This window comes from Ensifer sp. ENS08 (assembly GCF_014852195.1).
Lineage (GTDB): Bacteria > Pseudomonadota > Alphaproteobacteria > Rhizobiales > Rhizobiaceae > Ensifer > Ensifer adhaerens.
On record NZ_JACVBF010000014.1, the window covers coordinates 1 to 115,343 of the forward strand.

104 protein-coding genes and 1 pseudogene (1 of these 105 running past the window's edge) are annotated in these 115,343 nt (G+C 63.4%); 55 read left to right on the forward strand and 50 right to left on the reverse strand.

Going from position 1 to position 115,343, the window contains the following annotated elements:
• From cysW to IB272_RS24615, 3 genes and pseudogenes are all read right to left on the reverse strand, one after another.
• A pseudogene (gene cysW / locus IB272_RS24605) lies at nt 1–355 on the reverse strand (sulfate/thiosulfate ABC transporter permease CysW); the annotation flags it as partial.
• Entirely contained in the window at nt 345–1,211 is an 867-nt protein-coding gene (cysT, locus tag IB272_RS24610; protein ID WP_192445264.1) for a sulfate ABC transporter permease subunit CysT, read from the reverse strand. The pseudogene cysW and the gene cysT, both read right to left, overlap by 11 nt.
• Nucleotides 1,212–1,327: 116 nt before the next feature.
• Entirely contained in the window at nt 1,328–2,353 is a 1,026-nt protein-coding gene (locus IB272_RS24615; RefSeq protein WP_034799702.1) for a sulfate ABC transporter substrate-binding protein, read from the reverse strand.
• Between the two features lie 171 nt (nt 2,354–2,524).
• Between IB272_RS24615 and IB272_RS24620 the strand changes: the two genes are divergently transcribed.
• The gene (locus tag IB272_RS24620; RefSeq protein ID WP_060521813.1) at nt 2,525–3,040 is read left to right on the forward strand and encodes a dihydrofolate reductase family protein; all 516 of its coding nucleotides are present in this window, start codon (nt 2,525–2,527) and stop codon (nt 3,038–3,040) included.
• Nucleotides 3,041–3,097: 57 nt separating this feature from the next.
• Here IB272_RS24620 and IB272_RS24625 read toward each other — a convergent pair whose 3' ends face one another.
• Nucleotides 3,098–4,156, reverse strand: coding sequence for a D-TA family PLP-dependent enzyme (locus tag IB272_RS24625; RefSeq protein ID WP_034799096.1), 1,059 nt, complete (start codon nt 4,154–4,156; stop codon nt 3,098–3,100).
• A 162-nt stretch (nt 4,157–4,318) separates the two neighbouring features.
• Here IB272_RS24625 and IB272_RS24630 point away from each other — a divergent pair, with 162 nt between their 5' ends.
• The 4 genes from IB272_RS24630 to IB272_RS24645 all read left to right on the forward strand — a co-directional run bounded on the left by IB272_RS24630 (nt 4,319) and on the right by IB272_RS24645 (nt 7,339).
• Nucleotides 4,319–5,158 carry a transporter substrate-binding domain-containing protein gene (locus IB272_RS24630; protein ID WP_060521812.1) on the forward strand — a complete coding sequence of 280 codons (840 nt, stop codon included), beginning with the start codon at nt 4,319–4,321 and terminating at the stop codon, nt 5,156–5,158.
• Nucleotides 5,159–5,224: 66 nt separating this feature from the next.
• Entirely contained in the window at nt 5,225–5,887 is a 663-nt protein-coding gene (locus IB272_RS24635) for an amino acid ABC transporter permease (RefSeq protein WP_060521811.1), read from the forward strand.
• A 5-nt stretch (nt 5,888–5,892) separates the two neighbouring features.
• Nucleotides 5,893–6,555, forward strand: coding sequence for an amino acid ABC transporter permease (locus IB272_RS24640; protein WP_034799100.1), 663 nt, complete (start codon nt 5,893–5,895; stop codon nt 6,553–6,555).
• 13 nt (nt 6,556–6,568) lie between these two features.
• Nucleotides 6,569–7,339 (forward strand): amino acid ABC transporter ATP-binding protein, encoded by a 771-nt coding sequence (locus IB272_RS24645; RefSeq protein WP_060586059.1) that lies wholly within the window; start codon nt 6,569–6,571, stop codon nt 7,337–7,339.
• A gap of 66 nt (nt 7,340–7,405) precedes the next feature.
• Here the strand turns inward: IB272_RS24645 and ugpC are convergent, their stop codons facing one another.
• The 6 genes from ugpC to IB272_RS24675 all read right to left on the reverse strand — a co-directional run bounded on the left by ugpC (nt 7,406) and on the right by IB272_RS24675 (nt 13,586).
• Nucleotides 7,406–8,491: a sn-glycerol-3-phosphate ABC transporter ATP-binding protein UgpC gene (gene ugpC / locus IB272_RS24650; RefSeq protein WP_192445266.1), complete on the reverse strand. Its 1,086-nt coding sequence runs from the start codon at nt 8,489–8,491 to the stop codon at nt 7,406–7,408.
• Nucleotides 8,488–9,423 (reverse strand): carbohydrate kinase family protein, encoded by a 936-nt coding sequence (locus IB272_RS24655; RefSeq protein ID WP_192445268.1) that lies wholly within the window; start codon nt 9,421–9,423, stop codon nt 8,488–8,490. Before IB272_RS24655 ends, ugpC begins: the two co-directional genes overlap by 4 nt.
• Nucleotides 9,424–9,425: 2 nt before the next feature.
• Nucleotides 9,426–10,451, reverse strand: coding sequence for an SIS domain-containing protein (locus tag IB272_RS24660; protein WP_060586064.1), 1,026 nt, complete (start codon nt 10,449–10,451; stop codon nt 9,426–9,428).
• Nucleotides 10,448–11,293, reverse strand: a complete 846-nt coding sequence (locus IB272_RS24665) for a carbohydrate ABC transporter permease (RefSeq protein ID WP_043613640.1) — start codon at nt 11,291–11,293, stop codon at nt 10,448–10,450. The genes IB272_RS24660 and IB272_RS24665 overlap by 4 nt, the downstream gene beginning before the upstream one ends.
• The gene (locus IB272_RS24670) at nt 11,293–12,174 is read right to left on the reverse strand and encodes a sugar ABC transporter permease (RefSeq protein WP_192445270.1); all 882 of its coding nucleotides are present in this window, start codon (nt 12,172–12,174) and stop codon (nt 11,293–11,295) included. The genes IB272_RS24665 and IB272_RS24670 overlap by 1 nt, the downstream gene beginning before the upstream one ends.
• A gap of 173 nt (nt 12,175–12,347) precedes the next feature.
• A complete protein-coding gene (locus IB272_RS24675) occupies nt 12,348–13,586 on the reverse strand; it encodes an extracellular solute-binding protein (RefSeq protein ID WP_112974772.1) in 1,239 nt (412 codons plus the stop codon).
• A 231-nt stretch (nt 13,587–13,817) separates the two neighbouring features.
• On the opposite strand from IB272_RS24675, the gene IB272_RS24680 reads away from it, so the two are divergent.
• Nucleotides 13,818–15,047, forward strand: a complete 1,230-nt coding sequence (locus tag IB272_RS24680; protein ID WP_112974714.1) for an ROK family transcriptional regulator — start codon at nt 13,818–13,820, stop codon at nt 15,045–15,047.
• Between the two features lie 17 nt (nt 15,048–15,064).
• Here the strand turns inward: IB272_RS24680 and IB272_RS24685 are convergent, their stop codons facing one another.
• The 9 genes from IB272_RS24685 to IB272_RS24725 all read right to left on the reverse strand — a co-directional run bounded on the left by IB272_RS24685 (nt 15,065) and on the right by IB272_RS24725 (nt 24,611).
• The gene (locus IB272_RS24685; RefSeq protein ID WP_348646630.1) at nt 15,065–15,850 is read right to left on the reverse strand and encodes a LysR substrate-binding domain-containing protein; all 786 of its coding nucleotides are present in this window, start codon (nt 15,848–15,850) and stop codon (nt 15,065–15,067) included.
• Nucleotides 15,851–15,886: 36 nt separating this feature from the next.
• Complete coding sequence (locus tag IB272_RS24690; protein ID WP_246810424.1) at nt 15,887–17,140, reverse strand: Zn-dependent hydrolase; 1,254 nt, start codon at nt 17,138–17,140, stop codon at nt 15,887–15,889.
• A complete protein-coding gene (locus tag IB272_RS24695; RefSeq protein ID WP_060586073.1) occupies nt 17,137–17,667 on the reverse strand; it encodes an L-2-amino-thiazoline-4-carboxylic acid hydrolase in 531 nt (176 codons plus the stop codon). Before IB272_RS24695 ends, IB272_RS24690 begins: the two co-directional genes overlap by 4 nt.
• A 489-nt stretch (nt 17,668–18,156) precedes the next feature.
• Nucleotides 18,157–19,545 carry a BatD family protein gene (locus tag IB272_RS24700; RefSeq protein ID WP_348646810.1) on the reverse strand — a complete coding sequence of 463 codons (1,389 nt, stop codon included), beginning with the start codon at nt 19,543–19,545 and terminating at the stop codon, nt 18,157–18,159.
• Nucleotides 19,542–21,113 carry a VWA domain-containing protein gene (locus IB272_RS24705; RefSeq protein WP_192445272.1) on the reverse strand — a complete coding sequence of 524 codons (1,572 nt, stop codon included), beginning with the start codon at nt 21,111–21,113 and terminating at the stop codon, nt 19,542–19,544. Before IB272_RS24705 ends, IB272_RS24700 begins: the two co-directional genes overlap by 4 nt.
• Nucleotides 21,110–22,114: a VWA domain-containing protein gene (locus tag IB272_RS24710; RefSeq protein ID WP_192445274.1), complete on the reverse strand. Its 1,005-nt coding sequence runs from the start codon at nt 22,112–22,114 to the stop codon at nt 21,110–21,112. Before IB272_RS24710 ends, IB272_RS24705 begins: the two co-directional genes overlap by 4 nt.
• The gene (locus tag IB272_RS24715) at nt 22,101–22,628 is read right to left on the reverse strand and encodes a DUF4381 domain-containing protein (protein WP_112772060.1); all 528 of its coding nucleotides are present in this window, start codon (nt 22,626–22,628) and stop codon (nt 22,101–22,103) included. The genes IB272_RS24710 and IB272_RS24715 overlap by 14 nt, the downstream gene beginning before the upstream one ends.
• The gene (locus IB272_RS24720; protein WP_082566555.1) at nt 22,628–23,623 is read right to left on the reverse strand and encodes a DUF58 domain-containing protein; all 996 of its coding nucleotides are present in this window, start codon (nt 23,621–23,623) and stop codon (nt 22,628–22,630) included. Before IB272_RS24720 ends, IB272_RS24715 begins: the two co-directional genes overlap by 1 nt.
• 16 nt (nt 23,624–23,639) lie before the next feature.
• A complete protein-coding gene (locus IB272_RS24725; protein ID WP_060521798.1) occupies nt 23,640–24,611 on the reverse strand; it encodes a MoxR family ATPase in 972 nt (323 codons plus the stop codon).
• Between the two features lie 277 nt (nt 24,612–24,888).
• On the opposite strand from IB272_RS24725, the gene IB272_RS24730 reads away from it, so the two are divergent.
• The 4 genes from IB272_RS24730 (at nt 24,889) to IB272_RS24745 (ending at nt 29,671) form a co-directional block, all read left to right on the forward strand.
• On the forward strand, nt 24,889–25,854 hold the full coding sequence (locus tag IB272_RS24730; protein ID WP_082573032.1) for a formylglycine-generating enzyme family protein: 966 nt from the start codon (nt 24,889–24,891) through the stop codon (nt 25,852–25,854).
• 41 nt (nt 25,855–25,895) lie between these two features.
• On the forward strand, nt 25,896–26,963 hold the full coding sequence (locus IB272_RS24735) for an HAD family hydrolase (RefSeq protein ID WP_348646811.1): 1,068 nt from the start codon (nt 25,896–25,898) through the stop codon (nt 26,961–26,963).
• Nucleotides 26,964–27,410: 447 nt separating this feature from the next.
• Nucleotides 27,411–27,671 (forward strand): hypothetical protein, encoded by a 261-nt coding sequence (locus IB272_RS24740; protein WP_060586085.1) that lies wholly within the window; start codon nt 27,411–27,413, stop codon nt 27,669–27,671.
• Nucleotides 27,672–27,904: 233 nt separating this feature from the next.
• A complete protein-coding gene (locus IB272_RS24745) occupies nt 27,905–29,671 on the forward strand; it encodes a hypothetical protein (protein WP_034799155.1) in 1,767 nt (588 codons plus the stop codon).
• 19 nt (nt 29,672–29,690) lie between these two features.
• Here the strand turns inward: IB272_RS24745 and IB272_RS24750 are convergent, their stop codons facing one another.
• From IB272_RS24750 to IB272_RS24790, 9 genes are all read right to left on the reverse strand, one after another.
• Complete coding sequence (locus IB272_RS24750) at nt 29,691–30,716, reverse strand: NADP-dependent oxidoreductase (RefSeq protein WP_192445276.1); 1,026 nt, start codon at nt 30,714–30,716, stop codon at nt 29,691–29,693.
• A 170-nt stretch (nt 30,717–30,886) separates the two neighbouring features.
• Nucleotides 30,887–32,248, reverse strand: coding sequence for a PLP-dependent transferase (locus tag IB272_RS24755; RefSeq protein ID WP_192445278.1), 1,362 nt, complete (start codon nt 32,246–32,248; stop codon nt 30,887–30,889).
• A gap of 45 nt (nt 32,249–32,293) precedes the next feature.
• Nucleotides 32,294–33,331 carry an isopenicillin N synthase family oxygenase gene (locus IB272_RS24760; RefSeq protein WP_192445280.1) on the reverse strand — a complete coding sequence of 346 codons (1,038 nt, stop codon included), beginning with the start codon at nt 33,329–33,331 and terminating at the stop codon, nt 32,294–32,296.
• Between the two features lie 436 nt (nt 33,332–33,767).
• Nucleotides 33,768–34,004: a hypothetical protein gene (locus IB272_RS24765; protein WP_034799160.1), complete on the reverse strand. Its 237-nt coding sequence runs from the start codon at nt 34,002–34,004 to the stop codon at nt 33,768–33,770.
• Nucleotides 34,005–34,123: 119 nt separating this feature from the next.
• Nucleotides 34,124–34,849 (reverse strand): TfuA-like protein, encoded by a 726-nt coding sequence (locus tag IB272_RS24770; RefSeq protein WP_192445282.1) that lies wholly within the window; start codon nt 34,847–34,849, stop codon nt 34,124–34,126.
• Nucleotides 34,846–36,093 (reverse strand): YcaO-like family protein, encoded by a 1,248-nt coding sequence (locus IB272_RS24775; RefSeq protein ID WP_192445284.1) that lies wholly within the window; start codon nt 36,091–36,093, stop codon nt 34,846–34,848. The genes IB272_RS24770 and IB272_RS24775 overlap by 4 nt, the downstream gene beginning before the upstream one ends.
• Before the next feature lie 7 nt (nt 36,094–36,100).
• Entirely contained in the window at nt 36,101–36,322 is a 222-nt protein-coding gene (locus IB272_RS24780) for a hypothetical protein (protein ID WP_034799164.1), read from the reverse strand.
• Nucleotides 36,323–36,354: 32 nt separating this feature from the next.
• Entirely contained in the window at nt 36,355–38,226 is a 1,872-nt protein-coding gene (locus tag IB272_RS24785) for an SARP family transcriptional regulator (RefSeq protein ID WP_192445286.1), read from the reverse strand.
• Nucleotides 38,227–38,253: 27 nt separating this feature from the next.
• On the reverse strand, nt 38,254–38,703 hold the full coding sequence (locus tag IB272_RS24790; RefSeq protein ID WP_060521790.1) for a helix-turn-helix transcriptional regulator: 450 nt from the start codon (nt 38,701–38,703) through the stop codon (nt 38,254–38,256).
• A 427-nt stretch (nt 38,704–39,130) separates the two neighbouring features.
• Here IB272_RS24790 and IB272_RS24795 point away from each other — a divergent pair, with 427 nt between their 5' ends.
• From IB272_RS24795 to IB272_RS24820, 6 genes are all read left to right on the forward strand, one after another.
• Entirely contained in the window at nt 39,131–41,722 is a 2,592-nt protein-coding gene (locus IB272_RS24795; protein WP_192445288.1) for an SH3 domain-containing protein, read from the forward strand.
• A 162-nt stretch (nt 41,723–41,884) separates the two neighbouring features.
• Complete coding sequence (locus tag IB272_RS24800; protein ID WP_348646812.1) at nt 41,885–43,966, forward strand: mechanosensitive ion channel family protein; 2,082 nt, start codon at nt 41,885–41,887, stop codon at nt 43,964–43,966.
• A gap of 36 nt (nt 43,967–44,002) precedes the next feature.
• Nucleotides 44,003–45,457 carry a lytic transglycosylase F gene (locus IB272_RS24805; RefSeq protein WP_192445292.1) on the forward strand — a complete coding sequence of 485 codons (1,455 nt, stop codon included), beginning with the start codon at nt 44,003–44,005 and terminating at the stop codon, nt 45,455–45,457.
• A gap of 133 nt (nt 45,458–45,590) precedes the next feature.
• Nucleotides 45,591–45,842: a hypothetical protein gene (locus tag IB272_RS24810; RefSeq protein ID WP_051659506.1), complete on the forward strand. Its 252-nt coding sequence runs from the start codon at nt 45,591–45,593 to the stop codon at nt 45,840–45,842.
• A gap of 147 nt (nt 45,843–45,989) precedes the next feature.
• Nucleotides 45,990–47,087, forward strand: a complete 1,098-nt coding sequence (locus tag IB272_RS24815) for a glycosyltransferase family 4 protein (protein WP_112772073.1) — start codon at nt 45,990–45,992, stop codon at nt 47,085–47,087.
• On the forward strand, nt 47,084–47,848 hold the full coding sequence (locus tag IB272_RS24820) for a polysaccharide deacetylase family protein (protein WP_060586100.1): 765 nt from the start codon (nt 47,084–47,086) through the stop codon (nt 47,846–47,848). Before IB272_RS24815 ends, IB272_RS24820 begins: the two co-directional genes overlap by 4 nt.
• Nucleotides 47,849–47,973: 125 nt before the next feature.
• Here the strand turns inward: IB272_RS24820 and IB272_RS24825 are convergent, their stop codons facing one another.
• On the reverse strand, nt 47,974–48,156 hold the full coding sequence (locus IB272_RS24825) for a hypothetical protein (protein WP_034799175.1): 183 nt from the start codon (nt 48,154–48,156) through the stop codon (nt 47,974–47,976).
• A gap of 96 nt (nt 48,157–48,252) precedes the next feature.
• A complete protein-coding gene (locus IB272_RS24830) occupies nt 48,253–49,086 on the reverse strand; it encodes an MBL fold metallo-hydrolase (RefSeq protein ID WP_192445294.1) in 834 nt (277 codons plus the stop codon).
• A gap of 278 nt (nt 49,087–49,364) precedes the next feature.
• Here IB272_RS24830 and IB272_RS24835 point away from each other — a divergent pair, with 278 nt between their 5' ends.
• A complete protein-coding gene (locus IB272_RS24835; RefSeq protein WP_089043712.1) occupies nt 49,365–50,558 on the forward strand; it encodes a DUF3095 domain-containing protein in 1,194 nt (397 codons plus the stop codon).
• A gap of 35 nt (nt 50,559–50,593) precedes the next feature.
• Here the strand turns inward: IB272_RS24835 and IB272_RS24840 are convergent, their stop codons facing one another.
• Nucleotides 50,594–51,931 (reverse strand): nucleotide sugar dehydrogenase, encoded by a 1,338-nt coding sequence (locus tag IB272_RS24840; RefSeq protein ID WP_192445296.1) that lies wholly within the window; start codon nt 51,929–51,931, stop codon nt 50,594–50,596.
• Between the two features lie 382 nt (nt 51,932–52,313).
• Here IB272_RS24840 and IB272_RS24845 point away from each other — a divergent pair, with 382 nt between their 5' ends.
• From IB272_RS24845 to IB272_RS24890, 10 genes are all read left to right on the forward strand, one after another.
• The gene (locus tag IB272_RS24845; protein WP_034799181.1) at nt 52,314–53,663 is read left to right on the forward strand and encodes an adenylate/guanylate cyclase domain-containing protein; all 1,350 of its coding nucleotides are present in this window, start codon (nt 52,314–52,316) and stop codon (nt 53,661–53,663) included.
• An 8-nt stretch (nt 53,664–53,671) separates the two neighbouring features.
• The gene (locus IB272_RS24850; protein ID WP_192445298.1) at nt 53,672–54,622 is read left to right on the forward strand and encodes a polysaccharide lyase; all 951 of its coding nucleotides are present in this window, start codon (nt 53,672–53,674) and stop codon (nt 54,620–54,622) included.
• Nucleotides 54,623–54,745: 123 nt separating this feature from the next.
• Nucleotides 54,746–56,638: an ABC transporter ATP-binding protein gene (locus IB272_RS24855; RefSeq protein ID WP_060530247.1), complete on the forward strand. Its 1,893-nt coding sequence runs from the start codon at nt 54,746–54,748 to the stop codon at nt 56,636–56,638.
• The gene (locus IB272_RS24860) at nt 56,635–58,536 is read left to right on the forward strand and encodes an ABC transporter substrate-binding protein (protein ID WP_034799188.1); all 1,902 of its coding nucleotides are present in this window, start codon (nt 56,635–56,637) and stop codon (nt 58,534–58,536) included. The genes IB272_RS24855 and IB272_RS24860 overlap by 4 nt, the downstream gene beginning before the upstream one ends.
• Before the next feature lies 1 nt (nt 58,537).
• Nucleotides 58,538–59,536, forward strand: a complete 999-nt coding sequence (locus IB272_RS24865; protein ID WP_034799190.1) for an ABC transporter permease — start codon at nt 58,538–58,540, stop codon at nt 59,534–59,536.
• Nucleotides 59,533–60,708, forward strand: a complete 1,176-nt coding sequence (locus IB272_RS24870) for an ABC transporter permease (RefSeq protein ID WP_090426408.1) — start codon at nt 59,533–59,535, stop codon at nt 60,706–60,708. Before IB272_RS24865 ends, IB272_RS24870 begins: the two co-directional genes overlap by 4 nt.
• A 70-nt stretch (nt 60,709–60,778) precedes the next feature.
• Entirely contained in the window at nt 60,779–61,996 is a 1,218-nt protein-coding gene (locus tag IB272_RS24875) for a glycosyltransferase family protein (protein ID WP_060521778.1), read from the forward strand.
• Between the two features lie 4 nt (nt 61,997–62,000).
• The gene (locus tag IB272_RS24880; RefSeq protein ID WP_192441152.1) at nt 62,001–63,245 is read left to right on the forward strand and encodes a glycosyltransferase family 4 protein; all 1,245 of its coding nucleotides are present in this window, start codon (nt 62,001–62,003) and stop codon (nt 63,243–63,245) included.
• Nucleotides 63,245–64,381 carry a glycosyltransferase gene (locus IB272_RS24885; RefSeq protein ID WP_181529563.1) on the forward strand — a complete coding sequence of 379 codons (1,137 nt, stop codon included), beginning with the start codon at nt 63,245–63,247 and terminating at the stop codon, nt 64,379–64,381. The genes IB272_RS24880 and IB272_RS24885 overlap by 1 nt, the downstream gene beginning before the upstream one ends.
• 497 nt (nt 64,382–64,878) lie before the next feature.
• Nucleotides 64,879–66,045: a hypothetical protein gene (locus IB272_RS24890; RefSeq protein ID WP_192445300.1), complete on the forward strand. Its 1,167-nt coding sequence runs from the start codon at nt 64,879–64,881 to the stop codon at nt 66,043–66,045.
• 98 nt (nt 66,046–66,143) lie between these two features.
• On the opposite strand, the gene IB272_RS24895 is transcribed toward IB272_RS24890, so the two are convergent.
• The gene (locus tag IB272_RS24895) at nt 66,144–66,818 is read right to left on the reverse strand and encodes a class I SAM-dependent methyltransferase (protein ID WP_090426417.1); all 675 of its coding nucleotides are present in this window, start codon (nt 66,816–66,818) and stop codon (nt 66,144–66,146) included.
• Nucleotides 66,819–67,120: 302 nt separating this feature from the next.
• On the opposite strand from IB272_RS24895, the gene IB272_RS24900 reads away from it, so the two are divergent.
• The 8 genes from IB272_RS24900 to nadE all read left to right on the forward strand — a co-directional run bounded on the left by IB272_RS24900 (nt 67,121) and on the right by nadE (nt 76,630).
• A complete protein-coding gene (locus tag IB272_RS24900; protein ID WP_034799202.1) occupies nt 67,121–69,811 on the forward strand; it encodes an ABC transporter transmembrane domain-containing protein in 2,691 nt (896 codons plus the stop codon).
• 91 nt (nt 69,812–69,902) lie between these two features.
• A complete protein-coding gene (locus tag IB272_RS24905) occupies nt 69,903–70,367 on the forward strand; it encodes a Crp/Fnr family transcriptional regulator (RefSeq protein WP_034799203.1) in 465 nt (154 codons plus the stop codon).
• A gap of 137 nt (nt 70,368–70,504) precedes the next feature.
• On the forward strand, nt 70,505–71,266 hold the full coding sequence (locus tag IB272_RS24910) for an FkbM family methyltransferase (RefSeq protein ID WP_034799205.1): 762 nt from the start codon (nt 70,505–70,507) through the stop codon (nt 71,264–71,266).
• 208 nt (nt 71,267–71,474) lie between these two features.
• Nucleotides 71,475–71,678 (forward strand): hypothetical protein, encoded by a 204-nt coding sequence (locus IB272_RS24915; RefSeq protein ID WP_034799207.1) that lies wholly within the window; start codon nt 71,475–71,477, stop codon nt 71,676–71,678.
• A 146-nt stretch (nt 71,679–71,824) separates the two neighbouring features.
• On the forward strand, nt 71,825–73,762 hold the full coding sequence (asnB, locus tag IB272_RS24920) for an asparagine synthase (glutamine-hydrolyzing) (RefSeq protein WP_192445302.1): 1,938 nt from the start codon (nt 71,825–71,827) through the stop codon (nt 73,760–73,762).
• A 23-nt stretch (nt 73,763–73,785) separates the two neighbouring features.
• On the forward strand, nt 73,786–74,052 hold the full coding sequence (locus tag IB272_RS24925; RefSeq protein WP_034799210.1) for an acyl carrier protein: 267 nt from the start codon (nt 73,786–73,788) through the stop codon (nt 74,050–74,052).
• Nucleotides 74,053–74,072: 20 nt separating this feature from the next.
• Nucleotides 74,073–75,623 (forward strand): AMP-binding protein, encoded by a 1,551-nt coding sequence (locus tag IB272_RS24930; protein ID WP_192445304.1) that lies wholly within the window; start codon nt 74,073–74,075, stop codon nt 75,621–75,623.
• The gene (gene nadE / locus IB272_RS24935) at nt 75,620–76,630 is read left to right on the forward strand and encodes an NAD(+) synthase (protein ID WP_192445306.1); all 1,011 of its coding nucleotides are present in this window, start codon (nt 75,620–75,622) and stop codon (nt 76,628–76,630) included. The genes IB272_RS24930 and nadE overlap by 4 nt, the downstream gene beginning before the upstream one ends.
• Before the next feature lie 25 nt (nt 76,631–76,655).
• Here nadE and IB272_RS24940 read toward each other — a convergent pair whose 3' ends face one another.
• On the reverse strand, nt 76,656–77,768 hold the full coding sequence (locus IB272_RS24940; RefSeq protein ID WP_060521763.1) for a hypothetical protein: 1,113 nt from the start codon (nt 77,766–77,768) through the stop codon (nt 76,656–76,658).
• Nucleotides 77,765–78,430 carry a HemK/PrmC family methyltransferase gene (locus IB272_RS24945; protein WP_082584671.1) on the reverse strand — a complete coding sequence of 222 codons (666 nt, stop codon included), beginning with the start codon at nt 78,428–78,430 and terminating at the stop codon, nt 77,765–77,767. Before IB272_RS24945 ends, IB272_RS24940 begins: the two co-directional genes overlap by 4 nt.
• 283 nt (nt 78,431–78,713) lie before the next feature.
• Here IB272_RS24945 and IB272_RS24950 point away from each other — a divergent pair, with 283 nt between their 5' ends.
• From IB272_RS24950 to IB272_RS25000, 11 genes are all read left to right on the forward strand, one after another.
• Nucleotides 78,714–80,033, forward strand: coding sequence for a lipopolysaccharide biosynthesis protein (locus tag IB272_RS24950; protein WP_192445308.1), 1,320 nt, complete (start codon nt 78,714–78,716; stop codon nt 80,031–80,033).
• On the forward strand, nt 80,023–81,171 hold the full coding sequence (locus IB272_RS24955; RefSeq protein ID WP_060644302.1) for a hypothetical protein: 1,149 nt from the start codon (nt 80,023–80,025) through the stop codon (nt 81,169–81,171). The genes IB272_RS24950 and IB272_RS24955 overlap by 11 nt, the downstream gene beginning before the upstream one ends.
• 127 nt (nt 81,172–81,298) lie before the next feature.
• Nucleotides 81,299–82,939, forward strand: a complete 1,641-nt coding sequence (locus tag IB272_RS24960) for a GumC family protein (protein WP_192445310.1) — start codon at nt 81,299–81,301, stop codon at nt 82,937–82,939.
• 13 nt (nt 82,940–82,952) lie between these two features.
• The gene (locus IB272_RS24965) at nt 82,953–84,284 is read left to right on the forward strand and encodes an O-antigen ligase (protein ID WP_112772088.1); all 1,332 of its coding nucleotides are present in this window, start codon (nt 82,953–82,955) and stop codon (nt 84,282–84,284) included.
• On the forward strand, nt 84,277–85,047 hold the full coding sequence (locus IB272_RS24970) for a polysaccharide deacetylase family protein (protein WP_090426433.1): 771 nt from the start codon (nt 84,277–84,279) through the stop codon (nt 85,045–85,047). The genes IB272_RS24965 and IB272_RS24970 overlap by 8 nt, the downstream gene beginning before the upstream one ends.
• 8 nt (nt 85,048–85,055) lie before the next feature.
• Complete coding sequence (locus IB272_RS24975) at nt 85,056–86,300, forward strand: glycosyltransferase family 4 protein (RefSeq protein WP_159416079.1); 1,245 nt, start codon at nt 85,056–85,058, stop codon at nt 86,298–86,300.
• 344 nt (nt 86,301–86,644) lie between these two features.
• Nucleotides 86,645–87,745, forward strand: a complete 1,101-nt coding sequence (locus IB272_RS24980) for a glycosyltransferase family 4 protein (protein WP_246810431.1) — start codon at nt 86,645–86,647, stop codon at nt 87,743–87,745.
• Between the two features lie 173 nt (nt 87,746–87,918).
• The gene (locus tag IB272_RS24985) at nt 87,919–88,281 is read left to right on the forward strand and encodes a VanZ family protein (RefSeq protein ID WP_034799228.1); all 363 of its coding nucleotides are present in this window, start codon (nt 87,919–87,921) and stop codon (nt 88,279–88,281) included.
• 77 nt (nt 88,282–88,358) lie between these two features.
• Complete coding sequence (locus tag IB272_RS24990) at nt 88,359–89,357, forward strand: glycosyltransferase (RefSeq protein ID WP_112772091.1); 999 nt, start codon at nt 88,359–88,361, stop codon at nt 89,355–89,357.
• The gene (locus tag IB272_RS24995; protein ID WP_192445403.1) at nt 89,357–91,519 is read left to right on the forward strand and encodes a glycoside hydrolase; all 2,163 of its coding nucleotides are present in this window, start codon (nt 89,357–89,359) and stop codon (nt 91,517–91,519) included. Before IB272_RS24990 ends, IB272_RS24995 begins: the two co-directional genes overlap by 1 nt.
• A gap of 83 nt (nt 91,520–91,602) precedes the next feature.
• A complete protein-coding gene (locus tag IB272_RS25000) occupies nt 91,603–92,022 on the forward strand; it encodes a CBS domain-containing protein (RefSeq protein WP_034799235.1) in 420 nt (139 codons plus the stop codon).
• 63 nt (nt 92,023–92,085) lie between these two features.
• On the opposite strand, the gene IB272_RS25005 is transcribed toward IB272_RS25000, so the two are convergent.
• The 6 genes from IB272_RS25005 to IB272_RS25030 all read right to left on the reverse strand — a co-directional run bounded on the left by IB272_RS25005 (nt 92,086) and on the right by IB272_RS25030 (nt 98,109).
• On the reverse strand, nt 92,086–92,793 hold the full coding sequence (locus tag IB272_RS25005) for an OmpW family protein (RefSeq protein ID WP_192445314.1): 708 nt from the start codon (nt 92,791–92,793) through the stop codon (nt 92,086–92,088).
• A 192-nt stretch (nt 92,794–92,985) separates the two neighbouring features.
• Nucleotides 92,986–93,732 (reverse strand): ABC transporter ATP-binding protein, encoded by a 747-nt coding sequence (locus tag IB272_RS25010; protein ID WP_192445404.1) that lies wholly within the window; start codon nt 93,730–93,732, stop codon nt 92,986–92,988.
• Nucleotides 93,726–94,535, reverse strand: a complete 810-nt coding sequence (locus IB272_RS25015) for an ABC transporter ATP-binding protein (RefSeq protein WP_192445316.1) — start codon at nt 94,533–94,535, stop codon at nt 93,726–93,728. The genes IB272_RS25010 and IB272_RS25015 overlap by 7 nt, the downstream gene beginning before the upstream one ends.
• Nucleotides 94,532–95,383, reverse strand: a complete 852-nt coding sequence (locus IB272_RS25020) for an ABC transporter permease (protein ID WP_060521747.1) — start codon at nt 95,381–95,383, stop codon at nt 94,532–94,534. The genes IB272_RS25015 and IB272_RS25020 overlap by 4 nt, the downstream gene beginning before the upstream one ends.
• Nucleotides 95,380–96,345, reverse strand: a complete 966-nt coding sequence (locus IB272_RS25025; RefSeq protein WP_192445405.1) for an ABC transporter permease — start codon at nt 96,343–96,345, stop codon at nt 95,380–95,382. The genes IB272_RS25020 and IB272_RS25025 overlap by 4 nt, the downstream gene beginning before the upstream one ends.
• Before the next feature lie 219 nt (nt 96,346–96,564).
• A complete protein-coding gene (locus IB272_RS25030; RefSeq protein ID WP_090295978.1) occupies nt 96,565–98,109 on the reverse strand; it encodes an ABC transporter substrate-binding protein in 1,545 nt (514 codons plus the stop codon).
• Nucleotides 98,110–98,543: 434 nt separating this feature from the next.
• Here IB272_RS25030 and IB272_RS25035 point away from each other — a divergent pair, with 434 nt between their 5' ends.
• From IB272_RS25035 to IB272_RS25065, 7 genes are all read left to right on the forward strand, one after another.
• The gene (locus tag IB272_RS25035) at nt 98,544–99,623 is read left to right on the forward strand and encodes a LacI family DNA-binding transcriptional regulator (RefSeq protein ID WP_192445318.1); all 1,080 of its coding nucleotides are present in this window, start codon (nt 98,544–98,546) and stop codon (nt 99,621–99,623) included.
• Entirely contained in the window at nt 99,620–100,642 is a 1,023-nt protein-coding gene (locus IB272_RS25040) for an ABC transporter substrate-binding protein (RefSeq protein ID WP_192445320.1), read from the forward strand. The genes IB272_RS25035 and IB272_RS25040 overlap by 4 nt, the downstream gene beginning before the upstream one ends.
• 104 nt (nt 100,643–100,746) lie before the next feature.
• Nucleotides 100,747–101,574: an ABC transporter permease gene (locus IB272_RS25045; protein WP_034799251.1), complete on the forward strand. Its 828-nt coding sequence runs from the start codon at nt 100,747–100,749 to the stop codon at nt 101,572–101,574.
• Nucleotides 101,571–102,350, forward strand: coding sequence for an ABC transporter permease (locus IB272_RS25050; RefSeq protein ID WP_058323510.1), 780 nt, complete (start codon nt 101,571–101,573; stop codon nt 102,348–102,350). Before IB272_RS25045 ends, IB272_RS25050 begins: the two co-directional genes overlap by 4 nt.
• Complete coding sequence (locus IB272_RS25055; protein WP_060521736.1) at nt 102,343–103,371, forward strand: ABC transporter ATP-binding protein; 1,029 nt, start codon at nt 102,343–102,345, stop codon at nt 103,369–103,371. Before IB272_RS25050 ends, IB272_RS25055 begins: the two co-directional genes overlap by 8 nt.
• A 6-nt stretch (nt 103,372–103,377) precedes the next feature.
• Nucleotides 103,378–104,298 carry a nucleoside hydrolase gene (locus tag IB272_RS25060; protein WP_034799255.1) on the forward strand — a complete coding sequence of 307 codons (921 nt, stop codon included), beginning with the start codon at nt 103,378–103,380 and terminating at the stop codon, nt 104,296–104,298.
• Nucleotides 104,295–106,082, forward strand: a complete 1,788-nt coding sequence (locus tag IB272_RS25065) for an adenine deaminase C-terminal domain-containing protein (RefSeq protein ID WP_192445322.1) — start codon at nt 104,295–104,297, stop codon at nt 106,080–106,082. Before IB272_RS25060 ends, IB272_RS25065 begins: the two co-directional genes overlap by 4 nt.
• A 136-nt stretch (nt 106,083–106,218) precedes the next feature.
• On the opposite strand, the gene IB272_RS25070 is transcribed toward IB272_RS25065, so the two are convergent.
• Entirely contained in the window at nt 106,219–107,394 is a 1,176-nt protein-coding gene (locus IB272_RS25070; RefSeq protein ID WP_192445324.1) for a M20 aminoacylase family protein, read from the reverse strand.
• 156 nt (nt 107,395–107,550) lie between these two features.
• Between IB272_RS25070 and IB272_RS25075 the strand changes: the two genes are divergently transcribed.
• The gene (locus IB272_RS25075; protein WP_280138786.1) at nt 107,551–108,267 is read left to right on the forward strand and encodes a phosphoribosyltransferase; all 717 of its coding nucleotides are present in this window, start codon (nt 107,551–107,553) and stop codon (nt 108,265–108,267) included.
• Between the two features lie 70 nt (nt 108,268–108,337).
• On the forward strand, nt 108,338–108,739 hold the full coding sequence (locus IB272_RS25080) for a VOC family protein (RefSeq protein ID WP_192445326.1): 402 nt from the start codon (nt 108,338–108,340) through the stop codon (nt 108,737–108,739).
• A 96-nt stretch (nt 108,740–108,835) separates the two neighbouring features.
• Here the strand turns inward: IB272_RS25080 and IB272_RS25085 are convergent, their stop codons facing one another.
• From IB272_RS25085 to IB272_RS25125, 9 genes are all read right to left on the reverse strand, one after another.
• Nucleotides 108,836–109,300: a DUF411 domain-containing protein gene (locus IB272_RS25085; protein ID WP_034799270.1), complete on the reverse strand. Its 465-nt coding sequence runs from the start codon at nt 109,298–109,300 to the stop codon at nt 108,836–108,838.
• Between the two features lie 82 nt (nt 109,301–109,382).
• On the reverse strand, nt 109,383–109,673 hold the full coding sequence (locus tag IB272_RS25090; protein WP_060521726.1) for a copper-binding protein: 291 nt from the start codon (nt 109,671–109,673) through the stop codon (nt 109,383–109,385).
• A gap of 27 nt (nt 109,674–109,700) precedes the next feature.
• On the reverse strand, nt 109,701–110,186 hold the full coding sequence (locus tag IB272_RS25095) for a plastocyanin/azurin family copper-binding protein (RefSeq protein WP_192445328.1): 486 nt from the start codon (nt 110,184–110,186) through the stop codon (nt 109,701–109,703).
• Between the two features lie 50 nt (nt 110,187–110,236).
• The gene (locus IB272_RS25100; protein ID WP_060530270.1) at nt 110,237–111,574 is read right to left on the reverse strand and encodes a copper oxidase; all 1,338 of its coding nucleotides are present in this window, start codon (nt 111,572–111,574) and stop codon (nt 110,237–110,239) included.
• A gap of 68 nt (nt 111,575–111,642) precedes the next feature.
• On the reverse strand, nt 111,643–113,097 hold the full coding sequence (locus IB272_RS25105) for a TolC family protein (RefSeq protein ID WP_060530271.1): 1,455 nt from the start codon (nt 113,095–113,097) through the stop codon (nt 111,643–111,645).
• Nucleotides 113,094–113,324, reverse strand: coding sequence for a hypothetical protein (locus tag IB272_RS25110; protein WP_192445330.1), 231 nt, complete (start codon nt 113,322–113,324; stop codon nt 113,094–113,096). Before IB272_RS25110 ends, IB272_RS25105 begins: the two co-directional genes overlap by 4 nt.
• Nucleotides 113,325–113,522: 198 nt before the next feature.
• On the reverse strand, nt 113,523–113,912 hold the full coding sequence (locus IB272_RS25115; protein WP_112974736.1) for a hypothetical protein: 390 nt from the start codon (nt 113,910–113,912) through the stop codon (nt 113,523–113,525).
• Nucleotides 113,913–114,005: 93 nt separating this feature from the next.
• A complete protein-coding gene (cueR, locus tag IB272_RS25120; RefSeq protein ID WP_034799282.1) occupies nt 114,006–114,476 on the reverse strand; it encodes a Cu(I)-responsive transcriptional regulator in 471 nt (156 codons plus the stop codon).
• 99 nt (nt 114,477–114,575) lie between these two features.
• Nucleotides 114,576–115,343: the 3' end of a heavy metal translocating P-type ATPase gene (locus IB272_RS25125; RefSeq protein WP_192445406.1), read on the reverse strand. 1,707 nt of this gene lie beyond the right edge of the window; only the last 768 of its 2,475 coding nucleotides appear in the window; its start codon lies off the right edge, out of view; its stop codon occupies nt 114,576–114,578.

A 115,343-nucleotide genomic window follows, 5' to 3' on the forward strand; every position in this document is an offset into this window, starting at 1 on the left:
TGCCCTTGAACTCGAACTTGGCGATCGCCCAGGCGGCGGCCACGCCGAAGACGAGGTTGAGCGGCACGGCGATGGCGGCGACGATCAGCGTCAGGCGGATGGCCGAAAAGGTTTCGGCATCGCCAAGGGCCAGCACGAATTCCGTCACGCCCTTGCGCAGCGCCTCGGTAAAGACGGCGGCGAGCGGCAAAAGCAAAAACAGTGCGACGAAGGCGAGCGCCGTGATCGTCAGCGTCAGTCGGGCAAAGCGGCTTTCGGAGGTGGCGGCGGCCAGTTCCGGCAGGGCGGCGCGAGGGCCGGAAGCCGGACTGAGACCGGGACTGGGTGCTGAGGCGGCGGTCAGGTCATGCGACATAGACATATCTCCGCCGGCTCCAGGCCTGGATCGAGTTGATGAGGAGCAGCATGGCAAACGAGATCGCCAGCATGACCGCGGCAATCGCTGTCGCAGCCGCATAGTTGAACTCTTCGAGCCGGATGACGATCAGCAGCGGCGCGATCTCCGAGACATAAGGCAGGTTGCCGGCGATGAAGATCACCGAGCCGTATTCGCCGACACCGCGGGCAAAGGCGAGCGCAAAGCCGGTGAGGCCGGCCGGCAGCAACCCTGGCAGCAATACCCGGCTGATCGTCTGGAAGCGGCTGGCGCCGAGGGTGGCTGCAGCTTCCTCCACCTCCTTGTCGATCTCCTCCATGATCGGCTGCACGGTCCTGACCACGAAGGGCAGGCCGACGAAGATCAGGGCAATGACGATGCCGGCCGGGGTGAAGGCGATCTTGAGGCCAAGTGGTTCCAGGAACTGGCCGATCCAGCCGTTCGGGGCATAGAGCGTCGTCAGCGCAATGCCGGCCACCGCGGTCGGCAGCGCAAAGGGCAGGTCGACCATGGCGTCGATCACCCGCTTGCCAGGGAACCGGTAGCGCACCAATACCCAGGCGAGGATGACGCCGAAGACGAGATTGATAACGGCGGCGATAAAGGCCGTGCCGAAGGAGATCTTCAAGGCATTGAGCGTGCGCGGATCAAGCGCCAGCGCCACGAACTGCGCCCAGCCGAGCCCGCTGGCGCGAAACACCAGTCCCGACAACGGGATCAACACCATCAGAACCAGCCAGCTCAGCGTGATCCCGAGCGACAATCCAAATCCAGGCAAAACACTCGGCTGGCGAAATTGCCAGGGTGCAGTCTTCGTCGCATCCGTCAATGGCACTACCTTTGCAGTCTTTACGCGGCACGATGAAACGCGCTTCGCTCGAGGGCTCGGCCCGGCGCGACGCGAAGCAGCGCGCGCAGGCAGGCTCGCCGGCTGCGCGCGCTGTTCAGGTTTTATTGGCCCGGCTTGTAGAGCGTGTCGAAGACACCGCCGTCGCCGAAGAATTTTGGCTGGGCTTCTTTCCAGCCGCCGAAGTCTTCGATGGTGACGAGCTTCAGTTCGCCGAACCGCTTGATATCGGCCGGGTCTGCCGCTGCCGGCTTGAACGGCCGGTAGTAGTGCTTGGCCGCGATCTTCTGGCCGGCATCGCTGTAGAGGTAGCCGAGATAGGCTTCCGCCACCTTGCGTGTACCCTTGGTGTCGACGTTGCCGTCGACGAGCGCTACGGGCGGCTCCGCCTTGATCGAGATCGACGGCGTGACGATCTCGAACTTGTCGGGGCCGAGTTCCTCGAGCGACAGGTAGGCTTCGTTTTCCCAGGCGAGCAGCACGTCGCCGAGGCCGCGCTGCACGAAGGTCGTCGTAGCGCCACGCGCGCCGGTATCGAGCACCGGCACGTGCTTGAAGAGCTCGGTCACATATTCCTGCGCCTTGGCGTCGTCACCGCCATTGGCGGAGCGGCCATAGGCCCAGGCAGCGAGGAAGTTCCAGCGCGCGCCGCCCGAGGTCTTCGGGTTTGGCGTGATCACCTGGATATCGGGCTTGACCAGATCGCCCCAGTCCTTGATGCCCTTGGGGTTGCCTTTGCGCACCAGGAACACGATCGTCGACGTGTAGGGCGCGCTGTTGTTTTCGAACTTCGTCTTCCAGTCTGCCGGGATCTTGCCGGTTTCCTTGGCGATCGCGTCGATGTCCGCTTCGAGCGCCAGCGTCACGACGTCGGCCTGCAGGCCGTCGATGACCGAGCGGGCCTGCTTGCCCGAACCGCCGTGCGACGTCTGGATCGTCACGGTCTCACCGGTGTCCGCCTTCCACTTCTCGGCAAAGGCAGCATTGAAGTCCTTGTAGAGTTCTCGTGTCGGATCATAAGACACGTTCAGGATCGTCGTGTCGGCAAACGCAACACTTGCAGCTCCCAGCTGCAGGCCTCCGAGCACGATTGCCAGTCCCACCATTCCGGTAATTCGTCCAAAGACCATTTCGACCTCCATTGGTTACCAGATAAAACTATCAATTTTGTCGACTGCTACAACGTAAACCGATGACGCCAGAAGCAGCTATGGGGAAATGTCCTATCGTTTTGTCGGGCTTTTCGGGAACGGTTTGCCTGCAACCGCCTCCGCGACCGCGCCAAACCAACGACAGAATACATGGAGAGCGCGAAGCGGCTGTCCAGAAAAAATGCGCGGCGGCGGAAATATTTGGCGCGCATCTGCGAGGAGGCGACGACGGCCGTGCTCGGCCGGCTGAACGCCGAAGGCTTCCTCGGTTACTGGTCGGCGGCTGCCGGGGACGAAGCGGCCGACTCTCGCGACCGCGGCTATGCGGACAGGCTGGTCGGGGCGGAAAAGGTGGTGTTTTCGAGGATGCTGACCGAAGCTCCCTGGGAGCGCACGCGGATCGCGAATGGATCGGTGATGGACGTCGTTTCAGACCTCAAGGCGTCCGGCGAAGGTGACATTCTCGTCAACAGCAGCGCCAGCCTCATCAAGTCGCTCCTTTCGGCCGACATGATCGACAGGCCCTATCTGCTGATCTGCCTGGAGATTGCAGGAGGTGGCGCGCGGCTCTTCGAGGACGGCCTGCCGGGCACGACGTGGCGCGTTGCGCACCAGGAGACGGGTGAGCGGGGCAAGATCGCGCTCGTTTATGACCGGGTCCGCTGAGCGCGGAGCGTCAAGAGTGGCGGCGCGGCAAACGCGCCGCTCAACTATGGCGACCGGCTAAAGCACGTGGCCGCGCGCCACTACCGGCCAGATATCCTTCAGCCTGTCGCCTTCGACGATATGGACGGCGTCGAACATGTTGGTCACGACGCAGGCGTGGTTCGGCACGATCCTCAGCTGCTCGCCGACCTTGAGCCCGATTGGCCCGTCGGTGACGAGGCGGCCGTGTTCCTCAGAGAGCTGGTCGATGCGGATGTCGTCGCGGCCGAGCACGTGGCCGTAGCCGGTGAGGCCGAGTAGATCCGAGGTCAGCACCTTGCTGCCGGCATCGATGATGGCGCGGTTCTCGGAGGGGACCGAGACGACGGTCGCAAGCACCGTCAGCGCGCACTCGTCCCAGCCGGCGACGCCGCGCGAAACCAGCGAGCGGTCGTTGTAGATATAGGTTCCGGGGCGGTATTCGCTGGCAACAGGCGCGCCGTCGGCATGCATCATGCTCGGCGTGCCGCCTGAGGTGATGGCGGGGACAGTGATGCCGTCGGCCTCGATCAACTGCTTCGCCTCGCTCATGAAGGCCTGGACCTTCGCCTGGCCGTTGACGGGCGGATAGGTCATCAGGCCGCCGAACACGAGCCCCTTTGCCTCTTCGATCCGACGGGCGAGCTTGGCGGCCTCTGCCGGGGAGCCGACACCGCAGCGATCGGCGCCGGTGTTGCATTCGACAAGCACGTGCAGCGGCTTGTCCTTGTCGGCGAAATAGCCGGCGAGCCCGTCGATGACCGTTTCGCTGTCGGCGACGACCGAGAGCGAAACGCGGTCATTGAGCCGCTCCAGCCGCGCCATCTTGGCGTCGCCGAGAATGTTGTAGGTGATCAGCACGTCCTTGATCCGGTCGCTGCCCGCAACCATCGCCTCCGCCTCGGTGACCTTCTGGCAGGTGATGCCGATGGCGCCGGCTTGAAGTTGAAGCTCGGCCATCTGCGGCAGCTTGTGCGTCTTGATGTGGGGGCGCACGCGAATGCCGTGCTCATCCGCATAGGCCTGAAAGCGCTCGATGTTGCGCTTGGCAATTTCAAGATCGACGAGAACGGCCGGGGTTTCGATCGGCAGGGGCATCGCGACTCAACTCCTCTTGGGCGGCGCAGGATCGGGGCGAAACTACCTCAACTGCCCTTGACAAGATATGACCGCGGGCCTTTGATACGTCAATCCATTATTCAAGATTATGATGCATAGTAATAGAATAATGGTGGGGAGGCTAAAAAAGGGAGGAATGAAATGAGCAAGACCGTTTTTGCAGCGGCTGCCGTCGCAGTCATGGCTATGGCCGGCTCGGCCTTGGCCCAGGAGCCGGCGAGCAAGCTGGACGAAGTTATCGCCCGCGGCCATCTGGTCATGGGCACCGGCAGCACCAATGCGCCGTGGCATTTCAAAAGCGCCGACGACAAGCTGCAGGGCTTCGATGTCGACATGGGGCGCATCATCGCCAAGGCCCTCTTCGGCGATCCGGAGAAGATCGAGTTCGTCAACCAGTCGTCCGACGCCCGCATTCCGAACATCACCACCAACAAGGTGGACATCACCTGCCAGTTCATGACGGTGACCGGTGAGCGCGCGCAGCAGATCGCCTTCACCATTCCCTACTATCGCGAGGGCGTGGGCCTGATGCTGAAGGCCGACGGCAAATATGCCGATTACGCTGCGCTCAAGGCCGGCGGCTCGTCCGTCACCGTATCCGTCCTGCAGAACGTCTATGCCGAGGCCATGGTGCATGCCGCCTTGCCGGAAGCGACGGTCGACCAGTACGAGTCCGTCGACCTTATCTATCAGGCGCTGGAATCCGGTCGTGCCGACACGGTCGCCACCGACCAGTCGTCGCTCGCCTGGTACATGACGCAGAACCCCAACCGCTACAAGGATGCCGGCTACGGCTGGAACCCGCAGACGTATGCCTGCGGCGTCAAGCGCGGCGACCAGGACTGGTTGAACTTCGTCAACACCGCACTGCACGAGGCGATGACCGGCGTCGAGTTCGATTTCTATGCGAAGTCGTTCAAGACCTGGTTCGGCAAGGACCTTGCTCCGCCGCAGATCGGATTCCCGGTCGAGTACAAGTAAGCCTCTCCGGGGCGATCCCGCCGCCTGCGGGGTCGTCCTGCGTCCTTCGGCATGGGTGGCTGAAACATGGGCTACACTCTGAATTTTGCCGCCGTCTGGCGCTCTTTCGATCTTCTGCTCGAAGGGCTGGCGCTCAGTCTCGGTCTCGCCTTCGCGGCAATCCTTGCGGGTTGCCTGATCGGTCTCGTCACCGCTTTCGGGCTGGTGTCGAAAAACCTGTTCCTGCGCAAGCCGGCCGGCCTCTATGTGACCGTCATCCGCAACACGCCGATCCTGGTGCTGGTGCTGTTCAGCTACTTCGCCTTGCCGCAGCTCGGCGTCAGGCTCGGCAAGATCGAGAGCTTCGTGCTGACGCTGGCGATCTATTCCGGCGCCTATCTCGCCGAAGTCTTCCGCGGTGGGCTGCTTTCAGTTCCGCCGGGGCAGCGCGAGGCGGGGCTGGCGATCGGGCTCACGGAAATGCAGATACGCACCTCGATCATCCTTCCCTTGATGCTGCGCAACGTCCTGCCATCCTTGAGCAGCACGATGATCTCGCTGTTCAAGGACACTTCGCTTGCAGCCGCGATCGCAGTACCCGAACTGACCTTCGAGGCGCGCAAGATCAATGTCGAGACCTTTCGGGTGATCGAAACCTGGATCGTTGCGAGCTGCCTCTATGTCGCCACCTGCTCGGTATTGGCCGCCTTGATGCGCGCGGTCGAGCGCCGTCTCTCCGTGCCGAGGTGATCGCCATGGATTTTCCAGCATTTCTCGACCAGCTCTGGCTCGCCCGCATTCCCTTGCTGAAGGGGCTTGGTGTCTCGATCTCGATCTCCTTCCTGTCGATCGTCGTCGGAACGGTGCTCGGCGTCTTCGTCGGCCTGGCGCTCACCTATGGCTATCGCCCGGTGCAATGGGTCGTGCGCGGCTATACGGATTTCATCCGTGGCACGCCGGTGCTGGTGCTCGTTCTGGCGAGCTACTATGTGCTTAGCACCGTCGGTATCGATCTCGGGCCCTTCCAGGCCGGCATCCTGGCGCTCTCGGTCTTCTGCAGTTCGCATGTCGGCGAACTCGTCCGCGGCGCCCTGCAGGCGATCCCGAAGGGGCAGACGGAGGCGGCGAAAGCCATCGGCCTGACATTCTCGCAGACCTTCGTCTACGTGCTCGGGCCGCAGGCGTTGCGGCAGGCGCTGCCGGCCTGGGTCAATACGGCGGCCGAGATGGTCAAGGCCTCGACGCTTCTGTCGATCATCGGCGTCGCCGAGCTTTTGCTTCGCACCCAGGAGCAGATCTCCCGCAGCTTCATGAGCCTGGAGTTCTATTTCTTCGCCGGCTTCCTCTATTTCGTCATCAACTACAGCATCGAGCGCTTCGGCCGTTACGTCGAACGCAAGACCGCTGTCCCATCCTGAGGCTTCGGCTCCGATGACCCAGACACTGCTTGAAATCCGTGACCTCCACAAACGCTACGGCGCCGTCGAAGTGCTGAAGGGCGTCGACTGCACCATGGCGCAAGGGGAGGTCATCTCCATCATCGGCTCCAGCGGCTCGGGCAAGACGACGATGCTGCGCTGTATCAACATGCTGGAGGAGTTTCAGGGCGGCTCGATCCGCATCGACGGCCAGGAGATCGGCTACGAGACCGTGGGCGGCCAACGCCGCCGCAAGAAGGAAAAGGAAATCGCCCGCCAGCGGGCGATGACCGGCATGGCCTTCCAGCAGTTCAACCTCTTCCCGCATATGACCGCGGCCAGAAACATCATGCTCGGCCTGATGAAGGTCCGCGGTATGGGACGCGATGAGGCGCGGGCGGTTGCCGAGAAATGGCTGGACCGTGTCGGGCTGCTCTCACGCATGGATCATTATCCCGGCCAGCTCTCCGGCGGCCAGCAGCAGCGCGTGGCGATCGCCCGGGCGATCGCAATGAACCCGAAGCTGATGCTGTTCGATGAAGTGACCTCGGCGCTCGATCCCGAACTCGTCAACGAGGTGCTGCAGGTGATCAAGGGGCTTGCCGAAGACGGCATGAGCATGCTGCTCGTCACCCACGAAATGCGCTTTGCCTATGAGGTCTCGACGCGCGTGATCTTCATGAACCAGGGCCGCATCGGCGAAGAGGGCAACCCGAAGGAAATGTTCGTGAAGCCGCAGACCGAGCGCCTGGCGGAGTTCCTGAAAAGCTCGTCCTTCAATTGATTTAGGGCCTATGATCGGGCCGGCCGCCGCGAGAGCGACGGCCGGCTGTTGTTTGTCGCGAAAGGCTCAGCCTTTCGCCAGCGACCGGCCGCTTTGCGGATCGAAGAGATGCAGCGCATCGGCCTCGATGCTGAATGCGCGCTCGTCGCCGGCCAGAAGCGAACTGCGCGGCGGCAGGCAGGCGGTAATGCGCTGTTCGCCGATCCGCGCCGTGGTGACGAGCTCGGGGCCCGTGAGCTCAACCACTTCGACGCGCGCCTTGAATTGCGGCGCGGCCTCGTTGCCGGCGGCCAGCCGCAGTGCTTCAGGACGAATGCCGACCTTGACGCGCTGACCATCGGAGACCAGGCCGCGAAAATGGGGCGGCAGGGCGATTGCCTGATCACCGCCGGCGATCGTCACCGTGCCTTGCGCAACGGTCGCGTCCAAAATGTTCATCGGCGGCGAGCCGACGAAGCCGGCGACATAGAGCGTGGCGGGCCGGTCGTAGATCTCTTCCGGTGTGCCCAGTTGCTCGATCCGGCCGTCGCGCATCACGGCGATGCGGGTTGCGAGCGTCATAGCCTCGATCTGGTCGTGTGTGACGTAGACGACGGTCGTCTTCAACATCTGGTGCAGGCGCTTGAGCTCGGTGCGCATTTCCATGCGCAGCTTGGCGTCGAGGTTGGACAGCGGCTCGTCGAAGAGGAAGACCTGCGGATTGCGCACCAGTGCGCGGCCGATCGCGACGCGCTGCCGCTGGCCGCCGGAGAGCTGGCTTGGCTTGCGCTCGAGCAGGTTTTCGATCTGCAGCAGTTTTGCCGTCTCCGCCAACGCCTTTTCGCGCTCGGCCGAGGGGACCTTGCGCATTTCAAGGCCGAAGCCGATGTTCCGCGCGACGCTCATGTTCGGATAGAGCGCATAGGACTGGAACACCATGGCGATGTCGCGGTCCTTCGGATGCGCGCCGAGAATTGAGCGCTCGCCGATGCGGATGTCGCCGCCGCTTGGCTCCGCCAGTCCGGCGATGATGTTGAGAAGCGTGGACTTGCCGCAGCCGGATGAGCCGAGAAGGACCAGGAACTCGCCGCTTTCGAGCGCGATGTCGATGCCCTTCAGCGTCTCGACTTCGCCATAGCGCTTGTGAATGTTCTCAATCGCAAGTGCGCTCATGCGCCGGTCTCCTGAAGGTAGGACGAAAGCGGTTGGCCGTAGCTGCGCGGCAGGGTGGAGATCGCCTCGGAAGCGATGGCGACGCCGGTGCGCAGACAGGCTTCGAGCGGCATCTCGGCGGCAAGTGCCGCGAGGAAGCCTGCATTGAAGACGTCGCCGGCGCCGATCGTATCGACCACGGTGACGACGGGTGCTGGCGACGATGAAAGGCGGCCTTCCGCGTCAATGGCGATCGCGCCGTGTGGTCCGCGCTTGACGACGACGATCGCGCCTTCGGGCATATGTTTTCGGAGTTCGCGTGCCGCTTCGGCCGGGTCGGCGACACCCGTCAGCGTCGTCGTTTCGACCTCGTTGAACAGAGCCAGCCGGCAGCGCTTGAGCCAGCCGATGGCCGCCGCACAGTTCGCCTCCGTCCAGCCGTCAAGCGGCCAGCCGGTGTCGAGGGCCACCGCAATGTCGTGCGCATCGGCCCAGTCGAAGAACCGGTCGTAGTCTGCCGTCAGCGCGTCGGTCAGGAATGAACCGGTCAGGAGCGCGTAACCGCCGCGCAACTGCTCGCCGTCGAGCATGGCGCGGACTTCCTCGAAGCTTAAGAGTGGCAGGTGCCCGCGCGTGGTGAAGAACGTGCGCTCGCCGTCCGGATGGGTGATGCCGACCGAGAGGGTGGTTCCGACAGTCTCGACCGGCCACGCCTTCGACCGCTCGGGAAAGGCCTGCCTCAGCCAGGTGCCGAACTGGTCGTTGCCGACATTGGCGGCGATCGCATAGTCGACGCCGAGCGAATCCCAGGCAAGCGCGCTGTTGCCGGCGCAACCGCCGACGCGCAACTCGTCATGGTCGACGATGATTTCGGTTCCGGCCTTGGGCCAGGGGGCCGCCGGCCCAAGAATGAGGTCGACATTGGCGTTGCCGACGACGGCAAGAGGACGCATCGTTATTCGCTCCGGGTAATCTTGGTCGAGCGCACGGGAGTGCCGGCATTTTCGACGCGGGCCGCCGCAAAGGCGATCATGAAGGACTGGGCAACCGGCAACATGGCGAAGATCGCCGCCAGGCCGGAAGCCGGCGCAAAGGGAATGGTGTTGACGCCATCGATTGCCGCCTCACCGGAAGCGTCGAAGACGATGACCGGCGAACCGGCTTCGGCGGCGGAGATCGCCATGGCGCGAACGAGCTCGGCGGTTGCATCCGTTCCACGAAAGAGAACGACACCAACCGAAGGGCCGAGCATTTCCATAGGCCCATGCCGGAGCTGGCCGCCTTCGAGCGAGAAACAGGGCAGGCGCGAGAGTTCGGTCAAGCCGAGACCGATCGCCTCGGCCAGTCCCTGCAGGCGACGGCCCGAGGTGACGACGGAGCGAACGTTGCTCAGGGCCGCAAGCGCTGCGGACGTATCCGGCGATTGCGGGTTTTCCAACGCGGAAAGCGCTTCGCCGGGGTCATCGCCGAGGGCTGCGAGGACGGAGAGGTGCAGGGCGAAGCTGATCGTCAGGCTGCGGGTCGCGGCAAAGGCCTTTTCGGTCCCGCCGACGCCGACCAGCGAAGGCGCGCTCTTTGCCAGGAAGGAGCTCCCCTCCAGCGTCAGCCCGAACGTATGGGGCGTTCCGCCATTGGTCTCGGCGAACCAGCGCAGCACCTCGGCGCTTTCACCGGACTGCGAAGTGATGAGGATCGTCTTCTCCTCGATCGACAGCGGCTGGCCGAGCTGCTCTGAAAGCGGCAGGGCGACGGCGTCGATGCCATGAGCGCGGTAGAGCGGTTCGACGGCGCGGCCGACCGCATGCGAGCCGCCCATGCCGAGCAGCAGGAGTTTGCCGGTCGCTTTCAGCGAGCGGGCAATCTCTGCGGCGCGCGGTGCTGCGCCGCGGACGGAGGCGACCGCATCGGCGGCCTGGCGCGCCATTTCACGATCGATTGCGGCGAGCCCTGCGGGGCGTTCCGAAGTGGTCATGGCCGTCATCCCTTCACACCGCCGCTGGTAAGCCCGGAGATCAGGGCACGTTGCATGACGAGGCCGATCAAGACCGGGGGCAGGGCGGCCAGCACCCCGGCTGTGGCGATCAGCCCGTAATCGGAGACACGGCCGCCGGCGAGATCGGAAATGGCAACCGTAAGCGTCTTCGCGCGCAGGTCCGACGTGAAGAGCAGCGCGTAGAAGAATTCGTCCCAGGCAAGCAGGAAGGCAAAGAGTGCCGATGTCGCCATGACGGGTGCTGCGAGCGGCAGGGTGATGAGCCGCAGGATCTGGTCGAGGCGGGCGCCGTCGATCATCGCCGCACTCTCGATTTCCTTCGGAATGGAGTCAAAGCCGGATTTCAAGAGCCAGGTGGTGAAGGGCGCGAGGATGGTGAGGTAGACGAGCGCCAGGCCGAACACCGAGTTCAGAAGCCCGAGATAGGCAAGCCCCATGTAGAGCGGCACGGCGAGCGCCACCGGCGGCAGCATGTAGGTGGCGATCACCGCATAGAGCGACCAGGAGACATTTGACGTGCGCGATACCGCCCAGGCTGCCGGAATGGCGACCGCGATTGCTGCCAGCGTCGCCATGCCGGCGACCTTCAGGCTGTTGAACAGCGAAGCGGTGAAGGCCGCACCCGCGCTGTTCTCGATCGTCGACAGTAGCAGCCGGTAGCGCGAGAGGTCGATTTCCTCCGGCCACCAGTTGAGCGGTTTCGCCGAGAGGTCGGCGGCCGACGAAATGCTCATGACGAAGAGCCAGAGGATCGGGGCGAGAATGATCGCCGCCAAGAGCAGTGCCGCCGCATAGACGAAAACGGTAAAGATTGGGCTTTGGCGTTCCATCACGAGGCTCCCGCGGCTTTGCGCACCATGGCCGCGTAGGCAACGGCGAGCACGGTGACGAGCAGGGTGACGATCAGCGCCAGCGAGGCGCCGGATCCCGCCCGCTGGAAGGAGAAGGCTTCCTGGTAGACGAGGATCGACAGGGTGCGGGTGCTGTTGGCCGGACCACCGCGCGTCATCACCCAGATGAGGTCGAAGACCTTGAAGGCCTCGATGGTACGCAGCACCAGCGCTACCAGCAGCGGGCCTGCGAGATAGGGCATGATGACGTAGCGAAAACGGTTGAAGGGGCCCGCGCCGTCGACGAGCGAGGCAGCGGTGATATCTCGCGGCACGGCCTGAAGGGCTGCAAGCGCGATCAGCGCGACCAGCGGGAAATTCTTCCAGCAATCGGCGACGATCAATGCCGTCAGCGCCGAGCCGGGCTCGCCGAGCCAGGAGCGGTATCCGTCGATCAGGCCGATCTGCGTCAGGGCGGCGTTCAACGCGCCGTATTCCGGGTTGTAGATCAGCCGCCAAAGTGTGGCGTTGACCACGGTCGGTAGCGCCCAGGGCAGGATCATCAGGGCTCTGAGCGCCGTGCGGCCGCGGAACTGCTGGTTGAGCAGCAGCGCTGCGAGCACGCCGAGCACCATTTCGGCGGTAACCGAGACGACCGCGAACCAGGTCGTCGTGATGAATGCACGCAGGAAGTTCGAGCCGCCAAGCATCTTCGCATAGTTGTCGAAGCCGACGAACGCGCCTTCCGTGCCGACGAGCTTGGCGTCGGTGAAGGAAAGCCTGACCGTGTCGATCAACGGCCAGCCGATGACGGCGATCATCACCGCCAGCAGCGGCAGCATGAGCAGCCATGCGCGCGTTGTTATCCAGGTGCCGGACATAGGATGGAAACCTTCTCGGGCCTAGGGAGCCCCGTCATGCTATCGCATATTGCCCCGGACCGTAATCGACCCAAGCGAATGATGCGCCAAATCAAAGTGTTAAAGCGTGGCAGCGCTGCCGCCGATTCCCGCGGTCCCCGGGCGGTCTCCCGCCCGGGGCTTGGGAGGGCGGCTCAAAGGCCGCTGTTTACGGCCGCCGTCTTCAGGGCGTCTTCGGCCGAGGCCTGGCCGAGAAGCGCTTCCTGGATCGCCTGTTGAAGGGCGGTCGAAAGCTCCTGGTACTTGGGGGTCGTCGGACGCGGATACATGGCAGCGAGGCCAAGCTTGGCGGCGCCGATCAGCTCTTCCTGGCCCTTGGTGACGCTGGCGTCCTCATAGGAGGAGGCCCAGATCGGCAGGCTGAGCTTGGCGTAGGCGTTCTGCGTCTGCTGCGAGGTCATGTAGACGATGTACTTCCAGGCCTCGTCCGGGCTCTTGCTGGTCGAGGTGACGCCGAGGCCCATCGAGCCGTTGACGGCCGAGACTTCGCTCTTGCCGGCCACGCCCGGGGCCGGCACGACGCCGACCTTGCCCGCGACCTTGCTTTCCTTCGGATCGTTGGCGAGGTTGTACATATAGGTCCAGTTGAGCGCGAAGGCGGCTTCGCCGTTCTGGAACACCTTACGCACGTCCTCCTCCAGGAATTCCTTGGAGTTCGGATTGGTGAGGCCCGAGGTGTAGCTTGTCACCATGTAGTTGAGCGCATCGAGACCGCCGCCGGTGGTAAAGGCCGGCTTGCCGCCGTCGATGAACTTGCCGCCATAGGCGCTGACGAGCGTGGTGTAGTCGCAGATCGCGGCTTCGGCCTGCGACCAGCTCCATGCGATCGGGGTTGTGAGCAGGCCCTTGTCCTTGATGACCTTGGCCTGTTCGGCAAGCTCGTCCCAAGTCTTCGGCGGTGCCTTGATGCCGGCCTTCTCCAGGATTTCCTTGTTGTAGAACAGGTACTTGGTGTCGAGGATCCAGGGCATGCCGTAGCGCTTGCCGTCGTATTCGACCGTGGTCCAGGCGCCGGGCAGCACGCCGGACTTCATCTCGTCGGTGATGCGGTCGCTGACATCGACGAGCACCTTGTTGGCGGCATATTCGGCCGGCCAGATCACGTCGAAGAGCACGACGTCGTAACCGCTGCCGGAGCCCTGTGCCAGCACGGTCTTGTCGTGCAGGCCTTCATAGGGAACGAATTCGAGATTGACCTTCACATCCGGGTTGGCCTTGGTGAAGGCCTCGGTCATCGCGCGCACATCCGCCTCGCTATAGGCGGCCTGTGCCATGAACAGTGCGTTGAGTGTCGTTTCCGCATGCGCGTGGCCAGCGAAGGAGACGCCGGCAAGGGTCGCGCAAAGCAGCGTCGTTCTTATGGATTTCAACATTTCCATCTCCCAATGACAAAAGCGTTTCAGATTTCCCGGCATGCCTTATGTGGCACGCCGCATGCGAGAAGTCCGCCCTTCACGAAGCGGCTTTCGACATATCAATTGGAGCGCTCGCGGTGGTCCTGCCGCCGCTGTCGTTCCCCCGAAGCTCTTTTCGGCCTCTAATAAGTCAATTGTCTTGACTTATTTTTTGTTCAATATTCTAAGAGTGTCAAGAGGGGTTTTTGGATGAACGATATGCGCCTGATCCGGGCGAAGAGCGGCACCAATCAGGAGGGGACGAGCGCGCATAACCGCCGCGTCATGATAGACGCGTTGCGGCTGAACGGGCAATTGTCCCGCGCTGACCTCGCCCGCGCAACGGCACTGACGAAGCAGACCGTTTCCAACATCATCGAGGATCTGGAGCGCGACGGGCTGGTCGAGTCGCTGGAAGCCGTACGCAACGGCCGTGGGCAGCCTTCGACGCCCTACCGGCTGGTGCCGGAGGGTGCGTTCGCGATTGGGCTGCAGATCGACCGGCACGTGACGCGTACGATCGCGGTCGATCTCGTCGGCCGGGTGCTCGCCCGCGGCGAGGCCAACCTACCGGCCGGCGGACCGGCGACCGGGGTCAGGACCATCCTTGAGCTGATCGAAAAGACCCGCCGCGACCTGACGGCGCTTGCGCCGCATTCGGAAGATCGCCTCGTTGGGCTTGGCGCGGCCATGCCCGGTCCCTTCGGCGTGGAGGCCGATGCCGACGACCCCTGGATGATGGCGGCCTGGCAGAACTTTCCGCTGCTCGAAACCCTTGCTGCCGGCACCGGGCTCGATGTCGGTCTGCAGAACGACGCCGCCGCAGCCGCCACCGCCGAGCGTATGGTCGGCGCGGCGCATGGCGTCGATCATGCGATCTGCATTTACTTCGGCTATGGCCTCGGCGCGGGCCTGATCCTCAACGGCGAACTTTATCGCGGTGCGAACGGCAATGCCGGCGAGATCGGCATGATCCTCAGCCTGCCGCGCGGCGCCAGCTCGGACGAGCGCATGCCGCTCGAACACCGCGCCTCGATCGCTTCGCTGTGCAAGCTTCTGGACCTCGACCCCGCCGATCCGGACCTCTATGCACGCATCGATGCTGTGGCAGAGAGCCCGGACCAAAGGCTGCTGCGGTGGATCGATGCCGCCGCCTTTGAAATGTGCGCGGCCGTCCAGACGCTGGAAACGATCTTCGACCCGCAAACGGTGATCCTCTGCGGTGGCCTGCCGCCGGGCCTTGCGCGCCTGCTGGCGGACGCGATGATGCCGCTGCTTCCGTCGATAGCCGAACGGCGAGACCGTACACTTCCTCGGCTGCAGGTCGGCTTCACCGATCCTTGGGCGGTGGCGATCGGCGCTGCCGCCGAGCCGATCAGCCGGACCTTCGATCCGCGCTTTTCCGCGATCCTCAAGACCCGGGCTGGCGCCGCCATCTGACCGCCGGCTTTCGACGATCAGGTCCGGGGTTCGTCCAGACGGGCGAGTTCCGCAAACTCGGTGCCGAGAAAATCGAGCAGGGCGCGGACGGAGGGAAGCAGGCCGCGCCGCGACGGGAAGGCAGCATGAATGATGCCGGCCTTCGGCGCCCAATCGGGCAGAACGTCCACAAGCGTGCCGTCTTTCAGGTCCTGCCGCACGACCATGGTCGGCAGCTGGCAGATGCCGACGCCGTTGAGCGCGGCGAGCCGCAGGGCCACCATGTCTTCGGTTACGAGGCGTGGCCGATGTCGGACGATCGCGGTCGCGCCGTTGGGACCGTCGAGCCGCCAGTCGTGGCTTTGGCGGTCGGGGTTCCAGGCAAGGCTCGGCAGGCCGCCGAGATCCGCCGGTGCCGGCGGGTTGCTCAAACCGGCAAGCAGCCTGGGGCTGGCGACCAGCCTTTGTTTGCTCTCGGCGAACCGCTTTACGACGAGATCGCTTTCCTCGAGCGGCGGGAAGCGCACGCGGATGGCGACATCGATGCCTTCACGCAGAACGTCGACGCGGCGATTGGTGCTTTCGAGCACGACCTGCACCTTCGGCCGCGACGGTGGCGGCATTACGCCGTCGCCTCCGAACTGCAGCGCACCTGGCATCGCGACGACGCCCAGCAGTGGGCCGAGATCTACACCAAGGTCTTCCCGGAATATCAGCTGCTGATCGAAAGCTACCTCAAGGCCCAGCAGGTCGAGAAGGATCAGGAACAGCTGGACTCGCAGCGCGGCTAAGGCCCGCGTCGGGCAAGCGAATGAAGCACCCACGGCAGATATTCTGCCGTGGGTGTTTTGTCTTGGCAGTCAGCGGCGGTCGATTTCCAGAATGGTCTGGAACAGGACCTCGGCGCCGCGGGCACACTCCTCGGGCGCGGTGTATTCCGCCTCGTTGTGCGAGAGCCCGTCCTTGGATGGCACGAAGATCATGGCGGTCGGGGTGATCGTCGCCATATGGGCGGCATCATGCCCGGCACCGGAGACCATGTCGGTCGCCGAATAGCCGAGCGCTTCCGTGCTGGCGCGCACGGCGTTCACGATCGCCGGATCGAAAACGACCGGTGCCTTCGACCAGATGTGATTCAAGGCGACGCCTGGCCCAGCCTTGCGGACAGCGTCTTCAAGGGCCGCTTGCATCTGATTGAGCCCGGTCTCGGACGGATGGCGCATGTCGATCTGGAGTCGAACGGAACCGGGCACGACATTGCGCGAATTCGGACCCACCTCGACGAAGCCGACGGTGCCGACACCCGGCGGGTTTTGACGGGCGATGTCGCGGACGGCAAGGACGACCTCGGCCGCCGCAACAAGTGCATCGTCGCGCTGCGCCATCGGCGTGCTGCCCGCATGCGCCTCCGTGCCCGTGATAGTGACATCGAACCAGCGCAGCCCTTGGATGCCCGTGACGACACCGACCTCGGTCGCCGACGCTTCGAGCAGCGGCCCCTGCTCGATATGGAGCTCGACATAGGCGGCAAAGGAAGCCGGATCGATCTTGGCCTCGCCGCGATAGCCGATCGCATCGAGCGCCGCACCGACCGTGACACCTTCGCGGTCGGTGCGCGCCTGGGCGTCATCGAGCGCCAGCGCGCCGGCAAAGACGCCGGAGCCCAGCATTGCCGGCGAGAAGCGGGAGCCTTCCTCGTTCGTCCAGTTGACGACCACGAGCGGATGGCGAAGCCGGGTGGCGCCTTCCTTGAGGGTGCGCAGGATTTCGACACCGGCGAGCACGCCGAGGATGCCGTCGAAGCGGCCGCCCTGCGGCTGGGTATCGAGATGGCTGCCGACGGCGATGGCCGGCAGCGACATGTCCTCGCCGGCATAGGTCGCAAAGATGTTGCCAATTGCGTCGACCTCGACCGTGCAGCCGAGCGTGCGGCATTCGGAAACGAACCAGTCGCGGACCTGCCGGTCCTCCTCGGTCAAAGTCAGGCGCGTGACGCCGCCCTTGTCCGCAGCGCCGAAACGCGCGGTCGAGATGATGTCGGCCCACAGCCGGTCACCGTTCGTCGCCGGCGTGTTGATGCGGGTCGTTTCGCTGCGCATGGCTTCGGTGCTCATTTCTGCTGCTCCGGCGCGTCCTTGTTGAGCCGGTAGCGGAAATCGCAATGGGAGGCGCCCTGCATTACCGTCTGGGTGCGCTCCAGCGTAATGCGCGGGTCGTAGCCGGTGCAGAAGACGCCGTCGCGGTTGCAGGACAGCAGGTGTCCGATGTGGCCAAGCCCCATCTCGCGATAGGTCTCGGCGTAGCGACAGCGCTTGACGTTGTAGTGGAATTCCTCGTCCGTCGCCTTCGTCACCTCGATGACGAGCGCGTCGTCCTGGGTCCAGAGATCCTGAAGTTCCTGGAAGGTGCGCAGGTTGGTTCCGCCGGGTGTCTTTGCGGCAAAGGTCCGGCCCGCCTCGATCGCGGCCTTGGTGATTGCCTTATCGAGGATCGCCTGGGCGCGCTCCTCGCCGATCTCCTCGCGCATCGCCTCATAGATCGGCGCGATGATGCCGGCCTCGATGCGGCGGCGCGCGAGAATTCCGATCTCGCCATCCATCGCGACGCGCGAATCGGTGTTTTGGTTGTCCGTCTTGTCCATGCAATGCCTCCCTGTCTGCCTCGGGGCAGATCAACAGAGAACAGGATACTACGCCGGGCATGCTGCTGTGTTGCAAATCCGTGCCGGAAAGATTCCTTCAGGCGCAAATACTTTGCGCCATTCCGTCGTTGTGCAGGAAGCAATCGCGAGCCTGCCGACGGATCATGAGCGGCAGGGGTGCCAGCCGGGAACCATTAGCGCTACGCGTTTCCCCAGGCAGCGCCCCTTGAACAGGTTCCCGGGCGATAGGCACGTTCAGGGAAAGCGCGATCGCTGCGGCGACAAGGCCGAGCCCTCCAGCCGCCTGAACGCCAAGGGCGGGAATGAGAACGAAAGAAACAGCCAGGCACCCGGCGATCGCGCCGAGCGTATTGGCAGCATAGAGCCTGCCGCCCTTCGCGGCGACGCTACGTTAGCGATTCAACTTCTACCGGCGGGTGTCCGCGGGTAAGTACGTAACAGTTACGAAGGTCGGCGACGGCGGGTAAATCAGGTCCGGCCCACGGCTCCGAAGCGCCTTGGCGGCGCGGCCTCCAGGCCGGGATTGAGGTCGGGCAAGTCCGATGTCGGGCCGCCGCCATCGGCGGAGGTTTCCGAAAGCCAGCGCTGTCTTGCCACCTTCAATCCGCCGCGCAACCGGAGGAGATCAGGCCCGTCCTGATGGGAGCCGCCGCTGCCGTAGCGGCTGCGGCGATAATCGGCAAAAGCGTTTGCCGTCGCCGGGTCGGCGAACCTGTCGAGCCAGCGCGAGAGCGGCGTGTTGCCGGTCCGGCGTGACCAATGGTCGAGCGCCGTCTCCAGCCGCATGGGGTCGTGATCCCGACACGCGTCGAGCACGTGGCAAAATGCCGTCGCCTCGGATTGCGCCCTCTGCTCGAGCGCGGTTTCCAGCCGGGTTTCGAGGCGACCGAACAGATTGGCGGCCAGCTGGATAAGCGCCGCGAGAGCGGCGATCGATGTCGCGATGCCGAGCCACCACAACCAGTCGAAAGGTTCCTCAGCGGGCGGCGGCGCAGGCGGGGCGAGTGCGGGCGCAGCCGCTGGGGCAGCGTTGACGCTGACGGTCACGCCGCTCGCCTCGGCCGTCTGCATCGATCCGCTCGCCGGGTCGAACCAGGGCAGGCTGATCGCTGGAAGCGCGTAGGTGCCGGGCTTTGCAAAGACGTAGGTTGCCACGTCCTTGCGCAGTCCCGCCGTGATATCCCCGCGTGACGTGCGCTCCTCCGAAAGCACCGGATCGTGCCGGTACAATTGCACGTCCGCCGGGGCGTCGAAGGTCGGTTCGGGTATCATCATCGGTGCGAGGCCGGCCGCGCGAATGGTGATGGTCCGCACCAGGGCATCGCCTGCCTTTAGCCCCGCGGGATCCCGGTCGAAAGACTGGGTGAGGGTGATTTCTCCGGCGGTGACGCCGGCCTCTCCGCCTGCGCCTTGCGGAACGGCTTCGACCGTGAACTTGAGCGAAGGCAACGTCACCTGACCCTTGCTCATCTGGCCGGGTACGGCGGCATAGCCGAACGGAATGACGGCGGGCGGCAGTACGTAGTCGCCTGCCGCCTGCGGGGTGATCGCGTAGGTTTTGCGGATGCCTGAGAAGGCCTCGCCGTTGACGGTCTCGTTGAGGTTCATGCCGCGTTCGTCGGGCATGGTGACGACAGTGCCGGGAAGATCGAACAGAGGAAACTGCGGCGGCGAAAGGAAGTAGTTCGGCACGAAGACGTCGACGTCGACCTCGATCTGCTGGCCGGCATAAATCGGCGCCTTGGTCGTGAGCGTCGCGCGGGCAAAGGGATTGGCGGCGAAGGCCGTGCCTGCAAGCCAAAGCGACAGGCCGAGGAGCCAGATGATCTGCCGCGGCAGGGCGGCGAGGGCTGTCACGGGGCCGCCTCCTTTGCTTCGATCGCAAATTTTCGTGCCAGCAGTTCGGCCGGCGACACCTGGATGTTGCGCATCCACATGTCGGCCGTCTGCGGTCCCCCTTGCGTGGTGGCTTCCGTTCCCTTCTTGCCCTTGTCGTCGAACTGGACCTGGTCCGGGTCAATGCCCGCCTGTTCCTGCTGTGCGTCCTGTTCCTGCTTGTCCTTGTCGGCCTTGCGCTTTTTGGCGATCTCGAGGTTCTTTTGGGCGTCGGTCCAGTCGGGGCGGCGCTTTAGCGCCTGCTCGTAGGCGGCGATCGCCTCCTCGGCCTTGTCGAGGTGCAGGAGGGCATTGCCCTGATTGTAGTAGCTTTCCGCCGTATCGCTCTCGGCAAAGGTGTCGATCGCATCCTGGAAACGGCCGGCGCGGTAGAGCGCTGCGCCGCGCCAGGCGGGATCCGCGAACGTTTCAGAGGCCCCCTGGAAATCGCCCTGTTCGAAGGCGCGACGGCCCTGCTGGTCCGGAGTGAGCCAGAGGTCGATAAAGCGATTGTCCGCCGCCTCCACCCGTTCGCTGCCCATGAGCGAAGTGGCCGCGAGCAGATAGACCGCCCAGCGTATGGTCCAGCCGCGTCGGAACCAGAAGAGGCCGAAGACGGCGATCGGAATCGTCAGCCACCAGCCGAGATCGTACCAGCGCGTCAGCCCTTCGGCCGTCTTCGCTGCAAAATTCGTCTGGATGCGCCTGATGATCCAGCTGACGTCGGCGTCGTCGGATGTGACCGACGCCACCTCGGCCTTGGATGCGGACTGCAGCGCCTTGAGGCCGTCGACATCGAGCTTCGCCCTGACATGCGCGCCGGTGGCGTCGGTCAGGAACCCGCCGTCCGCCGTCTTGACCGGACCGCCTTCTGCCGTGCCGATGCCGAGCACCATCAGCGAGTTGCGCCCCTGATACCCACCGAAGGCCGGGAAGGCGGAACGCTCGACGCCGTCGGTCATGAACAGGATGGTGCCAGGCACCGTTTCGTTGGCGAGCGCTTTTTCGACCTCCTGCAGGGCCTTGGCTGTGTCCTTACCCTCGACGGGCATGATCTGCGGCGACAGCGCGGCGAGGTAGGATTTGACCAGCGCGGCATCGTCGCTGAGCGGCAGCACCATGTGGGCGGAGCCGGCATAGGCGAACAAGGCGGTGCGCGAGCCTTTCCTCCTGTCGAGAATGTCCTGGACCTTCAATTTGGCGCGTTCGAGCCGCGTCGGCGAAACATCGGTCGCGTTCATCGTCGGGTTGAGGTCGATGGCGATTGCCAGAGGTGCGGTGTCCTCGACGAAGGGCGGCCGTTCACGCTGCCAGGTCGGGCCAGCGGCTGCGATCGCCGCAACGGCGATCAGTGCGGCGGTGACGTGCACCGGCTGGAAGCGCCGTTTCCCGCCCTTGTCGATCAGCAGGTGATCGAGCAGATGCGGTGCGATCATGTCCTGCCACTGCGAGCGGACATCGCCGCGCCGGGTAACGAGGTAGATCAGCAGCGGGACGGCGGCGAGCGCCAGCAGCCACAGCGGCCGCAGAAAGTGAAAATCGGCGATCATGGCGCTGCCTCCCGGCGCTGACGCCGGTCACCGAGCGAGGATAGGAGCCACATGACGGCGTGATAGGCGAGCACCAGCAGGAGTGCCGCACCCAGCGGATAGTAGAACAGCTCGATGCGCGGCCGCCAGGAGAGCGTCTTCTGGTTTGCCGGCGTCAACTGGTCGAGCAATTGGTAGATGTTCTGCAGACCGGCCTGATCCTGGCCGAAGAAGTAGCGCCCCTTCGTCGCTTCGGCGATCTGCTGGAGTGCCGCGGTGTCGAGCTTTTGCTCTCCTTGAGCATTGGGATCGCCGATGCCGACCGTGTGGATCACCACCTTTCGCTCGGCGGCGATGCCGGCGGCCTTGTCGGGCGGCATCTTGCTGGCGGTGTCGTTGCCGTCGGTCAAGAGGATCATCACCTTGTCCGGCGCGGTGCTGGCGTCGAACATTTTGATCGCCAGCCCGATCGCATCGCCGACGGCGGTGCGGGGACCGGCCATGCCCGGCAGGCTGTCGGCCAGCATCAGCTTGACGGTCTTGTGGTCGAGCGTGAACGGTACCAGCGGATAGGGCGCATCGCCAAAGGCGATCAGGCCCAACCGGTCATTGGGCCGCCGGTCGATGAAGTCGGCGACCACCGCGTGCACCGCTTCGGCGCGGGTCTGCAGGTTGCCGGCGGGATCGCGAAAGTCGCGCGTGTCCATCGACTGTGACAGATCGATCGCCAACATCAGGTCGCGCTGCGGTTCGACCTTCTCGATCGGCGGCTCGACACATTGCGGCCGCGCCAGCGCCAGCACGATCAGCGTCCAGCAGATGGGTGCGATCACCTTCTGGCCGAGATTGGTTCTCGGAACGACGGAGCCTTCGGTCGGACCGAGATTGGCCGCCGCGGTGATGTCCTTGAAGAACGGCACCCTGACGGCGGCGGACTGCTCGCGGTATGGCGGAAGCAGCCACCAGACAAGGAAGGGCAACGGCAGAAGGATCAGTGCCCAGGCGTGGTCAAGCACGTACATGATGCGCCTCGATCCAGTGCCGCGCTGCCGCGATGTAGGCCTTTGCCTCAGCCTCCGGAACCGCGGCGAGCGCCTGGCTGCCACGATACTCGGCTTCCTCGAAAAAACGCGCAGAGGCGATCGGAAAGACAGGGCCGCCGGAATGAGCGTCGAGATATTTGGTCCAGCCGGTGCCGTGCAGGCCGGCAATGGCTTCGCGTGGCCAGATCGAGAGCGCGGTCCGCTTCAAAAGGACAGGCAGGGCCGCGAGCGCCTCGCCACGCGATCCGGTGGCGGCCAATCCGGCTTCTATCTTCCTGAGGTCGGCGAGCGCCTCGCGGCGGTAGCTGTTGGCCTCCCAGCGCCGGTACCAGCGCCAGCAGGCAAAGGCCGCCATGAGAAGGATAATGCAGCCGAGCACCGCCCACGCCTTGGTCTGGGGCATCATCGAGACAGGCTGCGGCAAGGCGATATCCGCGAGCTGCCGAAGGGCGGCGTCGAGCATCGGATCTTTCGCAGGTGCCGCCGTCGCCATCATCGCCTCCGCTGCCGGCTGGCGAGTTGGCCGAGCATGGTGCGCAGCTGCGGGGCCACCTCTTCCGCCGCAGAGATCGGCAGCATGGGCAGGCCGAGCTCCTCCTGCCAGGCGCGCAGCGCTCGCCCGCGCTTGCGGGCAAAGCTGTCGATCGCCTCGCGCACATTGCCATGGCCGAACTGCACTTCGGCCTGAAGCAGCCCGCCGCTAAAGACGATATCGCCCTTGCGCGGCAGTTCGAGCAGGAAGGGATCGTAGATCAGAACGCAGATCACATCGTTGTGGGCCGAAAGCTTCAAAAGCATGTCGCGGGTTTCGAGGCTGTAGCCGTCGAAGTCGCTGACGACGATGATCAGGTGATCGTGCCGGGCGATGTTGGCGACGGTCGTCAGCACGACGTCGAGCTGCTCGGCTCCATGCGGCGCCTGCGAACCGGCCTGCAGTGCGGTATTGTGGCGAACGATGCTGTCGGCGAGCCGGATCACCGCTTCGCGGCTGCGGTATGGGCGCGTTTCGGTCACCTCCTCGTCGCCGAAGACGAAGCCGCCGACACGGTCGCCAAGGGCCAGCACGCGCCAGGCGGAGAGCGCTGCCACTTCCGCCGCGGCGACCGACTTCATCGCGCGGCGGCTGCCGAAGAACATGTTGATGCGCTGGTCGACGAGGATGAGGGCCGGCCGGTCCTTCTCTTCGTCATAAACGCGGACGACCGGCTTGCCGGTGCGCGCCGTCACGCGCCAGTCGATGGCGCGGATGTCGTCGCCGGGCAGGTAGTTGCGTAGTTCCTCGAAGGAAAGTCCGCGGCCGCGCATGCGTGATTCGTGACGGCCGGCAAGCAGGCGGCGCACCGGCGCCTTGCGCAGGAACGTCAGGTCGCGGGCCATGGCTTCGAGGCCGACAAGTGCGTCCACCGAGGTGTAGACGCCGGTGGTGTCGGCGGTGCGGGGCTTTATGATGCCGCGTGAGCGGGCGAGGGCCGGCAGGGATATGGCCATCGGCGAACCTCCATCCTCAGGCGACCGCGACGAGCTCGACGATGCGGTCGATCACCTGGTTGGCGGTGGTGCCGCCGGCATGCGCTTCGTAAGAGAGCACCAGGCGATGGCGAAAGACATCGTGCACGGTCGCCTGCACATCGTCGGGCGTGACGAAATCGCGGCCGTTCAACCAGGCGTGCGCCCGCGAAACCTTATCGAGGCCGATGACGCCGCGCGGGCTCACGCCGACCTGAAGCCACTTGGCCAGATCCTTGTCGACCTTGTCGGGATAACGTGTCGCCATCACCAGCGCTACGATGTAGTTCTCGATCGCTTCGGAAACGGTGATCGCCGATATTTCCTTGCGTGCGGCAAAGACCGCGTCCTGGGCAAGCTTCTCCGTCGCATGATTGTTGGACTTGGCGTTGGTTTCCTCCGAGCGCACGAGCCGCATGATGTCTGCCTCTGAGGCTGCGTCCGGATAATCCACCTGGATGTGCATGAGGAAGCGATCCAGTTGCGCTTCGGGCAGCGGATAGGTGCCTTCCTGCTCGATCGGGTTCTGGGTCGCCATGACCAGGAACAGATCAGGCAGCACATGGCTCTTGCCGCCGATCGTGACCTGGCGTTCCTCCATCGCCTCGAGCAGCGCCGATTGCACCTTGGCCGGCGCCCGGTTCACCTCGTCGGCGAGGATGAGATTGGCGAAGATCGGCCCTTCCTGGAACTGGAACGCGCCCTTGCCGCCCTCGGAAAAATAGATCTCGGACCCCGTGATGTCGGCGGGCAAGAGGTCGGGCGTGAACTGGATGCGCGAAAGCTCCGCATCGAGGTTTTTGGCCATGCTCTTGATCGCTCGGGTTTTCGCAAGTCCGGGCAGGCCCTCGACCAGCAGATGGCCGTTGCTGAGCAGCCCCAGCAGCAAGCGCTCGATCATGCCCTCCTGGCCGATGATCGCTTCGCCGATGCGCTTGCCGAGTTGTTGGATATCGTCGCGTGCACCCATGAAGTCCTGCTCCCTTGCCCCGCCGGCAACATCAGTCGTCATGAACTTTCGCGAGAGCTTATTGTTAAATCAGGCCAATTGGAAAGAACGTAACAGTAACGAAGGCCTGAGCGGCGATGGCGGATACCTCTTGTGGCACGCGGCCTGCGCCCCGAGGGCTTTGGGCGATTGCGTAACGGTTACGTACTTTGGGCAGCGGGCATTTGGCGCTAACGTGTGCAGACCGTCCGCGCGCGTGCTAGCCGACGGTGCCAAGGGAGATCAGAGCCACATGCAAATGTCCCCGAAAATGCCCCTTGTCGACGAAACGCCGGCGGCGATCAGCGCCCGCGAGCAAATCTGGATCGAGGGCGGGACCTTTCTCATGGGTTCGGACAAGCACTATCCGGAGGAAGCGCCGGCCCATCCGGTGAAAGTTGACGGCTTCTGGATCGACGTCACGCCCGTTACCAACCGGCAGTTCGCCGCCTTCGTCGAGGCGACCGGCTACGTGACCGAGGCGGAGAAGACGCCCGATCCGAAGGACTATCCGGGCGCGCTTCCGGAAATGATGCGGGCGGGTTCAGTGATCTTCGACCCGCCGAAGCGGGTGACCAGCAACAGTCCTTCGCAATGGTGGAACTTCAAGTTCGGCGCCGACTGGCGGCGGCCCTATGGGCGGCAGAGCAACATCCGCGGCAAACTCGACCATCCGGTAGTGCAGGTCTCCTACCTCGACGCCAAGGCCTATGCCGCCTGGGCGGGAAAGGACCTGCCGACGGAGGCCGAATGGGAGTTCGCCGCGAAAGGCGGGCTCGAAGGCGCGGAATTTGCCTGGGGGGACGAACTGGTGCCCGAGGGACGTTTCATGGCAAACACCTGGCACGGCATGTTTCCGACGGAAAACCTGAAGCCCGACGGCTTCGAGCGGACCTCGCCGGTCGCGAGCTTTCCCGCCAATGGCTACGGCCTCTACGACATGATCGGCAATACCTGGGAATGGACCAGCGACTACTGGTCCACCCGCCACCCTGCGCCGGCGCAAAAGAGCTGCTGCATACCCGCCAATCCGCGGGGCGGGGACCGGGAAGCGAGTTTCGATCCGCGGCAGCCGACGATCCATATCGCCCGTCGCGTCGTGAAGGGCGGATCCCATCTCTGCGCGCCTAACTATTGCCGTCGGTATCGTCCGGCGGCGCGTCACGCGCACGAGGAAAACGCGGCGACGACCCATATCGGGTTCCGTTGCATTCGGCGGCCCTGATCCGGCCGGAGGACTTGAAAACCGTTCCGCCAGGAGGATGGATGATGACGGCAACAGCGATGCGTTTGGGGTTCGTGATGGACGAAAGGACTTGCAAACCGCGGCGTCGCGCAAGGCTCGCTGGCCTGCTGCTCGCGTTCGTTGCGGGCTTCGCCTCACCTGTTGCCGTTGTGGCGGCCGATGCGCCGGCCGACATTCTGCCCTCGTGGAACGATGGCGAGGCGAAAACCGAAATCGTCGATTTCGTCACACGGGTCACCAGCGAGGGCAGCGCCGATTTCGTGGCGCCGGCAGAGCGGATCGCCGTCTTCGACAATGACGGCACGCTGTGGACCGAGCAGCCGAACTATTTCCAGGGCATGTTCGCCATCGACCGCGTCAAGGCGATGGCGCCCGAGCACCCCGAATGGAAGGACAAGGAGCCTTTCGCATCGCTGCTGAAGGGGGACATGGCAGGCGTTGCCGCCGCCGGCGAAAAAGGCATCGTCGAGTTGGTCATGGCGACCCATGCCGGCATGACGACGGACGCGTTCACGAAAACGGTCACGGATTGGTTCGCGACCGCCCGGCATCCGCGCTTCGATCGCCCCTATAACGAGATCACCTTTCTGCCGATGCGCGAGTTGCTCGATTATCTCAGGGCAAGCGGCTTCAAGACCTATATCGTCTCGGGCGGCGGCATCGAATTCATGCGGCCGATGACCGAACAGATGTATGGGATCCCACCCGAGCAGGTGGTCGGCAGCAGCATCACGACGAAGTACGAACTCGACGGCGACGCGCCGGTGCTGATGCGGGAGCCCAAGATCGACTTCATCGACGACGGTGCCGGCAAGCCGGTCGGGATCAACACCTTTATCGGCCGCCGCCCGATCTTCGCTGCCGGTAATTCCGATGGCGACTATGAGATGCTGCGTTGGGTAACGGCGGGGTCCGGCCCGCGTTTCGGCATGATCGTTCACCATACGGACGGGGAGCGCGAATGGGCCTATGATCGGCAATCGCCTGTCGGCAAGCTGGACAAGGCGATGACCGAGGCCGAGCAGCGGAACTGGCTTCTGGTCGATATGAAGAACGACTGGCGCAAGATCTACGCCTTCGACAAATAGGTGGCTGCACGGCTGGCGCCGTGCGCCTCAGCGATCGATGTCGGGGCGAGGGCCGAGTGCTAAGCGCGACTTTAGCGCGGGGCCGTGGTCGACTATCGTCGCGCGGACGATGGTGCTCTTGCTCGTCTTTCCCGCCGCGGAACATCTCTCAACACCGATCGCGATATCGCGTGTGCCGCCTGTGCGGCTGCTGACGGCCCGAATCATGGGATTCGAGGCGAAGATTGCCAAGGTGCCGGCAATCCGGACCAATGTTACTGTTACGTACTTCCGAAAATCGGCGTTCGTGCCACTTTTCGCTCAGGGGAGAGGTAAGCGAGGGTCGGATTGGCCACAAGCACCGACCGGCGAGCCGGCCCCCCGCCCGCAACGGTGTCTGGTCGTCGCTGACACCTTGGGGAATGCAAAGGCATGAGCATCGATTGTCGTTCAAACGGATGGTAAACCATGCCCAGCGCAGCCTCTCAACGGGGACTACTGAAGCTTATGCTCAGGCTGCCGGCTCTGCGCGGCCAGTTGCAATTGCTCTGTGCCAAGAACCAGTCCCTGGAAAGCCTCTGCGAAGCCTATGAGGAAGCGAGCTCTATGCTTGACCGGCAAAGGCGTCTCGCCCCTCTGGATCATTCGATGATCTCGGAGTATGAATTGATCTGTCGCGAGATCGAAGAAGAGGTCATTTCCGTCTGTATCGCCGATACGGGGACGTGAGCGTAGTCCGTTGTGATTAACAAATAGCTCGCTTGAGCTTGTCAGAGCGACGAAAACCCCACAAGAATTCTATGGGAATGATCGGGCGTTCCTGTTCCAACTTAAAATGATTCAATTCTTCGATGAAAATATTTTGTGACGGTGCGATATTCTTCTTTCCGCCACAGAAGCTCTCGTCTAGAGTTCGCCTCGCGTTGCACTCTCTTTGGGGTTGTGGCAGTTGGGAGCGCATCATGGAAGCCAGCAGAAATGCGGGTCAAACGAACTGCATTGCCGTTGCAGAATGCGAGGCGCGAGCCGCCCTTGAGCGCATTCTTGCCGACAGCCAGTTTCACGCGACCGAGCGTCATCGCAAGCTGTTGCGGTACGTGGTTGACGAGTTTTTCGCTGGCCGTTCGGGCCAGGTGAAAGCCTACACGATCGCCATTGACGTCTTCGGACGGCCCGCCTCCTTCGATCCTGCGACCGATCCGATCGTGCGTGTGGAAGCGTCGCGCCTGCGCGCGGCCCTGGCGCAATATTACGAGGCGCTCGGCGAAAGAGCGGAGCTTCGCATCGAGCTGCCGAAAGGCAATTACGTTCCGCAATTCGTGATCAGCGGTGAGCCTTTGAGAGGGGTGCTCGAGAGCACGACGCCGGTTGCTGAGGCGGCAGCCGAGCAGCCCATCGAGCTCGCGATTGCGCCTGCCGTTCTTGCCCGCAAATGGCGCCCGCTTGCGGGCTTCGCGGCACTTGGAACCGGCGTGGCGGTCATGGCCGGGGCCTTCTACGTGTCCATTGCCGACCACCTTCCCTGGCAGCCGGTTTTCTCGGCCAAGCCGACGATCGTCGTTGACGTGCCGACGCGGCAGGGTGCCGACGACGACGTGCAGAAGAAGGCGGGTGACTATCTGGTCCACGCACTCTCGCAGTTTTCCGCCGTCCGCACCCTTGCGCCGGTCTCGCCCGCGGGTGTCGACGTGGCGTCGATAACCGGGTGGGTTTCGTCCGCGCCGCCGGTCAAGCTGCAGGGCAGCAAGGAATACAGGCTTTCCATCGCCTACAGCACCGACGAGCGCCGGCATGAGGTCTCCTGGCAGGTGATCGATGTGCAAAGCAACGAGGCGTTGAGGTCCGGCAGCTCGAAGGTGGCGCTCGACAGCGGCGACGCGCAGGAAATACAGGAAAAGCTGCTTTCTCGTCTGGCCCTTTCGCTTGCCGGCGAAGAGGGCGTCATTGTCAGTCTGGAGGCTGCGCGGCAACTGGTGACGCCGTCGATCGGCTTCGGCTGCGTGCTTCAGGCGGATGTGGCACTGGCGCGGATCGACCCTGAGGGACTGGTTTCGGCCCACGGCTGCCTTGAAAAATCCGTCGCCTACCAGGCCGCCGACGCCGATGTTTTGGCGAGCTTGGCGATGGTGTTGGTGGCAACCGGTGAAGCGAGCGCCGCGCCGACGGTGGCTGAGCGTGCGCTGAAGCTCGCCGACAAGGCCGTTGCGCTGGCACCGCAATCGAGCCAGAGCTACGTCGCCCAGATGCAAGCGCGCTTTGCAGCCGGTGACAGGGAAGCGGCGTTCATTTCCGGTCGGCGCGCGGCGGCACTCAATCCGCTCGACGACGCCATTCCGGCGCGGCTGGGTCTGCTGCTTTTCGTCAGCGGCGCCTATTCGCAAGGGGTGAATCTGGCCCGTGTGGCGGATGCCGGCAGCGAGTATCTTCACCACGATGCCGCGCTGACCCTGGCGCTCGAAGACTACCGCAGCGGCCGCTACCGCGAAGCGCTGAGGCGCGCACGCGAGCTTGCCAATCCGGCGGACATGGCGGTCAATCTCCTACGCGTGGCAGCGGCAGGCCAACTCGGCCTGACGCGGGAAGCGACCAGCGCTTTGGACGGATTGCGCCTGAACGAAACGCGCGCGTCGCAGTCGTACGATACGGAATTGGTCGCTCGAGGCTACGCGCCGGACCTGATCGCGTTGCTTGATGACGGTCTCGCCAAGGCCGGCTTCGCCCAGCAGTAAGGCCGGGCCCGAGCCCCTTTTAGTTTTCGGCGGCGACCCGGATCACCAGCTTGCCGAAATTGCGGCCGTCCAGCAGACCGATGAAGGCTTCCGGCGCATTCTCGAGCCCGTCGACGATGTCTTCGCGGTAGCGGACTTCGCCGCTTTTGATCCAGCCGGCCATCTCCTGATAGAAGAGCGGCCTCTGATCGGTAAACTCGCGCTGGATGAAACCCCGGATGAGCAGGCTCCGGCTGAGCACTTCGCGCATGACGCCGGGCAACCGGTCGCTCCCGGCTTGCGCGCCTGCGGGCTGGTTGTAGTGCGCAATCAGGCCGCAGACGGGCACGCGAGCGAAGTCGTTCAACAGCGGGAACACCGCATCCCAGACATGACCGCCGACATTCTCGAAATACACGTCGATGCCTTTGGGGCAGGCGGCGGCGAGCTGTTCGGCGAAATCAGGCGCGCGATGATCGATCACCGCGTCGAAGCCGAGCGTGTCGCGAACGAAGGCGCATTTGTCCGCACCGCCGGCGATCCCGACTGCGCGCGCACCCTTGATGCGGGCAATCTGCCCGACCGCCGAGCCGACGGCGCCGCTTGCAGCCGCCACGACGACCGTTTCGCCCGGCAGCGGTTTGCCGATCGTCAGCAGCCCCGCATAGGCGGTGAAACCGGGCATGCCGAGAATGCCGAGTGCCGTCGAAAGAGGTGCGGCCGCCGGATCGAGCTTGCGCAAGTCAGTACCACGCGACAGCGCATAGCTTTGCCAGCCGGAGTGGGAAAGAACGAAATCGCCGTCGCTGAAATCCGGGTGACGCGAGCGGAGGACGCGGGCGACCGTGCCGCCCTCCATGACAGCGCCGATCTCCACCGGCTTGGCATAGGAGCGGCCGGCATTCATGCGGCCGCGCATATAGGGGTCGAGCGAAAGGTAGAGGATCTTCAGGAGAACCTCGCCTTCCGCCGGCTCCGGGATAGCCGTTTCGACGACGCGGAAATCGCTCGGCACCGGTTTTTCGGATGGCCGCGCGGCAAGCAGGACCTGGGTATTCTTGCTCATAGTCTTTTCCTCCTGTGCGTGTCCCGATGCCCCGCGGCGGCTGACGCGCGACGAGAAGCTCTTTTCGCATGAAACGAAACAAAGGCCTACAGACGAGTTTTGAGCCACAAACGGCTCCGCGGGCTCGCCCCTGCGGACGAGCCCGCGGAAAATGCGAAAGCGTCTTACGCTCAGGCGGCGTCGATCGCTTGTCTGAGATCGGCGATGATGTCGTCCGAATGTTCGATGCCGATCGAAAGCCTGACATAGCCGGGCGTCACCCCGGTCTTTAGCTGGTCGATCTCCGACAGCTGCGAGTGCGTCGTCGTGGCTGGATGAATGGCCAGTGAGCGCGCGTCGCCGATATTGGCGACATGGTAGAGCAGTTTCAGCCCGTCGATGAAACGCCGTCCCGCCTCGCGACCGTCCTTCAGCTCGAAGCCCACGAGCGCGCCATAGTGGCCGTTCAGCAGATATTTCCCGCCGCGCGCTTTTGCCTCGCCATCCTGGAACTTCGGGAAGATCACCCGCGCCACCTTCGGGTGGGTGCGGAGGAACTCGGCCACCTTGATGGCATTCTCGTTGTGCTGCCGGATCCGGAGCGGCAGCGTTTCCAGACCCTGGATGAACTGGAATGCGTTTAGCGGGCTGATCGCGGCGCCGAGGTCGCGCAACAGCACCGCGCGGGCGCGCAGGATATAGGGATGAAACGCGATCGCGGCCGCTTTTTCGAGCCAGGTCTTGCCCTGGTAGCTCGGGTCAGGCTCGTGCAGGTTCGGATGGCGCGCCTCATGCTCGTGCCAGGGAAACTGGCCGCTGTCGATGATCGCGCCGCCGATCGAGGTACCGTGCCCGCCGATGTATTTTGTCGTCGAATAGACGACTACCGCAGCGCCGTGGTCGAAGGGCCGGATCGTCAGCGGGGCCGCCGTGTTGTCGACGATCAGCGGAATGCCGAAGCGCTTGCCGATCTCGGCGACCTCGGCGATCGGAAAGACTTCGAGCTTCGGATTCGGCAGGGACTCGGCATAGTAGGCACGTGTCCGGTCGTCCGTCGCCCGGGCAAACGCCTCGGGATCAGCCGCATCGACGAAACGAACCTCGATGCCGAAACTTTTCAGCGTGGCGGCAAACAGCGCCCAGGTGCCGCCATAAAGGCCGGCGGCGCTGACGACGTTGTCGCCGGAGCGCGCAAGGTTCAGGAGCGCGAAGGCCGATGCCGCCTGGCCGGAGCCAAGTGCCAGCGCGGCTGCTCCCCCTTCGATCTCCGCCAGCCGCTGCTCAAACGCGTCTTGCGTCGGGTTGGAAACGCGGGTGTAGAGATGCCCCGGCGCCTCCAGCGCAAAGAGCTTGTCGGCGCCGTCGGTGCCGGGCAGTTGATAGGAGGTCGTCTGGTAGATCGGCACGGCGACGGCGCCGCTTGCCGGATCGAAGCGATAGCTGCCGCCGTGGAGCGCCAGCGTTTCGGGATGCAATCGCCCGCCGGCTTTGCGCAGGCCGTTCGGCGTCTTGATCTCGACTGCCGGTTCTTCCGGCTTCTGATGGATCGTCATGCCATTTCTCGTTGGCTCTCAGGTTGATCGGCGCTGTCCGGTTGATCAGGCGGGCATAGCCGCCTTTGGCTGCTCCAGCAGGTCTGCGTGGTGCGCGGCGGCGACATCGGGGTGCGAGCGCAGCCGGGATTTCAGCACGTTGCGGCCGACCTCGTGGAAGAGCGGGTTCTGCGGATCCTGGGTGACGCCGCGGACCTCGGCTGCAAGCTGTGGCGGGAGATCGAGCACCGGGATGGTCGAAGCGAGATTGGCGCCGAGGAAGAAGGCGACCGAGAGCCGATCGCCGCCAGCTGGCGGCGTTACCACCCGGTGGATGTTGGCGAGCAGATAGCCGTTCGATGCCAGTTCCAGGAGTTCGCCGACATTGATGACGAAGGTGCCGCGCTTCGGCGGTGCGTCGATCCAGCCGCCCTTGCCGTCGTCGACCTGCAGTCCGCCGACCACGTCCTGCAACAGGATGGTGACGAAGCCGCCGTCCTTGTGGGCGCCGACGCCCTGATCGCTTTCGGTCTTGTCGCGGCCGGGATAGCGGATGATCTTGAGCAACTGGTTGGGGCCATCGCGATAGATCGGCCCGAAGACATCGGGCTTCTGCCCGAGCGCTTCGGAGAAAATCTCGATCAGCCGGATACCGAGCCCGGTGACGGCTTCGATATAGCCAAGGATCGCAGGCTTCAGTTCCGGCAAGGCGTCCGGAAACTGGTTCGGGCCGACAAGCCGCTTCCACGGCGCATCGCCGGACGCGATATTGAGGCTCTGGCGCTCGGGACCAAAGTCGACCTGTTCGCGCCAGTCCTGCGTGCCGCGCGTGTATTCGAGGCCGGCGCGATTGTAGCCGCGGAAGTGCGGCGACTTGCGCATCTCGATCGCCCGCTTGTCGTCCTCCGGCAGCGCGAAGAAGCTGCGCGAAAGCGAGAGAATGCCGTCGATTTCGTCCTGCGGGATCCCGTGGCCCTCGAGATAAAAGAAGCCCACCGAGCGGGCAACGCTGCGCAACTCGTCGAGCGCTGCGGCCCGCTCGGGGTGGCCCGCCGCAAAGCGCGAAAGGTCAAGGACGGGCAGGGTTGGATTTGTCTTGCTCAAGCCGGTCTCCCTTTGTCGTTCAGGCGGTGGGCCAGTCGATAAGGCCCTGCGCCGGTTCGCACATGATGGGAGAAGCCTAACCGGAGGTGGCTCGCTCACTCAATATTGTCTATGGAAATTATGGACTAAATTTCAACGAAAGCGCGAAGCGGGCTTTCGAACGGAACTGGTTTGCGGGGAATATCCGTCCCGGCCGTCTGTTTTACGGATTCCCTGAGCTGTCTCATGCGGTGCGAGAGCAACGATCGTTCGGCGACGAAATCCGCTTGCGGCGAAACGCGGGGAGCGGCAGACGCTAGGCCTAACAACGACCAAAACCCCGCTTCGCCTTCGGCCAAACGGGGTTATCTTCGTGTCATCGCTCAATCGCAAAGCCACCGGTCCGCGCAGGCGGACCAATCGCGGGATGACCGCAATCCCAAAAGCGGCGTGGAACTCAGCAGCGGCCGAGGCTCGGGCGCGTCAGCAACTCGTTGGTCAGATGCGCTCTCTGGCTGCCGCAGTCCTCGGCCTCCTTGAGCAGCGATGCGAGCGCGAGTTCGAGACAGTATTGCACGCCTTCGACGTTGAGGGTCTTGGCGGAGTCGCGCGCATAGGTGACAAGACGAGCCAGTGCCAAGAGCTCCTTTTCCTTGTCTTCCGGTTCTACTGGCACAGCAAATGAAGATAGCATGATTTTCCCCAGCTTCCTTTGGATCCGCAGATCCAGCCCACCGTGGCCAATCATAGCGTGACTTCGCGGCATTGCGCGTGACATGAGCGTGACACACGTTGTATGTGAAAACCACATCCTTAAGATGAAGCGTCAGGTTGACCGAACAACCTCTTCCACATGCTGGTAGAATTGAATTTCCAGCCTTGCGTTGCAACCGTCCGTTGGGTTGGCGTGTGTCGCAGTGCGTCCAGTAAATGTCGCGCGTCGATGCCCTTCTGGTCGACATATTCGCGCGCGAGCAGCGCGGTGAGACGGGCGGGGTCCGTCCCCGCCGGCAGTGCAACGCGCGCGACGATGCCCGCCCAGTTGCGCTCCTTGTAGAACATGGCGGACGCCGTCGCGCCCATCGATGCGATGAGCGCTGGGGCAAGGGCTTGGGTCTGCGAGAGGCGCTTGAGTGTCGCATCGACGTTGACCAGCGGGAGTGTCAGCGGCAGATAGCCGAGTTCGGCCGGGCCGTGGATCAGCGCAACATCGGCGTCGTCCACGCGGGCTCCTTCGGCGTATTGCCGGTAGATCTCGCCAATGCCGACCATGCCGAAGGGCGCGCATTCCGCCGCGCGCAGCGCGCCCATGCTGGCCGCGCCGAAGACCTGCACGCCCAGCGACAGCGCATAAAGGATTTCCTTGTGCCAGACGGGCGCAACATTCTCGAAGTTGCCGTCGATAAGCCCGATCGCGGTTGCACCGCCCTCAACTGCGCGCAGGACGTCGCCCTGAACGGCAGGCGGGAGGATTAGGACGCTCTTGTCCGCCGCGTTTCGTGCGTCCGGCAGCGTCGGGCCAACAAAGACAACGTTCATCCGGCCTCCAGAGCACGGGCGAGCGCGCGTTCTCCGAAGCGACGCTTGCGCAGGCCGTCGGGATTTTCGAGGGCCGGAACGATGACCTTGACCACCGAGAAAGGTGCAACGCCTTCCATCAGCGGAACGACGACAACCGTCCGGATGCCAGCCGCTTCAAGCCGCAGCAGTACGTAATCGAGCAGCGCCTGAGGCCCGGCCGGGGCATCGGGGGCCGCCACGCTTGTCCGGAGCGGCACGGCGGCAAACAGGCCTCGCGTTTCCTCGGGAAGGTCGCGGGTGAAGGTTTCCGGGAACACATCGTCGCGGGCGCCGCTGATATAGGTAAGCCGCGACTGGGCGGCCTCGGTCACGGCACGGATGGCGGCGCGCCGCGCCACGGGGTGGGCACCGTGGCCGATCGTGACGTCGTGATAACGCGGCTGCCTGGCCGAGAGAATGCCCGCTTCGGCGAGGGTTGCGGCATAGCAGGGGATGCCGATGTCGCTGGTCATGTCGAACAGGCGCAGCTCCAGGTCTGAAGAGGCGATCCGTTTCGTAAGGGCATCGAGGACAGGATCCTCGAAACTTCCCGGATCGATGCAGCCGCGGTGCTTGCCGTTCAGCGGCAGCATTCGCCACAGCGTTTCGGCGTCGCGCTCGATGCGCTCGAGCAAGCCGTGCAGGGTCGCCTCGGTCTCGGTGTTGCCCGAGGCCAGGCCATCAGAGGACTGCCAGTAACGATAACCGACGATCGTCCGGTCGAGGATTGTCGCTTCGCGCGGGACCCAGGTGGTTGCGCCGTCAAAGAGGTCGAAGCCACGGAGCCAGTCGATCGTTTCGTCGTTCTGAAGGTCCGCTTGCCCCGCCGAGATGAGCCCCGGCAGATGCAGCGTTCGATCGCCCGTTTCGGAAAGAGCCCGGCTGGTGGCCGTTCTTGTCGCGGCCGACGGCGCGCAGGCCACAGCCCGCTCGATCGCCTCCATGGCCGCCGAAACCTTGGCGTCAACGTCGGTGATGCCTTTTCCCTGGTTGATGACGATCGATCGGGCGTTGGGCGACACGGCGCTCCAGACGGGAATGCCGAGCCGGTCGAGGCCGGTCAGCCGCGCAAGCCGGGTGACGCCGAGCGCCGGCAGGGATGCCTCGATCCGCCGGAACGTTTCTTCTGGCGGGCAGGCGCGATCGCTGTAGGAAAGCGGCTCGGCCGCCGGACGGCTGGAATGCTCGTCCGACGGCCGGCCAGTTTCAGCGGCTTGTGCCACGCGTGGATTAGCCGTCCATGAACCCGCCGGAAACGGAGCCGGACGAGGCCGCAACCACGGCGAGATTGACGCCCTTGTGCACCATTGCCCCGCTGTTGTTACGCAGGTCGTTGGCCGCAGCCAGCGGCCCCTGCGTCGGCGTTGCGATCTGCGAGACCGTGCCCGCATCCAGATCCGCAACCCAAAGCCGGTTGTCACCCGCCAAACCGATCACCACTACTTTTGCCATTTTCCCCTCCTGGCCGTTGCTGATGTGAGAAATCAGAAGCCCGCCTTGCGCAGGCCCTCGCAATAATGAACGCGCTGCCATTCTTCCCTAAAGGGAACGATGGTCATCCACTTGTCGAGATCAAAGTCCGGATGCACGTCGAAAGTCTTACGGACGAACTGGCGCGCTTTTTTCCGGTTGCCGAGCATGCCCCAACTTGCCGCCGACAGCCGGTCGGCAGGGGTCGGATCGCGCATGCGCTCGATATAGGCGATCGCCTGCTCATACTGGCCAAGCGAGTAGCTGGCGCCGGCCGCGGTCCAGAAATATTCGTCCGGCGCAATCGGGTTGAGATCGATTGCTGCCTGGATCTTGCGCAGGCCACCCTCGGGGCGCGAAGCTTGCACCAGCGTGTCGGCGTAGCTCGCAATCACGTTGGCGTGCTGAGGGCTCAGCGCCTCCGCCTTGTCATGGTATTCCATGCTCTCGTCGAACTGTCTCAAGTAGAGCTTGACGACGCCAAGCTCGCGATAGCCCGTTGCCAGCGTGTCGTCGGCCACCACCGCATCGCGCGCATGCCGTTCCGCAAGCGCCAGCAGCTCTGCGTCGCCGCGGGCTGTCAGCAGCCACTCGAAAAAATAGCTGCGGGCGAGCCCGCTCATCGCCGGCGCAAAGCCGGAGTTCTCATAGAGCGACTGGCGGAAACTCTTGCGCGCGCGCCGCAGCTCCGGAAGGTTGAGCTGCTTGAGATAGCGCTGTCCGAGCAGGAAGCTGCGGTAGGAGCCGACATTGGTCTCGTAGGTCTGGCGATGGGTCTCGTTACGCTCCACCTGGTTGGCGATCGCCAGTGCGATCTGGCGGGCAATTTCCCGCCGTGAGGCCATCAGCCCGTCGCCATCGAGATTGAAACGGTCGGCCCAGATCACTTCGTCATTGGCAAAGAAGATCAGTTGCGTGAAGAGCGTCAGCCGGCTGCCTTCGTCGGTCAGGCGCGTGTCGAGAATGTAGCTGATGGCGTGCTTCTGGTAGGTGCTGGCCTTGTCTGCCTGCAGGCTGATCTGTGCGGCCGTGTAGGGCGCGATCACCGAAACCGAGCGAAGCGCGCAAAGCCCGATCGTCACGTCCTCGATCAGGGCGCTTGCAAATTGTGTTGCCGGACTGTCGACCGCGCCGTTGTTCGGCGGCAGAAGGACGACGCGCGGCGGGCGCGAGTCGGCAGCCGACTCCGACGTCGGCGCGATTATCGTCGAGACCGATCGCAATTCCGGCCTGTTGATCGCGATCGCGCCGCCGCCATTCGAGACAGCCCGTGCCTCCAGATGGTTGCCCTCAAGCTGAAACGCCTGGGTCAGGATCTTGCGCACGTCCTCGTCGAGCGGGTTGCGCTCGAGCAGCCGGGTCGCTGCCGCCTTGACCAGCTTGCGATGATTGTTCGTCGCCTCCGCTGCCGCAAGAAGCAGGCTTTCGCGCAGCAGCGCCATATGCTCGCCACGCTGCCGCTCGATCCAGCCATGCAGCGCCTGGCCCTGGGACTTCAAGTCCTTGAGGAAGTCATCCTGGAAGGTTTCGACGGCCCACTGGAGACGGGAAAGTGGATCGCCCGCCTCACGCCCGATGGTATCGAGGTCGCTCTTGAGCCGGCTGGCGTCGAAGCGCACGGCCGACGGCGAGAAACTCAGGAAGTGACAGCCGAGTTCTTCCTGGCGCGCGCTGATGCGGGAGACCGTCTTGCGCAGATTGACGAAGGCCTGGCTCGGGACGATCTCGTCCCAAAGGAGCTTGGCGACATCGTTTCTTGACTGCTCGCTGTGGCCGCCGACGATCAGATGACACAGGATCAGCAGACCCTTTTCGGGAAACGCTACCTCACGCCCGCCGTTATCGACGAGCCGCAAGCGCCCGAGGGTCTGCAGTCTGAATGTCATCCGGTCATTCCTGTCGGGCGCGGGTGCTTAGCCGTGCAGGTCCTGAGCGTGGCTCGTGCTTGAGCGGGCGGTCTCGGTCTCCGGCGTCTGGGCAACGGCGGCGACCAGCGAGATGATCTTCTTGCGCAGCACCGGGTCCGTGATCTTCAGGAAAGCGCGGTTGAGCGCGATGCCTTCCTTCGACGAAACGAAGGACGAGATTTCGCTCGGCTCGCGCGTTGTGTCGCCGTTGCGTGCGCCGGCAGGGTCTTCACCCTCCTGGAAGAAGAAGCTCGGGTGCACGCCGAGGATATCGGCGATCGCCTGCAGACGGCTCGCGCCGATGCGGTTGGTGCCTTTTTCGTACTTCTGTACCTGCTGGAATGTGATCCCGAGACCGTCGGCCAGCTTCTCCTGGCTCAGTCCGGCCATCAACCGACGCATCCTGACGCGGGAACCGACAAAGACATCGATCTGGCTGGGGGCTTTCGTGTTCACTTGTATTTCCTCCGCACGTAGGAGTGGTCAAATCATACATATGAGTTTGCTTGAATAAATGACTCTATGCAATCACTACGGGCTAAAACACAGAGATTTGCGACGCTTTAATGATTTTACCCGGGGAGACGGGATAGCGACCGTCGCGATCGGGACAGAAGCGGGCAACCTGAAGGACCGGGGAGGGGTGGTGAAACGGCATGCGCCCCTGCGGCGCTCCGAATCGTTCCGGTATGCGGCGTTTGCTGCGGCACGCTCCGCTCCGTTGCGTCTAACTTCTCGGCGACCCGTTACGGTCGCCGTTACTGTTACGTACTTGCGCTTTGGTGATGGGCAAAGATGTCTATGGCTCAACCAGTTCCGGTGCCAGCTTCGGCTTCAGTCGTTGCGGGCGCTGGTCGGCCGCCCGGGATCTCGGAGAACCGTAATGCGCAGACTGACACTCGCCTTCATCCTCGTCGCGATTGCCGCGGTTCCGGCGCAGGCCGGGCCGGCAACGACGAGCGCCTCACTCAATTTCCGGGAAGGACCGGGAACCGGCTTCAACAGTCTGGGGACGATCGCCGAGGGAACCGAGGTCGATGTCAAGGAATGCGACGATGCGGGCACCTGGTGCGCGGTAAGCTTCAATGGCCAGAACGGCTTCGTGAGCGGCAAGTACCTGAACGATGCCGATCCTAAGGGGCTCGGTTGGCCGCGCGCCTACAAGACCGATAGTGGCGCGACCATCACGCTCTATCAGCCGCAGATCAACGCCTGGAAGGATTTCACCGAACTCGATGCGCTGATCGCCGCTGAATACAAGCAGTCCGACGACGCCAAGCCGATCTTCGGCGTGGTTGGCGTTACCGGCAAGACCGATGCTGACAGCGCCTCCGGCCAGGTCGTCGTTTCTGATATCAAGATGACCGAGATCAACTTCTCCGTCCTCGACCGGAAGGAACTGGCGGATCTGACGCTCGAGGTCGGCAAGCTGATGCCGGTCGAGACGATCACCGTTTCGGAGGACAAGCTGACGGCGAGCCTCGCCGACTACCAGCGGCTCGGCAATGTCGACGGGCTGAAGGCAGACGCGCCGCCGATCTTTATCAGCAAGAAGCCGGCGATCCTGGTGCAGACCGACGGCAAGGCCGTGTTTGCCCCGGTCAAGGGCGTCGAGGGCCTCTCCTTCACGGTCAACACCAATTGGGATCTGTTCAAGGTCGAGGCTGACGCCACCTATTACCTGCGCAACGACAAGTCATGGCTGCAATCGAAGGATCTCGCCTCGGGATGGCAGTCCGCCTCGTCGCTTCCCGACATTCTCAGCAAACTGCCGGACGATGACAACTGGAAGGATGCCAAGGCGGCGATCCCGCCGCAGGCGGACAAGGTGATCGTGCCCGACGTCATCTATTCGGACAAACCGTCGGAACTGCTCGCCTTCGACGGTGAGCCGAAACTCGAACAGGTGCCGGGCACCGGTCTCAAGGTTGCGACCAACACCGAGAGCGACGCCTTTTACCGTGACGCTGACTCAAGCTGGTACATCCTCGTATCCGGTCGCTGGTTCGCGAGCACCGCGCTCGACGGCCCCTGGACCTTCGCGACGCCCAAGCTGCCGCAGGACTTCCAGAACATTCCGCAGGATGCCGCCTATTACATGGTGCGCGCGTCCGTTCCCGGTACCTCCGAAAACGCAGAGGCGCGGCTGAAGGCGAGCATTCCCGAAAAGGCGCGTGTCTCGCTCGATGGCTCCGTCACGGTGGACGTCGCCTATAGCGGCGACCCGAAGTTCAAAACGATCGACGGGACGTCCCTGACCTACGCGGTCAACACCAACGAGACCGTCATCAAGGTCGGCGACAAGTATTTCGTGCTCAAGGACGGGGTCTGGTTCGTCGGCGATGCACCGACCGGGCCGTTCGCTGTGGCAAAGGCGGTGCCGGACGAGATCTATACCATCCCGCCGTCGTCGCCGATCTACAATGCCACCTATGTGCGCATCTACGATACCGAGCCCGACGCGGTCTGGTTCGGCTATACGATGGGTTACCTGGGTGCCTATCTCGCCTGGGACACCTTCGTCTACGGCACCGGCTGGTACTATGACGACTATTGGGATTACGGCTGGGCCGGTGGCGGTTACTGGCCCTATTATCCACGCCCGGTAACCTATGGGGTCGGCGCCTTCTATAATCCGGCCATCGGTACGTTCGGCCGCTATGGATATGCCTACGGGCCCTATCGCGGCATTGCTGCCGGTGCGGCCTACAATCCGCGCACGGGCACCTATGTTCGCGGCGCGGCCGGCTACGGACCGAACGGAGACCGCGGCTTCGTCGCCGCCTACAATCCGCGCACCGGCAACGCGGCGATGGCTCGCGGCGGACATAACGTCTACGGAAGCTGGGGCACCGCGGCCGTCAAGCACGGGTCCGATTTTGCCCGCATCAGCGGCGGCTCGACCGCCAATGGCGCCGGCGTCAATTGGCGCACGTCGGACGGGAACCATGGCTTTGTCGCCGGCGGCAAGGGCGGCGACGTCTATGCCGGCCGTGACGGAAACGTGTATCGTCGTGACGACGGACAATGGCAAAAGCGTACGCCCGACGGTTGGCAGCCAGTCCAGAAGCCTTTGATCCAGGATAGGACCAAGGCGGGCGAGCAATTCTCCGCCAATCATCCGGATGCAGCGGAGAACATCAACCAGAGGATCGAGACGCGGCAGCAGGCCGGCCAAGGTGTGGCGCAGGCTGCCCGCGAGCGTGCCCCCGACCATCTGGCGATCGACAATATCGGCCGGCAGCTCGGCAACCAGCGCAGCTTCGAGCGGCAGTCGTTCGGTCAGCGGCCGCTGAATTTCCCGACCGGTGGCGGTGGCGGCTTTGACCGCCCGGGCGGCTTCGGGGGCGGCGGCTTTGACGGCGGCGGTTTCCAGGGTGGTGGTGGATTTGGCGGTGGGGGTGGCTTCCATGGTGGAGGCGGTTTCCACGGAGGCGGTGGGTTCCACGGTGGCGGTGGCTTCCGTCGCCGCTGACCGCGTCGCATTTGGCGTTGACGCAACAGCCCGGTGGTATGTTAGCCTTTGTAAAGATTGGGAGTCGTGCCGGTCGGGGGACGGGCATGTTCGTCGGGGGTGATGAGAATGGGCTGTGTCGGGTCGTCGGGTCGCTTGCTTATGGGGCCGGTCTTCGGTCTCGTGGCTTTTCTTTCCGCTGTTTTCGGGCTGGTTTCGCCAGGGCTGGCGCAGCAAGCCGCGCCGGCGGCTCCGCCCGCAAAGGTCCAGCAGCTGATCCAGCTTCTCGATGATCCGGAAGTGAAACAGTGGCTGTCGACGAAACAGGCCCCGCCCGCCACTGCGGCCGAAGCTCCGGCCGGAACGCCCGCAACCGGTGTCGTGGCGCGTTGGACCGCCGAAATCAGGCGTCATCTGACCGGCATCGGCAACGCCGTGCCGCGTGTCCTTCCGGAGATGCAGGCGGCGCGCCAGCGCCTTTCCGGCGACATGGAGAGCCATGGCGCCGCTCCCATCCTCAAAGGGTTTTTCCTGATCCTGGCGATCGGCTACGGCGCCGAATATCTCCTGCGCTGGCTGCTCGGACGCAGCCTGAAGGGGGCGGTGCTGACGGGGCCGGCCCGCACCATGCTCACACGGCTTCTGCCGCTTATCGTTTTTGCGGCTGCCAGCATGTCGGTGCTGGCGATCGCCGACTGGCCGACGCGGCTGGAAACGACGATCGCGCCGCTGCTCGGCGCCTGGATCGGAGCACGCCTTTTGATGATCATCGCCTCGGCGGTCCTGACGGGGGGACCGGTCAACGAGGGGAATGCGGACGGGCGAGGCGGTTACCTCTCGCTCACGCCCGATGAGGCCAGCTTCTGGCACCGGCATGCCCTATGGCTGATCGGTGGGGGGGCGCTCGTCTGGGGTGTCGGCGACGCGATGAGCGCGTTGTCGGTTTCCGCGGACGTGCGCAATCTCATCACCGCGCTTCTTGGGCTCGTGGTCCTCGCGCTCGGGATCCTCACAGTCGTGCGGCGTCCGGTGGGGGCCGTTGTCGGTTCGCGCCGTATCGTCGGCAACGTGTTCCTGGTTGCGTTCCTGATCGTGCTTTGGCTGCTTTGGGTCGCCGGCATGGACGTGCTGTTCTGGATCGGCCTTTACGTGATCGGCTTGCCGCCGCTGCTGCGTTTCACGAGCGCCTTTACCAAGACGATGCTGGATAGCTCGGCAGAGGACGATGCGCGCGTGGTGCGCAACATCTTCATCGAGCGCGGGGCACGGCTGCTGGTCATCGCGCTTGCCGCCGGCTGGCTGGCGCTCGTCTTCAAGGTCAGCGCCACGTCTATGATGCAGGACGACGCCTTCAATCGGGTGTTCCGCGGCGTCCTGGCGGGTATCGTCATCCTGCTGGCTGCAGATCTGGTCTGGCAGCTCGTCAAGGGTTTCATCAACCTGCGCGTCAAGCAGGCCAATCACGCGACCGAGGATCCGGCCGAGCGCGCCCGCAACACCCGCCTGATGACGTTGCTGCCGATCCTGCGTAACTTTCTGGCAGCCTTCATCGCGATCGTAGCCGTGCTGATGGTGCTCTCCGGCCTTGGGGTGGAAATCGGCCCGCTGATTGCCGGCGCCGGTGTCTTCGGCGTGGCGATCGGCTTCGGCTCGCAGACGCTGGTCAAGGACGTCATCAGCGGCATCTTCTATATGATGGACGATGCCTTCCGGATCGGCGAATACATCCAGAGCGGTAGCTACAAGGGCACGGTCGAATCCTTCAGCATTCGCTCGGTCAAGCTCCGGCATCATCGCGGTCCCGTGTTCACGGTGCCTTTCGGCTCGCTCGGCGCGGTGCAGAACATGAGCCGCGACTGGGTGATCGACAAGTTCCTGATCAACGTTTCCTTCGATGCCGACGTCGCCAAGGTGAAGAAACTGGTGAAGGGCATCGGCGCCAAGCTGCTCGAAGATCCGGATATCGGGCCGCTGATCCTGGAAACGGTCAAGATGAAGGGTGTCGAGAACTTTGGCGACTACGGCATGACCTTGAGTTTCGCCATGAAGACGAAGCCGGGGGCACAGACCCAGGTCCGGCGCCGGGCGCAGGTGATGATCAAGGAATCCTTCAAGGAAAACGGCATCAACTTCGCCTCGCCGACCGTGCAGGTGGCGGGCGACGAGCAGCAGCAATCCGTCGCCGCGGCCGCCGCGACCCGCGACGCCATCGCCAAGAAGAATGCGGCCGCCGCGCTTGGCGAAGGCGGTCCGCCGCAGGAATAGCATTTCGGCAACAGGGTTCTCGGGCTGGGGGCTGACATGAAACGCGTTCTCTTGGGGCTGCTGCTTCTCGTGTTCTTCACGGGAAGCGGCGCCTTGGCACAGTCGAATGAGCAATTCCTTCGCTCGATGTTCGTCCCCCACAAGGACGACTTCGACGGAATGGAAAAGCGGCGCGTGATCCGCATCATCGTGCCTTTCAGCAAGACCATCTATTTCCTCGATCGCGGCCAGCAATTGGGCACGGCCGTCGACTTCGGAACGGCGCTCGAACACGAACTCAACAAGGGGAAGAAGAAGCAGATCGACAAGATCCGCGTCGGGTTCCTGCCGATGCCGCGGGCGCGTCTGCTCTCGGCGCTCGAAGAAGGGCTTGGCGATATCGTCATGGCCAATCTGACGATAACCGAGACGCGGCTTGCAAAGGTCGATTTCACCGCGCCGCTGTTCGACGAAGCCAAGGAGGTGCTGGTCACCGGCCCTTCGGCGCCGGCGATCACAAGCGTCGACGATTTGAGCGGGCAGGAACTGCATGTGCGCCGATCGAGCAGTTATTACGAGCACCTGGCGGCGCTCAGCGCCGGCTTCGAAGAGGCCGGTCGCGCGCCGATCACGCTGAAGGACATGGATGAGAACCTCGAGGACGAAGACGTCCTGGAGATGATCAATGCCGGCCTGCTGCCCTGGACGGTCGTCGACAAATACAAGGCGGACATCTGGGTGAAGGTGTTCACCGACCTCAAGGTGCGCGACGACATCGTCGTTTCCGACCACGGGGAGATCGCCTGGGCGATCCGCAAGGACAGCCCCAAGCTTAAAGGTGTGCTCGACGACTTCGTCAAGACCCACAAGGTCGGGACGACCTTCGGCAACATCCTGAGGAGCACCTATTACAAGGGCGACAAGATGCTGAAGCGCGCCTATGCGCCAGCCGATGTCGAACGTTTCAAGCAACTCGTGGGAATCTTCCGCACGCACGGGAAGACCTATTCCTTCGGCCACCTGATGCTGATGGCGCAGGGCTACCAGGAATCGCAGCTCGATCAGTCCCGCCGCAGCCACAGGGGCGCGGTCGGCATCATGCAGTTGCTGCCATCGACCGCTGCGGACAAGGCCGTCAACATTCGCGGCATCGATAAGGACGAGAACCTCAACGTCGAAGCGGGCTCGAAATATCTGCGCTACCTTGTCGATACCTACATCGACGACCCGGCCGTCACGCCGAAAAACCAGATGCTGTTTGCCTTCGCGGCCTACAATGCCGGACCGGGAAACCTGCGCAAGTTCAGGGCCAAGGCCAAGGATATGGGGCTCGACCCGAACCTCTGGTTCGGCAATGTCGAGAATGCGGCGGCGGCGATCGTCGGGCGCGAGACGGTGCAATACGTCAGCAATATCTACAAATACTATGTCGCCTATAGCCTGCTCTCGGAGCATGATACGGAAACCACGGTCGAGAAGGCCGGCAGCACAGGGGTGGCTGCAACGCCTTAGCGAACGCGGCGGCGCGATCTGGCCGCGCTGGAAGAAGAGAAACGAAACAAGGAGTGGCAGGCACGGAGCGGTCCACGGACGGCGATGGGGCTGCCAGGTGATCATGGTGAAAAACATCCGCAGCCTTGGCGGGCTGTTTGGTCTGCTTGCTCTGTCCGCGGTGACGCTTGCGGGCTGCACGACGCCGGACCTGGAGCCGATCCCCGGCAGCATCACCTATGGCGGGCAGCCGCGCACGAAGCTGACGAAGGCGCCCGTCGGCAGCATCGTCCCGCACCGCTTCACGAGCGGCAACAGCTTCGTTCAGGAAACCTATGTCATCGAGCCGGACCGTTCGCTGAAACTGATCCGCCGGGACTACTACGATTTGCCGATCGACCGATGAACCGCTGGCGGTCGGGCCTGGTATCCCCTTGGCTGCAGACGGCGGCGCGGACGCATGCTTTCCTCTCCCGCGATCCCACCGGAAAGCGGCAAGCTCCCGGCGCGGTCGGTTGACAGGCCGCCGCGGAGAAACGATAGCTCGCTGCGGATGAAGATCGCCTTTTACGCACCGCTGAAATCCCCAGACCATCCCGTTCCTTCGGGTGATCGCCTGATGGCGCGCATGCTGGTTGCAGCACTCCGTGCGGGAGGGCACGAGGTCGCGGTCGTCTCGGACCTGCGCAGCTTCATGGCGGCCGCGTCGGACGTAGATTTTCGTGAACTGGAGCAAGCGGCGGCAGGCGAGATCATCCGCCTCCGGCAGGGGTGGATGCGCGACGGCGCCCCCGATCTATGGTTCTGCTACCATCCCTACTACAAGGCGCCGGACCTGCTCGGTCCTTCGCTTGCCGCCGAATTCACCATCCCCTACGTGACGGCAGAGGCCTCCTACTCGGCGCGGCGAAACGAGGGCGTGCGCGCGATCGCCCAACGCCACGTGCTCCAGGCCATCGAGCAGGCGGCAGTCAACATCTGCCTGACGCGCCGGGACCGGGATGGCCTGCTGGAGGCCGCGCCCGACTGCCGCCACGCGATGCTTGCCCCCTTCATCGATGCCGCCCCTTTCGTGCCGGGCGGCGGAAGCACGGATGACCTCTGCCGCATGGTCGTAGTCGCCATGATGCGCAGCGGCGACAAGCTGGACAGCTACCGCATGCTGGCGCAATCGCTGACACACATCGCCGATAGCCGCTGGACCCTGACGATCGTCGGCGACGGTCCGTGCCGCGACGAGGTGCAACAGGCCTTCTCGGCCTTGCCGTCCGACCGGCTGGACTGGCTCGGCGAAAGGAGCGCTGCCGATCTGCCGGCTATTCTTGCCGGCAGCGACCTCTACGTTTGGCCGGGCTGCGGCGAGGCCTATGGGCTTGCCTATCTCGAAGCTCAGGCGGCGGGCCTGCCAGTCGTTGCGCAGAATACCGCCGGCGTGCCGGAAGTGGTCAGGGACGGCGAGACAGGGATCCTTACGCCCGACGGCGATGCCACCGCCTTTGCGGCGGCGATGCGCGCGCTGATAGAGGATCCGGTCCTTCGGCGGAGATTGGGTACGGCTGCCGGACGGTTCGTCCACGACGAACGTTCCTTCCCTGCCGCGGCGCGGCGGCTGCGCACGATATTTGACGAGCATCTGGAGGCGACGGCATGAGACGACCCCATTGGCAGCAGCTTGCCGTCGCGCTCGACCGCGTGGCCGCGTCCGGTCGACAGGTTGATTTCTGGCTGCGGGACGACGACGCCGCCGAGCCGACGGCAGCACTCGACCGCCTGTTGTCGCTGGTTGACAAGCACCTGGTTCCGGTGGTCATCGCCGTGCCGCCCGCGCTGACGGGCGAGGCGCTTGCGCGCCGCCTCGATGGACATGCCGGCGTCAGCGTCGCGGTGCACGGCTGGGCGCACCGCAACCATGCTCCGCCCGAGGAAAAGAAACAGGAACTCGGCGCGCACCGGCCACGCTCAACGGTTCTCGATGAACTCACGGAGGGTTACGCGCGTCTCCAGGCGCTGTTTCCGCGCAGCTTCGTGCCGATGCTGGTGCCGCCGTGGAACCGGATCGACGGCGCGCTTCTGGATGACCTGCCCGGGGTCGGTTTTGCGGCGCTGTCGGTCTTCGGTCCGGAAAAACCCTCGCTCTTCAAGCTCGTCAACACCCATGCCGATGTGATGGATTGGCAGGGAACACGCGGCTGCCGCGAGCACGCGGCGATTGTAGCAGACATCATCGCCAGGCTAAGGCAGATCTGCGGTGACGATGAAAAGAGGCGGGATCAGGCCGGGCGAACCATCGGAGTGCTCACCCATCATCTGGTTCACGACGCCGGCGTTTGGTCCTTCATGGAGGAGCTCTTCACGCTTACGGCCGCGCATCCGGCCTGTCGCTGGCGGACCGGAGCCGATCTCATAGCTTAATGATCCTTTCGCTGGCGGAAGCGTAGTTTGGCCAGCTGCCGCGACAAACAGTAGGGACGCTTGCCGCCATGTCAGGGAGGCGCGGCCGTCGGATGCGACGGCCCATGTTTTGCTGGAACACCACCTCAGCCGCTACCGGGTACGACAGTGTCGTCATCGTTGTCCGGCAGCAACCCTGAGCCGGGGGTCTTGGTCTTGTCGGTCAGTCGATCCTTTGCATGAGGACCTGCGGTTGGAAGATGCTGCCCACCCGACGGATCCTTGCCGGTTTCCTCGATCGCCTGCTGGGCCTTCTTGTCCTTGCTCATGCGGCGCTCCTTCTTTGGAAAGAAGGAATCCACGAGGCGTGAAATAGTTCCGGCCCGAATTTCGGGTAAAGGACATCCCGACGCGATTTCAGATGCTCAATCGAGCTCGACGATCTGTCCGTCGCGGGCGGCAAAGGCGCCGGGGAATGTCGCCTGGACATCGCGTTCCATGGCGGCCAACGCCTCATCGGTGCGCGACGGATCGTGGTGGAACATGGCGAGCTGCTTGACGCCGGCGGCCATCGCCAGTCGTGCGCCATGCATGCCGGTCGAGTGTCCGTAACCCTGAAAATGCTCCATCTCGCTTTCGAGATAGGTGCAGTCGTAGACGAACAGGTCGGCCCCGGCGATCAGTTCGAGCACGCCGGGATCGAGAACGCCCGGCTCGTGCTCGGTATCATAGACGAGCGCGACGGCGCGGCCATTCCATTCGATCCGGTAGCCGACGCAGCCACCGGGATGATTGAGGCTCATCGTGCGGATGGTGACGCCGGCACGCGGGGTCAGCACGTCACCGGGTTTGAAGTCCATGCCGTCGAGGCTCGCTTGACAGATGTCGGGATCGACCGGGAACCACGGCGGGCGCATGAAATCGCGGATCATCTCCCGCGTGGTCATGGTGCCGTGCAGATGGCCTGACCAGAAGCGCACCGAATTGCGACATTTGTAGATGGGTTTGAAATAGGGAAGACCGATAATGTGGTCGTAGTGGCTGTGAGTGAAGAATAGATCGAACTCTTCGACACCTTCGGCGATCAACGCATATCCCGCCTCGCGCAGGCCAGAACCGGCATCGAACAGCAATACGTCCTTACCGCATCGAATCTCGATGCAGGATGTATTTCCCCCATAGGCGACGTACTGTTGGCCGGAGACCGGCAAACTTCCTCTTACGCCCCAGAACCGCACTCGAAAGTTGTCGTCACGCATTCAGTTTCGGCTTCACTACGCACACTTGGATCATTTTGATCCTTGTATGACTGTTAAACAAGCACAGATGGCCACACCCCTGCAATGCCGTGGGTCATTATTTGGAAACTAACCTTCGCGTCGCCAAGTTCCGCTCCGGCCCGATCCGCTTCTCGCACAACCACTAGGCCGCCGAAACGGACAGAGGTGTCCCCCTGGTAACAGCCAACGAAACTTTTTGTTGCGCTCCTGCGTGAATTATCTGACGAACGTTAAGGGAGAGCGAGATCGAGGCGCTGATGGCTGAGGCAATGGAAGGGCGATTTTACGATAGCGTGCCGCTGTTCGCCGCCTTCGAAGGCGTCGCGGACGAAGCGAATTACCGGCCGTTGCCGGACGGCTGGCTGCTTGCCGTGGCCGATATCGTCAACTCGACCGGTGCGATTGCCGACGGCCGCTACAAGACAGTCAACATGGCTGGCGCGAGTGTCATATCCGCCCTGATGAACGTGCTCGAAGAAAAGACAATGCCCTTCGTATTCGGGGGGGATGGCGCCTTGGCGGCGCTGCCGGCATCGATGGCCGACAGGGCCCGCGACGCGCTGGCTGCAGTGAAAACCTGGGTGGCGGAGGAACTTGACCTTGAGTTGCGGACTGCGCTCGTTCCGGTCAGCGACATCCGCCAGCACGGGCTCGACATGCGTGTCGCCCGCTTCAAGGCCAGCGACGAGGTTTCCTACGCGATGTTTGCGGGCGGCGGGGCAAGCTGGGCCGAGGCGGCAATGAAGGCCGGGCGCTATCACGTCGCGGCAGCGCCTGCCGGCAGCCGGCCGGACCTGACCGGCCTTTCATGTCGCTGGAACTCGATCGAGTCCTGCCACGGCACGATCGCCTCGATCATCGCGGTGCCGGGGGCGAAGGGCAACGGACCGGAGTTCCAGGCGCTGATCGCCGACATCGTCGCGCTTGCCGACGAGGAAGATCGCGGCGGGCACCCCGTTCCCGAGCTTGGGCCGACCGCGCGGCTCTCGTTCCAGGGGATCGACATCGAGACGCGTGCGGCCGCTCCGCGAGGGCGACGTTTCCTGAAACGTTGCATTATCACCGTGCAGACGCTGGCACTTTTCGTCTGCCTTCGCATGGGCTGGAACTTCGGTCCTTTCGATACGAACCGGTATCGCCGCGACCTTGCCGACAACACCGACTTCCGTAAATTCGACGACGGCCTGAAAATGACGATCGATATCAGTGCCCCGTGCCTCGAACGGATCGAGGCGCGGCTGCAGCGGGCAGAGGCAGAGGGCGTCGGACACTATGGCCTGCACCGGCAGGATTCGGCGCTGATGACCTGCATCGTGCCGACGCCGATGACCCGCGACCACATACACTTCGTCGACGGCGCCTCTGGAGGCTATGCGGTGGCGGCGAGCAATCTCAAGGCCGCGCTGGCGCGCAACAAGGCTACTCAACCCTTTGCGGGTGGCGCCGGCTAGCTGTTGTGGCCACAGGGATGCGCACGACCGTTGCGCTATGCCTTGATAATGTGGCTGCCCGTCAGGCCGTTTCGATGGAAGACGTTGCGGGTATCGACGACGAGCGGCGCCCACTTGGCGAGGGCTGCGTAGTCCACCTGGTCGTGGTCGGTGGCGATCAGCACGGCGTCGAACGCCGCCACCGTGGGCTCGTCGAGCGTCACTGAACTCCGGCCCTTCAGAGCGGCATATTCGCGCGTCGGCGGGATCTCGGTAACGTAGGGGTCGTGATAGGCGGTGTGGCCGCCGCGCTCCTCGATCAGTTCGATCAGGCGCAACGATGGGCTCTCGCGAATATCGGGAACGTTCTTCTTGTAGGCGAGGCCGATGACGAGAACGGTGGAGCGGCTGAGCGCCTTGCCGGCGTGCCGGTCCAGCGCCTCGGCCAGTCGGCTGACGACGTGGCGCGGCATGGCCGAGTTGATCTCGCCGGCAAGCTCGATGAAACGCGTCGGCAGTTCGTATTCGCGCGACTTCCAGGTGAGGTAAAAAGGGTCGATCGGAATACAGTGGCCGCCGAGGCCGGGGCCGGGATAGAACGGCATATAGCCGAACGGCTTGGTTTTGGCGGCCTCGATCACTTCCCAGACGTCGATGCCCATCGCCTCGTAGACAATCTTCAATTCGTTGACGAGCGCGATGTTGACCGAGCGGAAGATGTTTTCGGTGAGTTTCACGGCTTCCGCCGTGGCGTTGGACGAGACCGGAACGACCGTCTTAACCACGGAAGCGTAGAACGCCTCCATCAGCTTTGCCGCCTCGGGGCCGTCGCCGGCGACGACCTTCGGAATGCTCACGGTCTCATAGACCGGGTTGCCCGGGTCTTCGCGCTCGGGTGAAAAGCCGACGAAAAATTCGGCGGCGGACTTGAACCCGGTTTCCTCGAGGATGCTGCGCACGATGCCATCGGTCGTACCGGGGTAGGTGGTCGATTCCAGGACGATGAGCTGCGCGGGACGCAGGGTTGCGGCGATCGCGCGCGACGTCTTTTCGACAAAGGAAAGGTCCGGGTCGCGATATTTGGTCAGGGGCGTCGGCACGCAGATGATGATGACGTCGCAGCCGGACAGTTCGAGGAAATCCGTCGTGGAACGGAAACGGCCAGCACCGCTCTCCCGGGCAAGGACAGCGTCCGAGACCGCCCCGATGTAGGACTTGCCCGCATCGAGCGCGACGATCTTGCCGGGATCGATGTCGAAACCGATGACGGAATAGCCCGCGCGCGCTGCCGCAATCGCCAATGGCAGGCCGACATAGCCGAGCCCGATGACGCCGACCTTGGCGCTCCGGTCGGAGATGGACGACAGCAGGCTTTCGAAATGAGGTGAGGTCAAGTTTCGGTTCCGGATCTCGTGGACAGACAGGCGCGGCGCGCGAACATGTCGTGGTTTGTTGGAGAGAAACAAGCCCCAAGTCAAGCGAGGCCCGGTACCAGTGCTGCTGGCACGCCGTTGAGCCGGCTATCAAATCTTCGTGCTGCAACAGGTCGGAAAAATCTTCGTTCGCCTCTGGAAATTGGCTGCGCGCGTGAATATCTGCAACATATAAGTGCCGCATTCCGGGTGCCTGCACGTCATCGACGCCGGAATCGGTTGGAGCATTTTCTTAACGGGCACGGCTCATCATCATCCACCGCGAACATGAACCGGCAAATTGCCGGGGCGTTCGCCGTCTCCGGATGCTGACGCGGGACGGTCTGTCATGCGAGGACGCGAAATGGGCCCGACGAACGACAACGTATCCGAAATCCTCATCGACAAGGTCGCCGACTGGCTGATGCGCACATCGCTGAGCGACGCGCCGCTGGAGACGATCGTCAAAGGCTTCTGCGAGCGGCTGGCGGCCGCCGGCCTGCCGCTGATGCGCGTCCATCTTTCCTTCTCGATGCTGCACCCGCTTTACGATGCTCTGGGTTTCACCTGGGTGCGCGGCAAGGGCGTGGAGGTCAGCGGCCTTCGGCACGAGGAACTGGCGCTTAATCCCGAGCGGTTCCTGCAGAGCCCTTACTATTACCTGCTCAACAACAATCTCGAGCATGTCCGCCGGCGCATCTACCAGGATACACCGTCCGAGTTCCCGATCTTCGACGACCTCAAGGAAATGGGGGCGACGGACTATCTGGCCTTCATGCAGTCGCTCGGCGCCGATTCCGGCCATGGCATGGTCGGGTCCTGGACGACGGATCGGCACGGCGGCTTCACGGACGATGTCATTGGCGCGCTTTTGAAGCTGCAATACCATCTGGCAGTCGCGGCGAAGATGGCGGTGCTCGGCAAGCTCGCCGACAACATGCTGACCACCTATCTCGGCTCCAGCGCTGGCCGGCGTGTGATGAGCGGCCAGGTTCGCCGCGGCGACGGCGAGACCGTGCGCGCCGTCCTCGTCATGGGCGACATGCGCCGCTCGACGATGCTGGCGGAAAAGGAAGGGCGTCAGTCCTATATCGAGACCCTGAACACCTATTTCGATGCAATCGCAGCCCCCTTCAATCGCAACGGTGGCCATATTCTGAGCTTCGTCGGTGACGGCTTCATCGCCGTCTATCCCTGTGGGCGCCACAAGGAGCCCTCGGAATTTGCCGCCCGCGAGGCCTTTGCCGCCGTGCGCGCGGCAACCGCACGCATGGACATGCTGAACGGCGAGCGGCGCAAGCAGGCACGCGATCCGATCGGCTACGGCATCGGTCTGCATGTGGGCAACGTGATGTTCGGCAATGTGGGCCTGCGCGACCGGCTGACGTTCTCGGCCTTCGGCTCGGCCGTCAACGAAGTCCAGAGGTTGCAGAACCTGACCAAGAAATACGCCCACAGCGTCGTCGCGAGCGAAGCCTTCGTCAATTATTGCGGCGGCGACTGGACGGCCCTCGGCCAGGAAAAGCTCCGCGGCGTGCGGCAGAAATTTACGATCCTCTACCCCAACGACGCTGCCTTGCTCGCAAGGGCCGATGAACGCTTCGACGACGTGTTGCAGGATGGACTTTCCGAGGCGGAGCATGTCATGCTGCTTCATCGCAATACGCGTCCGCTCCAGCCGCCGCGCGGCCTTATCGACAAGATGCTTCAATAGGGGGAAGAATGTTTCGCACCGTCCTTTTCGTCGCTTCCATCGTCATGGCCGGGAGCGCGATGGCGCAGCCATGGGAAACCAAGCTTTCCGACGACTTCGAGGGGCGGGATTTTGCGCCTGAGGGCGGGCTCTACTATCGCGAGAACTTCGAGCAGACCGCCGGCACGGTGGAGTTTCAGAACGAGGTCAAGCATAACGGTAATGGCGCGCTCAAGCTGAGCGTCGTTCCGACCTGTCCCGATTCGCTCGACGGTTGCAGCGAGCGGGCCGAGATCTGGGAAAAGACGGCGCTGCGCGTGCCATACGACCAGGGCGTCTGGTATGGTTTCGCGGTCAAGTTTGCCGACCCGATCCCGAATGAGGACCATCGTTATCTGATCGCCCAGTGGAAGCGCGAGATCGATCCGGGTGCCGAGGGCGATTTCAGCCCGTTCCTTGCCTTGAGGCTGGAGGCCGGCAAACTTTTCGCCACTGTGGAAACGAACTATATCGCGCCGCTCTGGGCCGGTCCTGAGGGGAAGCCGGCGAGCTGCAAACCGGGCGAGATCCCCGTATGGGGGCGGCCGGGCGTCAACCAGATGCGCATGCTCGTCGCCGCAGACAGCAACTGGGAGCTGATCGACGGCAGTCTCTTCAATGCATGCACCGATGCGATCAAGGTGACGAACCACGGCAATCCGTTGCCCGACCCGAAGTCCGGCTGGATCGATTTCGCGATCTACACGCTGCCGGGAGCCAATGGCACGGGTCGCATCGAACTCTTCGCCAACGACAAGCCGATCATCACGGTGACGGGCCATATCGGTCACGACGACAAGGGGCTCGGCAAGAACCAGTACTTCAAGTTCGGCCCCTACCGGGCGGCCGATACCACCGACTGGACACTGTTTTACGACGACTTCAGACGCTCGGCCAATTGCGCCGACGTGTTGAAGGGCGGTCCCTGCCCTTCGTTCTAACCATCTGAAGATGCAGGTGGGTATAGCCTCGTCTGCAACCGGGTGTGCTGGACAGCCCTTGGAAGCTGCGCTAGTCTTTTTTTAGAGGCGGCGGATAAAAAGCAATGAGGGAAGCGTGCTGCTATGACATCTGGGGCGGACCTGCTTCGAGTTGAAGGTCTGCGGATCACATTCTCGGTGCTCGGCGGCGAAGTTCAAGCCGTCAACAACGCGAATTTCAGAATTTTGCCCGGCAAGGTGACGGCGCTCGTCGGCGAGTCCGGATCGGGGAAATCCGCAATCAGCCAGGCGGTGATGGGCATCTTGCCCAACGTCGCCAAGGTTGGTGGCAAAATTTTGTTCAACGACCCGACGACGGCGGCAAAGCCGATCGACCTGCTCTCGCTGGAGCGGGAAGGGGAGGAGATCCGCAGCCTGCGCGGCACGCGCATCAGCAAGATCTTCCAGGAGCCGATGACATCGCTGTCGCCGCTCCACACGATCGGAAATCAGATTTCCGAAGTGCTGAAGATCCACACCGACGCGGAAAAGGCGGAACGTCGGGCGCGAACGGAAGAGCTGCTCGGCTATGTGGGCTTTGCCAATCCGAAGCGCGCCTACGACATGTATCCGTTCGAGCTTTCCGGCGGCATGCGGCAACGCGCGATGATTGCCATGGCATTGATCTGCCGGCCGGCGCTGTTGATCGCCGACGAGCCGACGACAGCGCTCGACGTGACCGTTCAGGCGCAGATCCTGAAACTCCTGCGCGAGCTTCAGGTCAAGCTCAACATGGCCATGCTGCTGATCACCCATGACCTTGGCGTCGTCGCCAATATGGCCGACGAGGTTGTGGTGATCTATCACGGCCAGATCGTCGAGGCCGGTCCGGTCGAGGCGATCTTCCGCAACCCGCAGCATCCCTATCTCAAGGGCCTGATGGCCGCGGTTCCGCATTTCGACATGAAGCCCGGCGAGCGGCTGAAGGCGCTGCGCGAAGTGCCGGTCAAGGCTGGAACGCTGCTCGGGACATCGGCCGCCGACCGGCGCACCGGTCCCGACGTGCTTTTGTCCGTCCGCAATGTCTCGAAGACCTATGGAACGCGCAAATCGTCCTGGTTCGGTGGTGGCGAAGATACGCTGCATCGCGCCGTCGACGATGTCAGTTTCGATATCCGCCGTGGCGAGTGCCTCGGCCTCGTCGGGGAAAGCGGCTGCGGCAAGACCACCGTCAGCAAGATCTTGATGCGGGCCGTCACGCCCGACCAGGGCTCGGTGATCTTCGACAATGGCGAGGGGCCGGTCGATGTGCTGAAAGTGCAGGGCGACGACCTGAAGGCCATGCGATCCAAGATCCAGATGGTCTTCCAGGATCCGGTCTCCTCGCTCTCGCCGCGCATGACGGTCAAGAACATCCTCAGCGAGCCGCTCGAGATCCACGGGCGCGGAACGGGCAAATCGCGCGAAGAAACGGTGCGTTCGCTGCTGCAGGCCGTCGGTCTCGACCAGCGCTTCATCAATCGGTACCCGCACAGCTTCTCCGGTGGCCAACGCCAGCGCATCGGGATCGCGCGGGCGCTGGCGCTGGTGCCGGAGCTGCTGATCTGCGACGAGCCGGTGTCCGCGCTCGACGTCTCCGTCCAGGCGCAGATCCTCAACCTGCTGAAGGACCTACAGAAGGAACTGGGACTGACCTGCCTTTTCATCTCGCACAATCTGGCTGTTGTCGACTATATGGCCGACCGCATCGCCGTGATGTGCGCCGGGCGTATCGTCGAGCTGGCACCGCGCGAGGTGCTGATGCGCAATCCTGTTCATCCTTATACCAAGTCGCTGCTGGCGGCGGTTCCTTATCCGGATCTCGACCGGCCGCTGGATTTCGAACTGCTGAAGGACAGCGAAGGTTCGGACATGCGGCGCTGGGGACCGCAGTTCCGGGACGATGATGCCGGCGACGCGCTGATCCCCGCGGATCTCGGTGGTGACCACATTGTGCTGGCACGCCGATCCGTGGATGCAAGGGAGTTGCGGCCATGATCACCCGCCGAACTGTACTGGCATTGCTTGCGACCGTGGCTCTGCCGACGCGGCTCTTTGCAGCTGCAGGCGAGCCCGCATTCTGGGAAAAGCAGATTGCCGACGGCAAGCTGCCGCCGCTGGCCGAGCGCCTGCCGAAGACGCCGCGAGTCATCAACGTCGCGGCCATGGGGCGCCAGCCCGGCAAGTACGGCGGCGAGGTGCGGATGCTGATCGGCAGCGCCAAGGACATCCGCCTGATGACCATCTACGGCTATGCCCGTCTGGTCGGCTTCGACGAAGCGCTGAAGATCGAAGCGGACGTTCTCGAAAGCTTCGAAACGGTCGAGGACCGCATCTTCACCTTCCACATCCGCGAAGGCCACAAGTGGTCCGACGGCACGCCGCTGACGTCGGAGGATTTCCGCTATTGCTGGGACGACGTTCTCAACAACGAGAAGCTGAGCCCGGCCGGGCTGCCGACGGCGCTGGTCATGGATGGCGAGGCCGCCAAGTTCGAGATCATCGACGAACGCACGGTGCGCTATTCCTGGTCGACACCCAATCCTGACTTCCTGCAGAAGCTCGCCGGCGCCCAGCCGATGGTGGTGGTGATGCCGTCGACCTACCTGAAACAGTTCCATGAGAAATATCAGGAAGAAGACAAGCTCAAGGCCCTGATGAAGGAGGAGCGGGTCAAGAAATGGAGCCAGCTGCACATGCGCATGGCCCGTTCCTACCGCCCGGAAAACCCGGACCTGCCGACGCTGGACCCCTGGCGCAACACGACGCCGCTTCCGGCCGAACAATTCGTCTTCGAGCGCAATCCCTACTATCATCGCGTCGACGAGAACGGCCTGCAGTTACCCTATATCGACAAGTTCGTGCTCAGCGTCAGCTCGTCTGCGCTAATCCCGGCCAAGACCGGCACCGGCGAAAGCGACCTGCAGGCGACCGGTATAGACTTCGTCGACTACACCTTCCTCAAGGATTCCGAGAAGCGCTATCCGGCGAAAGTGCTGCTGTGGAAGAAGACGCAGGGCTCGCGCCTGGCGCTGCTTCCCAACCTCAACTGCTCGGATGCGGTCTGGCGGGCACTGCTGCAGGATGTGCGCGTTCGCCGCGCCCTGTCGCTTGCCATCGACCGCACCGAAATCAACAAGGCGGTGTTCTACGGGCTGACGAAGGAGAGCGCCGACACGGTGCTGCCCGAGAGCCCGCTCTTCCGGCCCGAGTTCGCCAATGCCTGGGTCGCCCACGATCCGGAACAGGCCAATGCGCTGCTCGACGAAGCGGGCCTGACCAAGAAGGACAGCGACGGCATCCGCATTCTCTCCGACGGCCGCGCGGCGCAGATCGTCGTGGAAACGGCCGGGGAAAGCACACTCGAGACGGACGTGCTGCAGCTCATCACCGACTACTGGCAGAAGGTCGGGATATCGCTCTTCATCCGGACCTCGCAACGCGACACGTTCCGCAGCCGCGCCGTCGGTGGCGAGATCATCATGTCGATGTGGTTCGGCATAGACAACGGCGTGCCGACGGCCAGCATGAACCCCGGCCAGCTTGCGCCGACCGCGGACGACCAGCTGCAATGGCCGGTCTGGGGGCTGAATTATCTTTCCCACGGCGAAATGGGCCAGGCCCCGGACCTTCCGGCAGCCGTGGAACTGACGGAACTGCTGCAGCGCTGGCGGCATTCGGCCGAAGACGCCGAGCGGACGGAGATTTGGAGCCGGATGCTCTCGATCTACACCGACCAGGTGTTCTCGATCGGCATCGTCAACGCCTCGCTCCAGCCGATCCTCGTGGCAAAGAAGCTGAGGAACGTGCCCGACACTGCGCTCTACGGCTTCGACCCCACGTGCTATTTCGGTGTCTACAAACCCGACACCTTCTGGATCGAACAGGAAGCCTGACATGCTGCGATATATTCTCTGGCGTATCGCGGCGATGGCTCCGACCCTCCTCATCATTTCCGCTCTTGTCTTCACCATCATCGAACTGCCGCCAGGAGATTACTTCGAAAGCTATGTCGCCGAGATCAAGGCGCAGGGCGAAGGCGTGGACATGGAGCAGATCGAGGCGCTCAGGAAGGAGTACGGCTTCGATCAGCCGCCGGTCCTGCGCTACGTCTATTGGCTCGGCGGCATGCTGCAGGGCGATTTCGGCTATTCGTTCGAGTACGAGCTTCCGGTGAGCGCGGTCGTCGGCGACCGCCTTTGGCTGACGATCCTCGTCTCCTTCGTCACCATCATCTTCACCTGGCTGATCGCCTTTCCGATCGGTATCTACTCGGCGACCCATCAGTATAGCTGGGGAGACTACGGCCTGTCGCTGATGGGCCTGATCGGCATCGCCATCCCCAACTTCATGCTGGCGCTGATCCTGATGTATTTCGCCAATATCTGGTTCGGGATTTCGATCGGCCATTTGATGGACCAGAAGTATCTCGCTGAACCTATGAGTTGGGAAAAGGCGAAATCGATCCTCGAACACATCTGGATACCGGTCATCATCGTTGGCGCGGCGGGAACCGCCGGCATGATCCGGCGCCTGAGGGCCAACCTGCTTGACGAGTTGCAGAAGCAGTATGTGGTGACGGCACGCGCCAAGGGCCTTTCGCCGATGCGCACGCTGGTGAAATATCCGCTGCGCATGGCGCTGAACTTCTTCATCTCGGATATAGGTTCGATCCTGCCGGCGATCATCTCCGGCGCGGAAATCACCGCGATCGTGCTTTCGCTCGAGACCACCGGCCCGATGTTGATCAAGGCGTTGCAGAGCCAGGACATGTATCTTGCCGGGTCTTTCTTGATGTTCCTGGCCTTCCTGACGGTGATCGGCGTGTTGATCTCCGACATCGCGCTCGCCATTCTTGATCCTCGAATTCGGCTGCAAGGCAGGAGCACCAAGTGACGTCATTTCTTCCGGCGCCCGGCGAGCCCATGCCGCACTACGTATCTACGGCTCCGTTCGACCCCTATTCCGTCGAGGCGATGACGGACGAGCAGGTGCGCGTCAACCAGGCTTCGCAGCTGCGGCTGATGTGGTGGAAATTCCGCCGTCACAAGCTGGCGCTTGCGTCCGGCGTTTTTCTCGTCGTGCTCTACCTGATGATCGTCGTCTGCGAGTTTCTGGCGCCCTATAACCTGCATACCCGGAATATGGACTATATCTATGCGCCGCCGCAGGCGGTGCATCTCTTCCATGAGGGCAAGTTCGTCGGTCCCTTCGTCTACGGCCGCACGATGACGCTGGACATGGATACGCTGAAGCGCAACTACGCCGACGATACCAACGATGTGCAGCCGCTTCGCTTCTTCTGCCGCGGCGACGGCTATCGCTTCTGGGGGCTGTTTGAAAGCAACGTGCATTTCGTCTGCCCGGCAACGGGCGGCGAGGCCTTCTTCCTCGGAACGGACCGCCTCGGGCGCGACGTGCTGTCGCGCATCATCTATGGCGCGCGGATTTCGCTGACGATCGGCCTTCTCGGCATTACCGTCAGCTTCGTGCTCGGCATCGTCATCGGCGGTCTTGCCGGCTACCACGGCGGCGTCTTCGATCTCATCGTCCAGCGTGTCATCGAGGTGTTGCAATCGATCCCGAGCATACCGCTCTGGCTGTCGCTGGCGGCGATCATGCCGGCGACCTGGAGTCCAATCTTCATCTATCTGGCGATCACGATCATCCTCGGCCTGCTCGATTGGACCGGGCTTGCGCGCGCTGTCCGCTCGAAGCTGCTGGCCTTACGCGAGGAAGACTATGTGCTTGCGGCCCAGCTTATGGGCGCAAGGAGCAGCCGCATCATCGGCCGGCACCTCGTGCCCGGTTTCATGTCGCATCTGATCGCCACCGCGACCATCTCTATTCCCGGCATGATCCTCGGGGAAACGGCGCTCAGCTTCCTTGGCCTCGGTCTCAGGCCGCCGATCACCAGCTGGGGCATTCTGCTGACGGAGGCGAAAAGCGTCAGCGTCATTGCCTTCTATCCCTGGCTCCTATTTCCCACAATTCCGGTCATTCTTGTGATTTTGGCGTTCAACTTCTTGGGAGATGGGTTGCGTGACGCGGCGGATCCCTACAAATGAAGCCCGGTTTGACGCAGCCACACGGCCCGCGTGAAACGGTTCATCGTACCCTGAGTGAAAGGTTTCTTGCATGATGCGGCGTTTTGAAGATGCCCGGATCCTCATGTATAGCCATGACACGTTCGGGCTCGGACACCTCAGGCGCTGCCGCACGATCGCGCATTCGCTGGTGGAAGACTATCGCGGCTTGAACATCCTGATCATTTCCGGGGCGACGATTGCCGGCGCGTTCGACTATCGCGCGCGCGTGGATTTCGTGAAGATCCCGAGCGTGATCAAGCTGCATAATGGCGACTACACCTCGCTCGACCGCCATATTGAACTCGATGAAACGCTGAAGATGCGCCAGGCGATCATTCGCCATACGGCAGAGACCTTCAAGCCGGACATCTTCATCGTCGACAAGGAGCCGATGGGCCTGCGCGGCGAGGTCGAGGAAACGCTGACCTATCTGAAAGCGCACGGCACGACGCTCGTCCTCGGCCTGCGTGAGGTCATGGATGCGCCGCACCTGCTCGAGGCAGAGTGGAAGCGGCGCGATACCATGCGCAAGATCGAGCAGTACTACGACACGATTTGGGTCTACGGCCCGCCTGATTTCTACGACCCCCTGACCGAACTCGACGTGCCGCCCGCGGTGCGCGAGCGCATGAACTTCGTCGGTTTTCTGCAGCGCAGCGTCCCGCGCGAGGAATTGCCGGGTCATAAGCCTCAGGGCGACTACATCCTCGTCACCACCGGCGGCGGCGGAGATGGGGCGGACCTGATCCACGACGTCATCCATGCCTATCAGCAGGATCCGGAGCTCACGCACAAGGCCCTGATCGTGCTCGGACCCTACATGCCGGTCAAGAAGCGGGAAAAGCTGATCCGCAAGGGCAGCAAGATCCCCTATATAAAGATCATCGAGTTCGACAATCGCATGGAAGAGCTCATTGCCGGTGCCAAGGGCGTCGTCGCCATGGGCGGCTACAACACCTATTGCGAAATCCTCTCCTTCGACAAGCCGGCGCTGATCGTGCCGCGCATCCAGCCGCGCGAAGAGCAACTGATCCGCGCGCGCCGGGCTGCCGAGCTGGGGCTGATCGAGATGCTCCTGCCGGACGAGGCGGAGGATCCGTTACGGCTGGCGGCGGCGCTGAGGGCGCTGCCCTATCGTGAGCCACCGTCGAAAAGCAGCGCCAACGGCCTGCGGCTGGAAGGCCTCGTGCACATCTCCGAAATCGTCGGCAGATGGCTCGACCGGCCGTCGAGCGACCACCTGAACATCGTGAAGAAATCGAGCTGAAGCATTGCCGACAGACCGCAAAATTGCAGTCGTGCTGAAGGGCTACCCGCGTCTTTCGGAAACATTCATCGCCCAGGAACTGCTTGGCCTCGAGCGCGCCGGGATCGAACTTGTCCTGATCTCGCTTCGGCGTCCGACGGACGGCAAGCGCCACCCGGTGCATGACGAAATCCGCGCCGACGTCCACTATCTGCCGGAATATCTGCATGAGGAGCCGCTAAGGGTTCTGCGCGGGCTCGTGCGCTGTCTGCCGAAACCCGGATTCTGGCGCGTCCTGGGTCTGTTCCTCAAGGACCTGCCGCGCGATTTCAGCCGCAACCGCTTTCGCCGGCTCGGCCAGGCGCTGGTGCTCGCCTCCGAATGGCCTGGACAGCCGCGCTGGCTGCACGCGCACTTCATCCATACCCCTGCTTCGGTGACGGCCTATGCCAGCGTGATCGCTGGCACGCCCTGGACCTGTTCGGCGCATGCAAAGGACATCTGGACCTCGCCCGACTGGGAACTGTCCGAAAAGCTCGGCCTTGCGCGCTGGACGGTAACCTGCACACGCATGGGGTACGAGCATCTCCGCAGCCTTGCCAGCGACAAATCGAGAGTACATCTGAGCTATCATGGCCTCGACCTCGACCGCTTCCCGCATTTCGACGGCACGCATTCCAATCGCACCGGTTCCGATCCGGCCGATCCCGTCCGCATCGTCAGCGTCGGCCGTGCCGTTGGAAAAAAGGGCTACGACGTGTTGCTGAAGGCGCTGGCCAAGCTGCCGGCAGAGCTTCATTGGCGGTTCGAGCATATCGGCGCCGGCGAACTGACCGGCCAATTGAAGACGCTCGCCACGGAGCTCGGCGTCTCCGACCGTATTGTCTGGAAGGGCGCGCTCGACCAGACCGATGTGCTTGCGCACTATCGGGCAAGCGACATCTTTGCGCTCGCCTGCCGGATCACCGCGGACGGCGATCGGGACGGGTTGCCGAACGTGCTTGTCGAAGCATCGAGCCAGCGGCTGGCCTGCGTCTCGACGGCGATATCCGGCGTTCCGGAGCTCCTTGAGGACGGCGAAAACGGCCGTGTCGTTCCGTCGGAGGATCCGCAGGCACTTGCGGTCGCGCTTGAGGAACTGATCCGCAATCCGGCACTTCGCCACAGGTTCGGCGATGCGGCCGAGCGGAAGGTTCGCGGCCAGTTCGACCACCACACCAGCATCGAACAGCTCGCCGGCCTGTTCGCCAGCGAATGGAGAGCCGCCTGATGTCCGCACGTCGCGTCTTCTTCTACGTACAGCACCTGCTCGGCATCGGTCACCTGGCGCGGGCAAGCCGGATCGCGAGCGCCTTGGCGGCCAAAGGCTATGACGTGACCGTCGTGACGGGCGGCAGCCCGGTGCCGGGGTTCCCGGCAAACGATGTGAAACACGTGGCCCTGCCGCCGGTGCTGGCTGGCGACAAGGGGTTTAGCGGACTTGCCGATGGCGAGGGAAACCCGGTCAGCGAGGCTTTCAAGCAAGAGCGCCGGGACCTGCTGATTGAGGCATTTCTTGCCTGCAAGCCTGACATCGTCATCTTCGAAGCCTTCCCCTTTGGCCGCCGCCAGATGCGTTTCGAGTTGATGCCGCTGCTGGAGGTGATCGAGAAGCAGGAGCCGCGGCCCCTCGTTGCCGCATCGCTGCGCGATATCCTGCAGGAGCGGACGAAGCCCGGGCGCGCCGAAGAAACCCTCGACGTTGTCAGGGCGCATTTCGACCTCGTGCTCGTGCATGGCGATCCCGCCTTTGCGCGGCTCGAGGAGACCTATCCGTATACGGCGGAGATCGAAGACAAGATCGTCTATACCGGTCTTGTCGCCGGCCATGCCCCTGAACCTCCGGCTGAAAGGTTCGACGTCCTTGTTTCGGCTGGCGGTGGCGCGGTCGGCAAGGAACTGATCGGCGCGGCACTACAGGCGGCCGGGCTGCTTGCGGGCGACCTGAAATGGTGCCTGATCACCGGGCCGAACCTGCCGCAGGACGACTATGATGGCTTTGCCGCCGCAGCGCCCGAAAACGTGCATCTGTTCCGCTTCCGCAAGGATTTCGCGAGCCTTCTGTCGGGTGCGCGGCTATCGGTTTCCCAGGCCGGTTACAACACCGTCTGCGATATCTTCCGTGCCGGCTGTGCGTCGCTGCTCATTCCCTTCGTCGCCGGCGGCGAGACCGAGCAGTCGACGCGCGCCGAAAGGCTCGAAAAGCTCGGCCTTGCCGGCGTTCTGCCAGAAGCGGACGTAACACCGGAGAGGCTGGCCCGCGACGTCGAGACGATGCTGGCGCGGCCAAGGCCGGAGATCCCACCGCTCGACCTGAACGGCGCCGCTAGAACGGCGGAGATACTGGGGCTTCAGGCGGTCCGCTAGCCGTAGTCGGTGGTGCCCATCGGTCTCCGCTGAAGGCCGCCCTTGAGCGGAACCACCGAAATAGAAAAGTCGCTCGGCAAACCAATGGTCGGACGACCATTCGTCTATCTGCCAGTATGTACGGAGCCTGGATATTTTCCTCGCGTTCTGCGTGTCCCGGCTGGTTGTCTCCGGAATGTCATGTTAGTGAAATCAATAATACTGATTCTGAATATACGCAGTGCATTTCCACCGAACGATAACCTGGGTTCCTGTTTGCACTAAACTCAAGGTCTTGCCAGGACTGGGTCATACTCTTGGCGAAGAGTTTCCCGCACGGCTTTCCTGCCTTGTCTACCTCCCCAGCATCCGCCGGCCTCTCGCGCACGGCTTCGCCGGTGCGCTGCAGCGGCGCCGGCTGGCGAGCGTGGAGGCAGCGGGGCACCCGCGGTGAACGGCGGCCGCAGAGCAATGCAAGGGGATTTCGGCGCGTCGAGCGCGTAAGGCAGGAGGGGCAGTTGAGAAATCTGATCGCGCTGTTGATCTCAGTGACCTTGGCATTGGGGGCCGGGGAGGTAATGCTGCGCATGTTCACGCCGTTTCCGATCGGAACGCAGTCGCACCGAAGCATCGACGAAAAGTATGGCTATCGTCTCGATCCTACCCTTTCCGGCGTTGACGAGGACGGCTTCCGCGACCCGGCAGGCGCACGGCAGGGCTTTCAAGTCGCCGCAATCGGCGACTCGATGACCTATGGCAACAACGTCGAAAGCGGTCAGACCTGGCCGGCCGTCTTCCAGGCCATCACCGGCGAACACACCTACAATTTTGGTGTCGGAAGTTACGGCATCTACACCTACCACGCGATCGTCCACGACGCGCTGGCAAATGGAGCCAAAGGCGCGATCGTCGCCATTTTCCCAGGCAACGACTTCGCGATCGTTTTTTCGGCATGCGATATCATGAACGCGCGTTCCGACTTCTGGCTTGCAGAGCAGGCACGGCTTCACCTGCAGGCTCTCTTCAGTCCGACCGGAAGCCATACGCAATGCACCAAGGCGCGATCGGCGAGCATCAAGACGAAGCTTTTCGAGAACGTCGCGCTTCTGAGCGCTTATCAATATGCGATAAAGGACCGTGTGACGAGCTTGTATGCGCGCTTCCTTGGCACGGGCAGCGATGAAGCGTCCGAATATTACCGGTTCCCGGACGGGATCACACCCGTGTCGAGGCGCTATGTGGATGATGCCGGTCGCATGAGCGATTTGGCCTCGTCCGAGACAGCGGCGATGTTTGCGGACTTTGAACGCTTTGCGGCCGATTGGGCCGCGCAGGGACGGGGACGGGTAGGACTGTTGCTGATTCCGTCCAAGGAGCGTGTGGTTTTCGAACACCTTCGGCGCGGTGGCCAGCTGGCGGTTGCCGATCCCGCCTTCATCCGCAGTGTCGAGCGTCAGATCGCACTCGAGGACAAAATTCGGGAGGTCGCCGGCCGGCTTGATCTGCCGTATCGTAGTGCGGTGGATGCAACGACCGACGCCTTGCGGGATGCGATCCTGGCCGGGCAGCGCTTTTATCCTGATAACGACGGACATCCGTTTGAGGCAGGCTACAAGGCGTTCGCGGGAACCGCGTCGTCGCTCTGGAACGAGATGAAAACAAGGGTCGCCGAGACGCATAACTGAACGTCGGGGGGGCGGCGGTACCCGTGGAGGCCGAAGACAGACAACGGTGCCGGAGCGCACGGGTGCTGTCCCGGCAAACAAGTGCGATCTCGATCGGTTCAGACCGTGCCGATCAGCATGAAGCGGGTGTATTTTTTAGTCGGCAGCGCGCCGGCGAACTCCACGGTCGTCAGTGCCGCCTGCTTGGCGAATTCCTCGACCGAGGCCACGCAGTTGATATGCGTCGGCTCGCTGAAATAGTCGTTGGACTGGAGCAGCACCCGCGTACCGGCCGGAATGCGATCGAGCCATGCCTTGAGGTCTGCGATATGCTCGCAGCTCGTATTGATCACCACGTCTGCCGCGAGCGCCGCGTAGTCGATCGCATACATGTCCGCCGTCACGGCATGAAACTTGTCCGGAAAGGCCGCGTTCAGCGTCCGCGCCACCGCTTCGACGTCCGGATCGATGTCGAAGCTGTCGACTGCCGCCACATCGAAGCGCTGGTCTTCCAGCAGCATGGCGCCGAGAATGCCGTACCAGCCGCCGAGGATGGCGATCTTGCCGTAGGAGGGGCCGGCCACCTCAAAGAGCGTATCGCGCGCCCAGACCTTGCAGGCAACCTGCTTGTGGTTGAAGGCATTGGCGATGTGGGCGTCTGGATGTTTGGCGATCACCCGGCCGATCCCTTCGATCAGCGGACTGCGCGTATAGGCGGCGATGCCACGCGCGAGATCGAAGGCATGCTCGTACCAATCGTTGGTTTGGCAGGGGGGATGGCTGGTTTGTTTCATGCGGTCGTTGTAAGCTGCGCATCGAGCGAGTGCAATAACGGCGTGTGCTTTCGGGAGCGTCGACCTCTGCCGGTTGACTTCAAGGCCGCCTGTTGGAAACCGCGTCCATTGCAGATTTCCCTCGCACCTGCATAATCGATCAACCGGATTCGGCGCCGGGCGGAATATGCAGGCGTCCCTTCAGGAGCGTGCCTTAGGGTACCCGTCCGGAGGTGTCGCCGAAGAGTGATGCGTGCTGGGGACATATGGCAACCCGGCCCGCCAGCAGCAGTCGTGTTCAATAAGGTCCTATCGCCAGTAACATGGAACCACGCCTTTCCCGCTATATCTGGACCCACACGCGCAAGGACCAGCTTTGGATCCTGGTTGTCGTCGCGCTGTCGATGATCCCTTACTTCCTGTCGTTCGATCTGCCGAAGCAGATCGTCAACGGGCCGATCCAGGGCGATGGCTTCGACAGTCCGGAGGCCACTCAGGCCTTCCTGCCGATATCCTTCGACCTGCCGTATTTGGGCACGTTCAACGTCTTTGACGGCTTCCAGCTCGGCCGCGAAGGCATGCTGCTCGCCCTCAGCCTGGTGTTCCTGGCGCTGGTGGTGGTCAACGGCCTCTTCAAATTCTACATCAACACGTTCAAGGGCCGGCTCGGCGAGCGGCTCTTGCGCCGCATCCGTTTCGAACTCGTCGACCGGGTCCTGCGTTTTCCGCCCAGCCATTTCAAGCGGGTGAAGCCCGCCGAAATCGCGACGATGATCAAGGACGAGGTCGAGCCGCTCGGTGGTTTCACCGGTGATGCCTTCGTCTCGCCCGCCTTGCTCGGCGGCCAGGCGTTGACGGCGCTCGTGTTCATCCTGCTGCAGAGCTTCTGGCTCGGGCTGATCGCAACGCTGATCGTCGCGGTTCAGGCGGTCATCATTCCGCGCATGCGCAAGCGGCTTCTCGTGCTTGGGCGCGAGCGGCAGTTGACGGCGCGCGAGCTTTCCGGCCGCGTCAGCGAAATCGTCGACGGTATCGGCGCGATCCGTGGCCACGATACGTCGAACTACGAGCGCGCCGACATCGCGGCGCGGCTCGGCCGGATCTTCAAGATCCGCTACGACCTCTACCAGTGGAAATTCCTCGTCAAGTTCATCAACAACTTCCTCGCACAGGTCACGCCCTTCCTGTTTTACGCGATCGGCGGCTATTTCGCCCTGCAGGGTCGCCTCGACATCGGCCAGCTCGTCGCTGTCATCGGCGCCTACAAGGACCTGCCGGGTCCGCTGAAGGAACTGATCGACTGGGACCAGGCCCGTCAGGACGTCCAGGTGAAATATGCGCAGGTGGTCGAGCAGTTCAGCGTCGACACGCTGCTCGATCCCAAGGTCCAGGCGGTGGCAACCACCGCTGCCGTGCCGCTCGCAGGCCCGCTTGCCGCCGTCAATCTGACGGTGATCGACGATGGCGGCTCGACGCTGCTCGACCACGTGTCGCTGCAGGTCCAGCCCGGCGAGAAGGTGGCGCTGATGGGCGGTGGCGAAGTGCTCGCCGAGGCCTTCGGCCGGCTCGTCTGGCCGGCAAGCGGCAAGGTGCTCGTCGGGGGCCAAGACATCTTGGAGCTGCCGGAATCGGTGACCGGCCGACGGATCGCCTACGCCTCGTCCGACGTCTACGTCTTCCAGGGCAGCCTCGGTGACAACATCCTTTACGGGCTGAAGCATGCGCCGCTCACGGACGAGATCTATGAGGGCGAGCGTGCGACGCACCGCAAGTGGGAGGTGACCGAAGCCCGGCTGGCCGGAAACCCGTATCTCGACGTCAACAGCGACTGGATCGACTATGGATCCGCCGGGGCGAACGGACCGGACGATCTGCTCGTGCAGATCCGGCCGGTTCTCGACGCGGTGCTTTTGACCAACGATGTCATGGCGCTGGCCGTGCGCTCGACCATCGATCCCCACGAGCATGCGGAGTTCGCCGCCGGCATCGTCGAGATGCGCAGTGCGCTCCGGCAGCGTCTCGAAAAGGAAAAGCTCAGCGACCTCGTCGTGTTCTTCGAGCCCGGGACCTACAATGTCGAGGCGACGATCGGCGAAAACATGCTCTTCGGCACCATCACCGATCAGGTGATGTGGGCAGATGCGCTGGAGAACCATCCGTTCTTCAAGACGATCCTGCAGCGGGTCGGCCTGCGCGACACCTTTTATGAGATGGGCATCGAGATCGCCGAGAACGTCGTCGAACTGTTCCGCGACCTGCCGCCGGATCACCCGTTCTTCCAGCAGTTGACCTTCATGACCGCCGAGGAAATCCCGGTCTATGAGGCCATCCTCCAGAAGGTACGCACCAAGGGCAAGGGCGAGGTCTCCGAGGACGACCAGATCAAGGTGATCAGGCTGTGCTTCGATTACATCGAGCCGCGGCACCGTTTCGGTCTTTTGACCGACGAGGTCATGGCGAAGATCGTCGCCGCCCGGCGCGAGTTCGACGAAGGCCTGCCGGCCGATCTCGCCGGGATGATCGAGCACTACCGCCCGAACCGATTCATCGCGTCCGGCAGCATTATCGACAACGTGCTCTTTGGACGTATCGGTCACAAACACGCCGACGGCTCGGAGAAAATCCGCGCGATCGTCCGGGATCTCTTCGAGGCGGGCGGTCTCTACAACGAAGTGCTTGCTTTCGGCTTCGACTTCAATGTCGGCGCCGGCGGCAAGCGGCTGACGGCCGCGCAGCGGCAGAAGCTCGACCTTGCGCGCGCGCTGATCCGCAATTGCGATTACTACATCTTCAATCAACCGCTCCTGGCGCTCGACCAGCGCGTCCAGGAACAGGTCGTCCGCAACGTCTTTGCGATGCTCGATCAGGGCGGGCGCGATCCGGCGGTCATCTGGGTTCTCGCCAATCCGGCGCTGGCGGACCTCTTCGATCGCGTCGCCCGGTTCGAAAACGGGCGCCTGCTGCACGACGCCAATGTGGATGAACGACCTGACTACAAGGAAATGGCATCTTGATGTAATATTAATGTGAGGGCGCGAGCATATGGTCCCGCCGCGATGCGGGAGGCAAGTTGCCCCCGACGGGAACTCGGAGACACGGATTGTGATGTTGCTCAAAGATGAAGTCGAAATGCTGCGCCGAATAACCCTGTTCTCGGGATTGCCGCCGGCAAAGCTGAAACTTCTGGCCTTCACGTCCGACAGGGTCATGTACAGCGCCGGCGAAGCGCTGTTCTATCAGGGTGACATCGGCGACGCGGCCTATGTCATTCTTTCCGGCAAGGCGGAGGTGCTCATCAATACGGCGGGTGGGCCTTTCAAGATCGCCGAAGTCGAGCAGAATTCGATCGTCGGCGAAATCGCCATTCTCTGCAACACGCCACGCACCGCGACGGTGCGCACCAGCACGCCGCTCGAGGCCCTGCGCATCCGCAAGGACGATTTCCTCAAGCTTCTGGCCGACTTCCCCGAGATGGCGGTGGAAATCATGCGCGTTCTCGCCGACCGCCTCGCGCAAACGACGGCGGAGCTCAGCGAGGCCCGCGGTTCGATGGAGCCGGTGGACGCCTGACGGCGGCACCTCCTTTGTACGGGCGAACCTTCCCGAAAATGCAGGCGGCGATGTGCCGGGGCAGCCATTCGCCTCGGACATATGAGCCCTTCGCAAAATCCATTCCGCTTCGTCCGGATATGGGTTAGAGAAACGCCATGCGTTCGATCACCTATTTCCACAAGACCGTTCAGTTTCCCGACAAGCCGGAAAAGAAGCGCTTTTTCGCGCGGCTGCAGAACGGCGACTGGGAGCCTTGCACGTTCCAGAACATCGCGCGCCTGGTCGACGCCAAGACGACTTTCATCGACATCGGCGGCTGGATCGGCGTGACGCCCTATTGGGCGGCGCAGATTGCCGACAACGTCATCACGGTCGAGCCCGATCCTGTCTGTTTCGGCATCCTCAAGGAAATGCAGCCGGAGAATTGCGGCGAAGTGCGGGTCATCAATGCAGCGCTATCGGAGGATGACGTTCTCGTGCTGCATTCCGTCGGTGGCGGTTTCGGCAGCTCCGAAACATCGGCCCTGATCGCCGACGACGACGGCGAGGCGATCCGTGCGCGCACCGTGACGATCGCAGCCCTCCAGGACATGGCGCGGACCGAAAGGCTCTGTTTCAAGATCGACATCGAAGGTTACGAGTATCGCGCGCTGGACCAGTTCCGCACGATCGATCGGATGCGGACGGCCGGCGTGCTGCTGGCGGTTCATCCGCAGATCCTGTTTGCGTCGCTGACGGGCTCCAGGCTGTCGCGCGTCCTTCGCACCATGACCGCCACTATCGGATTGATCCGTAGTCTGAAGGGCTTCCGCCTCGACAATCCCTCGGCAATCTGGACGGCGCTACGCAAATCGATCGCGCGCCGGGAGTTTCGCGGTTTCGACCTGCTGTTCGTGGCGCGCGAGGGTAGCCGCTAAGGAGCCTTTGGCGGCTCAAGTCCTTTCATGCATGAGGACAAGGACGGTAATGTCCGGGCATCCGCCGAGAACCGAAACGATCCTCGGTTCGGTTAACCATGCCCCCGCTTAAAGTTAACTCTTCGTTTCAAAATGTTACTTCCGGTGGTATAGGTTCGCTGCTGCTATTTCCTGGTTTTGGTTGTGGCGCGTCGCGGAGGGCGGTTGCATGTCCTGGTTATACGTTGCCGGTGTCGCCTATGGCCTGACGGCGTTTTTTCTCGTGGGGATGACCTACCTTGAAGGATTGCAGGCGCATGCACCTTGGAACATGTACCGCGTGGCCGGGCTTCTGGTCTGCGTTTTCTGGCCGATTCTGTTTCTGTATCTGATGCTCAGGATGGCATCGAAAAGACGAATTCCGGAGCGCTGACGGCAAGGGCCAGCGGCGCTTATCCTCAACGCGGCGCCTGAACGGCGGTATTTACCATACAACTAGAAAATGCCGGAGATTAACCCATGATTCCGTCATGCGGTTTATGGTCCGGCAGTGATCGAACGGTGTGAAAGTATCTCGGCATGTGCGGTTACGGTGGCTATTTCGGGTCGGTCCCGGATGCGGAAATCCTTCTCAAAAGGATGGCCTCTGCGATCGCGCATCGTGGCCCGGACGAAAACGGCGTTCTTGCCGCACCGGAGGCCGGGCTCGCCCATGTACGGCTGTCGATCGTCGGTCTCGGCGACGGCCAGCAGCCGATGTCCGACGAAACCGGCGACCTTTCGATCGCCTTCAACGGCGAGATCTTCAACTACGTCGAATTGCGCGAGGAACTGCGCGCCAAGGGGCGGCGGTTCCGCACCGCGAGCGACACCGAGGTCATCCTGCATCTCTACGCCGTGATGGGTGAGGACTGCCTGTCCGTCCTCAACGGCGATTTCTCCTTCGCGATCTGGGATAGACGCCGTCAGCGCATGGTGTTGGCGCGCGACCGCATGGGCGTGCGCCCGTTGTTTTACACGACCCATGCCGGGACATTCTATTTCGCCTCCGAAATCAAGGCGCTGCTCCAGGTTCCCGGCATTTCCGCCGAACTCGATCCCGTTGCGCTCGACCAGATTTTTACCCTTTGGGCGCCGATCGCGCCGCGGACCGGCTTTCGTGGCATTCACGAGCTCGAGCCGGCTCACCTGATGATCGTCGAGAAGGGCAAGACGTCGATCCGCCCCTATTGGCAACTCGACTATCCGGACCACGACGCGCCGCCGCTGTTTGCCGATGAGCGCAGCGCGGCCGAGGAACTACGCGCCCTTCTTACCGATGCGACCCGGATCCGCATGCGGGCCGACGTGACCGTCGGATCCTATCTCTCGGGCGGGCTCGACAGCTCCATCGTCTCGGCGCTTGCGGCCGGAATGGCGCCGCAGGGTCTGCGCACGTTTTCCGTGACGTTTGATAGCGTCGAACACGACGAGAGCGCCTTCCAGATGGAAATGGCGAAGGCGCTCGGCACGCATCATAGCGCGGTCGCCTGTCGTGCCGGCGACATCGCGAAGGTCTTTCCGCAGGTCGTCCGTTTCGCCGAACGTCCGATTATCCGCACGGCACCCGCCCCGCTTTACCAGCTCTCGGGTCTCGTGCGCGAGCAGGGATTGAAGGTCGTGCTGACGGGCGAGGGCGCCGACGAGGTCTTCGCCGGATACGATATCTTCAAGGAGGCGCGGGTGCGCCGCTTCTGCGGCCGCCAGCCCGGTTCGCGAATCCGGCCGCACCTGTTCCGCAAGCTCTACCCCTATCTGCCGGGCCTGCAGCAGCAATCGGCGGAATATCTCGCCGCTTTCTTCGGCGCCGGCGACGTGCCGCACAACGACCCGCTGTTCTCGCACCGCCCGCGGTTCAAAAGCACGGCCGCGACCAAGATTTTCTTTTCTCCCGACCTGCGCGCCACGCTGAAGGACTACGACGCGGCCGAAGATCTGGCGAGCCGGCTTCCTGCTGCCTTCGGTCGCTGGCATCCGCTGCACCAGGCGCAGTATCTCGAAAGCCGTTTCCTTCTGCCCGGGTACATTCTCTCCAGCCAGGGCGACCGCATGGCCATGGCGCACGGGATCGAAGGACGCTTCCCGTTCCTGGACCACCGCCTCGTCGAGTTCGCGACGCGTCTGCCGCCGGAAATGAAACTGAAGGGGCTGGTGGAAAAACACATCCTGCGCGAAGCGACGAAGGACCTGCTTCCGCCGACCATCGGTCAGCGCACCAAGCAGCCCTACCGCGCGCCCGACAGCCATTCCTTCACCGGCGCCGGCGAACTGGAATACGTTCGCGATGCCATGAGCGAGACACGCATCGGTGACAGCGGTCTGTTCAATGCCAAGGCCGTGAGCAAGCTCTACGAAAAATGCCAGTCGCAACCGACCACCGGCTTTAGGGACAATGCCGCCTTCGTCGGCATCCTGTCGACGCAGCTCTGGCTGCAGACCTTTACCGGCACCAGCATCCGCGCCGCTCAAGCGGCCTGAAACCCATTGGGAAAGGAAATGAAATGACGGAAACCATCAAGGACAAGGTCAGGGCCTTTGTCATCGAGAACTTCCTGTTTGGCGATACCTCGTACGATCTCGCCGACGGCGCCTCTCTGATCGAGAACGATATCATCGACTCGACCGGCGTTCTCGAACTCGTCGCCTTCATCGAAGACCAGTTCGGCATCGCCATGGCCGACGCCGACATCGTGCCGGCGAACCTCGATTCGCTCGCGCGCATCTCGGCCTTCATCGAGGCAAAGGCCGGAGTGCCGGCCACGGCCTAACCAAGACCCGAGGGCGTTCCATGCGGTTCGAGCAGTTTCTCATCGGCAATGCGGCAAGGCATGCGGCCAAGACGGCGCTGGTCACAGATCGCAAGCGCCTCAGCTACGGCGAGTTCGACGATCTGTCGAGCCGGCTGGCGGCCGCGCTGGCAAAGGCAGGCGTCAAGCGCAACGACCGCGTCCTCGTGTTCATGGACAATTGCTGGGAGGCGGCCGTCTCGATCTTTGCGATCCTGAAGGCCGGCGCGACCTTCAGTCCGATCAACGCATCGACCAAGGCGGACAAGCTCGCCTACATCATCGACGACTGCGAGGCGGCTGCGATCCTGACGCAGGCCAAGTTGATGCCGGTGGTGGCTGACGCCCGGGCGCAGAGCAGCGGCAAGGCGGATATTTTCGTCGCATCGACCGCGGCGCCCAATGGCCAGTCGCCCGCCGGCGCGGTGCCCTTCGAGGGCTGCCTGTCGGCGGAGGCGACGCCGGTGCCGCATGGCGGCATTGACGTCGACCTGGCGATGCTCATCTACACGTCGGGCTCGACCGGCCGCCCGAAGGGCGTGATGATGACCCACCGCAACATCGATGCAGCGTCGGAATCGATCACCACCTATCTGCGCAACGAGCACGACGATATCATCCTCAACGTGCTGCCGCTCGCCTTCGACTATGGGCTCTACCAGTTGCTGATGGCGATCAGGCTCGGGGCGACGCTGGTGCTCGAAAAGTCCTTCGCGTTCCCGCATGCGATCTTCGAGCGTATTCGCGAGGAGGGCGTCACCGGCTTCCCGCTGGTGCCGACGATGGCGGCGATGATCCTGCAGATGCGCGACCTTGAGCCGGGTTTCCTGCCGAGTCTGCGCTACCTCTCCAACACCGCCGCCGCCCTGCCGCCGCCGCATATCGCCCGCCTGCGCGAGCTTTTCCCGGGCGCACGGCTCTATTCGATGTACGGGCTTACGGAGTGCAAGCGCTGCACCTACCTGCCGCCGGAGGAACTGGATCGCCGGCCGGGCTCCGTCGGCATTGCCATCCCCAACACGGAAGCCTTCGTCGTCAACGACGAGGGCAGCCGCGTGCCGCCGGGCGTTCCTGGCGAACTCGTCATCCGCGGGCCGCATGTAATGCAGGGCTACTGGCGCAACGACGTGGCGACCGAGCGCATGCTGCGGCCCGGGCCGAACCCTTGGGAGAAGGTGCTCTATACGGGCGACCTTTTCCAGACGGACGAAGAGGGCTTTCTCTATTTCGTCGGCCGCAAGGACGATATCATCAAGACCCGCGGCGAGAAGGTCGCGCCCAAGGAAGTCGAGACCGTGCTCCATGCCCATCCCGGCATTGCCGAGGCCGTCGTCATCGGCATGCCGGATCCGGTTCTCGGCCACGCGATCGCTGCCCTTGTGGTGCGCACGGATCCTAACTTGACCGACAAGGACATCATCCGCCACTGCACCCGCCACCTCGAAGATTTCATGGTGCCGAAGATCATCGAATTCCGCACCGAACTGCCGAAGACGGATACCGGCAAGGTCAGCCGCCGACTTGCCGCCGAGACGATGGAGCCTGCACAATGAACATCAGAACAACCGGGGGCAATGGCCCGTTTTCGGCCGAAGCCCTGACGATCGACTACGCGGCCGAGACCGATCGCATCGTTTCCGCCTTGCGCGGACAGTTGCGCTCCATGAAGAAGCGCGGTCTGGTGCTCGGGCTTTCGGGCGGCATCGACTCCAGCGTTTCCGTGGCGCTTGCGGTGCGCGCGGTCGGCGCCAAGAACGTCTTCTGCCTGTTCATGCCGGAAAACGACTCCGATCCGGAAAGCCTGCGCTTCGGCCGGCTGGTCGCTGAAACCTTCGGCGTCGCGGCGATCGTCGAAGACATCGGGCCGACCCTCAAGGCCATGGGCTGCTACGAGCGCCGCGACGCCTTCATCCGGGAACTGGTTCCGGACTATGGCGACGGGTGGGCCTCGAAGGTCGTCATCGCCAACGCGCTTGAGGGAGAAGGCTACAACATCTCCTCGCTGGTCGTTCAGAGCCCGGAAGGCGTGCAATCGAAACATCGCATGCCGCCCTCGGTCTATCTCGGCGTCGTTGCGGCCACCAACATGAAGCAGCGAACTCGCAAGCAGGTCGAGTACTACCATGCCGACCGGTTGAACTTTGCCGTACTCGGCACGCCCAACCGGCTGGAATACGACCAGGGCTTCTTCGTCAAGAACGGCGACGGCGCCGCCGACGTAAAGCCGATCGCCCATCTCTATAAGTCGCAGGTCTATGCGCTTGCCGCCCATCTCGGCGTTCCCGCGGAAGTTTGCCGTCGCCCGCCGACGACCGACACCTATTCTCTGGAACAGACGCAGGAGGAGTTCTATTTCTCCCTGCCTTACGACCGCATGGACCTCTGCCTTTATGGCCTCAATCACGGGATCGAGATCGAGGCCGTCGCCAAGGCGGCCGGCTTGACCGTGGTCCAGGTCGAAAGGGTCTGGGCGGATATCGCCGCCAAGCGCAAGGCGACGCGCTACCTGCATCTCGGGCCGCAACTGGTGCAGCCCGTGGAGGAAATTGCCGGCTATTGAGGCCTGGCCGCACCGCCGGCCATCGTCAATCGAAGCTGCCGCCGATCAGCCGGCTCCAGTATTCGCCGGAAATGCCGTTGAAGAAGCCCTGTCCGTCGCGGCAGGCTTCGACGATGGTCTGGTCGCGCGAATGCACAACGGTCGAGGCGACGTGCACGAAGGCGATGCGTCGGCCGAGCATGGCTTCCATCAGCGCCGGTTGTGTGCGCCCGCGCAAACCCGCAAGGCCACGTCTCGACGCCTCGTCGACCAGGCAGTCAATGACCGGCCCGGCCTGCCCTGGCCGCGCCAGGATCTGCAGTACCCGACCGATTTCACCGGCTTTGACGTAGTAGGCGAATGCACCGACCACGGCGCCCGTGCGCGCCGTCACCAGCGCGTAGGCGAGTTCGCCCTGCTCGGGCTTCTTTTCGGCATCGGCAAGGACGTGATCGAGCTGGCCGTCACTCCATTCGGGGCGAAGCGGAAACGGCGCGGTGAACTGGTCGACGACGGCCGCAAAGCCGCTGCGGTCCGTCTCGGTCGCGGTGAAGCCGGCCGGTGCCGCCCCCGCCTCGGGCAGGGCGGACCAGCGCTGCTCGCCCTGGCCCATGCGCTTGCGATAGAACCTGTCGAGTGCGCGCGCGAAGGGGGCGGCGAGCCGGGCGGGCTTGATGCGGTTCGAGGCGACGCTCAGGCTGAAGGTCGCCGGACGGATGACGCGCACCCAGTCGAGGCTGTATTGCGGCAGGACCACGCCGCGAAGCCGCGTCCACATCTGCACAGAGACTTCGCTTGCTGTCTCACTGAAGGATAGATCCTGCGGACCGGCGAGGAAGGCCTTCATGAGGCGCGCTCCGGCCAAGGGGTCGCTTTCCCGGTCTTCCGCCATCAGCGATCCGCAGATCGCGGCGCGCAAGTGCCGGCCGTTCAGTGTCATCGGCAGCGCATTGACGCCGACGAAGCCGGTAATCCGACCCTCGTCGTTCACATGCACGAGAGGTCTGATTTCCGGATCGCAGCCTGGCCCGTGGAGATAGAGTTGCCGCATATAGTCGGCAAGTGCTGGCGAAGCGGTCCGCTCGTCACGGAACACCCGCTGGAACATTCCGGCGACCGCTGGAACGTCCGCGTGGTCTAGCGAACGGATTTCGCTCATCGGGCCTGCACTCCGGCGCCGGCCTCTACCGGGCCGGCGATTTTCTGAACGATGGCGACGCGCGGCTTGCCGTCACGGTCGGATGCGAAGGTGACCGGTGCATAGGCTTTCGCCCGTGAGAGAAGTGCAGCCGCCTGCCGCTCCTGGCCCTCGCCGAACTCGAACAACAGCCAGCCTCCTGGTTTCAGGAAGGCAAGCGCGTCCCGGATCAGGCGCTGGTGTATGGAAATGCCGTAGGGGCCTCCGTCGAAGGCCTCGCGCGGCTCGTTGTCGAGCAGATGCGCGCGGTCCCCCTCCAGCCGGCCGGTCGAGATATAGGGTGGATTGCAGACCACCATGTCGATCTTGCCCTGGAGATCGTCGCCTTCGAGCGCCGCAAAAAGATCGCCCTGCCGGACAAAGACGCGCGAGCCGAGGCCGAGCCGATCGACGTTACGTCGGGCAAGCGCCACGGTGCTGTCCGTCAGGTCAGCGCCCCAGACACGCGCCGACGGGATCTCGCTGGCGATACCAACGGCGAGGTTGCCGGAACCGCAGCACATGTCGATGATGGTGACGTCGAGGGGCCCGCCTTCAAGGATCGATACGGCTCTTTTTCCAAGAAGCTCTGTTTCTTCCCGTGGAACCAGGACGTCGGGCGCAAGTTCCAGTTCGACACCCATGAAGCGGTGCAGTGTTGCGGCCTGGTCTTCGGTCGGTCGGTCGGTCTGATTGCTGTCGTTTTGCGCCACGGCCACTCCTCATGTCGCTGGAAAACTCTGTAGACGTGCGGACCGCAGCCTAGTGCAATTGAGTAAACGGAAGCTGAAATACAATTGCCGCGAGCACGTTAACCGCGCAATCATTTCTGCCTGTTACCGTGCGCGTGATCAGAGGCGGGTGCTCGCTGTCATTGAACGCATCTTGCGCGTAACAATGACGGGTTGAGATCAAGGGCAGATCGGAATGGCTTCGGAAGGTGTGAAGGAACGCGCGCACAAACCGTTCCTCTCGATGATCATATCCTATGCTGCATCCGGCGGCAGCCTTGTCATTGGCTCGGCTGCGCAGCTTCTGACCTTTGCGATCCTCGCGCGCTTTCTCGGCGTGCATGAATTCAGTGTCTTCGTCGCAATCACGGCCGTTGCCAACATCGCGGTTCACCTTTGTGGTCTCGGCGCGATGGAGTGCCTGGTGCGCCGTGTCGCGCGCGACCGGGGCATGTACCCGCAGATGCTCGGCCACAACATCATTCTGACCTCGATCAGTGGCGTGCTGCTGGTGTTGCTCGGCGCAGCGGTGTTGCCGTTCTTCTTCACGCTTTCGCCCGATCCCGCGGCCAATGTCGCGGTGATCACCTTGATGCTCGTGACCAACATCATCTTCGTGCGGGTCATCGTGCTGGCGGAGCAGATCTTTCTTGCGCATTCGAATTTTGCCTCGGCCAACAAGGTGGTCGTCGGTTTCGCCCTGGCGCGCACCATAGCTGCAGCGCTCGCCTGCATCGCCTTCGGGGTCGCGACGGTGGCCTCCTGGGCTGTGTGGCAGTTCGTATGCCATGTAATCGTGGCCCTCGGCTGCTGGCGAGCGGTCAAGGGGTTGGGACGCCCGACCTATGGCATCGTGCGGGAAGAGCTACCGCTCGGGCTCTATTTTAGCATCCCGTTCATCCTGCGCGCGGTCCGGCAGAACGCCGACCTTCTGGTCCTGAGCCTCGTGGCGAGCGCCGAGGTCATGTCCAGCTACAGCGTCGCGCGGCGCATGCTGGAGAGCAGCTATCTGTCGGTTGAGGCCTTGAACCGGCTGATCTATCCGGGTTCGGCAAAGGCAACGGCAGCCGGCCTGCACCACGCCTTCGAGCGCGTGCGCAAGGTTCTGTTCGCGGCCACCTCGATCAGCATTGCCGCGGCTGTTGCTGTTTTCGTGCTGGCGCCGGTGCTGCCCTATCTCTTCGGCAAGGACTACGTCTCCCTCGTTTCCTTCGTTCGCATCCTGTGCTGGGTCGTGGTGCCGCTCGCCATGTGGTCGGTGGCGATGGAGGCCCTTGGTGCGTCCGGCCACCATCCGGCGCGCGCTTTGGTCATGGGCCTTGGCAGCGTGCTTGGTGCGGCACTCACCGCCTGGGCGACCTGGTGCGCACCGCCGACAGGCACGTTTATTTCCTTCTACGTGATCGAGACCGCGATGGTGATCGTCTCATGGGCGGTCTTCCTGCGCTTCGTGCGGCGCGATCGGGAACAGGCCGGCGCGGCCTCCCTGTCGACGGGGGTGGTGCATGGAGGTTGAGCTCGGGAAGATCCAGGCCGCACGGTCGTCCGGACGGGAAATGCCCCGGATGGGCAATGTGCGCGCCATGGAACCCCGGGATATCCCAGCCGTCAGCAGCATGTTCACCCGGATCTTTCGCAAGCGGGAGCAAGAGGCGAGCGCGGAGCTTCAGAACTATGTCGAGACCATCTTTTTCGGCAGCCCGCTTTATGCGCCGGAACACGGCAGCATCGTCTACGACGACGGGACCGGCGGCATCGGCAGCGCCATTCTAGCGATTCCCATGGAGTTCACGGTCAACGGCCGCCGAACGGTGGCGAAGCTTCTCTGCGCCTTCATGTCCGAGGGCAAGGCCGGTGCGGTCGGCGCCGCCTGCCTGGCGCGCGCCATGCGTGCGACACGGCAAGACATGTGTTTTTCCGACAACTCGTCTCCGGTCAGCGCCGATCACTGGGTCGCTGGTGGTGGCGTCGTGCTGCCGATCCAGAGCCTCGACTGGCGCCGCTCCTTCCGGCCGTTCAGAGCCTGGGGGCTGACGGTTGGCAGGCAAGTGCGCCTGCTCAGATCCCCGATGCTCTCCGAGCCGCTTGCGCTTGCGGACCGGCTTTTGCGCCGCCGCCGCCCGCGCACCAAGCCCGATCCCGTTGCCGGCTGCACGACGCACGCCATTGATCCCGCTGCCTTCGTCGATCTCGCAGAACCCATGCTGCAGCGATTTTCCGTCAGGCCGGTCTGGTCGCGCAGCGAATTCGACTGGCTGGTGATGGTCGCGCGACTGAACACGCCGCTCGGCGAGCTTCTCTGCCGCGAGGTCCGGGATGAAAGCGGGCGCGTCATCGGCGCTTATCTCTACTTCGGCAAGGCCGGCGAGCGGGCAACGGTGCTCAACGTCGTCTGCGAGGCCGGCCGTGAGTTCGCCGTCACCGCACAGATGTTCCATGCGCTTGACGCCGAGGGTTACGCGCTCGCCGTCGGCAGCTCGCAGCCGTTCCTCATGAATGCGATCTCGCGCCAGAGATGGCTGTCCTTCCACCATCGCGGCTATTTCTGCATGGTGACGCGGCATGCGGATCTGAAAGACGCGGCCCAGCGCAACGATATCTATGTGGGCGGTCTGGCATCGGAGAGCTGGAGCCGGTTGTTGACCGACTTCTGAAGCGATGGGTTAAGCGGCAATCCTGCCGTTTAACGGAATATTCACCGTACAACCTTAATTCTGCGCTAGAAGGCGGCTCGCGGGGTCACGATCTTCGCGTCTTGATGGGCGTGCGTGAGGGATGCTTATGTATAGGCCGGACGAGGCCGGAAAACAGGGGGCCAGCCAACCGGCACGCGAGCAGCGTGCACCGGTCGAAAGAGGCTCGCTGCTCGATCTGCTCTCGTCAGACCTTCACGAAGCGAAGTCTGGCGCTGACGGTTCGGCAACAGACAGGCCCGCCGAAGTCCAGCATCAATCCAGAGATATTCCGAAAGCCTCGCCCCATCCGGCTGACTTGGTACCGCCCGTGTCCAGAGCGGCCGGCGCGCCTCGCGACAGCTATTTTCCCGGGTTGAGTGGCCTCAGCCGGATCGGCGTCGACGATATCATCGGCTGGTTGCGCGACGGGCTCATCTGGATCGTGCTGGCGCTCGTCCTGTGTGTGGGGGCCGCGCTCGCCTATGCGATGACGGCGACGCCCCGCTATACGGTCTACACCGATATCGTCGTCGATCCGTCCAACCTCAATGTCGTCAGCGATGACGTCTTCACCACCAATCCGCAGCGCGATGCGCAGTTGCTGGAAGTGGAAAGCAAGCTGCGTATCCTGACGTCGCGCAATGTGCTGTCGCGGGTGATCACCCAGATGCGCCTCACCGAGGACCCGGAATTCGTGAAGCCCTCGGCCTTCAGTTCGCTGAAGAACCTCTTCTCGACGAAGGCGGAGCAGCAGGCCGGAAACGAGCTTGCTGCCATGCGGGCCTTGTCGGAGCGGGTGGAAGCCCGGCGCGAAGAGCGGTCCTTCGTGGTGGTGATGAAGGTCTGGAGCGAAGAGCCTGCGAAAGCGGTGACGCTGTCGGATGCGATCGTCGCGGCTTTCGAGCAGGAGCTGTTTCAGTCCGCCGCCGAGAGCGCCGGTCGCGTCGCGCAGAGCCTCAACGCCCGGCTCGACGAGTTGCGCCACAACGTCACCGAATCCGAACGCGCGGTCGAGGATTTCCGCCGCAAGAACGGGCTGCAGTCGACCAATGACGGCCAGCTCGTGAGCAATCAGCTTTCGAACGAACTCAACACCCAGGTTCTCGACGCCCAACAGCGCTTCATCCAGGCCGATACCCGCTACCGGCAGATGAACGACGCGATAACACAGGGGCGGACCGCAAGTGCATCCGAGTTTGAATCCGTCAACATGACGAACCTGCGAGAGCAGTACAACGTGCTGCAGCAGCAGATCGCCTCCATGCAGCGCACCTATGGGGAGCGCCATCCCCGCCTCGTCAATGCGCGCTCGGAGCGTGCGAACCTGGAATCGGCCATGGACGACGAGGCGCGCCGCATCCTCGATCGCGCCAAGGCGGACATGGACCGGGAGCAGCAGGCCTTTTCGGCCTTGCGCGCCAAGGCGAGCGACGAGAAGTCGAACGTGTTCTCCGACAACGAAGCCCAGGTGCAGCTGCGAGACCTCGAAAGGGACGCGCGCGCCAAGGCTGCCATCTATGAGACCCACCTGGCACGCGCCCAGCAGATCACCGAACGCCAGCAGATCGACACGACCAATGTTCGCGTGATCTCGCGCGCCTTGCCGCCGAATGCGCGCAGCTGGCCGCCGCGCACCGTGGTTCTGGTGGCCGGCGGCGGTTTCCTGGGGATTATTCTCGGCATATCCCTCGCGCTTGCCCTCGGTCTGTGGAGATACATCCGTCGTCCGCAGCCCCTGGCGCCGTGAGAGGACGGCCATCGTGCCCGATCTCGGCGGCAGCCCGGCCAATTCTGCAGAAACCTTGAGGGTCCGCGTCGGGACCTTCCTGTTCCTGGCCATTTCCATCTACTACTGGATCCCCTTTCATTCCTTCGTCGACCTGACCAAGGAAAGTCTGCTGGAACCGGGCGGCGACAATTCCAGCCGGCTGAACCAGATCGTGGCACTGCTGCTGTTTGCAGGCGCCTCCTGCTACGGTGTGCTGCATCCGATGCGGCGTGGGCTTATGCAGCCGCGGGTGCTGCTTGCGATCCTGCTTTTGTGGGTGCTCTTTGCCTGCCTGGTCTCCGCTCATCCGGCCAACGGCATCAAGGCGATCATCCTGACGACGATGGTTGCGGTCAACGCCAACGTCTATCTGCTGCTGCCGGCCAACGAGCGGCACTTCGCCAAGATGCTGGCGGTCTCGACGCTCGTCATGCTCGCGGTTGCCTATTACGGCGTCCTGTTCAAGCCGCTTCTGTCCATTCACCAGGCCAACGAAGTGCTGGAGCCGATGCATGCAGGGCTGTGGCGCGGCCATTTCCGTCACAAGAACGAAGCGGCGGTCGCCATGGTGCTTGCCTCGTTTCTCGGCCTGTACGTCCTGCGCCGGTGGTCGAAGCTTGTCGGCCTGACCATCGTTAGTCTGGCCTTCTTCTTCCTCATCCATACGGGAGGAAAGACCTCGACGGCGATGTTGCCGGGCATTCTGCTTCTGGCGTGGCTCTTCGAACATGTGCGCTTGCTGCGCATCCCGATCGCGATCGGCGGCGTGGCCCTGTTCAACCTTTTCGCCGTCGGGTCGGCCGTCTTCCGACCGCTCGGCGAATTCGTCTCGTCGCTCGGCATCGACGCGACCTTCACGAACCGGGCCGATGTCTGGCGCTTCGCCTTTTCGGTGATCGCCGAACAGCCGTTTATCGGGCGTGGCTTCAAGGCCTTCTGGCAGACCGAGGAAGTGGTGTTCAGCGGCGGTGGCATCGAGACCTGGGCGGTTCGTGCGGCCCATGCGCACAATTCGTATCTCGAGACGCTTCTCGTCATCGGCATTCCGGGGTTGATCCTCACGCTGCTTTGGTTGGTGGTGCTCCCGCTCTATCATATCTCGCGCATTCCGCCGGCCCGGCAGCACAGCGACCTCACGCGGCTGTTCCTGCGGATCTGGCTCTATTCGATCTACAGCGCCAGCCTTGAGGCCTTCTTCTTCGATGGTCCGAATGTGCTCTGGTTTACCTTGCTTTTCGCGATTTGCGGTTTGCGCCTGCAGTCCTCGGCAGCGCTTGCAACCGAACCACGCCCGCTTGCACAAAGGATGGTGGCGCATGCCTAGTTTTTCACAGGCTCTGTCGAGGGTCGACGGCCTTGTCGACCGCGTCGCCAACCGGCTTATCTGGCGTCTCGCGTCGAAACCCCGTGATGTCATAACCGACGCGCCGCTCGTGTCCTTCACCTTCGACGACGTGCCGGACACAGCACTTCACAATGGCGCCGCTATTCTCGAACGTCACGGCGTGCGCGGCACGTTCTACATCGCCGGGGGGCTTGCGGGGCGCGTCGAAACCGATCGTACCCTGATCTCGCCCGAGGGCTGCGCGGATCTCGCCCACCGGGGTCACGAGGTCGGCTGCCACACCTTTTCCCATAGCAAGATCAGGCGTTTGGGCGGAAGTGGGCTTGCCCGGGATCTCGACCGCAATGCCGCCTATCTCAGGCAAAGCGGCGTCGGCCCGGCCGCGACCAACTTTGCCTTTCCCTACAACGCCGCCTGGCCGCTGGCGCGCCGGGAGTTGGCGCGCCGCTACCGCACCTGCCGCGCGGCCGGCGAGGGCATCAACCGCACGGCCGTCGATCCGCTGATGCTGAAGGCCGTCGAGATCCGGCAGCCGGAGACGGACGCGCAGGCGCTCACGGGCTGGATCGAAGATGTCGTCGATCGGCCTGGCTGGCTCGTGTTTTTCACCCACGACATCGCCGCGCGCCCGACGCCCTATGGCTGCACGCCCGAGACCTTCGAGAACCTGGTTCGCTACGCGGTTGAGAAGGGCTGTGTCGTGTTGCCGGTCGAGCAGGCGCTCGACAGGCTCGGCTGGTAGGAGGACGCATGTCGCGGCAGGGAAACGGCGGCAACAGGCTGCTCGCCATCAACAATTACTTCTATCGCCGTGGCGGCGCGGAGGCGGTCTTTTTCGACCACATGAAGATGTTCTCGGACATCGGCTGGGACGTGGTGCCCTTCGCCATGCAGCACGAGGATAACGAAGCCTCGCCATGGTCCGAGTATTTCGTCTCCGAGATCGAGTATGGTCGGCGTACCAACCTCCTGCGCAAGGTGGTGCAGGCGGCGAGCGTCATCTACTCGCGCGAAGCGCAGAAGAACGTCAGCCGGCTGATCGAGCGCGCGCGGCCCTCCGTCGCCCATGCGCACAACGTCTACCATCATCTTTCGCCCGCGATCTTCTCGACGCTGAAGGCGGCCGGCATTCCGGTCGTCATGACCGCCCACGATCTGAAGCTCGCATGTCCCTCCTACAAGATGCTGCGTGACGGTGCCGTCTGCGAGGACTGTCGCGGCGGGCATATCTACAACGTCTTGCGTCATCGCTGCATCAAGGGGGAGACGACGCTGAGCGCGGTCGTGCTCGCTGAAACCATGGTCCACCGTGCGCTCGGTCTCTACCGCAACAAGGTGGACCGCATCGTCGTGCCGAGCAAATTCTATGTCGAGAAGCTGGTCGAGTGGGGCTGGCCGCGCGAACGGATGGTCCATATCCCGAACTTCGTCGATGTCGACGGCTATTCGGCCGACTGGGTCGAGGGCGACTATTTCGTCTTTGCCGGACGCCTGGCCCCGGAGAAGGGGCTGGCGACGCTGATCCGCGCGGCGGCCACATCGGGCCAACGGCTGGTGATCGCCGGAACCGGCCCCGAGGAAGCGATGCTGCGCCAGTTGGTTGCGCAAACCGGCGCCGACGTGACCTTTGCCGGCTATCTCTCAGGCCAGTCCCTGCATCGTCTGATCGGAGAATCCCGGGCGCTGGTTCTGCCTTCCGAATGGTACGAGAACGCGCCGATCAGCGTGCTTGAAGCCTATGCTTTGGGGCGACCGGTAATCGGCGCCTCGATCGGCGGCATTCCTGAAATGATCCGCGAGGGTGAGACGGGCATGACCGCGATTTCGGGCGACGCCGATGATCTCGCCCGCGTGCTCTCGACGATGGCCGGTCTGCCAGTTGCCGAACGCGCTGCGATGGGTGCTTCGGGTCGACACTGGATCGCCAGTGAGTTCTCCGCGGCCGCCTATCGTGAAAGAACGGTCGACCTCTACTCCAGGCTGGGAGCGGTCTGATCTCGTCCGGCATTAACGTTACGATACAATTTGTAGTAACCTGGGCTCGCCCTATGGTTTTCAGTCATTTATATAAGGGGTGAATGAAATATCTTGGCGATGATTAAGTATATCGCCCTAGTAAACGGAACGGGCAACCTTCGAGGCGACACATGAGCAGAAAGCCTGATGTTTCGCGAAGTCATCGCCAGCAACAGCCGGTGATTGCGCAGGAGATGGTGCAGACCGGACTGTCGGACGGAGCCGGCCGGTTGCCTCGGCATAGCGCGGCGCTCGCAGGCCGGCAGCATGGCCACCCCGTTCAGAGCGGCGCGCTGGCCGCGCGCGGCGAGCGCAAGCGCGTGATGATGCTGGGCTTGCGCGGCATCCCCAACGTTCAGGGCGGCGTCGAGAAACACGTCGAAATGCTGGCGAGCAAGCTGCTCGGATACGGCTGGGACGTCGAGGTGGTCGGACGTCGTCGCTATCTGGAGGATCGTAACGCCTACGCCTGGAACGGCGTCGACGTCGTCCCTCTCTGGGCACCGCGCCGGATGGCGTTGGAAGCCATTGTACATACCTTCCTCGGTGTCTGGCTCGCCGCCTGGCGGCGCCCGGATGTCCTGCACATTCATGCCATCGGCCCCGCGCTGATGACGCCGCTTGCGCGCATGCTTGGGCTCAAGGTCGTGGTGACCCACCATGGCTACGACTATGACCGGCAGAAATGGGGCGGTTTCGCCAGGCGCACGCTGAAGCTCGGAGAGCGCCTCGGCATGCGGTTCTCGAACGGACGCGTGGCGATCTCGAAGGACATCGCCGAGACGATGCATGCCCGGCACCATATCTCCATGACGCTGGTCCCGAACGGCGTCCAGGTCACTCCGCCGACCGGCGAGGCCGGCATTCTCGCGGAGTTCGGCCTGGAACGGCGGCGCTATATCCTGCTCGCTGCCCGGCTGGTTCCGGAAAAGCGACAGCTTGATCTCATCCGCGCTTTTGCCAAGTGCGACTTGGCCGATATGAAGCTCGTTCTTGCCGGCGGCGCTGAATTCGAAACGCCCTACGTCAAGGAGGTGAGGGCGCTTGCGCGCGACGTGCCGGGCGTCGTGCTCACCGGCTTTCAGACAGGCGACAGGCTGGCGGAACTCTTCGACAATGCCGCCCTTTTCGTTCTGCCGTCCAGCCACGAAGGCATGCCCATTGCGCTGCTTGAGGCGATGGCCTACGGGCTGCCGGTCCTTGCAAGCGATATCGTCGCCAATCAGGAGATGGAACTGGCGCCCGACGAATATTTCCCGTTGGGCGACATCGACGCGTTGGCGTCCGGTATCGTGGAAAAACTCGCAGCCCCGCTCAGCGACGAGGAGGTGCGCGAGCGTGCGGCGCACGCGGAAGCCGCCTATAGCTGGACAAATGTGGCACAAAGGACCGCGGCGGTGTATAGCGCGTTGCTGGCGAAGTAGCCGGACGTTCGCGTCCGCCGTGTCGCCGGCCGGAGCTTGCCCCGTGCGTTCACCAGGCACCGCTCACCTCAAAAATGCGGCCGCGCCCCCGCAACGCGATGAACGCGCAGGCGCCGTCGCCGATCGTTCGATGATTGCCGTGCCTCGCACGCCTCCTGGAAGACAAGCCGACAATGACTATCAAACGCGCCGCCAGCCTCTTCGCATGGATCCTCTTTGCCGTGATCGCCTATTCGACGATGTCGCCGCTCGACCTGCGGCCCCGCATCGGGCACCTGGTCCATCTCGAACGGTTCGGTGCCTTCGGCCTGCTGGGCCTGCTGTTCGCGATCGCCTATCCGAGGCGGCTGGGGCTCGTGCTGGTTCTGGTCTTTGCGACGGCCATCGGCTTCGAGCTGCTGCAGATGGTCTCGGCCGATCGCCACGCACGCGTGACGGATGTGATGGTCAAGCTTCTTGGCGGCGCCTGCGGCGTCTTTGGCGGCTGGTTCCTTCATCGCTTTCGCTTGCCGCTGCTGCGACTGCTGGGGCGGTAAACCAAAACGCAAAATATCGCCGATAAGATCGGCGGCAACCGGAGCAGGCCTGCGCTCCGTCGAGACTGGGGGATCGCGTGGCAGTATCCGTCATCATCAAGACGCTGAACGAAGAAAAGCGCATCGCCGCGACCATTGAAAGCGCGCTGAAGGCGCTCGAAACCGTTGGCGGCGAGGTCATCGTCGCCGATAGCGGCTCCAGGGACAGGACGGTGGAGATCGCCTCGCGCTATCCGGTCGTGATCGCACAGATCAGCCCGCCGGCACTTCCGAGCTGCGGCATCGGCCCGCAACTCGGCTTCCAATACTCGCGCCACGCGCATATCTGCCTGCTCGACGGCGACATGTTGCTGGACGACGATTTCCTCGAAGTGGCGGAAGCGTTCCTCGCCGAAGACCCCGAAGTGGCTGGTGTCACCGGCCATGTCCAGGAGATGCTGACCTCAAACCTCGAATTCTCCCGCCGGGTCACACGCAATTCACCAGAAAACCGGATCGGCGCGATCGACCGCATGAATGGGGGCGGCCTCTATCGCCGGGCGGCGATCGAGGCGGTCGGTTACCTGTCGGACCGTAATCTGCACGGCTATGAGGAGTTCGACCTCGGCATCCGGCTCAGAAGTGCCGGCTTTAAGCTGCATCGCCTCGACCGACGCTTCGTCCAGCATTTCGGCCACACTGACAATTCCTATCGCCTGCTCGTGCGCCGCTGGAAGAGCAAGTATCTGTTCGGCATCGGAGAACTGCTGCGCGCCTCGCTCGGCCAGCCCTATTTCCTCCAGCTCGTCAGAGAGCTGCCGGAGCTCAAGCTTTGGGCGCTGGTCTATCTCTGGTGGGCGTCGTCGCTTGCGATCCTGCTGTTCGTGCCCGATAAACTCCTTGCGCTCGGCATCGTTCTTGCGATCCTTGCCGGCGTGGTCGGGCTGATGAGCCTGCGCAAAGGCGGTTTCAGCATGGGGCTTTATACCGTCGTCGCCTGGTTCTTCCATGCAGCGGCGCTGCCGGTCGGCTTCTTCCGGGCGCGCCGAAAGCCTGACGCGCCGATCGAAAGCAAGCTGCTCGGGGCCCCGGCATGATGCGGCGGCCATTGCTGGTAGCCGCGGCAGCGCTTGCTGCTGTCTGCTCGCCGGCGCAGGCATCGGACCAGTGGCTTGCCGTGCGGGAAATTTCCCTCGAGTTCGAGGCTGGCAGCCCTCTCGATTTTTCGTCTTTCCTGCCGAACGGCACGATCGATGCGGATCACCGCCTGGTCGCCGGTGCCGGCGGGCGGCTTGCCTTCGCGAAGTCGCCGGACAAGCCGGAGCGCATGCTCTGCGCATCGCTTGCCTGGAGCCCAGCCTCCGGCGGGTTTCCAGATCACGAAACGGCTGACCGCTACGCCCGACAGCTGGCGATGCGCGGCTACAATCTCGCCCGGCTGCATTTCGTTGATGGCAGCCTGATGTTCGGCCGGGACCGCGACTTCGATTTCGACCCCGAGACGCTCGACCGTGTCCACTACCTGCTGGCGGCGCTGAAGAAGAACGGCATCTACTGGATGATGGACGGCCTCTCGTCGCTGCGCGGCGTTTATGGCGGTTTTGACGATCGCTGGGACGATGGCGGTAACCTCAAGCTCGAGCTGTTTGTCGACGAGCGGGCGTTCGACCACTGGAAGCGCATGCAGGAGATGATCCTCGGGCGCGTGAACCCCTACACGGGCGTGGCGCCAATCCGCGACGATGCGCTGGCGGTCGTCATTCTCGCCAACGAGAACGGGATGGAGTTCGACACCGTCGTGCACGATCGGCCGGGCAAGCCGCCCTATGATCCGCAGCTTGCCAAGCCGTTCAACGTGTGGCTCGCCAAACGCTACGGATCGACCGAGGCGCTTGCCAAGGCGTGGCCTGACCTCCGCCCGGACGAGACGATCGAGGCGAGATCCGTGGCGCTGCCGGCGGACCGCTACGTCCCTGCTCCGCGGCTGCGCGACCTGCAGGCCTTCTTCACCGAGACGGAAGAGGCCACGACCGCGCGCATGAGCGAGGTGCTCCGCAGGCTCGGCTACCGCGGCTTGATCAGCAACTACAACAACTGGCCGACGGTGCAGGCGTCGCTCAGCCGCCGCGGCCTCGAAGCCGTGACCATGAATACATATCACGACTGGGTCAGCGGCTACGCCCCGGGAAGCAAGACGACGCAGGTCAGCTCGATCGCCGACGGTGTTAATTATATCCGCATGATCGCGGCAACGCGCTGGCTCGATCGGCCGTTCCTCGTCAGCGAATACGATCATCTGTTCTGGAACCGCTACCGCTACGAGGCCGGGCTGGCGATGCCGGCCTATGCGGCGCTGCAAGGCTGGGACGCGCTTTGCCGACATGGCCATGGCCCGATCGTTCTTTCCTACGGCGAGCCGTTCCCGCACAAGAAGGCGATGCTGCCTTATGCCATCGCGCTCGATCCCGTCGCGCGCGCCGGCGAGACGCTGTCGGCGCTTCTCTACCGCCGCGGCGACGTGGCGACCTCAGCCGTCACCGTCCCGTTTGCGGTACGTGGCGAGGAGGATCTTTCCGACGACATGCAGGCCCGCGAACCGGAACGCCTGACGGACCTGGCGTTGGTCGGGCGGATCGGTCTTGAACTGAACCGGCTCGGCGATGTGCCGGCGGTGAAGCAACCGCGCCAGCAAGACAGCGAAGGGATACTCGGCAGCCTGCGCCAAAGCGGCGCGCTTTCTGATGAAAACGGTACCAGCATCGATACCGGCATTTACCAGAGCAGCACCGGCGAGATCCTGTTGAACCGCTTTGCCGGACAATTGCGCGTCGTCACCGACAAAACGGAGGCAGCCGCCTTCTCGACGCTGCGAGAGCCGATCGATCTCGGCCTGCTCAGGGTCGAGCGGGCCGATGGCAATGGGCTCGTTGCGCTCTCGGCGCTCGATGCGGATGGAGGGCTCGCAAGGGGCCGGCACCTACTGCTGATCTTTGCGACCGATGCACAAAACACCGGCATGGCGTTTCGCGACACCGAGGAGAAGGTGATCGAGGACTTTGGGCGGCTGCCGGTTCGGCTGCGTGAAGGCTATGTCGATCTGACGTTGGCGCGAACCGCAAAGAACTGGAGCGTTTCGCCCGTGGGCCTCGACGGCAAGGTGCATGCGCCGGTAGCGCAAGGCACGGGCGACGTCGCCTTCCGGCTCTCCAACAATGGGCCCTTCGGCCCAACCACCTATTTCCTCCTCGAATTGCGGTAAGGAGTGGCGCGGCACATCGCTGGATCAATGAATGGCCACGATGTCAGTCTATGCTCCGCCCCTTTCACGTACAGGAGGTTGAGATGAGAATATCGGAAGCCATGCATCCCGGCGCTCGCTGGATCTCTCCCGAAACCGATCTGAAGACAATCGCGCGTATCATGCGCGACGAGGACATCGGTGCGCTGCCGGTCGGCGAAAACGACCGCCTGATCGGCATGGTCACGGACCGCGACATTGCCTTGCGCGCCTTTGCCAACGGGCGGGACCCGGCGTCGATGACGGCGCGGGACGTGATGACGAGGGATATCGTCTATTGCCGCACGGACGAGACGATCGAACATGCCGTTCATCTGATGGAGGCCAAGCAGGTGCGGCGTCTGCCGGTGATCGACCAGGACAAGCGCATGGTCGGTATGCTGTCGCTGGGGGACGTCTCCCATGCGGGCAGCCAGCAATTGTCGGGCGAACTCGCCAGAGCCGTCACGGCCCACCACGTCTAAGGTCGGGCTCTACAGGGTGCGGCGCCTTTAAGAGGGCGCCGCAAGCCGTTTCGTTTGGGGCCATCAGAACCGGTAGCTGATACCGGTGCCGATCAGCCACGGATCGAGCTTGACCTTGCCGCTGACAGCACCGGCGCCGGGCAGGGTGGCGTTGACCTCCGGTTCCAGGAACAGCTTCTTCACGTCGAAGTTCAGGCCCCAGTGGTCGTCGAGCTTGATGTCGACGCCCGCCTGCAGCGCCACGCCAAAGGTGTTCTTCAGGTTGAAGCTGGAGAAATCGCCGCGGGGCCTCTCGTTGTAGAACATCGTGTAGTTCACGCCTGCGCCGACATAGGGCTTGATCTCGTCGGTGACGTTGAAGTGGTACTGTAGCGTGAGCGTCGGTGGCAGCAGCCAGGCCTTGCCGATCTCGCCGAGGCCGGCGATCGAGCCGCTGCCGCGTGCCGTGTGTGGCGTCGTGCCGAGGATCAGTTCGGCGGCGATGTTGTCGGTGAAGAAATAGGTGATGTCGAGTTCCGGCACCACGGAATTGCTGACGCCGACCTTTTCGCCGTCGAGCGCGCTGCCGTTGAGATAGAGCGTGCCCTTGTCGTCAGGCAGGACAGCCAGTGCGCGGCCGCGGATCATCCACGGGCCTGGCTCGCTTGCGAGAGGCATTTCTGGTGCCGCGACCGCGCCCGGCTCGGAGAGATCTGCCGCCGTCGCGAGCGCGAGCGGCGCCGCAAGCGCGGCGAAAAGGACGGCAGATGGCAGAATGGCGCGAGTAGGCATGATTTTCCGGACCCCCAGAAGAAGTTGAACATCGCCGGTCAGGGCGTTGGCGGCAGGGATTCTGCGGCCGACGGCACTATGCTCAACAGGGCGTCTCAGCGGTTGTCTTGGATCAATGCGCGCGCGAATCACCAAGCCCTTGGGGATAAAGGTGGATTCGGCTGAAGATGCGATATCCGCGCCAATCCCCTGTCAGGCGGGCATGCGCGGAATGCTGGCAAGAAGACGCTGTGTGTATGGGTGCTTCGGGGCGGCCAAAATGTCGCGGGTCTTGCCGCTCTCGACCACCTTGCCGCGCTCCAGAATGACCATCTCCTCGCAGAGGGCCGCGACGACGCCGAGATCGTGCGAGACGAAAACCAGCGTCAGCTTCTCGGCGAGTGTCTTGAACAGCTCGACGATGCGGATGCGGGTGGAAAGGTCGAGCGCGCTGACCGCCTCGTCGGCGAGTACGATCTGCGGTCGCGCGACGATGGCGCGGGCAATGGCAATGCGCTGGCGCTGGCCGCCGGAAAACTCGTGCGGGTAGCGGTGGAGTGCATCGGCAGGAAGCCCGACCGCTTCGAGCGCCGCGGTGACCGCCCGCGTCCGGTCACCCGGGATCCGCAGCGACCGCAGCGGCTCGCCGATAATGTCGATCACTCGCTGGCGCGGGTCGAGAGAGGAATAGGGGTCCTGGAAAACCGGCTGCACGGCACGGCGATAGCGCTGCATGAAGGCGCTGCTGCCGGTGTCGAGGATCTCCTCGCCGAAGCGAATGCTACCGCTCGTCGGGCGAATGAGCCCGAGCATCAGTCGCAGCAGCGTCGTCTTGCCCGATCCGGATTCGCCGACGAGACCGACGCTCACTCCCGGTCGCACCGATATCGAGACGTTGTCGAGGGTGGTCTGCTGGCGGGAATAGCCGAAGCTGACGTTTTGAAGATCGAGCATCATGATCCGGTTGCTCCCAGCGCTTCGTCGAAGAGACGGGCGGCCTCGACCAGCGTCTTGGTATAGTCGTGCTGCGGCTTGCCGAAGACCGAGCCGACCAGTCCCTCCTCGACAGCGATACCGTTCTTCAGCACGAGGACGCGCTCCACCACCTGGGCAACCACGGGCAGGTCGTGGCTGATGAACAGAAGCGCCATGCCGGTCTCGCGCACCAGCTGGTCCAGCAGCTTCAGGATCTCCGCCTGGGTCGTGACGTCGAGCGCGGTCGTCGGCTCGTCGGCAATCAGGAGCTTCGGGCGGCAGGCGAGCGCCATGGCGATGGCGACGCGCTGGCGCTGGCCGCCGGACACTTCGTGCGGGTAGGAATTGATGATGCGGTCGGGCTGCGGCAACGCCACCTTGTCGATGAGGTCGCGGACTTCGCGTTGGACCGCCTCCTTCGTTGCCTTGCCGCCGTCCCGTTCCAGACGCCGGCGAACGGGCTCGGCGATCTGTCGGCCAATCTTCATCAGCGGATCGAGCGCGGTCAGCGGCTCCTGGAAGACGACCGCTGCGGCCACGCCGCGCAGCCGGTTCATCACCCGATCTGTGGCGCCGACCACCTGTTGCCCGTCGAGCGTGATCGAGCCGGCGACAGTGATCGACGGCGGCAGCAGGCCGGTCGCTGCCATTGCCGTCATCGATTTGCCGGAACCGGACTCACCGATCAGGCCGATGCGTTCGCCGGGCCGGATTGAGAGGGAAAGGTCAGAGACCAGCGGCTTGTCGCCGGCGCGGATGTCGAGACCCTTGATGTCGAGAAGCGTCATCGCGATCTCCCCCGTGTCGGATCGGCGATATCGCGCAGGCCGTCGGCTAGGAGGTTCATGCCGATGACGAGTGCGACGAGGGCGATGCCCGGCGCGATCGCGCCGATCGGCGCCGTATAGACGGTCCCTTGCGCTTCCTGCAGTAGCCGTCCCCAGGAGGCGTTCGGGGGCGGCGCACCGAGCCCGAGATAGGAGAGCGACGCCTCGGCGATAACGGCCAGGCCGAACTGCAGGGCGAAGTTGACCGAGAGCGTCGGCCAGATGTTGGGAAGCACATGGCGGAAGACGACTCCGGCCCAGGAGGTTCCCGATGTGCGCGAGGCGACGATGTAATCCTGCCGCAGCACCCGCTTGGCAAGGATGCGGGTCAGCCGCGCGACGATCGCCGAGATGGCAAGCCCGAGTGCCAGGATCGCCGACCAGAGACTGGCGCTGTCGCTTGCCGCCACCACCAGCATGGCAAGCAGCAGGGTCGGAAAGGCGATCAGGATATCGAGCGTCGCGGCCATCACGTCGTCGGCAAGGCGCGTGGCGAAGGCTGCGAGAACGCCGAGGCTGACGCCGATCGCAGCCCCGATCACAACCGCACCCGTGCCGACCAGCAGCGCTGTGCGGGCGCCGATCATCAGCTGGGTAAGCAGGTCGCGGCCCAAGCGGTCAGTGCCGAGCCAGTGCAAAAGCGACGGCGCTTCCAGTCGTCCGCCTGAGGCGTTCAATGGATCATAGGGCGTCCAGAAGAGCGTCAGTACCGCAACGGCGACGTTGAGGCCGACGAGCGCAAGGCCGACGGTAAGCGCCAGCGAGCGCCGGCGCTTCGGCGCAGAAACGGATGTACCGATCGAGGTCATGCGTTGCCTCCGACGGCCCGTTCGCGCAGGCGTGGATCGATCAGCCGTTGGGTGAGGTCGGCGGCAAAGCCGATCAGCAGCACCAGCAGGGTGGAGATGAACAGCACGCCCTGAACGTTCGGATAGTCGCGCTGCTCGATCGCAAGCAGCAGCATCGAGCCAAGGCCCGGCAGCGCGAAGACGCGCTCGACGACGACCGCGCCGAGCAAGGTCGTCGCAAGCTCGATGCCGAGGATGGAAACGATCGGCACGGCGCCATTGCGGATGCCGTGGCGAATGAGCGCTTCGGGGAAGCTGGCGCCGAGGGCGCGCGCCGTTCGCAAGTAATCGCTACCGAGAACGTCCTGCGTCGCCGAGCGCACATAGCGCAGCAGTGACGCGCCCATGACGAGGCCGATCGTCATGACGGGCAGGGCGAGCGCATAGAGCACCTGCCCCTCATTCTGCCAGCCGCGGCGGGGAAAGCCGCCCGAAGGGAACAGCCGGAAGGTGACGGCGAACAGCGTGACCAGCAGAATGCCGACCCAGAAGACGGGGATGGCGATGCCGAGCTGCGAAACTGTCGAGATCAGTCCGCCATACCAGCGATCGGCCTTGACGGCTGAGAGGATGCCGAGCGGAACGGCGAACAGGATAGCGAGCACAAAACCCATCAGCGCCAACGGCACGGTGACCGTCAACCGCGCGGCGATCTCCTCGATCACCGGCTTGCCGCTGACGAAGGACGTGCCGAGATCGAGGCGGGCGAGGCTGCCGGCAAAGCGCAGAAACTGCTGCCAGAGCGGCAGGTTCGAGCCGACCTGTTCACGGGCCTTCTCGATCTGCACGGCATCGGCGCCGACCGAGAGAAGCGCATTGGCGGGGTCGCCCGGCAAAAGGCGCAACAGCACGAACAGCACCACCGCTGCGATCAGCAGCGACAGAAGCAGAATGGCAAAGCGGCGGACGAGATAGGTGAGAATGGCTGCATTCCTTTCTTCTCACGGGATCCGTGATCAGAGAGCTGGCTTTTGCACCAAAAAGAAGAGGGAGGCTAGAGCGTCTCTCGTCTTTGGGAGTGCCTGTGGAAGGCCTGAGAGGTGCCCGGACGAATCGGCGCGAAACGCAATCAGCCCCCGGAACGGATCCAGGGGCTGTCGTTTACGCATCCGGCGCGGATGCGCGCCGGATGGCGATGCCGCTTACTGCTCGCTCTTCTTGATGCCGAAGGCGAAGAACTGCGAGTTCAGGCCGTTCACGGGATAACCGGTGACGGCCGAGCTCGAGACGACGATCTGCGGGTAGAGGTAGAGCCAGTTGCTGGCGGCATCCTCGGCGATGATCGTGTTGGCTTCCTTGAGCTTGGCGGTCTGCTCGTCGGTGTTGGCCGCTGCCTCCGACGCTTTGATCAGGTCGACGACTTTGGGATTGTTGTAGCCCCAGTAGAAGTCCGGATTGCCGTAGAAGACGATGTCGCGGTGATTGACGTGCTCCTGCAAAGTCGCCTGGAAGTCATGCGCCTTGTAGACCTTCGTGTACCACTCGTTGGCGGTGATCACGTTGATCTCGACCTTGATGTTGACCTTGGCGAGTTCGCTCTGGATGAACTGGGCGACGATCGGATGAGGGTCGTAGTTCGGCGTGTCGAGCTTGAAGGTGAAGCCATCGGCAAAGCCCGCTTCCTTCAGCAGCGCCTTGGCGCTCTCGACGTCATAGGCATCGACGGCGGTGAGGTCCACGTACCAGGGGTCCGTCGGCGGAACGAAGGAGCCGATCAGCGTGCCGTATTCGCCCCAGATCGACGTCAGCAGCTTCTTGTCGTCGATGGCGCGGGCGATCGCTTTGCGGACCTTGACGTTGTCGAAGGGGGCGACGCGGTCGTTGAAGGCGAGCAGTTCCTTGGTCGTCGACTGGCCGGCGGTGACGGTGAAGTCAGGATTGTCCTTGAACTGGGCGATCGAGTCCGGGCTCTGGACGCTGGTGATGATGTCGACGGCGCCGGTCAGGAGCGCATTGTTGAGCGCGGTCGCGTCGGTGAAGTACTGGAAGACGACTTCGCCATTGGTCGGCGCGGTCCCCCAGTATTTGTCGTTGCGGATCAGGGCCAGCGACGAGCCGCGGCGCCATTCGTCGAGGCGGTAGGGGCCCGTGCCATCTTCGCTGGCGTTCAGGTCCTTGGCCGCATCGTTGACGATCCAGACATAGCTCAGATTGTAGGGCAGCGAGATCGAGCGGGCAGACAGCTTGACCACCACCGTCTGGTCATCGGGCGCCTCGATGGCGCTGATGGTTGCAAGGCTCTTCTTGCGCGAGCTCTTGGATTGCTCTGCCGTCACGCGTTCGATGCTGTACTTGACGTCTGTCGCCGTCAGCGGATCGCCGGAGTGGAAGGTGACGCCGGGGCGAAGCTTGAAAGTGTAGGTGAGGCCATCGTCGCTGACGCTCTGCTCGGCCACGAGACCCGGCTGAACGTCGCCGGCATCGGTCAGCGTGAACAGCGCTTCATAGACATTGCCGTTGAAGGCTTCGTTGATGCCCTGGCCGGCGCCGGCGGTGTTGTCGAGGTTCTGCGGCTCATAGAGCGAGCCGATGGTGATCGAGGCATTGGGATCGAATTTCGCGTCCTCGGCAAGAACGGCCGTGCTCGACGAAAGAGCCAGCGCCAGCGTGGTGGCTGCCAAGGTTGCGCCGCGCGCCCGGCGGGTTTGCCCCGCGGTCTTGCCAAAGCCGATGATAGTGCCAGTCATGTCCCAAACTCCTGCTTATGCCTGTTGTGCGGATCGCACCGCCGCCCGAATTCTAGCCATCGGACGATTGCCGTGCATCATACTTATTCCCTAGTAATTTAGTGGGAAAATTGATTTCTTTTGTCAGGCGAAGTTGAAATTTGTACCCGCGATTGCGGCGGTTGGGCAGATGCGTGTTTCGCTTTTCATCGCTCGGTGTCGGCGGAGATATATCAGGCAGACTTTGGACGGCCCGTTGGCGCTTGAGGAATTGACGTGAACTCCTTCCGCTGATTGTGAACGCCAGGCGCCAAGCGGAAATCGATTGTCGTTCGCAAATCTTTTCCCTCGAAAATTGCAAAATGCAACGAGTCGACAAAAGGATTCGACAGTCGGGAGATTCTGATATATCGGCTGATTAATCGTTTAATCACGCGATGGCGGAAACCACTGATTTGGCGCGTTCCGGACCAAAACTGACGAGGATTGCCAGAACGCTGGGCGTCTCCGCGGCGACGGTTTCAAACGCGCTCTCGGGCAAGGGGCGCGTCTCCGCCGAGATGGTGGAAAAGATCCGCGCGACCGCTGCCGAGCTCGGCTATGTGCCGAGCCAGGCGGGCAGGGCGCTGCGCACCGGCCGCACGGGTGTTCTCGGCCTCGTGCTTCCCGATATCGCCAATCCGCTCTTCCCGCAGATCGCCCAGGCAATCGAGCTTGCGGCTTCGTCCTCGGGCTATGGCGTGCTGATCGCCGACTCGCGCGGCGACGTCTCGACCCAGACCAAGGCGATCGAGCGCCTGATCGATCGCGACGTTGATGGCCTGGTGATCGTGCCCAGGCGCGGCACGCGCATTGCCGATGTCGGCTGTCCGGTCGCTGTCATCGATACGCCCTCGACGCCGGGCAACACGGTCGCCGCCGACCATTGGGGTGGCGGCCGGCAGATTGGCGAACACCTCAAGGCTCTCGGCCACCGCCGCGTGCTGATCATCGGCAACAATCCCGCCTCGAACGTGCAGAACGACCGCGCCGGCGGTATTCGCTCGGTCTTCGGCGAGGGCACCCATACCGATACGCTCTGGATCGAGCCGTTGGAAAAGGCGGCCGGCAAGGGCTGTCCGCTCGGCCTCGCCGATAAGGTGGCGGAAGGCTACACGGCCTTTGCTTGCATCTCCGATCTCCATGCGCTGCGCGCGCTCACCGAGCTGCAGCGCGCCGGCATCAACGTGCCGGAAAAGGCGAGTGTCACCGGGTTCGACGACCTGATCTGGTCGCCGGTCATCACGCCCGCGCTGACGACCGCGCGCATGGACATGACCAAGATCGCGGCGATCGCCGTCGCAGCGCTCGTGAAGGCGATCAGCGAGCGCGACCCGTCCGATCCCGCGATCGGCGCACCGGTTACGGCGGCGACCTGCAAGGTGCCGATGCATCTGGTCGTCCGGCAATCGGCCGCGGCACCGCCCGCGTCTCAACCCGTTCTTACCACTGCCACCGCAGCTACATCCGTCACCGAAGGAGGACACCAGCCATGAAGAAGTTCTTGCTTGCCTCGAGCGCGCTCTTGCTCGTTACCGCCCCTGTCGCATCCGCTCAGGAAAAGACGCTCACCATTTCCGTCTACGGCTTTGCCCAGGACGCATTCAAGGAACTGGTCTACACCCCGTTCGAACAGAAGTGCGGCTGCAAGCTCGTCGTCGAAACCGGCAACAGCGTCGAGCGCCTCGCCAAGATGGAAGCCAACAAGGCGAGCCCGGTCGTCGACATGGCCGTCGTCTCGATGGCCGACGCGCTTTCGGCCACCCGCGCCGATCTCATCGAAAAGATCGACACCTCGAAGCTCCAGAACTTCAACAAGCTCTACGACCTCGCCAAGGACCCGAACGGCGACGGCATGAGCGTCGGCTACACCTTCTATGCCACCTCGATCGTCTATCGCTCGGACAAGATGGAAGTGAACTCCTGGGCCGATCTCCTGAGCGACAAGAACGCCAGCCACGTCGCCTTCCCGAACGTCACCACCAACCAGGGCCCGCCGGCGCTCTACATGGTCGGCGAAGCCATCGGCAAGAACACGCCTGACCTCAAGGAAGCGATTGCCGCCGTCGGCGCCAAGAAGGACGATATCGTCACCTTCTACGTCAAGTCCTCCCAGCTCGTTCAGCTGATGCAGCAGGAAGAAATCTGGGCCGCTCCGATCGGTCGCTTCTCCTGGGAAGGTTTCACCAAGCTCGGCCTGCCGATCAAGTGGGCAACGCCCAAGGAAGGCCAGACCGGCGGCATGAACGTCATGGTGCTGACCAAGGGCAGCAAGAACCAGGACCTGGCGCTTCAGTTCATGGACTTCTGGCTCTCGACCGAAATCCAGACCGCGCTTGCCGAAAAGCTGGTCGACAGCCCGGCCAACAAGGAGGTGAAGGTTTCGCCCGAGATCGCCGAAAACCTCACCTACGGCGAAGAGACCGTGAAGAACCTGAAGCTGATCCCGTCGGCCGTTGCCCTCGACAACCGCGAAGCGTGGCTGTCGGAGTGGAACGCCCAGGTCGGCCAGTAAGACCAAGCCATTGCGACCTCCACCGGCGGATCGTGATCGCCGGTGGAGACCTGATGCGACGGGCGCGATGAGACGCGCCCAGGAATGCCTTGAAAGGAAGAAGGATGTTCCAGAACCGCGCCGAAGCCCTGGCGCTCGCTCTGCCCGCAGCGGTCTTTGCGGCGATCGTCTTTCTGGCGCCAGTGGTGATCCTGCTGGCGGAAGGCTTTCGCAGCGCCGACAGCTGGTCGCTGTCGGCCTATACGACCTTCTTTTCCGATCCGCTGAACCGCACCGTCTTCCTACGCACCTTCCGGCTCGGCCTGATGGTTACCGTCGTTTCGGCGGTCATCGGCTATGCCGCCGCCTTTGCGATCGTCAATCTGACGCCGCGCAGCAAGGGACAGATGATCGGCCTTGTCGTGCTGCCGCTGATGATCTCGTCGGTTGCCCGCACCTATGCCTGGATCGTCATTCTCGGCCGCACCGGCATCGTCAACCAGGCGCTCCAGTTTGTCGGCCTCTCGGATGAGCCGATCCGCTTCCTCTTTACCGAGACCGCCGTGTTCATCGGTCTCTTGCAGCTTTTCCTGCCGCTGATGATCCTGTCGCTGATCAGCGCGCTTGAAAACATGCCGAAGGATGCGATCCCGGCTGCCCGCGTACTCGGCGCCAACTGGTTCCAGGTGTTTTTCAAGGTGATCCTGCCGCTCACCAAGGAGGGCCTTGTTATTGGTGGTACCCTGGTCTTCACCGGCTCGCTCACCGCCTACATCACGCCGGCGATCCTCGGCGGCTCCAAGGTGCTGATGCTCGAAACGCTGCTCTATCAGCGCGTCACCGTCGCCAACGATTTCGTCGCGGCCAGCGTCATCGCCTTCATCCTGATCGTCATGAGCTTTGCCGCCAATCTTCTTTTGAAACGGCTTGCCACCGCGAGGAACAAGCGATGACACCCCGCGTCTTTTCACCCCTCGTCCTCTTCCTGGTGATCGGCTTCCTGATCGGGCCGTTCTTCATCATCGTCGCCGCGTCGCTCTCCGGCGGCGAGACGCTGGCCTTCCCGCCGCAGGGCTTCTCGCTCAAGTGGGTCGCCAAGGTGTTCACGGTCGAGAGCTTCCAGGAAAGTTTCGCGATCTCGATGCTGCTGGCGATCGGCGGAACGGCGGCCGCTCTCGTGCTCGGCGTTCCCGCCTCCTACGCCCTGTCGCGCTACAAGCTGCCGTTTGGCGAAACCATCCGCACGATCGTGTCGCTGCCAATCATCGTGCCCGGTATCATCGTCGGCCTGGCGCTCTTGCGTTACATCGTTGTGCCCTTTGGCCTCAACATCACGCTGACGCTGTTTCTCGCCCACACCGCGCTGGTTCTGCCCTATGCGGTACGGGTCGTCTCGGCGAGCCTCAACAACCTGCGCTCCGATATCGAGGAGGCGGCTGTGCTGCTCGGCTCCTCGCGCGCCGGCGCCTTCTTCCGCGTGGTGATGCCGAACATCCGCAGCGGCATCCTCGCCGCCTTCATCCTCGGCTTCGTCACGAGCTTCAACCAGGTGCCGGTATCGCTCTTCCTCTCCGGCCCGGGCGTGCGCACGCTGCCGATCGACATGCTCTCCTACATGGAGATCACTTACGATCCGTCGGTCGCCGCCCTCTCCGCGCTGCTCGCCTTCATGTCCATCGGCATCGTCTTTCTTGCCGAACGCTTCCTGGGATTCTCTCGCTATGTCTGACGCCCCCTTCCTCAGCCTTGAAAAACTGACGCTCGCCTATGGCGATACCGTTGCGGTGAAGGACCTCGACCTTTCGATCCGCAAGGGCGAACTGGTGGCCTTCCTTGGGCCCTCCGGTTGCGGCAAGACGACGACGATGCGCTCGATCGCCGGCCTGCTGTCGCCCGCGTCCGGCGCGATCAAGCTCGATGGTGCCGACATCACCCGCGTGTCCGCCAACAAGCGCTCGGTCGGCCTGGTCTTCCAGTCCTATGCGCTGTTTCCGCACCTGACCGTGTTCGAAAACGTCGCCTTCGGCCTGCGGCTGAAGAAGCTGCCGGCCAACGAGATCGAGAGCAAGGTGACCGCCGGTCTCAAGTCGGTCGGGCTTTCGAAGTTTTCCGCCCGCAAGCCGGGCGAACTCTCCGGTGGCCAGCAGCAGCGTGTCGCGCTGGCGCGTTCCATGGTCATGGAGCCGAAGGTGCTGCTGCTCGACGAGCCGCTGTCGAACCTCGACGCTCGTCTGCGCCTCGAAATGCGCACGGAACTGCAGCGGGTCCAGAAGGAAACCGGCGTCACGATGATCTTCGTCACCCACGACCAGGGCGAGGCCCTGTCGCTGGCGGACCGCATCGTCGTCATGCTGAACGGCGCGATCGAGCAGATCGGCACGCCCGAGGATATCTACAACCGCCCGATCTCGCGCTTCGTCGCCGACTTCGTCGGTTTCGAAAACATCTTTGCCGTCGAGGGCGGCAAGCTGAAGGCCGAGAACGGCCCGATCGATCTTTCCGGATCCCTGCCGCCTGACACGGCAGGGCTTGCGTGGCGTCCGCGCATGGTGACCCTTGGTTCAGGTCCTTTCCAAGGCACCGTGCGCGGAGCCTCTTTCTCCGGCAGCACGCGCGAGTACCTGCTCGATACGCCGCTCGGCGCCATCAAGGCGGAAGAGGATGCAGCACTTGCAGCCCGTGAAACCGGTTCTGCCATTGCCTTCGACCTGCCGGTCGAGAAGGCCGCACGCCTCAAGAAGTTCGGGTAAGGTCCGATGGGTGTCTGGATCGATACGGACATGGGGTTCGACGACATTGCCGCAGTGCTTGTCGTCCTTCATGCCGGTGAAGAGATCGACGGCGTTTCGCTGGTTTTCGGTAACACGCCGCTTGACCAGGTGAAGCGCAACGCTGCCGGCGCCGCGCGCGCTTTCGGCTGGGCTTTCCCCATCCATGAGGGGCGCGCCCTGCCGGTGCTCGGCAAGCTCGAAACTGCCGAACGCATCCTTGGCGAAGCCGGCATGCCGACAGCGGGATTGACGCTGCCGGAGGCCGACGCCTTGCCGGTAAGCGACGCCTTTGCGGCACTTTGCGCCTGGCTGGAGCAGGAGGGGCCGAAGCGGATTCTGGCGCTCGGGCCGCTCACCAATCTCGCTGCCCTTTGCCTTGCCCGTCCGGACTTGGCGAGCCGGATCACCGACCTCACCTGGATGGGGGGCGGCGTCACCAGCGGCAACCATACGGCATCTGCCGAATTCAACGCCTTCGCCGATCCGGAAGCGCTGGCGATCGTGATCGCTCATGGCCTGCCGCTGCGCATGGTCGATCTCGATCTCTGCCGCAAGGTCTTTGCCTACCCCGATGACGTCGCGCCGATCCGCTCGGCGGGTGGCGTCCATGCCGCCCTCATCGCCGATCTGCTTGCCGGCTTCATTTCGATCGGCACCAGCCGCGGTCGGCCGGGCATGGCGATCTACGACCCTTGCGCTGCCGTTGCCTTCGTCAATCCGGGCGCAATCTCGTTTCGCAAGGCGCGCATCGATGTCGAACTCGGAGGGACGCTGGCCCGCGGGCGCACCGTCGTCGAAACGCGCGAAAGCCATGCGATCTTCAATGCCGAATATGCCGTCGATGCCCATGTCGAGACGACCAGGGCTCAGATCCTGGGCGCTTTGATGAAGGAAGCGCAGAAGTGAGTTCCATAGAGCAGCCTCAGGACTTGATGGATGCGGCGCTCCGTAGCCGGGCAGTGGCGGCAGCGCGTGGTGCTGAACCGTTCGACGTTCTGATTTCGGGCGGTACGCTCGTCGACGTGGTGACGGGCGAGCTTCGCCCGGCCGATATCGGCCTTGTTGGATCGTTGATCGCAAGTGTCCACGAACCGGGCACGCGCTCCGATGCGGCAACCATGATCGATGCGACGGGCGCTTACGTTTCGCCCGGTCTGATCGACACCCATATGCACGTCGAAAGCTCGATGGTGACGCCGGCGACCTATGCCAATGCGGTGCTGCCGCGTGGCGTGACGACCGTCGTCTGGGATCCGCATGAGTTCGGTAATGTCAACGGTGTGGCCGGCGTGCGCTGGGCCGCAAACGCCAGTCGCGATCTGCCGCTGCGCACGGTGCTGCTGGCACCGTCGAGCGTGCCGTCAGCACCCGGCCTGGAGCTGGCCGGTGCCGATTTCGACGCTGATGTGATCGCCGGCATTTTGAGCTGGCCGGAAATCGGTGGCATCGCCGAAATGATGAACATGCGCGGCGTCATCGACGGTGAGGCGCGCATCACCGGGATCGTTCAGGCGGGGCTTGCCGCCGGCAAGCCAGTCAATGGCCATGCGCGCAGCCTTGCGGGGTCTGATCTCCAGGCCTTCGTGACCGCCGGCGTCAGCTCCGACCATGAGCTCGTTTCCGGCGACGATCTGCTGGCAAAACTCAGGGCAGGGCTTTCGATCGAACTGCGCGGCTCGCACGATCACCTGCTGCCGGAATTCGTCAAAACGATCAAGGCTCTGGGCCATCTTCCTCAGACGGTAACGCTCTGCACCGACGACGTTTTCCCGGACGATCTTGCCCATTCCGGCGGCCTCGACGACGTCGTTCGCCGGCTGGTGCGCTATGGCCTGCCCGCCGAATGGGCGCTTCGGGCGGCAACGCTGAATGGCGCCGTGCGCCAGGGGCGCAACGACCTTGGGCTTGTTGCGCCAGGGCGTCGGGCGGACATCGTGATCTTCGAAGATCTCGCTGATTTCCGTGCGCGCACGGTCATCGTCGACGGCAAGACGATTGCAGACGCCGGACGGATGATCGAGCCGCTCAGCGGCATCGCCGCCGAGACCCTGCGCGGCACGATGAAGATCGCGCCGCTGTCGGAGAACGATTTCCGCATTCCAGCAGATGGCACGAAGGTCCGCGTCGCGACCATCGACCGGCCGCGTTTTACCCAATGGGGCGATGCCGTTGCCGCGGTCGAGGGCGGCTTCGTCGTTCCGCCCGAGGGGACGACTCTGATCGCCGTGGCGCATCGTCACGGGCGCGCCGACAGCCGACCGGCTGTTGGACTGTTGTCGAGTTGGGGCGCCTGGCGCGGCGCCTTTGCAACCACGGTATCGCATGACAGCCACAACCTCACGGTTTTCGGCGGCAATGCGCAGGATATGGCGGTCGCCGCCAACGCGGTGATTGCTGCCGGTGGCGGCATGGCCGTTGTGTCCGGCGGCAAGGTCGATGCACTCCTGCCTCTGCCGCTCGCGGGGCTGGTCTCCGGGGAGCCGCTGGAAGAGGTGGCGGATAGTTTTGCAGCACTTCGCGAAGCAGTCGGCCGCATCGTCGATTGGCAGCCGCCTTACCTGGTCTTCAAGGCCTGCTTCGGCGCGACGCTCGCCTGCAACGCCGGACCGCACCAGACCGATCGCGGCATTGCCGACGTGGCGACGGGCAAGGTCATGGAAAGCCCGATCCTGGAGATCCTTGAAGCCTGACATTCAAAGGCCGCTAAGGCAGAGCGGCCTTTGAAGTCCAACGTCATTTTCGTATGACAGCTTGCCTCGCCCTTCAAGCGCAGGTTCTAAATCCTTGAGATCGCACGCTCCCGCCTGCTTCTTCGCGATGCAAGCGTTACTCGGCGCGTGCCAGTTCCTGCTCCACGAGGGTCGACCAGAAGGTGGCGCCCGGACCGATCGCGTCGTCGTTGAAATCATAGGCAGTGTTGTGGTGCAGCGCGCCGTCGACGGCGGGGCCGTTGCCGAGCCAGACGTAACAGCCGGGCGCTTCCAGCCCGAAGAAGGCGAAATCGTCGCCGGCGGTCGACGGTGGAAATGACGTCCGGGTCTTCTTGCCGAACACCGCCTGAGCGGCGCTCAACGCCCGAGCAGTGGCATCGGCGTCGTTGACGACGGGCGGAATGCGGCGTTCGAATTCGTAGTCAACGGAAATCCCATACATCTCGGCGGTACCACGCGCGAGCCGGCCGATCTCCGTTTCGAGCTGATCGCGCACTTCGGGCGTATAGGCGCGGGCCGTGCCGCCGATTTCCACCATATCGGGGATGACGTTGAGCGCCTTCGGGTCGCCGGCGCGCACGGAACAGGCGCTGACGACGGCTGGCTGTAAGGGATCGACGACGCGGCCGACGATCGACTGCAGCGAGGCAAGGAAGGTGCCGGCGGCCGTCACCGGATCGCGGCCGAGATGCGGCTTGGCGCCATGGGTGCCGACGCCGCGAAAGGTGAGCCGCCAGCTATCCGAAGAGGCAAGCTGCGGACCGGCGACGACGGCCATTTCGTCCGGGTCAAGGCCCGGCATGTTGTGCAGGCCATAGACGGCGTCGCAGGGGAAAAGTTCAAAGAGGCCGTCTTCGACCATGCGTTTCGCACCGCCACGCCCTTCCTCGGCCGGCTGGAAGATGAAGTGCACCGTGCCGGAGAAATTACGGGTCTTCGACAGATGGCGGGCGGCGCCGAGCAACATGGTGGTGTGACCATCATGACCGCAGGCATGCATCTTTCCGGCCTCGCGGGATTTGTAGGGACGGTCGGCGATCTCCGGCATGGCGAGCGCGTCCATATCGGCGCGAAGGCCGATCGAGCGTGTGCCGTTGCTGACCTGCAGCGTGCCGACGACGCCGGTTTTTCCCAAGCCTCGGTGGACCTTTAGACCCGCTTCCTCAAGCCACTTGGCAACGAGATCGCTGGTGCGTACCTCCTCGAAGCCGAGTTCCGGATGGGCATGCAGGTCGCGACGGAAGTCGGTGAGGAAGGTGAGGTCGTCGGCTATTCCGTCTGGCAGGCGCATCGTCAGGCATTCCCATGTTTCATTGCGCGAAGGGCTTGTGAATTCCGCGTGCTTTGCTTGAGCCGCAGCGCCCTTTCGGTTTGATCGAAGTCGCAAACGGTATAGACGAAAACGGCCGGAACCAGAACACCAAGCCGGCCTTTTTGATCGCCTTTCATTTCGGGCGAAAGCGCGCAGACGAGGACCGGACCGATGCAGCCCCACGACTTCTGGCAGGAAATCTACCCGCCGAAAAGCTTCGATATTCAGGCAGGTTATCGCGATTTCTTCCCGGCGTCCCTCGGCGATGGCAGGCAGATTCTCCTGCCGATCCGTCAACTCGCCGACGGCAAACATGCGCTGGCCTCGCTGATCGTCAACCAGGCGAGCTTTGCTGTTGAGGACGCACTGGCAACGGAACTTGCGGCGAAGCTCGCACCCTATGAGCCCGAAGTCGTCGCCGGTCTGCCGACGCTCGGCCTCACGCTTGCGTCTGCCGTTGCCCGCAAGCTCGGCCACAGCCGCTACGTGCCACTCGGGACGTCCAAGAAGTTCTGGTATGTCGACGATCTCTCCGTGCCGCTCTCCTCGATCACCACGCCCGACCAGAAGAAGCGTCTCTACGTCGATCCGCGCATGTTGCCGTTGCTTGAGGGTAAGCGCGTGGCTCTGATCGATGACGTCATTTCCAGCGGTACGTCGATCCTTGCCGGGCTGACGCTGATGGAAGCCTGCGGCATCGAGCCGGTCGCGATCGGCGCGGCCATGCTGCAGACCGAGCGCTGGCACCAGCCGCTTGCGGACCGTGCACCGCATTGGCCGGAGCGTGTCGTCGGAGTGTTTCAAACGCCCTTGCTTCAGCGGGGTGAAGACGACAGCTGGCGCGCCGCCTGAATTTCTTGGCTTCCGCGCGGCAGCGAAGATAGATTTGTCTATCTGCTCGGCACGTTACGAAAGGACTTGCATGCGGTTCATCAATCCGATCCCTTTCGTCCGCGACATCGATCACTCCCGGGAATTCTACGAGAAGATTGTTGGCCTGACGGTTCGCGAGGATTTCGGAAACTTCGTCCTCTTCGAAGGCGGCTTCGCGATCCATGAAGGACGTTCGCTGGAGCGGACCGTCTGGCGAACAGAGTTTGGTTCGGATGAGCCTTACGGGCGGCGAAATCTGCTGCTTTATTTCGAGCACGAGGATGTCGATGCGGCCTTCGCGCGCATTGCGCCGCATGTGGACCTGATCCATCCGGTCGAGCGTCAGGCATGGGGCCAGCGTGTGTTCCGCTTCAGTGACCTGGACGGGCATGCGGTTGAGATCGGAGAGCCGCAGGTGCTGGAATCGCCAATCGGCCCGGAGAACCCCTAACTTATTCAGGCGCTGGCTTCATTGAAAGCCAAGGCGCCCTCGCCGTCGCGAAGGCGTCTTGGATTGTGTGCTCTCTCTTAGAGGGCGAAGCGCGGCTTAGTTCGCCGGCCGGACCTGATAATAAACCGTCGACTTCGCGCCGCCCGCCTTGGCGATGGTGTAGACATCGTACGAGGCCTGCGGATCGTTGCCCATGCCGAGCGAGCCTGAAGGCATGCCGGGAACCGCGATGCCGGCGACATCCGGCTTTTCGGCCAGCAGCTTCTTTACCGCTTCGAGCGGTACATGGCCCTCGATGACATAGCCGTCGATGACGGCGGTATGGCAGCCCTCCATGTCGGCCGGAACCGCAAAGCGCGTCTTGATCACCGACATGTCGGCCTCATCGCGCACCTCGACCTTGTAGCCGGCCGCTTCCATTGCGTCGGCCCATTGTTCGCAGCAGCCGCATTGCGGATCCTTGTAGACGGCCATGGTGCCGGTTGCCGCGACGGCGCCCGTCGCAAAGAGGGTGATGCCCGCGATCGTGCCCGCCACGAAATGCCTGCGTAATACGTTCATCGAACATTCCTTTCCATTCTTGCCTGATCTCAGGATTGTGGCGCCCGGGCCGCGCAAAGTCGACCCGGGCAGTTTGTCGCTGCTACTTGATCTCGGTCACGGTCAGCTTGCCGTTGACACGGTCGGCGACGAATTCGATCGACGCGCCTTCCTTGAGCTTGGCAAGCACCGCGTCATCGGCGCGGAACACCATGGTCATGGCCGGCATGTCGAGGTTCTTCAGATCCTCATGGTCGATCGTCACCTTCTTGGCCTTGGTGTCGATCTTCTTGACCACGCCCTTGGTGAACTCCGCGGCCTGGGCGGGTAGGGAGAAGGTGGCGGTGGAAACAGCCAATGCGAGCGCTGCGAGGAGTTTGCCTACGGTTTTCATGGTTTCATCCTTTCCTGTTTTCTCGGGTTACTTCTTCACGACGTCGAGTCGGCCGTGCATGCCGGCGTCGTAATGGCCTGGCACCAGGCAGGCGAATTCGAAGGTGCCGTCGTTGGTGAAGGTCCAGTAGATGTCGCCGGACTTGCCCGGCTCGAGCCGGACGGCGTTCGGGTCGTCGTGCTCCATGTCGGGGAATTTCTCCATGGTGATCTTGTGTTCCTGGATCGTCGCCTTGTCGTCGAGCACGAATTCGTGGGCGAGTTCGCCGGCGTTCCTGATGGCGAAATGGACCGTCTGGCCCTGGCGAACCTTGATGGTTGCCGGGGTAAAGATCATCTTGCCGTCGTCGGTTTCCTTCATGGTGACGCGGATCGTCTGCGTCGACTTCTTGCTGTCGCCGGGCTCGCCGATCGACACCTTGTCGTGGCCGCCGGCGTGGCTGCCGCTGGCGAGCGCCTGGGAGGAAAGGGCGGAGGCGATAACGAGCGCCAGAGCGAGTGCTGATTTCTTCATCGTAATGTTCCTGATGGATTTGAAAGAGGTCATTGCAGTCGGCCGCCCTCTCACGGTTTGGGCGTGAGCACGGTCTTGGCATCCTTGGCCCGCGTCGGTTCCGGCAATGCGCCGGTCCATTCCCAGGCCTGTGTTCCCGGCGGGTTTTCGTACCAGCCGGGATCGCTGTAATCGCCGGCGGAGATGCCTTCGCGCACCTTCACCACCGAGAACATGCCGCCCATCTCCAACGCGCCGTGCGGACCCCAGCCGGTCATCATCGGGATCGTGTTGTCGGGGAGCGGCATTTCCATTTCGCCCATGTCGGCCATGCCGGCCGTACCCATGGGCATGTAGTCGGGCTTCACCTTGCGGATCTTTTCCGCGACCGATTTCTTGTCGGCGCCGATGAAGGTCGGGATATCGTGGCCCATCGCGTTCATCGTGTGGTGCGACTTGTGGCAATGGATCGCCCAGTCGCCCTCGTACTTGGCGTCGAATTCGTAGGCGCGCATGGCGCCGACGGGAATGTCGATCGACACTTCCGGCCAGCGTGCCTCCGGCCGCACCCAGCCGCCATCGGTGCAGGTCACCTCGAAGTCGTAGCCGTGCATGTGGATCGGATGGTTGGTCATGGTGAGGTTGCCGACCCTGACCCGCACGCGGTCGTTCTTGGACACGACCAGCGGGTCGATGTCCGGGAAGATCCGGCTGTTCCAGCACCACATGTTGAAGTCGGTCATTTCCATGATGCGCGGCACATAGGTGCCGGGATCGATGTCATAGGCATTGAGCAGGAACACGAAATCCCGATCGACACGCATGAAGTTTGGATCCTTCGGGTGCACCACGAAGAAGCCCATCATGCCCATGGCCATCTGTACCATTTCGTCGGCATGGGGGTGGTACATGAAGGTGCCGGATTTCACGAGGTCGAACTCGTAGACGTAGGTCTTGCCGGCCGGAATATGCGGCTGCGACAGGCCGCCGACGCCATCCATGCCCGAAGGCAGGATCATGCCGTGCCAGTGAATGGTGGTGTGTTCCGGCAGCTTGTTGGTGACGAAGATCCGCACGCGGTCGCCTTCGACCGCCTCGATTGTCGGGCCTGGCGACTGGCCGTTATAGCCCCAGAGATAGGCGGTCATGCCGTCGGCCATCTCGCGTTCGACCGGCTCGGCGACAAGGTGGAATTCCTTGATGCCGTTGTTCACACGGTGCGGCAATGTCCAGCCGTTGAGGGTGACGACCGGGTTGTAGTCCGGTCCGCTCGTCGGCACGAGCGGCTTCTGGGTCGCGGCATTGTCCATGCTTGCCGCTTCGGGCAGGCCGGAGTTTGAGGTTTGGGCCCAGGCGGCGGTCGAAACGAGAGCAGCACCGGCGCCGAGGAAGTTTCTTCTGTTGAACATATCTGATCCTTTTTTGATTTAGGGCGGGATGCGTACGGAAAACCGCACACACTTTTCCTGCTCCCGCCCTAGTGTCCGGCGCCGGCTTCCGCTGCCGCGGGCGCTGCCGCGCCTCCAGCCGAGCCGCCCGATCCGCCGCCGTGGATTGCGGTCATCAGATCGGCATCGGCCAGCCAGAAATCGCGCTTCGCGTTGACGGAGAGCACGGTCGAATTGACCTTGGCCCTGACGTCGGCAAGCAGCTCGAAGGTGCTGGTGATCATGCCGTTGTAGCTGAGCGTCGCTTCTTCCTCGATCTTGGTGCGCAGCGGCACGACGTTGTTGCGGTAGTGCCGGGCGATGTCGTAGCGCGAGCGATAGGCCTCGTAGGCTGAGCGTGCTTCCGAGCGGATGTTGACCGCCTTTTCCGCCAGCAGGTTCGCCGAGCGCATATGGGCAAGCTCGGCCTTGCGCATGCGCGCATTGCCGCTGTCGAAGATCGGGATCACGAATTCGAGCTCGAACTGGCCGGTCGTCTCGACCTTGGTGCCATGATCCTCCTTCTCCCGTTCCGCCTCCGCACCGGCGACGAGTTCCAGGTCGGTCACGTAGCGGGTCGCCTCGGTGAGGCTGTAGGACTTGGCCACGGCTTCGAGATCGAGGCGGGCGATCTGCAGGTCGACGCGGCGCTTCAGCGCTTCGGCCTCGATGCTGTCCTTGCGGGCCAGGTTCTTCGGCAGGTTCGGCAGGCGGTTCGGCACCTGGTAGTCGACATCGCTACCCCAGAGACCCATCAGTCGCGTCAGATTTTCCTTGGCAAGACGGGCTGCAAGCCGGGCTTCGGCTGCCTGGCCGGCGAGTTCAGCGTTGAAGACGTGCTCTCGCGCCTGGTTGCCCTTGCCCATGGCGCCGGTCTCACCGAGTTTTGCGGCGAGTTCCGAGGAGGCGTCCGCAGCCGCCTGGGCCTGGTTCAGTTGTGCGACGGTTTCCCATGCGGCAACCGCTTCGATCCAGGCGCGGCGGGTTTCGGCGGCCAGCTGCAGCGTGCTGAGCGCGGCGTTGAGCTGCGCCTGGCGGAAACGCGCGTCGGCGACCGCGATGGTCTTGTCGCGGGTCAGGAGCGCCAGGATGTTGGTGGTGACCAGCCCCTCGATCGCCTTGTAGGCCTGCAGTTCCGGTGTGCCGATCCCGGTCGTGCCGATCGAGACAGTCGGGTTGAGGAACAACGTCGCCTGCCAGGCATCCGCCGACGCGTCGCCGAGATCGGCATAGGCGGCCTGCAGGCCCTTGTTGTTGAGGAGTGCGACCTGAACGGCGGTGTCGGCGTCGATTGTCTTTCGCTTCAGGAGCGCCTTGACCTCGGCATTGACCTTGTCTGCCTGTTCGCGGTTCTGGATCCAGACGCTTTTCTTGGTCGCGGCCGTCGAGACCTTGGCATCCACGGTGGTGAAGCCCGCGTCCTTGGCCGAGTATTCGGTCACGCAGCCGGCGAGCACGAGGGGCAGACCGATGGCGGCCGCGAGGTTGAGCTTGCGAAGCCTCATGACGCGTCTCCCTTGGCGGTCGACTGTGCGTCGTTGAGCGGTCCCCAGGCCTTGGGGCCGGTCGGTTCGCGGCGAGTGTAGCCCGAAATAGGGCTGCGATACTGCGTGCTTCGAATACCGCTCGTGCTATTGGCGGGATCGCCAAGGCTTGAGACCTCGGCAGGCAATGTGGCAGCGCATCCGCCCAGGATGATGGGCAGGAGCGCCATGGAAAACAAACGTTTCATGGTCAAACCTGAAATGTGAATGGCAGAGGCCGGCGATCGACCGGACGAAACCGGGCGAGCCTTGTCGCGGACGGCGCTAGAGGTGGTCGAGCGTCACATCGGACACGCGGAAACCACGGCAACGCTTCGCACCACTGCAGATCCTTCCGTCGGCCAAGACCAACGGAGACCCGCAGCAGCGGTCACGGTTTCACGAAATCAGGCTCTTGGGGGACGATGAAGGCCGTCGAGCTCACCGGGGGTGAGCTGCGGGTGCGGGCCGAAATTGCGGATGGAGCGCGGGAAAGCCGGATGGCTTCCGTCGACATCGCCGAGCACCGCCACGGCGGCGCAGAAGGTCTTGCAACAATCCTTCTTGTCCGACTTGCCGCTTTCTTTTGCCGGCTTCACCTTGCCCTTGTCGAGGCTCGGGCAATGCTCGGTCGCAGCTTGCATCGGATTGGCGGCTGCCTCGATCTGCATCGAGCCGTGCGCGGCCGCATGCATCATGCCGGAGGCGGTGGAAAAAGGCAGCACGGCCAGCGACAAAGCGATCGCCAGCTTCAGCACTATCAGCAAACGCAGATATGTGGTTCGCACGTTCTCCATGATCGATCCGTAGAAACGCCTTTGATTCCTGTCAATGATGCTTGCGCCTGGCGCCGTCACGAATGCGTGAGGCTCAAGGATGCGCACTCGTCGTCACCCGTGCCGCCGGTTGCGGACCGGATCGATGCCGGCCGTACCGAAGCGGGCGGGCTCGGTTGCCTTCGTCGGCGCGTTCGTGGCGTCGGCGAGATCCTCGAGAATGGGACAGTCCGGGCGGCCGTCGCCATGGCAATGGGCGGCGAGATGTTTCAGCGTCCGGCTCATCGCCTTCAGTTCCTCGGCCTTGCGCTCCAGGATCTCGACATGTTCGAGCGCGATCTTCTTCACCTCGCCGCTGGCGCGCTCGCGGTCGCGCCAGAGCGCCAAGAGGTCCGCCATCTGCTCGACAGTGAAACCGAGATCGCGCGAGCGGCGGATGAAGCGCAGCGTATGGACGTCGTTGTCGCCATAGTTGCGATAGCCGGCTTCGCTGCGGTCGGCCTGCGGGATGAGGCCGATCGTCTCGTAATAGCGGATCATTTTCGTCGAGACGCCGGAGGCGCGGGAAGCTTCGCCGATATTCATGATGTCATCCTTTTTACCGTCGTGCGGCCATTCCCTTGAGAATATAAGGGCTCTCCCCGGCTTCCGCCATGCTGGCAATAGCCGGGGAGACGATCGAACCTAGGCCGCCTGTGCTGCGGCAACCGGGCGAAAGGCCCGAAGCCGCAGGGCGTTGCCCAGCACGAAGACGCTCGACAGCGCCATGGCACCGGCCGCAAAGATCGGCGACAGCAAGAGGCCGTAGACCGGGTAGAGCGCGCCGGCGGCAACCGGGATCAGTACCGCGTTATAGGCAAAGGCCCAGAACAGGTTCTCCTTGATGTTGCGGATCGTCGCTGTGGACAGCGCGATCGCATTCGGCACACCCAGGAGATCGCCGGACATCAGCACCACGTCGGCGCTCTCGATGGCGACGTCCGTACCGGTGCCGATCGCCAGGCCGACATCGGCTTCGGCGAGCGCCGGCGCATCGTTGATCCCGTCGCCGACGAAGGCGACCGCGCGTCCGCCTTGCTTCAGCTTCTTCAGAGCCGCGACCTTACCATCTGGAAGCACTTCGGCGATCACCTCGTCGATGCCGAGCTTGGCCGCGATCGCCTCTGCGGTGCGACGGTTGTCGCCGGTGATCATCGCAACCTTCAGGCCGAGATCGTGCAGCATGCGGATCGCCTGCGGCGTCGTTTCCTTGATCGGGTCGGCAACGGCGATGATCGCCGCCAACTTGCCGTCGATCGCGGCATAGAGCGGGCTCTTGCCTTCCGAGCCAAGGCGGGCCGCCTGGTCGGCGAAGGCCGACACGTCGAGCTTCAGTTGCGTCATCAGGCGGTCGGCACCGACATGGACGGTCCGGCCCGAGACCTCGGCGCTGGCGCCGAAACCGGGGATTGC

Coding starts and splice junctions, on each gene's coding strand:
- IB272_RS24615 (WP_034799702.1), bottom strand. CDS start 2,353: ATGGTCTTTGGACGAATTACCGGAATGGTGGGACTGGCAATCGTGCTC.
- IB272_RS24620 (WP_060521813.1), top strand. CDS start 2,525: ATGGAGAGCGCGAAGCGGCTGTCCAGAAAAAATGCGCGGCGGCGGAAA.
- IB272_RS24625 (WP_034799096.1), bottom strand. CDS start 4,156: ATGCCCCTGCCGATCGAAACCCCGGCCGTTCTCGTCGATCTTGAAATT.
- IB272_RS24630 (WP_060521812.1), top strand. CDS start 4,319: ATGAGCAAGACCGTTTTTGCAGCGGCTGCCGTCGCAGTCATGGCTATG.
- IB272_RS24635 (WP_060521811.1), top strand. CDS start 5,225: ATGGGCTACACTCTGAATTTTGCCGCCGTCTGGCGCTCTTTCGATCTT.
- IB272_RS24640 (WP_034799100.1), top strand. CDS start 5,893: ATGGATTTTCCAGCATTTCTCGACCAGCTCTGGCTCGCCCGCATTCCC.
- IB272_RS24645 (WP_060586059.1), top strand. CDS start 6,569: ATGACCCAGACACTGCTTGAAATCCGTGACCTCCACAAACGCTACGGC.
- ugpC (WP_192445266.1), bottom strand. CDS start 8,491: ATGAGCGCACTTGCGATTGAGAACATTCACAAGCGCTATGGCGAAGTC.
- IB272_RS24655 (WP_192445268.1), bottom strand. CDS start 9,423: ATGCGTCCTCTTGCCGTCGTCGGCAACGCCAATGTCGACCTCATTCTT.
- IB272_RS24660 (WP_060586064.1), bottom strand. CDS start 10,451: ATGACGGCCATGACCACTTCGGAACGCCCCGCAGGGCTCGCCGCAATC.
- IB272_RS24665 (WP_043613640.1), bottom strand. CDS start 11,293: ATGGAACGCCAAAGCCCAATCTTTACCGTTTTCGTCTATGCGGCGGCA.
- IB272_RS24670 (WP_192445270.1), bottom strand. CDS start 12,174: ATGTCCGGCACCTGGATAACAACGCGCGCATGGCTGCTCATGCTGCCG.
- IB272_RS24675 (WP_112974772.1), bottom strand. CDS start 13,586: ATGTTGAAATCCATAAGAACGACGCTGCTTTGCGCGACCCTTGCCGGC.
- IB272_RS24680 (WP_112974714.1), top strand. CDS start 13,818: ATGAACGATATGCGCCTGATCCGGGCGAAGAGCGGCACCAATCAGGAG.
- IB272_RS24690 (WP_246810424.1), bottom strand. CDS start 17,140: ATGAGCACCGAAGCCATGCGCAGCGAAACGACCCGCATCAACACGCCG.
- IB272_RS24695 (WP_060586073.1), bottom strand. CDS start 17,667: ATGGACAAGACGGACAACCAAAACACCGATTCGCGCGTCGCGATGGAT.
- IB272_RS24705 (WP_192445272.1), bottom strand. CDS start 21,113: ATGATCGCCGATTTTCACTTTCTGCGGCCGCTGTGGCTGCTGGCGCTC.
- IB272_RS24710 (WP_192445274.1), bottom strand. CDS start 22,114: ATGTACGTGCTTGACCACGCCTGGGCACTGATCCTTCTGCCGTTGCCC.
- IB272_RS24715 (WP_112772060.1), bottom strand. CDS start 22,628: ATGGCGACGGCGGCACCTGCGAAAGATCCGATGCTCGACGCCGCCCTT.
- IB272_RS24720 (WP_082566555.1), bottom strand. CDS start 23,623: ATGGCCATATCCCTGCCGGCCCTCGCCCGCTCACGCGGCATCATAAAG.
- IB272_RS24725 (WP_060521798.1), bottom strand. CDS start 24,611: ATGGGTGCACGCGACGATATCCAACAACTCGGCAAGCGCATCGGCGAA.
- IB272_RS24730 (WP_082573032.1), top strand. CDS start 24,889: ATGTCCCCGAAAATGCCCCTTGTCGACGAAACGCCGGCGGCGATCAGC.
- IB272_RS24735 (WP_348646811.1), top strand. CDS start 25,896: ATGATGACGGCAACAGCGATGCGTTTGGGGTTCGTGATGGACGAAAGG.
- IB272_RS24740 (WP_060586085.1), top strand. CDS start 27,411: ATGCCCAGCGCAGCCTCTCAACGGGGACTACTGAAGCTTATGCTCAGG.
- IB272_RS24745 (WP_034799155.1), top strand. CDS start 27,905: ATGGAAGCCAGCAGAAATGCGGGTCAAACGAACTGCATTGCCGTTGCA.
- IB272_RS24750 (WP_192445276.1), bottom strand. CDS start 30,716: ATGAGCAAGAATACCCAGGTCCTGCTTGCCGCGCGGCCATCCGAAAAA.
- IB272_RS24755 (WP_192445278.1), bottom strand. CDS start 32,248: ATGACGATCCATCAGAAGCCGGAAGAACCGGCAGTCGAGATCAAGACG.
- IB272_RS24765 (WP_034799160.1), bottom strand. CDS start 34,004: ATGCTATCTTCATTTGCTGTGCCAGTAGAACCGGAAGACAAGGAAAAG.
- IB272_RS24770 (WP_192445282.1), bottom strand. CDS start 34,849: ATGAACGTTGTCTTTGTTGGCCCGACGCTGCCGGACGCACGAAACGCG.
- IB272_RS24780 (WP_034799164.1), bottom strand. CDS start 36,322: ATGGCAAAAGTAGTGGTGATCGGTTTGGCGGGTGACAACCGGCTTTGG.
- IB272_RS24785 (WP_192445286.1), bottom strand. CDS start 38,226: ATGACATTCAGACTGCAGACCCTCGGGCGCTTGCGGCTCGTCGATAAC.
- IB272_RS24795 (WP_192445288.1), top strand. CDS start 39,131: ATGCGCAGACTGACACTCGCCTTCATCCTCGTCGCGATTGCCGCGGTT.
- IB272_RS24805 (WP_192445292.1), top strand. CDS start 44,003: ATGAAACGCGTTCTCTTGGGGCTGCTGCTTCTCGTGTTCTTCACGGGA.
- IB272_RS24815 (WP_112772073.1), top strand. CDS start 45,990: ATGAAGATCGCCTTTTACGCACCGCTGAAATCCCCAGACCATCCCGTT.
- IB272_RS24820 (WP_060586100.1), top strand. CDS start 47,084: ATGAGACGACCCCATTGGCAGCAGCTTGCCGTCGCGCTCGACCGCGTG.
- IB272_RS24825 (WP_034799175.1), bottom strand. CDS start 48,156: ATGAGCAAGGACAAGAAGGCCCAGCAGGCGATCGAGGAAACCGGCAAG.
- IB272_RS24830 (WP_192445294.1), bottom strand. CDS start 49,086: ATGCGTGACGACAACTTTCGAGTGCGGTTCTGGGGCGTAAGAGGAAGT.
- IB272_RS24835 (WP_089043712.1), top strand. CDS start 49,365: ATGGCTGAGGCAATGGAAGGGCGATTTTACGATAGCGTGCCGCTGTTC.
- IB272_RS24845 (WP_034799181.1), top strand. CDS start 52,314: ATGGGCCCGACGAACGACAACGTATCCGAAATCCTCATCGACAAGGTC.
- IB272_RS24850 (WP_192445298.1), top strand. CDS start 53,672: ATGTTTCGCACCGTCCTTTTCGTCGCTTCCATCGTCATGGCCGGGAGC.
- IB272_RS24855 (WP_060530247.1), top strand. CDS start 54,746: ATGACATCTGGGGCGGACCTGCTTCGAGTTGAAGGTCTGCGGATCACA.
- IB272_RS24860 (WP_034799188.1), top strand. CDS start 56,635: ATGATCACCCGCCGAACTGTACTGGCATTGCTTGCGACCGTGGCTCTG.
- IB272_RS24865 (WP_034799190.1), top strand. CDS start 58,538: ATGCTGCGATATATTCTCTGGCGTATCGCGGCGATGGCTCCGACCCTC.
- IB272_RS24875 (WP_060521778.1), top strand. CDS start 60,779: ATGATGCGGCGTTTTGAAGATGCCCGGATCCTCATGTATAGCCATGAC.
- IB272_RS24885 (WP_181529563.1), top strand. CDS start 63,245: ATGTCCGCACGTCGCGTCTTCTTCTACGTACAGCACCTGCTCGGCATC.
- IB272_RS24895 (WP_090426417.1), bottom strand. CDS start 66,818: ATGAAACAAACCAGCCATCCCCCCTGCCAAACCAACGATTGGTACGAG.
- IB272_RS24900 (WP_034799202.1), top strand. CDS start 67,121: ATGGAACCACGCCTTTCCCGCTATATCTGGACCCACACGCGCAAGGAC.
- IB272_RS24905 (WP_034799203.1), top strand. CDS start 69,903: ATGTTGCTCAAAGATGAAGTCGAAATGCTGCGCCGAATAACCCTGTTC.
- IB272_RS24910 (WP_034799205.1), top strand. CDS start 70,505: ATGCGTTCGATCACCTATTTCCACAAGACCGTTCAGTTTCCCGACAAG.
- IB272_RS24915 (WP_034799207.1), top strand. CDS start 71,475: ATGTCCTGGTTATACGTTGCCGGTGTCGCCTATGGCCTGACGGCGTTT.
- asnB (WP_192445302.1), top strand. CDS start 71,825: ATGTGCGGTTACGGTGGCTATTTCGGGTCGGTCCCGGATGCGGAAATC.
- IB272_RS24925 (WP_034799210.1), top strand. CDS start 73,786: ATGACGGAAACCATCAAGGACAAGGTCAGGGCCTTTGTCATCGAGAAC.
- IB272_RS24930 (WP_192445304.1), top strand. CDS start 74,073: ATGCGGTTCGAGCAGTTTCTCATCGGCAATGCGGCAAGGCATGCGGCC.
- nadE (WP_192445306.1), top strand. CDS start 75,620: ATGAACATCAGAACAACCGGGGGCAATGGCCCGTTTTCGGCCGAAGCC.
- IB272_RS24940 (WP_060521763.1), bottom strand. CDS start 77,768: ATGAGCGAAATCCGTTCGCTAGACCACGCGGACGTTCCAGCGGTCGCC.
- IB272_RS24945 (WP_082584671.1), bottom strand. CDS start 78,430: ATGGGTGTCGAACTGGAACTTGCGCCCGACGTCCTGGTTCCACGGGAA.
- IB272_RS24950 (WP_192445308.1), top strand. CDS start 78,714: ATGGCTTCGGAAGGTGTGAAGGAACGCGCGCACAAACCGTTCCTCTCG.
- IB272_RS24955 (WP_060644302.1), top strand. CDS start 80,023: ATGGAGGTTGAGCTCGGGAAGATCCAGGCCGCACGGTCGTCCGGACGG.
- IB272_RS24960 (WP_192445310.1), top strand. CDS start 81,299: ATGTATAGGCCGGACGAGGCCGGAAAACAGGGGGCCAGCCAACCGGCA.
- IB272_RS24970 (WP_090426433.1), top strand. CDS start 84,277: ATGCCTAGTTTTTCACAGGCTCTGTCGAGGGTCGACGGCCTTGTCGAC.
- IB272_RS24975 (WP_159416079.1), top strand. CDS start 85,056: ATGTCGCGGCAGGGAAACGGCGGCAACAGGCTGCTCGCCATCAACAAT.
- IB272_RS24980 (WP_246810431.1), top strand. CDS start 86,645: ATGATGCTGGGCTTGCGCGGCATCCCCAACGTTCAGGGCGGCGTCGAG.
- IB272_RS24985 (WP_034799228.1), top strand. CDS start 87,919: ATGACTATCAAACGCGCCGCCAGCCTCTTCGCATGGATCCTCTTTGCC.
- IB272_RS24995 (WP_192445403.1), top strand. CDS start 89,357: ATGCGGCGGCCATTGCTGGTAGCCGCGGCAGCGCTTGCTGCTGTCTGC.
- IB272_RS25000 (WP_034799235.1), top strand. CDS start 91,603: ATGAGAATATCGGAAGCCATGCATCCCGGCGCTCGCTGGATCTCTCCC.
- IB272_RS25005 (WP_192445314.1), bottom strand. CDS start 92,793: ATGCCTACTCGCGCCATTCTGCCATCTGCCGTCCTTTTCGCCGCGCTT.
- IB272_RS25015 (WP_192445316.1), bottom strand. CDS start 94,535: ATGACGCTTCTCGACATCAAGGGTCTCGACATCCGCGCCGGCGACAAG.
- IB272_RS25020 (WP_060521747.1), bottom strand. CDS start 95,383: ATGACCTCGATCGGTACATCCGTTTCTGCGCCGAAGCGCCGGCGCTCG.
- IB272_RS25030 (WP_090295978.1), bottom strand. CDS start 98,109: ATGACTGGCACTATCATCGGCTTTGGCAAGACCGCGGGGCAAACCCGC.
- IB272_RS25040 (WP_192445320.1), top strand. CDS start 99,620: ATGAAGAAGTTCTTGCTTGCCTCGAGCGCGCTCTTGCTCGTTACCGCC.
- IB272_RS25045 (WP_034799251.1), top strand. CDS start 100,747: ATGTTCCAGAACCGCGCCGAAGCCCTGGCGCTCGCTCTGCCCGCAGCG.
- IB272_RS25050 (WP_058323510.1), top strand. CDS start 101,571: ATGACACCCCGCGTCTTTTCACCCCTCGTCCTCTTCCTGGTGATCGGC.
- IB272_RS25055 (WP_060521736.1), top strand. CDS start 102,343: ATGTCTGACGCCCCCTTCCTCAGCCTTGAAAAACTGACGCTCGCCTAT.
- IB272_RS25060 (WP_034799255.1), top strand. CDS start 103,378: ATGGGTGTCTGGATCGATACGGACATGGGGTTCGACGACATTGCCGCA.
- IB272_RS25070 (WP_192445324.1), bottom strand. CDS start 107,394: ATGCGCCTGCCAGACGGAATAGCCGACGACCTCACCTTCCTCACCGAC.
- IB272_RS25080 (WP_192445326.1), top strand. CDS start 108,338: ATGCGGTTCATCAATCCGATCCCTTTCGTCCGCGACATCGATCACTCC.
- IB272_RS25085 (WP_034799270.1), bottom strand. CDS start 109,300: ATGAACGTATTACGCAGGCATTTCGTGGCGGGCACGATCGCGGGCATC.
- IB272_RS25090 (WP_060521726.1), bottom strand. CDS start 109,673: ATGAAAACCGTAGGCAAACTCCTCGCAGCGCTCGCATTGGCTGTTTCC.
- IB272_RS25095 (WP_192445328.1), bottom strand. CDS start 110,186: ATGAAGAAATCAGCACTCGCTCTGGCGCTCGTTATCGCCTCCGCCCTT.
- IB272_RS25100 (WP_060530270.1), bottom strand. CDS start 111,574: ATGTTCAACAGAAGAAACTTCCTCGGCGCCGGTGCTGCTCTCGTTTCG.
- IB272_RS25105 (WP_060530271.1), bottom strand. CDS start 113,097: ATGAGGCTTCGCAAGCTCAACCTCGCGGCCGCCATCGGTCTGCCCCTC.
- IB272_RS25110 (WP_192445330.1), bottom strand. CDS start 113,324: ATGAAACGTTTGTTTTCCATGGCGCTCCTGCCCATCATCCTGGGCGGA.
- IB272_RS25115 (WP_112974736.1), bottom strand. CDS start 113,912: ATGGAGAACGTGCGAACCACATATCTGCGTTTGCTGATAGTGCTGAAG.
- cueR (WP_034799282.1), bottom strand. CDS start 114,476: ATGAATATCGGCGAAGCTTCCCGCGCCTCCGGCGTCTCGACGAAAATG.